Annotated in this window: 94 protein-coding genes and 2 pseudogenes (1 of these 96 only partly in view); 35 read left to right on the forward strand and 61 right to left on the reverse strand. The window is 68.5% G+C overall.

The genetic code is table 11. From position 1 onward, the window contains the following. Window positions 1-32: 32 nt before the first annotated feature. The 9 genes from M2352_RS23055 to M2352_RS23095 form a co-directional block, all read right to left on the reverse strand. Window positions 33-932 (reverse strand): SphA family protein, encoded by a 900-nt coding sequence (locus M2352_RS23055; protein ID WP_264666874.1) that lies wholly within the window; start codon window positions 930-932, stop codon window positions 33-35. 52 nt (window positions 933-984) lie between these two features. Continuing rightward, window positions 985-1,908 (reverse strand): catechol 2,3-dioxygenase, encoded by a 924-nt coding sequence (locus M2352_RS23060; protein ID WP_264666875.1) that lies wholly within the window; start codon window positions 1,906-1,908, stop codon window positions 985-987. A 453-nt stretch (window positions 1,909-2,361) separates the two neighbouring features. Continuing rightward, window positions 2,362-2,736, reverse strand: a complete 375-nt coding sequence (locus M2352_RS23065) for a 2Fe-2S iron-sulfur cluster binding domain-containing protein (protein WP_264666876.1) — start codon at window positions 2,734-2,736, stop codon at window positions 2,362-2,364. A gap of 3 nt (window positions 2,737-2,739) precedes the next feature. Further along, window positions 2,740-3,804: an NADH:ubiquinone reductase (Na(+)-transporting) subunit F gene (locus M2352_RS23070; RefSeq protein WP_264666877.1), complete on the reverse strand. Its 1,065-nt coding sequence runs from the start codon at window positions 3,802-3,804 to the stop codon at window positions 2,740-2,742. 19 nt (window positions 3,805-3,823) lie between these two features. Then, window positions 3,824-4,192 carry a phenol hydroxylase subunit P4 gene (locus M2352_RS23075; protein ID WP_264666878.1) on the reverse strand — a complete coding sequence of 123 codons (369 nt, stop codon included), beginning with the start codon at window positions 4,190-4,192 and terminating at the stop codon, window positions 3,824-3,826. 49 nt (window positions 4,193-4,241) lie between these two features. Beyond that, entirely contained in the window at window positions 4,242-5,783 is a 1,542-nt protein-coding gene (locus tag M2352_RS23080; protein WP_264666879.1) for an aromatic/alkene/methane monooxygenase hydroxylase/oxygenase subunit alpha, read from the reverse strand. 37 nt (window positions 5,784-5,820) lie between these two features. Then, window positions 5,821-6,093: an MmoB/DmpM family protein gene (locus M2352_RS23085; RefSeq protein WP_264666880.1), complete on the reverse strand. Its 273-nt coding sequence runs from the start codon at window positions 6,091-6,093 to the stop codon at window positions 5,821-5,823. A 94-nt stretch (window positions 6,094-6,187) separates the two neighbouring features. After that, window positions 6,188-7,189, reverse strand: a complete 1,002-nt coding sequence (locus M2352_RS23090; RefSeq protein WP_264666881.1) for an aromatic/alkene monooxygenase hydroxylase subunit beta — start codon at window positions 7,187-7,189, stop codon at window positions 6,188-6,190. A gap of 59 nt (window positions 7,190-7,248) precedes the next feature. After that, window positions 7,249-7,485 (reverse strand): phenol hydroxylase subunit, encoded by a 237-nt coding sequence (locus M2352_RS23095; RefSeq protein ID WP_264666882.1) that lies wholly within the window; start codon window positions 7,483-7,485, stop codon window positions 7,249-7,251. Window positions 7,486-7,833: 348 nt separating this feature from the next. On the opposite strand from M2352_RS23095, the gene M2352_RS23100 reads away from it, so the two are divergent. Then, window positions 7,834-9,657, forward strand: coding sequence for a sigma-54-dependent Fis family transcriptional regulator (locus M2352_RS23100; protein ID WP_264666883.1), 1,824 nt, complete (start codon window positions 7,834-7,836; stop codon window positions 9,655-9,657). A 57-nt stretch (window positions 9,658-9,714) separates the two neighbouring features. Here M2352_RS23100 and M2352_RS23105 read toward each other — a convergent pair whose 3' ends face one another. After that, window positions 9,715-10,422, reverse strand: coding sequence for a GntR family transcriptional regulator (locus M2352_RS23105; RefSeq protein WP_264666884.1), 708 nt, complete (start codon window positions 10,420-10,422; stop codon window positions 9,715-9,717). A 438-nt stretch (window positions 10,423-10,860) separates the two neighbouring features. On the opposite strand from M2352_RS23105, the gene M2352_RS23110 reads away from it, so the two are divergent. Beyond that, a complete protein-coding gene (locus M2352_RS23110; protein ID WP_264666885.1) occupies window positions 10,861-12,960 on the forward strand; it encodes a sulfatase-like hydrolase/transferase in 2,100 nt (699 codons plus the stop codon). A 107-nt stretch (window positions 12,961-13,067) separates the two neighbouring features. On the opposite strand, the gene M2352_RS23115 is transcribed toward M2352_RS23110, so the two are convergent. From M2352_RS23115 to M2352_RS23150, 8 genes and pseudogenes are all read right to left on the reverse strand, one after another. Continuing rightward, on the reverse strand, window positions 13,068-15,389 hold the full coding sequence (locus M2352_RS23115; RefSeq protein ID WP_264666886.1) for a TonB-dependent hemoglobin/transferrin/lactoferrin family receptor: 2,322 nt from the start codon (window positions 15,387-15,389) through the stop codon (window positions 13,068-13,070). 65 nt (window positions 15,390-15,454) lie between these two features. Beyond that, entirely contained in the window at window positions 15,455-16,006 is a 552-nt protein-coding gene (hutX, locus tag M2352_RS23120) for a heme utilization cystosolic carrier protein HutX (RefSeq protein ID WP_264666887.1), read from the reverse strand. Window positions 16,007-16,093: 87 nt separating this feature from the next. After that, the gene (locus M2352_RS23125; protein WP_264666888.1) at window positions 16,094-17,548 is read right to left on the reverse strand and encodes a sensor histidine kinase; all 1,455 of its coding nucleotides are present in this window, start codon (window positions 17,546-17,548) and stop codon (window positions 16,094-16,096) included. Further along, window positions 17,535-18,206 carry a response regulator transcription factor gene (locus M2352_RS23130; protein ID WP_264666889.1) on the reverse strand — a complete coding sequence of 224 codons (672 nt, stop codon included), beginning with the start codon at window positions 18,204-18,206 and terminating at the stop codon, window positions 17,535-17,537. The genes M2352_RS23125 and M2352_RS23130 overlap by 14 nt, the downstream gene beginning before the upstream one ends. Before the next feature lie 57 nt (window positions 18,207-18,263). Continuing rightward, a pseudogene (locus M2352_RS23135) lies at window positions 18,264-19,034 on the reverse strand (ATP-binding cassette domain-containing protein); the annotation flags it as partial. A gap of 71 nt (window positions 19,035-19,105) precedes the next feature. Next, a complete protein-coding gene (locus M2352_RS23140; protein ID WP_264666891.1) occupies window positions 19,106-20,200 on the reverse strand; it encodes a FecCD family ABC transporter permease in 1,095 nt (364 codons plus the stop codon). Further along, window positions 20,197-21,096 (reverse strand): heme/hemin ABC transporter substrate-binding protein, encoded by a 900-nt coding sequence (locus M2352_RS23145; protein ID WP_264666892.1) that lies wholly within the window; start codon window positions 21,094-21,096, stop codon window positions 20,197-20,199. Before M2352_RS23145 ends, M2352_RS23140 begins: the two co-directional genes overlap by 4 nt. 11 nt (window positions 21,097-21,107) lie before the next feature. Then, window positions 21,108-22,058: a ChuX/HutX family heme-like substrate-binding protein gene (locus tag M2352_RS23150; RefSeq protein WP_264666893.1), complete on the reverse strand. Its 951-nt coding sequence runs from the start codon at window positions 22,056-22,058 to the stop codon at window positions 21,108-21,110. A gap of 287 nt (window positions 22,059-22,345) precedes the next feature. Between M2352_RS23150 and M2352_RS23155 the strand changes: the two genes are divergently transcribed. Continuing rightward, window positions 22,346-23,518 (forward strand): zinc-dependent alcohol dehydrogenase, encoded by a 1,173-nt coding sequence (locus tag M2352_RS23155; RefSeq protein WP_264666894.1) that lies wholly within the window; start codon window positions 22,346-22,348, stop codon window positions 23,516-23,518. A 15-nt stretch (window positions 23,519-23,533) separates the two neighbouring features. Here the strand turns inward: M2352_RS23155 and tatA are convergent, their stop codons facing one another. The 8 genes from tatA to M2352_RS23195 form a co-directional block, all read right to left on the reverse strand. Further along, on the reverse strand, window positions 23,534-23,698 hold the full coding sequence (tatA, locus tag M2352_RS23160; protein WP_454464573.1) for a twin-arginine translocase TatA/TatE family subunit: 165 nt from the start codon (window positions 23,696-23,698) through the stop codon (window positions 23,534-23,536). 33 nt (window positions 23,699-23,731) lie between these two features. Further along, window positions 23,732-24,742 (reverse strand): FAD:protein FMN transferase, encoded by a 1,011-nt coding sequence (locus M2352_RS23165; RefSeq protein WP_264666895.1) that lies wholly within the window; start codon window positions 24,740-24,742, stop codon window positions 23,732-23,734. Further along, on the reverse strand, window positions 24,739-25,338 hold the full coding sequence (locus M2352_RS23170; RefSeq protein ID WP_264666896.1) for a nitrous oxide reductase accessory protein NosL: 600 nt from the start codon (window positions 25,336-25,338) through the stop codon (window positions 24,739-24,741). The genes M2352_RS23165 and M2352_RS23170 overlap by 4 nt, the downstream gene beginning before the upstream one ends. Next, on the reverse strand, window positions 25,338-26,168 hold the full coding sequence (locus M2352_RS23175; protein WP_264666897.1) for an ABC transporter permease: 831 nt from the start codon (window positions 26,166-26,168) through the stop codon (window positions 25,338-25,340). The genes M2352_RS23170 and M2352_RS23175 overlap by 1 nt, the downstream gene beginning before the upstream one ends. Further along, entirely contained in the window at window positions 26,165-27,109 is a 945-nt protein-coding gene (locus tag M2352_RS23180; protein ID WP_264666898.1) for an ABC transporter ATP-binding protein, read from the reverse strand. Before M2352_RS23180 ends, M2352_RS23175 begins: the two co-directional genes overlap by 4 nt. After that, window positions 27,106-28,485, reverse strand: a complete 1,380-nt coding sequence (locus M2352_RS23185) for a nitrous oxide reductase family maturation protein NosD (protein WP_264666899.1) — start codon at window positions 28,483-28,485, stop codon at window positions 27,106-27,108. Before M2352_RS23185 ends, M2352_RS23180 begins: the two co-directional genes overlap by 4 nt. Before the next feature lie 92 nt (window positions 28,486-28,577). Next, window positions 28,578-30,518 (reverse strand): TAT-dependent nitrous-oxide reductase, encoded by a 1,941-nt coding sequence (gene nosZ / locus M2352_RS23190; protein ID WP_264666900.1) that lies wholly within the window; start codon window positions 30,516-30,518, stop codon window positions 28,578-28,580. 80 nt (window positions 30,519-30,598) lie between these two features. Beyond that, window positions 30,599-32,836 (reverse strand): NosR/NirI family protein, encoded by a 2,238-nt coding sequence (locus M2352_RS23195; protein WP_264666901.1) that lies wholly within the window; start codon window positions 32,834-32,836, stop codon window positions 30,599-30,601. Window positions 32,837-33,014: 178 nt separating this feature from the next. Between M2352_RS23195 and M2352_RS23200 the strand changes: the two genes are divergently transcribed. Then, on the forward strand, window positions 33,015-33,929 hold the full coding sequence (locus M2352_RS23200; protein WP_264666902.1) for a ferritin-like domain-containing protein: 915 nt from the start codon (window positions 33,015-33,017) through the stop codon (window positions 33,927-33,929). A gap of 120 nt (window positions 33,930-34,049) precedes the next feature. Continuing rightward, window positions 34,050-36,872, forward strand: coding sequence for an ATP-binding protein (locus M2352_RS23205; RefSeq protein WP_264666903.1), 2,823 nt, complete (start codon window positions 34,050-34,052; stop codon window positions 36,870-36,872). Here the strand turns inward: M2352_RS23205 and M2352_RS23210 are convergent. Further along, a complete protein-coding gene (locus M2352_RS23210) occupies window positions 36,833-37,219 on the reverse strand; it encodes a response regulator (RefSeq protein ID WP_264666904.1) in 387 nt (128 codons plus the stop codon). The genes M2352_RS23205 and M2352_RS23210 overlap by 40 nt on opposite strands. Before the next feature lie 43 nt (window positions 37,220-37,262). Next, window positions 37,263-37,982: a cyclic nucleotide-binding domain-containing protein gene (locus M2352_RS23215; protein ID WP_264666905.1), complete on the reverse strand. Its 720-nt coding sequence runs from the start codon at window positions 37,980-37,982 to the stop codon at window positions 37,263-37,265. Between the two features lie 318 nt (window positions 37,983-38,300). Here M2352_RS23215 and M2352_RS23220 point away from each other — a divergent pair, with 318 nt between their 5' ends. The 11 genes from M2352_RS23220 to ubiV all read left to right on the forward strand — a co-directional run bounded on the left by M2352_RS23220 (window position 38,301) and on the right by ubiV (window position 52,128). Next, complete coding sequence (locus M2352_RS23220) at window positions 38,301-39,662, forward strand: MFS transporter (protein WP_264666906.1); 1,362 nt, start codon at window positions 38,301-38,303, stop codon at window positions 39,660-39,662. Between the two features lie 39 nt (window positions 39,663-39,701). Continuing rightward, window positions 39,702-41,051: an MFS transporter gene (locus M2352_RS23225; protein WP_264666907.1), complete on the forward strand. Its 1,350-nt coding sequence runs from the start codon at window positions 39,702-39,704 to the stop codon at window positions 41,049-41,051. A 41-nt stretch (window positions 41,052-41,092) separates the two neighbouring features. Beyond that, complete coding sequence (locus tag M2352_RS23230) at window positions 41,093-44,830, forward strand: nitrate reductase subunit alpha (protein WP_264666908.1); 3,738 nt, start codon at window positions 41,093-41,095, stop codon at window positions 44,828-44,830. A 34-nt stretch (window positions 44,831-44,864) separates the two neighbouring features. Continuing rightward, the gene (narH, locus tag M2352_RS23235; protein ID WP_264666909.1) at window positions 44,865-46,382 is read left to right on the forward strand and encodes a nitrate reductase subunit beta; all 1,518 of its coding nucleotides are present in this window, start codon (window positions 44,865-44,867) and stop codon (window positions 46,380-46,382) included. Beyond that, complete coding sequence (narJ, locus tag M2352_RS23240) at window positions 46,379-47,080, forward strand: nitrate reductase molybdenum cofactor assembly chaperone (RefSeq protein ID WP_264666910.1); 702 nt, start codon at window positions 46,379-46,381, stop codon at window positions 47,078-47,080. Before narH ends, narJ begins: the two co-directional genes overlap by 4 nt. 27 nt (window positions 47,081-47,107) lie before the next feature. Continuing rightward, the gene (gene narI / locus M2352_RS23245) at window positions 47,108-47,797 is read left to right on the forward strand and encodes a respiratory nitrate reductase subunit gamma (protein ID WP_264666911.1); all 690 of its coding nucleotides are present in this window, start codon (window positions 47,108-47,110) and stop codon (window positions 47,795-47,797) included. Window positions 47,798-47,834: 37 nt separating this feature from the next. Further along, complete coding sequence (locus M2352_RS23250) at window positions 47,835-48,608, forward strand: peptidylprolyl isomerase (protein WP_264666912.1); 774 nt, start codon at window positions 47,835-47,837, stop codon at window positions 48,606-48,608. Window positions 48,609-48,639: 31 nt separating this feature from the next. After that, window positions 48,640-49,470: a carbonic anhydrase gene (locus tag M2352_RS23255; RefSeq protein ID WP_264666913.1), complete on the forward strand. Its 831-nt coding sequence runs from the start codon at window positions 48,640-48,642 to the stop codon at window positions 49,468-49,470. A 185-nt stretch (window positions 49,471-49,655) separates the two neighbouring features. Next, the gene (gene ubiT / locus M2352_RS23260; RefSeq protein ID WP_264666914.1) at window positions 49,656-50,243 is read left to right on the forward strand and encodes a ubiquinone anaerobic biosynthesis accessory factor UbiT; all 588 of its coding nucleotides are present in this window, start codon (window positions 49,656-49,658) and stop codon (window positions 50,241-50,243) included. Beyond that, entirely contained in the window at window positions 50,240-51,226 is a 987-nt protein-coding gene (gene ubiU, locus M2352_RS23265) for a ubiquinone anaerobic biosynthesis protein UbiU (RefSeq protein ID WP_264666915.1), read from the forward strand. Before ubiT ends, ubiU begins: the two co-directional genes overlap by 4 nt. Next, window positions 51,223-52,128, forward strand: a complete 906-nt coding sequence (ubiV, locus tag M2352_RS23270; RefSeq protein WP_264666916.1) for a ubiquinone anaerobic biosynthesis protein UbiV — start codon at window positions 51,223-51,225, stop codon at window positions 52,126-52,128. Before ubiU ends, ubiV begins: the two co-directional genes overlap by 4 nt. 7 nt (window positions 52,129-52,135) lie before the next feature. Here the strand turns inward: ubiV and M2352_RS23275 are convergent, their stop codons facing one another. From M2352_RS23275 to M2352_RS23285, 3 genes are read right to left on the reverse strand one after another with little or no spacing between them, the layout of a single operon-like run. Further along, window positions 52,136-52,291, reverse strand: a complete 156-nt coding sequence (locus M2352_RS23275; RefSeq protein WP_264666917.1) for a hypothetical protein — start codon at window positions 52,289-52,291, stop codon at window positions 52,136-52,138. Next, window positions 52,288-52,587, reverse strand: a complete 300-nt coding sequence (locus M2352_RS23280) for a cytochrome C oxidase subunit IV family protein (protein ID WP_264666918.1) — start codon at window positions 52,585-52,587, stop codon at window positions 52,288-52,290. Before M2352_RS23280 ends, M2352_RS23275 begins: the two co-directional genes overlap by 4 nt. 14 nt (window positions 52,588-52,601) lie before the next feature. Further along, window positions 52,602-53,183, reverse strand: a complete 582-nt coding sequence (locus M2352_RS23285) for a cytochrome c oxidase subunit 3 (RefSeq protein ID WP_264666919.1) — start codon at window positions 53,181-53,183, stop codon at window positions 52,602-52,604. Between the two features lie 209 nt (window positions 53,184-53,392). On the opposite strand from M2352_RS23285, the gene M2352_RS23290 reads away from it, so the two are divergent. From M2352_RS23290 to M2352_RS23305, 4 genes are read left to right on the forward strand one after another with little or no spacing between them, the layout of a single operon-like run. Beyond that, on the forward strand, window positions 53,393-53,845 hold the full coding sequence (locus M2352_RS23290; protein WP_264666920.1) for a c-type cytochrome: 453 nt from the start codon (window positions 53,393-53,395) through the stop codon (window positions 53,843-53,845). A 14-nt stretch (window positions 53,846-53,859) separates the two neighbouring features. Beyond that, window positions 53,860-55,209: a cbb3-type cytochrome c oxidase subunit I gene (locus tag M2352_RS23295; RefSeq protein WP_264666921.1), complete on the forward strand. Its 1,350-nt coding sequence runs from the start codon at window positions 53,860-53,862 to the stop codon at window positions 55,207-55,209. A gap of 60 nt (window positions 55,210-55,269) precedes the next feature. After that, window positions 55,270-56,067 (forward strand): AAA family ATPase, encoded by a 798-nt coding sequence (locus M2352_RS23300; RefSeq protein ID WP_264666922.1) that lies wholly within the window; start codon window positions 55,270-55,272, stop codon window positions 56,065-56,067. A gap of 7 nt (window positions 56,068-56,074) precedes the next feature. Next, on the forward strand, window positions 56,075-57,991 hold the full coding sequence (locus M2352_RS23305) for a nitric oxide reductase activation protein NorD (protein ID WP_264666923.1): 1,917 nt from the start codon (window positions 56,075-56,077) through the stop codon (window positions 57,989-57,991). A 13-nt stretch (window positions 57,992-58,004) separates the two neighbouring features. Here the strand turns inward: M2352_RS23305 and M2352_RS23310 are convergent, their stop codons facing one another. From M2352_RS23310 to M2352_RS23340, 7 genes are all read right to left on the reverse strand, one after another. Further along, entirely contained in the window at window positions 58,005-58,703 is a 699-nt protein-coding gene (locus M2352_RS23310) for a response regulator (protein WP_264666924.1), read from the reverse strand. After that, entirely contained in the window at window positions 58,700-61,411 is a 2,712-nt protein-coding gene (locus M2352_RS23315) for a sensor histidine kinase (protein WP_264666925.1), read from the reverse strand. The genes M2352_RS23310 and M2352_RS23315 overlap by 4 nt, the downstream gene beginning before the upstream one ends. 36 nt (window positions 61,412-61,447) lie before the next feature. Beyond that, window positions 61,448-62,059 carry a potassium-transporting ATPase subunit KdpC gene (gene kdpC / locus M2352_RS23320; protein WP_264666926.1) on the reverse strand — a complete coding sequence of 204 codons (612 nt, stop codon included), beginning with the start codon at window positions 62,057-62,059 and terminating at the stop codon, window positions 61,448-61,450. Window positions 62,060-62,069: 10 nt separating this feature from the next. Further along, window positions 62,070-64,178 (reverse strand): potassium-transporting ATPase subunit KdpB, encoded by a 2,109-nt coding sequence (gene kdpB, locus M2352_RS23325; RefSeq protein WP_264666927.1) that lies wholly within the window; start codon window positions 64,176-64,178, stop codon window positions 62,070-62,072. Between the two features lie 14 nt (window positions 64,179-64,192). Beyond that, entirely contained in the window at window positions 64,193-65,902 is a 1,710-nt protein-coding gene (kdpA, locus tag M2352_RS23330) for a potassium-transporting ATPase subunit KdpA (RefSeq protein ID WP_264666928.1), read from the reverse strand. A gap of 12 nt (window positions 65,903-65,914) precedes the next feature. Next, on the reverse strand, window positions 65,915-66,004 hold the full coding sequence (locus M2352_RS23335; RefSeq protein WP_264666929.1) for a K(+)-transporting ATPase subunit F: 90 nt from the start codon (window positions 66,002-66,004) through the stop codon (window positions 65,915-65,917). Window positions 66,005-66,389: 385 nt separating this feature from the next. Continuing rightward, window positions 66,390-66,986, reverse strand: a complete 597-nt coding sequence (locus M2352_RS23340; protein WP_264666930.1) for a TetR/AcrR family transcriptional regulator — start codon at window positions 66,984-66,986, stop codon at window positions 66,390-66,392. 126 nt (window positions 66,987-67,112) lie between these two features. On the opposite strand from M2352_RS23340, the gene M2352_RS23345 reads away from it, so the two are divergent. The 7 genes from M2352_RS23345 to M2352_RS23375 all read left to right on the forward strand — a co-directional run bounded on the left by M2352_RS23345 (window position 67,113) and on the right by M2352_RS23375 (window position 76,881). Then, window positions 67,113-67,868 carry an SDR family oxidoreductase gene (locus tag M2352_RS23345; RefSeq protein WP_264666931.1) on the forward strand — a complete coding sequence of 252 codons (756 nt, stop codon included), beginning with the start codon at window positions 67,113-67,115 and terminating at the stop codon, window positions 67,866-67,868. Between the two features lie 26 nt (window positions 67,869-67,894). Continuing rightward, a complete protein-coding gene (locus tag M2352_RS23350; protein ID WP_264667354.1) occupies window positions 67,895-69,085 on the forward strand; it encodes an acetyl-CoA C-acyltransferase in 1,191 nt (396 codons plus the stop codon). A gap of 32 nt (window positions 69,086-69,117) precedes the next feature. Next, the gene (locus M2352_RS23355; RefSeq protein ID WP_264666932.1) at window positions 69,118-70,392 is read left to right on the forward strand and encodes an MFS transporter; all 1,275 of its coding nucleotides are present in this window, start codon (window positions 69,118-69,120) and stop codon (window positions 70,390-70,392) included. 114 nt (window positions 70,393-70,506) lie between these two features. Further along, the gene (locus tag M2352_RS23360; RefSeq protein ID WP_319802064.1) at window positions 70,507-71,499 is read left to right on the forward strand and encodes a LysR family transcriptional regulator; all 993 of its coding nucleotides are present in this window, start codon (window positions 70,507-70,509) and stop codon (window positions 71,497-71,499) included. Between the two features lie 120 nt (window positions 71,500-71,619). Continuing rightward, on the forward strand, window positions 71,620-72,471 hold the full coding sequence (locus M2352_RS23365; protein WP_264666933.1) for an alpha/beta hydrolase: 852 nt from the start codon (window positions 71,620-71,622) through the stop codon (window positions 72,469-72,471). Between the two features lie 23 nt (window positions 72,472-72,494). Next, a complete protein-coding gene (locus M2352_RS23370) occupies window positions 72,495-73,673 on the forward strand; it encodes an efflux RND transporter periplasmic adaptor subunit (protein WP_264666934.1) in 1,179 nt (392 codons plus the stop codon). A 25-nt stretch (window positions 73,674-73,698) separates the two neighbouring features. Next, on the forward strand, window positions 73,699-76,881 hold the full coding sequence (locus M2352_RS23375; protein ID WP_264666935.1) for an efflux RND transporter permease subunit: 3,183 nt from the start codon (window positions 73,699-73,701) through the stop codon (window positions 76,879-76,881). A gap of 123 nt (window positions 76,882-77,004) precedes the next feature. On the opposite strand, the gene M2352_RS23380 is transcribed toward M2352_RS23375, so the two are convergent. The 12 genes from M2352_RS23380 to M2352_RS23435 form a co-directional block, all read right to left on the reverse strand. Next, window positions 77,005-77,802 (reverse strand): MetQ/NlpA family ABC transporter substrate-binding protein, encoded by a 798-nt coding sequence (locus M2352_RS23380; protein ID WP_264666936.1) that lies wholly within the window; start codon window positions 77,800-77,802, stop codon window positions 77,005-77,007. A gap of 46 nt (window positions 77,803-77,848) precedes the next feature. Then, window positions 77,849-78,619, reverse strand: a complete 771-nt coding sequence (locus M2352_RS23385; protein WP_264666937.1) for a class II aldolase/adducin family protein — start codon at window positions 78,617-78,619, stop codon at window positions 77,849-77,851. 42 nt (window positions 78,620-78,661) lie between these two features. Then, window positions 78,662-79,690 (reverse strand): NADP-dependent oxidoreductase, encoded by a 1,029-nt coding sequence (locus tag M2352_RS23390; protein WP_264666938.1) that lies wholly within the window; start codon window positions 79,688-79,690, stop codon window positions 78,662-78,664. Then, window positions 79,687-80,664: a D-erythronate dehydrogenase gene (denD, locus tag M2352_RS23395; protein ID WP_264666939.1), complete on the reverse strand. Its 978-nt coding sequence runs from the start codon at window positions 80,662-80,664 to the stop codon at window positions 79,687-79,689. The genes M2352_RS23390 and denD overlap by 4 nt, the downstream gene beginning before the upstream one ends. A 179-nt stretch (window positions 80,665-80,843) precedes the next feature. Further along, the gene (locus M2352_RS23400) at window positions 80,844-82,091 is read right to left on the reverse strand and encodes an SfnB family sulfur acquisition oxidoreductase (protein WP_264666940.1); all 1,248 of its coding nucleotides are present in this window, start codon (window positions 82,089-82,091) and stop codon (window positions 80,844-80,846) included. A gap of 43 nt (window positions 82,092-82,134) precedes the next feature. Beyond that, window positions 82,135-82,923 carry an ABC transporter ATP-binding protein gene (locus tag M2352_RS23405; protein WP_264666941.1) on the reverse strand — a complete coding sequence of 263 codons (789 nt, stop codon included), beginning with the start codon at window positions 82,921-82,923 and terminating at the stop codon, window positions 82,135-82,137. 34 nt (window positions 82,924-82,957) lie between these two features. Continuing rightward, the gene (locus tag M2352_RS23410; protein ID WP_264666942.1) at window positions 82,958-84,295 is read right to left on the reverse strand and encodes an ABC transporter substrate-binding protein; all 1,338 of its coding nucleotides are present in this window, start codon (window positions 84,293-84,295) and stop codon (window positions 82,958-82,960) included. A gap of 63 nt (window positions 84,296-84,358) precedes the next feature. Continuing rightward, entirely contained in the window at window positions 84,359-85,423 is a 1,065-nt protein-coding gene (locus M2352_RS23415) for a branched-chain amino acid ABC transporter permease (protein ID WP_264666943.1), read from the reverse strand. A gap of 3 nt (window positions 85,424-85,426) precedes the next feature. Beyond that, the gene (locus M2352_RS23420) at window positions 85,427-86,314 is read right to left on the reverse strand and encodes a branched-chain amino acid ABC transporter permease (RefSeq protein WP_264666944.1); all 888 of its coding nucleotides are present in this window, start codon (window positions 86,312-86,314) and stop codon (window positions 85,427-85,429) included. 4 nt (window positions 86,315-86,318) lie between these two features. Continuing rightward, window positions 86,319-87,161 carry an ABC transporter ATP-binding protein gene (locus M2352_RS23425; RefSeq protein WP_264666945.1) on the reverse strand — a complete coding sequence of 281 codons (843 nt, stop codon included), beginning with the start codon at window positions 87,159-87,161 and terminating at the stop codon, window positions 86,319-86,321. 85 nt (window positions 87,162-87,246) lie between these two features. Beyond that, window positions 87,247-88,347, reverse strand: coding sequence for a dimethylsulfone monooxygenase SfnG (gene sfnG, locus M2352_RS23430; protein WP_264666946.1), 1,101 nt, complete (start codon window positions 88,345-88,347; stop codon window positions 87,247-87,249). Window positions 88,348-88,394: 47 nt separating this feature from the next. Further along, complete coding sequence (locus M2352_RS23435; protein WP_264666947.1) at window positions 88,395-88,967, reverse strand: NAD(P)H-dependent oxidoreductase; 573 nt, start codon at window positions 88,965-88,967, stop codon at window positions 88,395-88,397. Between the two features lie 290 nt (window positions 88,968-89,257). On the opposite strand from M2352_RS23435, the gene M2352_RS23440 reads away from it, so the two are divergent. The 5 genes from M2352_RS23440 (at window position 89,258) to M2352_RS23460 (ending at window position 95,966) form a co-directional block, all read left to right on the forward strand. Beyond that, a complete protein-coding gene (locus M2352_RS23440) occupies window positions 89,258-91,315 on the forward strand; it encodes a sigma-54-dependent Fis family transcriptional regulator (protein ID WP_264666948.1) in 2,058 nt (685 codons plus the stop codon). A gap of 153 nt (window positions 91,316-91,468) precedes the next feature. Continuing rightward, window positions 91,469-92,323, forward strand: a complete 855-nt coding sequence (locus M2352_RS23445; RefSeq protein WP_264666949.1) for an amidohydrolase family protein — start codon at window positions 91,469-91,471, stop codon at window positions 92,321-92,323. Between the two features lie 36 nt (window positions 92,324-92,359). Continuing rightward, window positions 92,360-93,490 (forward strand): alkanesulfonate monooxygenase, encoded by a 1,131-nt coding sequence (gene ssuD, locus M2352_RS23450; protein WP_264666950.1) that lies wholly within the window; start codon window positions 92,360-92,362, stop codon window positions 93,488-93,490. Next, window positions 93,487-94,668 carry an acyl-CoA dehydrogenase family protein gene (locus M2352_RS23455; RefSeq protein ID WP_264666951.1) on the forward strand — a complete coding sequence of 394 codons (1,182 nt, stop codon included), beginning with the start codon at window positions 93,487-93,489 and terminating at the stop codon, window positions 94,666-94,668. The genes ssuD and M2352_RS23455 overlap by 4 nt, the downstream gene beginning before the upstream one ends. Window positions 94,669-94,706: 38 nt before the next feature. Then, the gene (locus tag M2352_RS23460) at window positions 94,707-95,966 is read left to right on the forward strand and encodes a bifunctional 3,4-dihydroxy-2-butanone-4-phosphate synthase/GTP cyclohydrolase II (RefSeq protein WP_264666952.1); all 1,260 of its coding nucleotides are present in this window, start codon (window positions 94,707-94,709) and stop codon (window positions 95,964-95,966) included. Window positions 95,967-96,294: 328 nt separating this feature from the next. Here M2352_RS23460 and M2352_RS23465 read toward each other — a convergent pair whose 3' ends face one another. Continuing rightward, window positions 96,295-97,581, reverse strand: a complete 1,287-nt coding sequence (locus M2352_RS23465; protein ID WP_264666953.1) for a benzoate/H(+) symporter BenE family transporter — start codon at window positions 97,579-97,581, stop codon at window positions 96,295-96,297. Between the two features lie 204 nt (window positions 97,582-97,785). Between M2352_RS23465 and pdxR the strand changes: the two genes are divergently transcribed. The 3 genes from pdxR (at window position 97,786) to M2352_RS23480 (ending at window position 101,506) form a co-directional block, all read left to right on the forward strand. Then, the gene (gene pdxR, locus M2352_RS23470) at window positions 97,786-99,222 is read left to right on the forward strand and encodes a MocR-like pyridoxine biosynthesis transcription factor PdxR (RefSeq protein WP_264666954.1); all 1,437 of its coding nucleotides are present in this window, start codon (window positions 97,786-97,788) and stop codon (window positions 99,220-99,222) included. A gap of 173 nt (window positions 99,223-99,395) precedes the next feature. Further along, window positions 99,396-100,700: a serine hydroxymethyltransferase gene (locus M2352_RS23475; RefSeq protein ID WP_264666955.1), complete on the forward strand. Its 1,305-nt coding sequence runs from the start codon at window positions 99,396-99,398 to the stop codon at window positions 100,698-100,700. 26 nt (window positions 100,701-100,726) lie between these two features. Beyond that, window positions 100,727-101,506 carry a YggS family pyridoxal phosphate-dependent enzyme gene (locus M2352_RS23480; RefSeq protein ID WP_264666956.1) on the forward strand — a complete coding sequence of 260 codons (780 nt, stop codon included), beginning with the start codon at window positions 100,727-100,729 and terminating at the stop codon, window positions 101,504-101,506. Between the two features lie 25 nt (window positions 101,507-101,531). Here M2352_RS23480 and M2352_RS23485 read toward each other — a convergent pair whose 3' ends face one another. The 10 genes and pseudogenes from M2352_RS23485 to M2352_RS26645 form a co-directional block, all read right to left on the reverse strand. After that, the gene (locus tag M2352_RS23485; RefSeq protein WP_264666957.1) at window positions 101,532-103,307 is read right to left on the reverse strand and encodes a sigma-54-dependent Fis family transcriptional regulator; all 1,776 of its coding nucleotides are present in this window, start codon (window positions 103,305-103,307) and stop codon (window positions 101,532-101,534) included. 566 nt (window positions 103,308-103,873) lie between these two features. Beyond that, window positions 103,874-105,430 carry a class I adenylate-forming enzyme family protein gene (locus M2352_RS23490; RefSeq protein ID WP_264666958.1) on the reverse strand — a complete coding sequence of 519 codons (1,557 nt, stop codon included), beginning with the start codon at window positions 105,428-105,430 and terminating at the stop codon, window positions 103,874-103,876. A 132-nt stretch (window positions 105,431-105,562) separates the two neighbouring features. Beyond that, window positions 105,563-106,240 (reverse strand): 3-oxoacid CoA-transferase subunit B, encoded by a 678-nt coding sequence (locus tag M2352_RS23495; protein WP_264666959.1) that lies wholly within the window; start codon window positions 106,238-106,240, stop codon window positions 105,563-105,565. Between the two features lie 15 nt (window positions 106,241-106,255). Continuing rightward, complete coding sequence (locus M2352_RS23500) at window positions 106,256-106,957, reverse strand: CoA transferase subunit A (RefSeq protein ID WP_264666960.1); 702 nt, start codon at window positions 106,955-106,957, stop codon at window positions 106,256-106,258. Window positions 106,958-107,014: 57 nt separating this feature from the next. Then, window positions 107,015-108,052 carry a zinc-dependent alcohol dehydrogenase family protein gene (locus tag M2352_RS23505; RefSeq protein ID WP_264666961.1) on the reverse strand — a complete coding sequence of 346 codons (1,038 nt, stop codon included), beginning with the start codon at window positions 108,050-108,052 and terminating at the stop codon, window positions 107,015-107,017. A gap of 109 nt (window positions 108,053-108,161) precedes the next feature. Further along, a complete protein-coding gene (locus tag M2352_RS23510) occupies window positions 108,162-108,665 on the reverse strand; it encodes an acetone carboxylase subunit gamma (protein ID WP_264666962.1) in 504 nt (167 codons plus the stop codon). A gap of 28 nt (window positions 108,666-108,693) precedes the next feature. Next, entirely contained in the window at window positions 108,694-111,030 is a 2,337-nt protein-coding gene (locus M2352_RS23515; protein ID WP_264666963.1) for a hydantoinase B/oxoprolinase family protein, read from the reverse strand. A gap of 11 nt (window positions 111,031-111,041) precedes the next feature. Then, window positions 111,042-113,189, reverse strand: coding sequence for a hydantoinase/oxoprolinase family protein (locus M2352_RS23520; protein ID WP_264666964.1), 2,148 nt, complete (start codon window positions 113,187-113,189; stop codon window positions 111,042-111,044). A 352-nt stretch (window positions 113,190-113,541) separates the two neighbouring features. Next, window positions 113,542-114,258, reverse strand: coding sequence for an O-linked N-acetylglucosamine transferase family protein (locus tag M2352_RS26640; protein ID WP_406567321.1), 717 nt, complete (start codon window positions 114,256-114,258; stop codon window positions 113,542-113,544). Next, window positions 114,242-115,343, reverse strand: a pseudogene (locus M2352_RS26645) (O-linked N-acetylglucosamine transferase, SPINDLY family protein) (its annotated part continues 242 nt past the right edge of the window); the annotation flags it as partial. The pseudogene M2352_RS26645 and the gene M2352_RS26640, both read right to left, overlap by 17 nt.

A 115,343-nucleotide genomic window follows, 5' to 3' on the forward strand; every position in this document is an offset into this window, starting at 1 on the left:
CGCCCTCACCGGACGGCGGCACCGGACCGGCGTCAGAAGGGCATGATGAACTTGACCCACGCCTTGCCGCCCTGGGGGCGGTTTTCGGCGACGAATTCATGCTGGTACTTGGCGATCAGCGACATGCCGTTGAAATCGTACTTCACCGCCGGGCCGGCGGCGAAGGCACGGCCCCGGTTGTCCACCTTCACACCGGCGCGTTCGTCGTCGGTGGTCTGGTTGAACCAATAGCCCGACACGCCCACCGACCAGTCGCCGATGTGCTGGGCCACGGTGTAATCCATGTGGAAGGCCTGGCCCGAGCGGTAGTCGGTGTCGTTGTTCTTGGTGTTGAAGGTATACATCAGCTTGGCCGACACCTCGAACCCGCCGTCGGTGATGTAGGTGCCGGCCACCAGCGGTTCGATGCCCCAGTAATTGGCGCCGATGTTGAGGGGACGGCTCTTGTCGTACTCGCCGGTCGGCAGGATCACGTCGATGCCGGTGGCGATGTGGTGGTTCTTGCCGTGCCACGACAGGATGACGGGGTTGAGGGTGATGTCGCCCAGCCCGAACCGGCGGTGGGAGATGTTGCCCACCTCGTAATCCAGATGGACCAGGGGCACCAGCATGTGCATGCCCCAATAGGCCCCCAGCACCTGATACGGGCTGGTCCACACCAGACGCCCGACCTCGGCGGTGGCGTTCAGGCGGAAATGCACCGGCACCTTGTCGCCGGAATTGTCGTTCAGCCGGTCCGCCGAATAATGGGTCAGGTAGTTGAGGAAATAGAAGCCCGGCGGCGGCACGGCGCCGGCCATGAAGCCTTCGGCGCCGTCGGGATACTGCGATGCCCCTTCGGTGGCGTTGGCCGCCGGGGCGGCCAGCGTCAGCAGCAGAGCGGCGGCGGCGGCGGCGGCAAGCCCGCGGACGCTCTGCACAGTCGATGCCATGGGAATTCTCCCTGATGTCTTTTTTTATGGAGACGCGCGGAGGAGGGCGGTATCAGGTCACCACACCCAGGAAGCGTTCGTTCAGCGCGCGCTCGTAATAGAAGATGCCGCGGCCCACCTGATCGAAGCTCCAGGTGCGCACCGGATCGTCGGGGTAGAAGGTGTAGCCGCCGGCGAACACCTCGTTCCGGTTGCCCGAGGGGTCGAAGAAATAGATGGTCTGGCCGCGGGTGATGCCGTGGCGGGTGGGGCCCAGGTCGATGGCGATGTCCTCGCGCACCATCACGTCGGCGGCGTGGCCGATGGCGTTCCAGTCTTCGATGAAGAAGGCGACGTGGTGCAGCTTGCCCGGCTCGGGGTGGCGGACGAAGGCGATGTCGTGCGCCTTGTTGGAGCAGGTCAGCCAGATGGCGAAGACGTTGCCCTCGGGGTCATCGACCTTTTCCGCCAGCTTGAAATCCAGGCAATTTTCGAAGATGTCCAGATTCTTGTCGATGTCGGGGCCGTACAGCAGGATGTGGTCCATGCGGATGGCGCCCATGCCATGGGGCACGCTCTTCCAGATGTAGGGGTTCTCCACATCGGGGATCTCGTCGGCCCGCGCCACCTCGGCGTAGAGGTCGATGCGGTGGCCCGACGGCAGGGTGAAGGCGATGCGGCGCCCGAACCCCGGCTGTTCCCCGGCGGCAACCGGCGTCACCTCGACCCCATAGGCGGTCAGGCGCTTTTCAAAGGCGCTGAGCGCCTCGTCGCTCTCGACCTTGAAGGCGAAGAGGTCGAAGCCCGCCTGATCGGACGGGCGCAGCACCAGCGAGTGGTGATCGAACTCGTCGCGGCCCTTCAGCATCACGCGGCCGTCGCCGCACGTCCCGACCTTCATCAGCCCGACGTGTTCGACATAGTGCTTCACCGCCGCGTCGATATCCAGAACACGGATCTGCGCCAGACCAGGGCGCAACACACCCGTCATTGCCATTGTCGTTTCCTCCGGTTTGCGTTGGTCGCTTGTTTTGGTGATGGGCCGGGAAGCCCTGGTGTCCGGCGGTTGGCGTGGTGTCACCGCTTCCCGGCGGATGCAGGAGAACCCCTGGGGGCCTCCTCTGTCAACTATAATATCGTTTTTTTTGTTTTTATCGTTTTATGGGGCGCCCCCTCTCCCCGTTGGGGCTGCCGGATGCACACATCTCTAACCCACCGATGCAAAACAGCTTTTTCCATCGTCATTCCCGCGAAGGCGGGAATCCAGGCACAGAGCCGCGATCAGCGGCGACATGAGTCCCCAAGGTTTCTCCCTTGGAAACACCTTCTGGATCCCAGCCTTCGCTGGGATGACGATGAAAAGTTTATGGTCTGTCAGTGCATTGGACGATGTGTGAGTATCACGAGCCTGACGGCTCGGCTTTCGGGCTATCGCTGTGAAAACCGGCCCTCACCCCGGCCCCCTCCCCGGTGGGGAGAGGGTGTAAGGGGGGATTTCGGCACGCACCGGCACCTTCAGCGCCGGGCGCACGGTCAGGTCGCTTTCGGGGGTCAGGCGGCAGGCGAGCGCGTAGCCCTCCCCCTCCTCCTCCACACTGACGTGGTTGCGCCCGGTGGGGCCGGTGCGGTAGCGCCCGGCCAGTACCTGCACCCGGCACACGCCGCAGCCGCCGCGGCGGCAGCCGGTGGGAATGCGCTTGGCGCCGATCATCGCCCGCCCCCCCGGCCCCCACGCACGGTCCAGCGCTTCCAGCACCGTCTCGCCGCCGCGGCAGGGAAAGGGGGTGTCCCGGCCCTCCAGATGGATGGCGAAGGTGTTTTCCATGGCTCACAGCCTCCGAAAGACCGGGCTTTTCACCTTGGCCGCGTCGGCATCGCCGGCGGTCAGGAAACGCTCGGTGTGGATGTCGCGTTCGAACAGCCGGCCCTGCATCAGCGTGCGGATGCAGGCTTCCACCATGGGCGGCGGACCGCACAGGTACGCCTTGCGCCCCGCGAACACGCCGCCGTAGCGGCGGGCCAGCGCCTCGTGGACGAAGCCGGTTTCCCCGTCCCACCCGTCCCCGGCGCCGGGCTCCGACAGCACCGGCACATAGGTCAGGGTGGGATGGCGGGCCGCCAGATCCGTGAAGAGATCCCGGTCGTAGAGGTCGCGGGCGGTGCGCACCCCGTGGATCAGCAGCATCTCGTGGGGGCACCCCTCTTCCAGCAGGTCGAGGATCATGGATTTCGGGCTGGACAGCCCGGTGCCGCCGGCCAGGAAGATCATCGGCGCCTCCGCCGATTTGCGCACCAGGAAGCGGCCATAGGGGCCGGACAGCCGCAGCCGGTCGCCCACCGCGAGATCGTGGTGGATGTAGCCGGTGGCCCGCCCGCCCGGCACCAGCCGCACGTGCAGCTCGACCAGCCCCGGCTGCGACGGCGGGTTGGCCAGCGAGAAGGCCCGCGGCCCGTCCACGCCGGGCACCGTCAGGTTGACGTACTGCCCGGCCTGGAATTCGATGCCGGGGCCGTCCAGTTGGATGAACACCCCCTTCACATCGTGGGTCAGGTCATCCAGCCGCACCACGGTGCCGGCAAAGTCGCGCACCGGGATGCGCCGGGCGTCGGGATCGTCGTCCAGTTCGGCTTCGATGGTGACGTCGGACATCAAGGTGGCGGTGCAGGCCAGCGTCTTGCCCCCGTCCCGCTCGAAATCCATCAGCGCGAAGGGGGAGGCATCGCCGTGGTCCACCTCGCCGTCCGCCACCTCGACCTTGCAGGTGCCGCACAGCCCGTGTCCGCAGGCGTGGGGAAGCCAGATCCCCTGCCGCAGACAGGCATCCAGAATGGTCTGGCCCTCGTCCACCTCCACCGTGTCGCCGGTGGGTTCGATGGTCAGCGTGTGGGTCACGGAACACCTCCCCTTGTTTTTAGCTGCACGAACCGCGGTAGCCGTTCAGGCCGGGTGTCCAGAAACGGATCAGCGACTTGTGACCCACCCCGTGGTCCTTCAGGCTCTTTTCGGGATCGGGGGTGACCGCCGTGCCGTCCACGGTCCACCGCACCGCCGCCCAGTCGATGGCGGCGAAGTCGGGGTGCATGCCGTAATAGGTCGGCAGAATGTCGCCCAGCAGCGCGCCGAACGGCATGTCGGGCAGCAGCGGGAAGGCGGTGGCCGCACAGAAGCTCAAATGCTCTTCCCAGTGCAGATAGACGACGATGTTGCCGTGGAAGTTCTCCACCCGGTCACGGATGTCGATCTTGTCGGCATAATCCTTGTCGAGCGCCACGAGGGCCATGGCGTTTCCTCCTGTTGGTTCGTTCTTTTGGTTCGGCGGGTCTTGCGGCTCAGCCGCCGACCTTGCTGCGGGCGGCCATCCAGGCATCCCACATGACCTGATCGGGCGATCCCGTCTGGTCCATGTTGTCCACGCCGGGATTGAGCCGGTAATACTTCAGCACGTCCTCCATCGACGCGCCGCCGCACTGGCCCTGGAAGATCTGGTGCACCGGCAGCCAGGATTGGGCGTACTTCTCCGGCTCGCCGTCGAAGACGTCTTTGCAGCCGTCGGAACAGAAATGATAGGTGTCGCCGCGGAAATGCGAGGAGCGGAACGAGATGGTCGTCGGGTCGCCCGGCTCGGTGTAGACCATGGGGATCTGGCAGGTGGTGCACAGCTGCGGCAAGGCGTTGTTGTAGAAACGCTTGCCCTCCTTCTCCATCTCCGCCCACATCTCGTAGCGGGGGCGGTAGTATTTATCGAAGGTGTTCGGGTACTTCTCCGACAGCCAGTCCATTTCCTCCGCACTCGGCAGCCAGGTGTGGAAGGCGGCGGCGTGGGTGTACTGGTAGAAGGTGCACCAGTTCTGATGGCTGATGTGCTCGGCCTCCGCCGTGGCGATGTCGGCGTATTTCGGCACCCGCAGGCCATAGCGCGACAGGTCGCCGAACAGGGCGCCGCCGGCCTCGGTGAAATAGATGTCCCACGCCTCCCGCCACGACATGATCTTCTTGGGCAGCATGTAGTCCATCATCATGGCGACGAGGCCCAGCACCCGGTGCCCGCGCCAGAACCACTTGTCCACCCACTTCTGCACGATGGGCAGATTGTCGGGGTCCTGTTCCAGCAGGAACTTGATGACCTCGATGCCCAGCGTCATGTGCCGGCTCTCGTCCGACTGGGCCGAGAAACCGAAGGTGACGGTCGCCAGATCGCCGTTGTACGCCGCCCCCGACATGAAGGGCACGAACAGCAGGTTGGTCAGCACATATTCAAAGGCGAAGCCGATGGCGATGAAGTATTCGAACGGCCCGGCGGTGCGGGCGTCGTCGAAGAACGACTTGGGCACCGACAGATACCACACGCGGTCGTGCATGTGGCTGAACTCGTTGAAGCCGTCGAAGAACTTGTTGTAGTGGCTCAGCGTGTGGATCTGGGTCTGGACGTGGCGCAGCTCGTCCAGCGACTGCATCTGGGCGGCGATGCGCGGGCCGACGCCGGGGGTGTGGCGCCCCACATGGGCGAAGCCGCGGTGCGCCTGATACTCCAGCGGCGACACGCCGGTCAGGAACAGCTTGATGGCGTTGAGGTAGCGCGGGCTGGACAGGCCGAGCTGGCCGTTGTTCTGGGCGAAGCTGTCGAGCACGGCGTAGAGCTTGCGCTCCTTCTCCGCCTGGAACTTCCAATAGGCGTCCATGGTCAGGCGGAACGGGTCTTCCCACTTGGACCAGTCGTGGATCTTGATCCCCTCGAACTCCGCGTAGGGGTAGAGCGCGGATTTCGACTGGTAGCTGGGCTCCCAGTCCAGCCCGCGGGTCAGCAGGGCGTAGCGCTGCTTCAAACCCAGTTTGGCCTTGGTGGTGAACGGCGCGGCCGTGGTGGTGGACATGACGTTTCCTCTCCGAAATGGCGTTTTGTTTTTGGTGTCAGTGGGCCCAGGCCAGGGCGAAGTAATCGTCGTCCTCGTCCACGTTGCCGGCCATGGAGACGATGCACAGGTGGAGTTCCTGCGGATCCCAGGTGCGCCCGATGCGGCTTTCCACCGATTCCCGGCGGATGATGAGGGAACCTTCGCGGTCGATCTTCACGATGCCGGGCATGGCGTTGACCACCAGCCCGGGGTTGTCGGCGGTGATGGCGTCGATGATCGGGCGGGCGGCGTCGGTGTTCTGCAAGGTGATGGAAACGACACGGGACATGGCGCGGAGTTCCTTTGCGGATGCGCGTGTGACATGAAACATGACACGTCCCCTGACATGAAACATGAAAGGCATCGTGTCATGAAAGATGAAATCAGACGGTCAGACCAAGGGCCTTGGCCCGCGCCGTCAGCGCCGCCACGGCGTCGGCCACCGCCGCGGCCCCGGCCTCGTCCCCCAGAACACGGGCGGCCAGCGGGGCGGCGGCTTCGCCCATGCGGGCGGCCCAGTGGCCGAACCAGCCGGACAGCAGCGCCCGGTTGGCGTCGGATTCCGCCGCCGCGGTCTTGATCACCGCATCCACCCAGCGGCTGTGCTCGGTGAACCAGTCGGCCATGAATTCGGTCAGCATCGACAGCCCGGTGGCGCCGCGGCGCTGGCCCGCCACGTCGAAGGTGCCGTAGACCAGCGGGTAGAGAACGCCGTCCATCACCAGATGCTGGGCCACGAACAGCTCGAACCAGTCCTTGGTCACCATGCTGTCTTCCATCACCCGGCGCAGGCCCTGCCATTCCGGCGCGTCCATCCACCGGGTCTTGGCCTGTTCCAGGAGCCGGCCCGAGTTGCCGTCGAGCAGCAGGCCGATGCGCCCGATGATCTGCGCCATGCCCAGATGGTCGCCGGCGGCGAAGATGCAGGGGATGGTCACCGCCGCCCCATAGCCGCGGTCGCACATGTCGGCGCTGTTGTTGTTAGCCCCCCATTCCATGTGCCGCAGCGGCAGCAGGTAGAAGGCCACGGTGTCGCGCCAGTCCGCGTCCACCTGCGCCAGCAGGTTGCGCTTTTCCACGAACTCGAAATTGGATTCGGTGTTCTGGTACTGGGCGGCGCGGGCGATGTTGTAGCTGGCGTAATAATACTGGCGCGGGTCGCGCAGCGCGTACCAGTCCGCCATCACGATGGCCGTGCGGCGGGGGTCGTAGTGCCAGTGGTCGGCACCCCACAGCGGCTTGTAATGGAAATTGCCGGTGGCCTGGATGTCGAAGGTGGCTTCCTCGTACCGCGACGCCGGCTTGTCGGCCCCCAGGCGGCGGGCGATGTGGCCGAAGGTCTGCCGGCGCGGCTCCACCTTCAGGGTCTTGATCTCGATGGTCACGGCGTTTCCTCCTTGGTGTTTTTTGGCTTGGTGTTTTTGGCTTGGTGTTTTTTGGTTCTTCAGGTCTGGCGTTCGGGGGCGCGGTAGAGGCCGGCCAGCCGTTCCGGCATCGGCGCCTCCCCCTCGGGGGGCAGCATCACCGCCCTCTCCCGCCGGCAAAATTCGTCGAACGCGGCGAAGGGCATGATGAGTTCGACGCTGAGATCCCGGTCCCCCACCGAATAGTCGAACTCGACGAAGCGGTTGCGGCGGATGCCGGTGATGCGGACCGTGGGCGGCGACAGCGCGGTGGGCATGGCGTTGCCTTTTCAAAAGGTGAAAACCGGCGGGTGATCCCGCCCCCTTAAGCGCAAGCGCCATGCCAAACCCGCCGCCAATGGTATGCGGATGAGGATTTTCGTTTTCTTTCAAGGATATGGCCCGACAGCCCGGTGCGTACCCGTGCCGGAGGCACCGGGGCGGCGTTGATGAAATCATCACGCTGCACCGCCGTTGCTGCGAATGCGAAATGATGATTTCCGCAAGGCCGCCCGAAACCTTTCGGTTGTTGCGCCGGACGGCCCCGATCCCGTAGGCTACGGACAAAACCGGATGGCCGCCGGACCAACGGCGCCGCGGATCAGGTCGCTGGAGGAAGCGCCCCCTTGAGTTCACCGACCAGCCGGTCCGAGCGCGGCGGACGTGCCGCCGGGTCTGCGCCCGCACCGCCGTCCACACCGCTCATCCCCCCCCACATCGTGGACGAGGCGGGGGCAAGCATGCCCGATCTGGCCGACCTGTCGGCGCGCCTGCGCTTTTGCCCCGGCGACGGGCGCATCTGGCTGGGCGACCACCGGATGCTGATGGTGCATCTGGCCGCACTCGTCGAATTGCGCCGCGAACTGGTGGGTGCGCTGGGGGCGGAGGCGGCGCGCGGCCTGTTCACCCGCATGGGCTATGCCTCGGGCTGCAAGGACGCGGAGGTGGCGCGCCAGATCCGACCCGGCAGCGAGATGAGCGCCTTCTACGTCGGCCCGCAGATGCACGGGCTGGAAGGCATGGTGCATGTGGAGCCGGTGCGGCTGGAGGTGGACATCGCCGCCGGGCGCCACTACGGCGAATTCATCTGGCACAGCTCGGCGGAGGTGGATGCCCACATGGCCGCCTTCGGCGTCAGCGCCGAGCCGGTGTGCTGGATGCAGATCGGCTACGCCTCGGGCTACACCAGCATCTTCATGGGCCAGCCGATCCTGTACCGCGAGGTGGAATGCCGCGGGGCCGGCGGCAAGCACTGCCGCATCATCGGCAAGCCGGTGCATGAGTGGGACGACCCCAACGGCGATCTGGTCTATCTGCAGCGCGATGGTCTCGCCACGCTGATCCGCGGCGTGCCGGCCCCGCGGCTGTCCACCCTGGGCACCGACCCGGCCCGCGGCACCGGCGGCGAACCGCGGCCGCCGGGGCTGGTGGGGGTGTCGTCGGGGTTCCTGGCCGCGTACCACCTGCTGGAAAAGGTGGCGCGCACCAACGCCTCCGTGCTGTTCCTGGGCGAAACCGGGGTGGGCAAGGAGATGTTCGCCCGCTCCCTGCACGGCATGAGCAACCGGGCCGGCGGCCCCTTCATCGCCATCAACTGCGCCGCCATCCCCGACAACCTGATCGAGGCGGAACTGTTCGGGGTGGAACGCGGCGCCTACACCGGCGCCACCCAGACCCGCCCCGGCCGGTTCGAGCGCGCCCACGGCGGCACCATCTTCCTGGACGAGGTGGGCACGCTGAACCTCGCGGCCCAGGGCAAGCTCTTGCGCGTGCTGCAGGAGCGGGAGGTGGAACGGGTCGGCGGCACCGAAACCCGGCGGGTGGACGTGCGCGTCATCGCCGCCACCAACGTCAACCTGCGCGACGACATCAAGCGCGGGGCGTTCCGCGAGGATCTGTTCTTCCGCCTCAACGTGTTCCCCGTGCGCATCCCGCCGTTGCGCGAGCGCAAGGAGGACATCGCGCCGCTGGTGCGGCACTTCCTGCTGAAATACACCGACCGCCACGGGCGCGCGGTGCAGGGGATCACCGACCGCGCCATGCGCCGGCTGGTGGATTACGAATTCCCCGGCAACGTGCGCGAACTGGAGAACATGATCGAGCGCGCGGTGATCCTGGCCCCCGACGACGGCAGCGCCATCGACATCGGCCACCTGTTCGCCTGCGGCGACGAGGTGGAGGCACCGTTCTTCGGCGTGGTCGATCCCAGCGGCGCGCTGGTGGACGGACGCGACCCGCCCGCCCCGGCCACACCGTCCGCGGCGGGCCTGGACGACCCCGGCCATGTGGTGGATGCCATCCTGCTGCGGGAAATTCCGCTGGACGAACTGGAAAACCGCATCATCGAAACCGCGGTCAGCCGCGCCGACGGCAATCTGGCCGAGGCGGCGCGGATGCTGGGCCTGTCACGGGCCCAGCTTGCCTACCGCTACCGCAAGGGGCGGGAGTAAGGAACGAAAAGCCCGACAAGCTCTCTCCCGCCCCGGGGAGAGAGGGAGGGATCGTTCTCATCCCCCCGTCGGCGTTCCGAACCAGCTTCCGTCACGGATGCCGTTGGCAAGCTGATCCACCGTGTTGCCGATGTGCCGGGCCAGCAGCCGGGCCGCGCCATCGGCATCGCGGGACAGGGCCGCCTCGTACAGGCCCAGATGCTCGGCGTGGACGTCGCGCTGCCCCCGCCCGCCCAGCAGGGCCAGACGGCGGTAGCGCTGGTGCTGCTTATAGAGCCGGCGGTTGACGTCCATCAGCCGGCGCAACGGGCAGGCGGACACCAGCGCCGCGTGGAAGCCGGCGTTGCACTGTTCCCATTCGCCCAGGAAATCCCGCGGGTTGTCGAAGGCCAGCGGCTCCACCGCCGCCAGCCGCTCGAACGACTGGTGAATCTGCCGCCGCCATGAATCGCCGCCGCAGGCGATGGACTGGCGCAGCGCCTCGGTTTCCACCACCACGCGGGTGGCGGTCAGATCCTTCAGGTCGGCCAGCGACACCGGGGCCGCCCGCACCACCCCGTTTTCCACCACCACCAGACCGTCGCCGGCCAGCCGCAGCACCGCTTCCCGCACCTCCGACAGGGCCACCGCCCGCTGTTCGGCGATATCGTCGAGAACGATCCGCGCCCCCGGAGCGATGCCGCCCGACAGGATGCGCTCTTCCAGCCATTGGCCGGTACTGCAGGGATCGCCGATCACCGTCATCGTCTGCTTGGTCATGAGCATGAGTGGGCTTGAGCCGCTGGCGGTTGTGCCGGACAGGCGGCGGGGGTCTTCAGCGTAGTACGTCCCGGCCCTATACGGCAATCCCCGAAGGAAAGACGGCTTCCGGGGAATATCTGCCGCCGCCGCACCGGTGCCGCATGGGACATGCGCAGAACACACGGATCGGCAACCATCAAGACATGTTTTCAAATATATTTCGCATATGCGAAACATACCAGCGTCATCAATAGCAAGAAATATTGTTAAGTCAATATTCATAATAATATTCATTGACGAATATTCGATTATCCGGCTATTTTTATTTTAAATAAAAATACGAAAGAATTCAGAAATACCTTTCTGGTGGCTGGGCGATTCCTGCATTCGGCCAAAGAAAATTTGCGCCCGCACCCGGTCAACCGCTTTCCCTTCCCTCCCCTGCCCGAAGGACCATGCGTCATGAGCAAGAGCACGCAAACCGCTCAACCCAACATTCTGATGATCGTCGTGGATCAGTACCGGTATCCACGTTTTTCCTATGGTCCGAAGCAGGGGCTGGCCGAGCCGCTGAAGGAAATCCTTGGGTTCCGGGGGCCGTCGGAGCTGACCCACAATGATTATACCCAGTATTTCCCCGGTCTGACCCGCCTGCGCAAAAACGCGGTGGCGCTGCACAACCATACCATCGGGTCCAGCGCCTGCACCCCCAGCCGGGCGGTGATGTTCACCGGCCAGTACGGCACCCGCACCGGCGTGACCCAGACCGACGGCATGTTCAAGGACGGCAACGCCGTGCAGTTCCCGTGGCTGAAGGCCGACGGTTATCCCACCATGGGCCACTGGATGCGGGCCGTGGGCTATTCCACCCATTATTTCGGCAAGTGGCACATCAGCAACCCGCGCGGCCATTCCCTGGAACGCTTCGGCTTCGCCGACTGGGAACTCTCCTATCCCGAACCCCACGGGGCGGCGATCAACAATCTGGGCGTCTACCGCGACCCCGGTTTCGCCGACAACGCCTGCCTGTTCCTGCGCCGCCGCGGGCTGGCGCTGCCGTACGATTACGGGGTTTCGGAGGATGAGGCGCGGATCGGCGACGGCACCCAGGCGACCGATGCCGCCCTTCGCCCGTGGTTCGCGGTGGTGTCGTTCACCAACCCCCACGACATCGCCACATATCCCACGGTGATTTCCCAGGCCCTGCCCGCCATCCCGGAAGGGGATGCGGCGCCGGAGGAGGGCAAGACCCAGCCGGTGTTCGGCCCGCTCGACGTGCCGCTGGAAGGCCAGATGTCGCCCCCGCCCAAAGAGGGCACCATGACGATGCCGCTCAACCCCGGCGGCTTTCCGCAGGATTGCGCCGGCGGCATCCCCACCTGGGACGAGGATCTGACCTCCAAGCCCTCGTGCCAGCATGACGCGGCGTACAAGATCGGGCTGGCCCTGTCGGCCAAGTCGAGCCACGGTGCCGTCAGCGGTGCCAAGGACGCCGTCACGGCGCTTCTGGACGAGATCATCCCCGGCAAGCACCCGCGGCCGATCAAGGACCGCTGGGGTGCGGCGGTGGATCTGGCCCTGAAATTCACCATCCCGTTCCAGCTTTCCGCGCACCCCGAGGATTACAGCATCCAGTTCCTGCAGTTCTATGGCTGGCTGCACTCCCAGGTCGATCCCCAGATCAACCGCGTGCTCCAGACGCTGGAGGAAACCGGGCAGGCGGACAACACCATCGTGCTGTTCATGGCCGACCACGGCGAGCTGGGGGCCGCCCACAACATGATGCTGGAAAAATGGCACGTCGCCTATGAAGAGGCGGTGCATGTGCCCATGGTGGTGCGGTTCCCGGCCGCGATCCACGATCAAAACGGCGCGCTGAGCCATGTGAACGCCGTCACCAGCCACGCCGATCTCGTGCCCACCGTGCTGGGCCTGACCGGCGTCGATGCGCAAACGCTGAGCGATGCCGCCTCTGCACTGGCCGAACGCCACACCATGGCCCCCCTGCCCGGCGTCGATCTGACCCCGGTGCTGAAGAGCCCCGACACCCCGGTCACCTACCCCGACGGCACGGCGCGCGAAGGCGTGCTGTTCATCACCGACGACGAGGTGACGGAACCGTCCGAGCACGGGCGCCTGACCCAGCCCGATTACTACGATGCGTACGAGGTCTATTGCGAAACGGTCCAGGCGGTGCGCACCGGCACCCATGGCGTCATCACCGCCGTACCGTCCCTGGCCGACGGCCCGGTGTGCCAGCCCAACCACATCCGCTGCGTGCGCACCCGGACCGCCAAGCTGTCCCGCTATTTCGACCCGGCGGACGAGACGAACGTGGAATGGGAGATGTACGATCTGGTCAAGGACCCCAACGAGGTGACCAATCTGCTGCAGGTGAAGGGCGACGCCCCCACGGCGCGCACCGATCTGGACAAACTGCCCGGCTGGTACGATGCGGCCACGGTGCAGGCCGACGCCGACCACCTTCACACCCTGCTGAAAACGCTGGAAGCACGTGACCTGCCCGTCCCGCTGCCGGGCGAACTGGCGGTTCCGGCGTAATACGAACGGCCTCAATCGCCGGCGGGGCCATCCGGCTCCTTGGCTATCGCGCCCATGGGGGGCCGGCCCTGCCAGTCCGGCCCCCCCCGCCCCGATCCCCGGTGCGCTTACCACTTCACCGTGGCGTGCACCAGGAAGGAACGCCCGGCTTCCAGATACCGGCGGCGGTCGGACGCGGTTTCCGACACGCCCACCACGTTCAGGTAATTGTAATAGCCCGCGTTGAACAGGTTGTTGACCGACGCCCCCAGCGACAGATGGTCGGTGGGGTTGACGTACGCCGCCAGATCGACGGTGGTGTACGACGGCGCCTTGAGATAGGTGGCGGTGCTGACGTCGTTGCCGTCCTTGGCCATCACATGGGTGGTCATCACCCTGGCCCCCCACAGGTCGTCGTCGGCGGTGTAGGACAGGCCGGCGTTGAGCGTCAGGGGTGCGACCTCGTCGATGGCGGTGCCGGCGTCGATGTCGAAGCCGCGGGCGAAGGCCGCCGCCCCCGTCAGCGACCAGCCGGGCCGGAAGCGCCATTCGCCCTTGCCCTCGATCCCGAAGATCTCGACGTTGGCGACGTTCTGCGACTGATAACGCAGCAGGCCGGTGCTGCTGGTCCCCACCGCCCGCTGGGCGATGAAGTTCTTGTAGCGGTTATAGTACCCCGACACCTGGAAGCTGGACCCGCCGGAGAACTTGCCGCGCAGGCCCGCCTCCACCCCGTTGCTGGTTTCCGGCTCCAGATTGGCGTTGGGCAGCACCTCGTACCCATAGGTGGGGTTGGAGAAGCCCAGGTTGGCGTCGTCGTACGGCGGGGCGCGGAAACCGTGGGCATACTGCCCGAACAACGCGTATTCCCCGGTCAGGTCATAGGTCAGGCCGAATTTCGGCGACAGCGCCACCTTGTCCAGCTTGGACGGCACCGACGAGGGGTTGGACGCCAGATAGGCCGCATCCACGTCCGGTTCCATGCGGTAGTAATCGACGCGCAGGGCCGGCACCAGCCGCAGCTTGCCCACCGTGATCTCGTCCTGCACATAGGCCCCCAGCATCAGCGTGTCGGCGTTGGGGAAGGTGCGGCTGGGATAGGTGTCGCCGTTGTAGCTCTTGGCGGTGGCGCCGGTGGTGGTGTTGATCAGCGTCACGTCGCGCATGCGCTCGGTGTGGATCACATCGGCGCTGAGGCCGTAGGACAGGGTGTTGGGAACCCCGAACCACCCGGTGCCGGTGCGCAGGTTGAGTGCGGCACCGATGATGCGCTGTTCGGATTCGTTGCTCGTCTCCTCCCGCAAGGTGGAGCGGGCCGGGAACAGGGTGTTGGTGGAGGTGCTGACGGTGGACAGGCGGGTGCGGTTTTCCTCGTGGGTGTAGCCGGTGGCGTAGACCCGCCAATCAATGTGGTCGATGAAGCCGATGGGGGCGTCGTGGGCGTGCTCGATCCCGACGCGCCAGCGCCGCGCCTCGTCATCGCTGGTGGAATCGGCGATGGTGCCGCGGGTCATGCGCATGGGCGCCATGGAAAAGATATAGCTGGCGCTGCCCCGGACATCGTTGCGCAGGGTGGTGTCGGTATCACGGTGGAAATATTCCCCCGTCACCGTCACCTTGTCGGGGCCGTGGTGCCACACCAGCTTGGCCAGGGCGTTGTTGCCCTGGTAATCCTGCGGGTTGCGGAAATTGCCGTCCTTGGATTTGTACTCTTCCCCGTCGCGGCGGGTGTAGAGGCCGAGCAGCGAGAAATCCCCCGACCGCATCGCCACCGTCCCCGTTTCGGAGAAGGACGAATCCACGCTGTCGTACAGGCCCTTGAGCGAAGCGAAGACATCCTTGCCCGGACGCAAGTAGTCCTCGGGGTCTTTGGTGACATAGCCGACCACCCCGCCCAAGGCATCGGACCCGTACAGGGCCGAGGAGGGCCCGCGCACGATCTCAATCTGCTTCAGCGCGTCGAAATCCACCACGTCGCGGCTGTAGCCCGCCGAGGGCGCCGCGGACGACGGGGTTTCCGGCAGGCGGGTGCCGTCGATCTGCATCAGCACCCGGTTGTTGGTGATGCCGCGGATGGCGAAGCCGCCGGCCCCGGCGCGCACGGGCGAATTGCTGACCGCCACCCCCGGCTCATAGCGCGGAAGATCCTGAAGCCGGTGCAGCCCGCGCGTGTCGATCTCCTCCTCCCCGATCACGGAGATGGTGGCGGTCGCCTCGTCCACCCGCCGCTCGCCCCGGTCGCCATAGACCGTCACCGCGTCGAGGAAGGTCGCCGGAGCCGGCTGGGCCGCCACCTGGACCGGCGTCTGGGTCCGGCCCGGCGCCGATTGCGCCAGCGCCCCGGTGACCGCCAGGGTCAGCGCCGGCACCGACAGCCACAGCGCCCGGCGCCACCGCCCGGCCCGCGGCCGCCCTGCCGGAGGATGGGCCACGTTAGGGGATTGGGTCATCTCCGTCTCTCCTTCACCTTACCCTGTTAAGCTATTAATTATTATTCGTAATTGATGGGCGTGCGTCAGCCGACACCGGGACCGCACAGCCGGGCCTGCAGCGCGGCAAAGCGGTCCACCTGATCGGGCAGAAGCTGGCGCCTGTCGTCGCGGCCCACGAAGATCTTGAACATCGCCGCCCCGTCGCCGTTGAAAAACACCACCGCACAGCTTTCACTGTTGCCCATGAAGGGGCGGCGGACGAAACCGACGGCGGTGCAGCGGTCCAGCCGGATGTGCCCGCCGATGGGGCTGCCGCCGGCCAGGTTGAAGTAGCCGCGCCCGAACTGGCCGCGCGGCAGCGGCCCCTTGCATTCCAAAATCAGGTCGGGGCTGTGGACCAGCACGGTGACCGGCCCCCATGCGGCGATGTCACCCATCACCGCTTCGGCCTGATCCCCCGGTGCGAAGGCGCGGAAGGCGGCGGGAAGGCAGGCGGTGACGGTGTGCAGGCTGACCCCCGCCTCTTCCGCCACCGTTTCCAGCACCCCGCCCGGTTCGGCGGCCAGACGGGCGCGCAGGCTGGCAAGGGTATCCTCGGGGGTGGCGGTGCAGGCATCGGTGCGGGCGTCGGGCATGGCGTATCCGTGGCGTGAGGGTGCGTTACAAATTGAGAATAATTCGCATTTGCGTTTTATCTCAACAACGCTTCCCTTAATTCCGCTTCATCTTCCCGGCGGCGGACGGGTGGGTGCTGCAGGGTGCTCGGCGTGGCGGCCCAGGCGGATCACCGCGCGCAGGCCCGGCCCATTGTCCTCCAGCAGCAATGCACCGCCGTGCAGCGTGGCGATGGCCCTCACGATGGCCAGCCCCAGCCCGTGCCCCGGCACGGTGCCGCTGGGGTCCAGGCGGAAGAAGCGCTGGACCGCCAACGCCCGCTGCCCCGGCGCCAGCCCCCGCCCGCGGTCGGCGATGCACACCTCATCCCACCCGTCGCGGACGGCGGCGGTGAGCGTGACGGCCCTGCCGCCGGGGGCATACTTCAGGGCGTTGTCCACCAGATTGGCGGCGGCCTGGAACAGCAGCGTGCGGTCGCCGCGGATGCGCAGGCCAGGGGGGGAGTCCACCGCCAGCACCACCCCGCCATCCTCGGCCAGCGGCAGATAGGACTCGCGGATCTCCGTCAGCAGATCGGCGGCGTCCAGCGGCTCCATCGCCATGGCGCAGCGGCCGGTTTCGATCTCCCCCAGCCGCATGATGGCGCGGAACAGATGCTGGATGCGCCGCGTCTCCTCGATCCCCTCTTCCAGCTCATGGCGCAGGGCGTCGTCGGGGCAGTTCTCGGCGATGGTCACCAGCCGGTTGTGCAGGTGGGTCAAGGGCGTGCGCAATTCATGGGCGATGCTGCCCGACACGCTCGACACCTCCTCCACCAGCCGGTTCACGCGGTCGAGCGTGCTGTTGACCGCCCGTCCCAGGCTGGCGAATTCGTCGTCGCCGGGGCCGGTGGCGATGCGCCGGCTGCGGTCGCCGCCGGCGTAGCCGGCCAGCGCCTCGTTGATCGCCCCCACCCGCCGCAGGGTGGCGGAGCTGAAATAGACCCCGAACGACACGCTGGTCAGCAGGAACACCAGCACCCCGGCCCCCGCGGCCAGCGACACCGTGCGCATCTGGTCCAGCATGGGCTGGATGTCGTAGGCGTTGATCAGGCGCCCGCCGTCGGCCAGCGGCACCGCCAGCCCCTGGACCGTCGCCCCCTCCCCCCGCCCGTCGATGCGTCCGCTGCCGCAGGCGGCGGGGCGGGCGGGATCGCAGCCCAGCACGGCCAGCAGCCGCGGCGTCTCGGCGGTTGCGCCGTACAGCACCCGGCCCTGGGCGTCGATGACCAGCCGCTTGCGGGCGGTTTCCGGTTCCAGATGCTCGCGCCGGCGCAGTTCCGCGGCCAGATCCGCCGCCCCGCCGAACCCGCCGAGCTGGCGCTGGGTTTCGGTATCGCGGGTCAGCAACTGGGCCACATGGTCCTTGACCACCCCCACCAGCAAGGTGCGGCTCCACAGCACCGCCCCCACGGTCACCACCACGAACACCGCACCGATGGTCATGGTCTGGCGGAAGCTGCGGGTGTCGAGCAGGGGGCGGACGTACCGCCGCCAGCCGCTCCCGACCTTATCCCAGGGCATAGCCGATCGCCCGCACGGTGCGCAGCAGCGGCGGGCTGAAATCCCGGTCGATCTTGCTGCGCAGCTTGAACATATGCACCTCCACCAGGTTGGTCTGGGGGTTGAAGCCATAGCCCCACGCCTTTTCCAGCAGCATGCTGCGGGTGACGGTCTGGCCGGCGTTGCTCATCAGGATGTGCAGCAGCTTGAATTCCTTGTCGGTCAGGTCGATGGGCACGCCCTGGCGCGTTACGTGCCGCTCGCCCACGTCCATCACCAGATCCGCCACCGTCAGCCGGTCGCCGGGGGCGGCCATCACCTGCCCGTGGCGGCGGGCCAGATGCTCCAGCCGCACCAGCAGTTCGGCGAAGTCGAAGGGCTTGCCCAGGTAATCGTCGGCCCCGGCCCGCAAGCCCGCCACCCGGTCCGACGTCTCGTCCAGGGCCGAAAGCACCAGCACCGGCGGGTGACGGGTGCCCTCCAGCCGTTTCAGCACCTCCATCCCGTCCAGGATGGGGAGCATGCGGTCGAGCACCACCACGTCGAACGCTTCCCGCCCCAGCAGGTCCAGGGCCGCCGCCCCATCGCGGATGCAACGGCAGGCGTGGCCCGCCCCGTTCAGCTTGGCCCCGATCCAATAGCTGACGGCGGCATCGTCCTCGACGACCAGAACGCGCACGTCCCCTCCTCCCTGCCCGCCCCTGCGGCGGGCCTGCATCAGTGTCCGTGAGCGATATTAAGAATTACTCGCAATTCTGTCGAGGGAGGATGGAGTGGCGGGCGGCTGGCCGGTGGCGGCATAGATCCACCCCGCCCCGTCCGGGGCCGGCAGCCGGACGAAGCCGGTGGCGAACACCCGCTCCAGCACCGGGACCGCCAGAGCGTCCATGGGGCCGCTCCACGCCTCCCGCCCGCCGGCCAGCAGCAGCCCGTGGTCGCAATAGCGGGCGGCGAGGGTGATGTCGTGCAGGATGACGGCGCATCCGCCGCCGGTCCGCGCCACCCACGCGCGGGCGGCGCGCAGCAGGTGGTGCTGGTGCGCCGGGTCCAGGCTGGCCGTCGGTTCGTCCAGCAGCAGATAGGGCGCGCCCTCCACCCCCCGTCCCCCGGCGGCAAGCTGGGCCAGCGCGCGGGCGAAGGCCACCCGCTGGCTTTCCCCGCCCGACAGGTGGGGCAGCAGGCGCCCGGCCAGGGACAGGGCGTCGGCGGCGTGCAGACACTCGGCGATCAGCCGCCGCCGCTCCGCAGCACCCAAGGGACCGGTTTCGGTGGCGATGGTCATCACCTCGTCCACGGAAAAGGCGAAGCCCGCGGACGGGTGCTGCGTCACCAGCGCCCGGCGGCAGGCCAGATGGCGGGGCGGCAGGGTGGCAAGCGCGTGCCCGTCCAGCCGCACCCGGCCCGCCGACGGCGCCCGTTCCCCCGACAGAACCGACAGCAGCGTGGATTTCCCCGCCCCGTTGGGGCCGAGGACCGCCAGCATCCGCCCCGGCTCCACCGCCGCCGACACGCCCGTGAGCAGGCGCGCCCGGCCGGCGGTGACGCAAACCTCGTCGGCAGTCAGCATCGCTGTTCCCTTCATGCCGTCAGACGCCCGCCGCGCGACCGCAGCAGGGTCAGGAACACCGGGGCGCCCACGGCCCCCAGCAACAGCCCCACCGGCACGTCCGCCGGGGCGGCGATGGTGCGCGCCGCGGTGTCGGCCAGGATCAGCAGCGTGGCTGCCGCCAGGGCGGTCGCCGGCAGCAGCCGACGGTGGGCCGGCCCCAGCCACAGCCGCATCATGTGCGGCACGATCAGCCCGACGAAGCCGATCAGCCCCGACACCGCCACCGCGGCCCCCACCCCCAACGCCACCAGCAGCACCGTGCGCACGGCGAAGCGGTGGGGGTCGAGGCCCAGAAGAAAGGCGTCCCGCTCCCCCAGGGCATAGAGGTCGAGCCGCCGGGCGTTCGCCATCAGCCCCGCCGCCGCCAGCGCCATCAGCGCCAGGGCCGGGGCGGCCTGCGCCCACCCCGCCCCGCCGAAGCCGCCCATCATCCAGAACGTCATCTGCCGCAGCGCCAGATCGTCGCCCAGATAGCTGCACAGCCCGATCCCGGTGGCGCCCAGGGCGTTGACGGCGATGCCGGCCAGCAGCATGTCGGCGGCGGAGCACCGCCCCGCCCGCCGGGCCAGCATCAGGATCAGCACGGTGGCCGACAGCGCGCCGAGAAAGGCCATGGCCGGCAGCAGCACCGCCAGCGACACCCCGCGGGCGGCGAGGCCGAAGCCCGACACCCCCAGCACCATGGTCAGCGACCCGGCAAAGGCCGCCCCGCTCGACACCCCCACCAGCCCCGGATCGGCCAGCGGGTTGCGGAAGATGGCCTGCAGCGACGCCCCCGCCACCCCCAGCGTCACCCCCACCGCCGCCGCCAGCACGATGCGCGGCAGCCGCAGCGTGACCAGCACCGCCAGATCGCGGGACGACAGCGGCGTTCCCGGCAGCCCCATGGCCTGGGCCAGATGGGAGACGGTTCCCCCCAGCGGCACCGCCACGCTGCCGCTGGACAGCGCCACCAGCACCGCCCCCAGCAGGGCCGCCAGCAACAGGCCCAGGGCGGGAACCAGCGGCGGACGGCGGGCGCCGGGCGAAACGGCGGGAACGGGGGCGGACAGGTCCAGGCTCATGGCGTCATCCCTTCCACGGTGACTCCCTGGGCGGCCAGCAGGGCCGCCACCGCGTCGGGCGAGCGGGGGCCGAGACCGACGAACAGGCCGCCGTCGATCACCACCACCCGCCGGTCACGGGCCGCCGGGGTCATGGCAAGCTGGGGCAGCGACACCAGCCCGTCGATCCCGCCCGAGCGGTCCACCAGCGACCGCCCGACGAGCAGGATGTCCGGTTCCGCCGCCAGGGCGGCTTCCGCCGACAGCGGCGGGAATTCCCGCTCGCTGTCCATGGCGTTGCGGGCGCCGGCCAGGGTAATCAGCGTGTCGGGCACGGTGCCCCGCCCCGCCGCCATCATCCCCCCCGGCCCGCCGCCCACCAGACACAGCACCCGCGCGCCGATGGTGCCGGTGCGGGCGCGCCGGGCGGCGTCCACCGCCGTGGCCAGGGCGGTGAATTTCCGCTCCACCGCCGCCGCCAGCCGCTCGCCCTCCGCCGGGCGGCCCAGGGTGCGGGCCACGGCGGCGATGCGGGCGGACAGGCCGGGCAGCCCCGGCGCGTCGGGGATCGTTTCCACCGCCACCCCCATGGCGCGGAGCTGGTCGAAGGCGGCGGGCGGCCCCGCCCCCTCCACCGCCAGCACATGGGTGGGGGTCAGGGACATCAGCCCCTCCGCCGACAGGGTGCGCATATAGCCGGCGTCAGGACGGGCCGCGGCCTCGGCGGGGTAGCGGCTGACGGTGTCGCGGGCGATCACCGCCTCCCCGGCCCCGAGCGCGAAGGCCAGTTCGGTGACCGGCGCCCCGATGGTGATGAGCCGCAGGCCGTCCGCCGCCACCGCCGCCGGGGAGAGAAGAGCCCCGGCGGCGGCCAGCGCTGCGGCCACACGGCGCAGGCAGGGTCTGAGCGTTGCCATGATGCCCGCCGTCAGGCGGCGGCAGCGGTCAGGGAGGGCAGGCTTTGGGCCAGCGCCCGCCATTCGGCGCGCTCCGGCTTGTCCTCGTCCCGCTGGCCGCAGAGGATGGCGCAATTGTCGCCGCGGCTGTCGTAGAGTTCCACCGTGGTGATGCCGCCCTTGTCGGTGGGCTTGTAGACCACCCAGGCGGTTGCCAGACCCGCCGTATCGCACGCCAGACGGAAGCCGGGATCGTCGATGCCGAGCGTTCCGCCCGTGGTCCGCACGGTGGTCAGCGTGCCGGTGTGGATCTGGATGCAACCGGCGTTGCCGGCGAAGATCATGATCTCCAGCCCGCAATCGCGCACCGCGTCCAGCAGCGGCGCCAGCGACGTCACCGGCACCGCGCGGGCGAAGTCGGTGCCGGCCAGCCGCATGGCCTGCAGCCGCCCGGCTCCGAACCGTTTCAGCATGGGATGGAATTCGTGGACGTCGGTCATCGAGGCCCAGGCGGCGCGCAGGGCCGGCACGTCGATGGCGGCGTCATCGGACAAGGATGAGGACGGGGATGAGGACGGGGATGGGGCGGCGTCCGGCGTCCCGTCCACGGGCAGCGGCTCCTGCCCGGCGGCGGTGTGTTCGGCGACGAAGGCGTCCCACGCGGCGGCGTCGGTGGCGCCGGTGCGGTGGATGGCGTGGACCGGGCGGCCCAGCCCGTCATGGACGCGGATCACCCCGGCGGCGGGATCATGGACCGTCTGTTGCCAATGGCCGGGAAACACCCGCAGATCCACGTCGCGGTTCAGCACGATCACCGCCGGCCCCATGACCGAGACGTTGCCGAACGTCCCCACCTTTTCATGGACCATGACGGCGTTGGTGGTGACCACGCGCACCGGCCCCAACGCTTCCAGGCGGGACAGGGCCGCCGCCCAATCGACGGAAAGACGGACGGGGCGATGGGCGGACAGGGAGTCGGACATGGGCGGGAATCCTTTTCGGACGGGGCGTGTGGGATGGGGCCGGCAAAGGGCCGTAACCCCGGTGCGATCTCTCCTCAAATGATTATGAAAAGCATTCTCACTGGCAAGCCGGGGTTCATTAACCGGCTTTAATCGCTGCGCTCCGATCCCGGCCCCGGCTCCGGTGTAGACGCCGATGGAAACGCCCGCACGCAGGGACGGGATGGTTCCCCTTCCCGGTTGTTGTTCCTGGCTCAACCGGCCGCCCTCTCCTCCCCCCTCCCGTTCCCCTCATCCCGGAGCACAGCATGAAAGCCCTGGTCTGGCACGGCACCGCCGACATCCGCTGCGAGACGGTTCCCGATCCCGTGATCGAGCACCCCCGCGATGCCATCGTGAAGGTCACCGCCTGCGCCATCTGCGGCTCGGACCTGCATCTGTACGACCATTTCATGCCCGGCATGGAAAAGGGCGACATCATGGGCCACGAGTTCATGGGCGAGGTCGTCGATGCCGGCGCCGACGCCCGGAACGTCCTGAAGACCGGGGAACGGGTGGTGGTTCCCTTCACCATCTGGTGCGGCGAGTGCGACCAGTGCCGGCGCGGCAATTACTCCGTGTGCGAGCGCACCAACCGCAACAAGGCGATGGCCGACAAGATGTTCGGCCACACCACCGCCGGCCTGTTCGGTTACACCCACCTGACCGGCGGCTACCCCGGCGGGCAGGCGGAATACGTGCGCGTCCCCTTCGCCGACCGCACCCATGTGAAGATCCCCGACGGGCTGAGCGACGAACAGGTGCTGTTCCTGGGCGATATCCTTCCCACCGGCTGGCAGGCGGCGGCCCAGTGCGACATCCAGCCGTCCGACACGGTGGCGGTGTGGGGCTGCGGGCCGGTGGGGCAGATGACCATCCGCAGCGCCGTCCTGCTGGGCGCCCGGCAGGTCATCGCCATCGACCGGGTGCCCGAACGGCTGGCCATGGCCAGGGCCGGCGGCGCCATCACCCTCAATTTCGCGGACGAAAACGTCGTCGAGCGGCTGAACGAGCTGACCGGCGGCAAGGGGCCGGAGAAATGCATCGACGCGGTGGGCATGGAGGCGCACGCCACCGCCACGCTGGATTCCCTCTACGACCGGGCCAAGCAGGCGCTGATGCTGCAATCGGACCGGGCGCACGTTCTGCGCGAGATGATGTACGTCTGCCGGCCCGCCGGCACCCTGTCGATCCCCGGCGTCTACGGCGGGCTGATCGACAAGGTGCCCCTGGGCATGGCGATGAACAAGGGGCTGACGTGGCGCATGGGCCAGACCCACGTCAACCGCTGGACCGGCGATCTTCTGCGCCGCATCCAGGAAGGCCAGATCGACCCCTCCTTCGTCATCACCCACACCGCGGGGCTGGACAAGGGGCCGGACATGTACAAGACCTTCCGCGACAAGCTGGACGGCTGCATCAAGGTCGTGCTGAAGCCGTGAACGGCCGGCGGCCCGTCAGGGCAGGGCCTTGGGCGTGCCGTCCCCGTCCTTCAGGCCGGCCTTGAAGGCCCTCACGCCCTTGGCGAGGTCGCCCATCACGGCGGGCAGCTTGCCGGCGCCGAACAGCAGCAGAACCAGCACCAGAACCACCATCCAGTGCATCAGGCTGAAGCTTCCCATCATTCTCTCCATCGCATCGAAAAGCCGTGCCGGTCAGGCGGGCAGCCGCACCACCCCGCCGTCCGGGCGGGTGAAGCGGGCGGCCACGCCGGGAAAACCCGCCACAACCGCCGCCGCCCGCTCGAACGGCAGGACCGACAGGGCGGTGGACAGGGCGTCGGCGGTGGTGGCGTCGGGGGCGGTCACCGTCACCGCCGCCCACTGCCGGGCGCTGTGGCCGGTGGCGGGGTCGAACAGGTGGGTGAAGCGCCCGGCGGCGTCGAAGCCGGTGCCGTACCCGCCCGAGGTGGCCATGGCCCGGTCGGCGATCTCCACCGTTTCCGACAGCCGCGACCCGTCGAAGGGATCCTTCACCCCCACCCGCCAGGGCCGCCCGTCCGGGTGGAGCCCGAGCGCGCGGATCTCCCCCAGATCGACCATCACCCGGTCCATCCCCTGCCCGCGCAGCAGGTCGCTCACCCGGTCGGTGACATAGCCCTGGGCAATGCCGTTCAGGGTCGCCGCCATCCCGCGGCGGGCAAAGGCGATCCGGCCCGTCCCCACCGCCAGGGCGCGGTAATCCACCAGCCCGCGCGCCGCCGCCACCGCGGTTTCCGGCGGCCCCAGGGGATCGGCGCCGGGGCGGGCGAAATGGCCGGCGTAAAGCTGCCACAACGGTTGGACCGTCACGTCGAAGGCCCCGTCCGTCCGCCGCCCGAAGGCCACCGCGTCCGACAGCAGCCGCAGCATCTCGCCGGGCGGGTCGTCCAGAACCCCCCTGCGGTTCAGCCGGTTGAGCGCGGAGTCCGGGCGGTAGAGGCTGAACAGCCGCTCCAGCCGCTCCACCTCGTCCAGGCACAGGCGGATCAGCCGGTCCGCCTCATCCGGGTCGGGGTGGGCCAGCCGGATGCTGGCATCGGCCCCCAACGCCACGCCGCGCCATGTGCGCAGGCCGGCGGCGCTCCCCGCCGCCCGGCCCGGCGACGGCAGCAGGGCCATGCCGGCGAACGCCGCGCCGATGGCGAGGAAGCGGCGGCGGGTGAGCGGGACAAAAGCCGGTTTCACAGCGCCCCCTTGGGGCCGTGCCCGCCGGAATGAGGGTCGGCGGAATGGCCGGCGCCGTGCCCGTCATCCTCGGAGACGGCGGATTCCGGCTGGCCGGGCATCAGGATCTCCTCCACGGTCAGGTCGGTGAAGCGCTTGACGGTGCCGCCATGGGCGGCGGCGAAGCGGCGGGCCGCCCCTTCGTCGGCAAACGGCAGGGTTTCCGCCTCCCCCATGCCGCCGGTCTGGCCGCTGTTCAGCACGAACCACGCCTGCCGCGCCTCGACCCAGGCCGACAGGTCGGGGTTGCGCGGATCGGCGGCACGGGCAAGATCGGTGACATAGACCGCGCGGTAATCCTTCGGCTCCTCCGGCAGGGCGGTGAAGGCCAGGGCGTCGCGCACCGACGACAGCCACACCGGCTTGTCGGTGCCCTTCAGGATCACCTGGCCCTTGGGACCGGGGTGGTCCATCAGGTTCATGCCGCAATAGCGGCCCACCGCGTCGGCGGCGATGGCCTGGGGCGGGGGCGGTGCCTCCGCGGTCTTCTGCTGGCAGGCGGCCAGCGGCAGCAGCACCGCCGCGGCCAGCAGCGTGGCTTTGAGCAAGGTTCGCATCAGATCTGCCTTTTCGAAAAGAGCAGGACGGCCAGCCCCAGCGGGGCGGCCACCCAGGCGGCCAGCGCGCCCAGCAGCACGGCCCCCGAAAACTGCACCTGCGCCGCCAGCCCGGCGGTGCCGGCCAGTAGGCTGACGTTCCCGAAGCCGGTCAGGTTGAACAGGCGGTAGGCGTCCGCCGGGTTGGCCAGCAGCAGCGCGTTCAGCAGGCCGGCGTTGACCGTCTTGCCGCCATCGGCGACCAGCAGCCCCAGCAAGGCTATGTCGTACAGCAGCACCAGCCCCAGCCACAGCGCCACCGCGATGCCCGCCGCCGTGCCGCGGTCGCGCACCAGGGTGGAGGCGAGATAGCCGAGCGCGGTGAACGCCGTCCCCAGCAGCACGCTGGACCCGATCATGGCGGCGAAGGCCCGCCAGCTGTCATGCCCGATGGCCGCCCCGTTCAGCGCCAGCGCCGCCCCCGCCGAGCCGTAGCCGAGCACGGTGGCAAAGGCGATGATGGCCGCATGGCCGAGGAACTTGCCGATCAGCACCTGCCACCGCGCCACCGGGTACGACAGCAGCAGCGTCATGGTGCCCCGGTCGATCTCCCCCACCACCGCGTCGAACGACAGCAGCAGCGCAATCAGCGGCAGCAGGAAGATGGTCAGGCTCGACAGGCTGACGATGGTGACCTCCACCGGCCCCACCCCCACCGTGCCGGTGGGGGCCGCACCCAGGAAGCTCAGCGCCAGGGCCAGCGAAGCCATCAGCAAGGTGGTGGCGACGACCCAGCGGTTGCGCAGGCCGTCGCGGATCTCCTTGCCGGCGATGATCAGCAGCGTGTTCATTCCGCGGCCTCCCTCTGCGCATCGGTCCGGCGCAGGAAATGGGCGTACATCTCGTCCAGGCTGGGCTGGACGATCTCGATGTCGGTGATGGCGGTGTCGTTGGCGACGAGGCGGCGGACGGCGGCCACCTTGTCGCCGTCGGCGCAGGCCAGTTCGACCATGCCGCCGGCCAGCCGGGTCAGGGCCGTCCCCTCGCCCATCCGCCGGGCCAGGGTCTCGGCATCGCCATCGGCCAGGGTCAGGCGGATGCGCACCGGCAGCCGGGCCAGCCCGCGCAAGGTGGACAGCGAGCCGTCGGCCACCTTGCTGCCCCGGCTCATCACCACCACGCGGTCGGCCTGCCCCTCCAGCTCGGTCAGCGCGTGGCTGCACAGCAGGACGGTGGTGCCGGCATCGCGCAAGGTGGCGACGATCTCGTAGAAGCTCTGGCGCAGCGCCGGGTCCAGGCCGGTGGTGGGTTCGTCCAGGAACAGAATTTTCGGATCGCCCAGCAGCGCCTGGGCCAGCGCCAGCCGCTGCCGCATCCCCTTGGAATAGGTGCCCACCCGCCGCGCCACCGCCGGGGCTTCCAGCCCGACGCGCTCGAACAGGGCCGCGTTGCCGCGGCACGGCACGCCCTTCAGCCGGGCGTAGAAATCCAGCGTCTCCCGCCCGGTCATGCTGGGGTGGAAGGCGACGTTTTCGGGCAGGAACCCCACCTGCCGGCGGATATGGGGGGCGGCGGCCCCCGCCGGATCGCCGCCCAGCACGCTCAGGTGTCCGGCGTCCGGCGTGGTCAGGCCCAGCATCAGCTTGATGAGCGAGCTTTTGCCCGCACCGTTGTGCCCGACCATCGCCACGCATTCGCCCGGCATCAGCGCCAGATCCACCGCCCGCACGGCGGTATGGCTGCCATAGCGCTTGGTGACGCCCACGGCCCGGATGGTTGGTTCCTGTGTCATCGCGCGGTCCTTTCGGCCAGTTGCGGCCCGGTGGGGCGCAGCCCGGCGGGGGGTTCCATCAGCGGTGCGGAATCGACCACGCCGCCGGGATGGAGGGCGGGAAACTGTTTCTGCGCCCAGCGGATCACCTGCATGCCGGGGCTGTTCATCAGCAGCTTGGCCGCCGGATAGGCCCACATCACCCGGTCAACCACGTCGTTGGGGCGGTAGGCTTCGTCGGCGATGCCGTCGCCGTTCAGGTCGAAGGCGGCGTTGTCGCTCCAGTAATTGCCGCGCCCCTTGTCCGACCAGTCGAGCGAGCGGGTGCCGACGTACTTCACCTGGGTCCGGTTGCCGATGAAGGCGTTGCCGGTCATGGCGTTGCGCTCCGACCCGGCGGTGAAGTGGACGCCGATCTCGCAGCCTTCGAACCGGTTGGCCGAGAAGCGGTTCTTGTTGGCGTTGTAGATGAAGACGCATTTCCAGGTGCCGCTGCGCAACCGCCCGTCCATCGCCTCGCTGTCGTGGGGAATGTCGTTGTCGGGCAGCGTCTCGCCGGTGTCGGACAGCGCGCCGGCGAAACGGCCCTCGACGCTGTTGCCCTCGATCACCGATCCGTTGGCGGCGTTCAGCAGCATCCCGTGCTCGCGGTCGGCCACCGAGCGGTTGTTCCGGATCGTCAGGTTGTTGGAATACATGATGGCGTAGCCGACGCTGTTGCCCAGCGAGACGTTGCCCGACACCTCGGAGTCGTTGGTGTACATGTAATGGACGGCGAAGCGGACCCGCTCGAAACGGTTCCCGGCGAAGACATTCTTGCGCGAGGTGGTGGTGAAGATGCCGTCGCGCCCGTCGCGCACGCTGTTGTCCAGCACCCGCGTGCCCGGCGCGTTCCAGATCTGGATGCCGTTGCCCCGTTCCGACACCCGGAGGTCGGTGCGCCCGATGATGTCGTTGCCGCGGACCAGGCTGTCGTCGGCGCCCCAGACATAGACGCCGATCAGATTGTCCCGCAGCCGGTTGCCCTCGATCACCGCCCCCTTGGCCGTCTTGCCCAGGAAGATGCCGGCGTTCTGCTCGAACAGGCTGAGGCCGGAGTTGCGGACCTCCACCCCCCGCACGGTGACGCCCGGCGCCGACACGATCAGCACGCTGCCCTGTCCGCCGCCGTCGATCACCGCCCCCGGTTCGCCTTCCAGCGTCACGGGCGTGGCCACCGTCACCGGGCCGGGATGCACGCCCGGCGCCAGCCGCAGCGTGTCCCCCGCGGCGGCGGCGGCCAGGGCATCGGCCAGCCCGCCCGGCGGCACCGCCACCGTGGCGGCCGGCGCCGGGCCGCCGGCAAGAGCGGCGGCAAGGGCGGCGGCGGTGAACAGAAAGACACGGTTCAGCGGCATGGTTCCACCCGATGGTTGACGGAAGGGGACTGCCCCCACCCCCACGAGACAGGGGGAGCGGGGATGGGGGCGCCCGGGCCGTCAGCGCCCGGTCAGGCGCTGCGCGGCTCGACCAGCATCCGGCCGCCCATTTCCATGTGCAGCGCGTGGCAGAACCACTGGCAGTAATACCAATGGACGCCCGGACGGTCGGCGGTGAAGATGACGGAGGCGGTCATCTGCGGCCCGATCTCCATGCACACGCCGTGGTTGGTCATGGTGAAGCCGTGGGTCAGGTCGTCCACATCGTCCATGTTGGTGATGGTGACCGTCACCTCGTCGCCTTCCTTCACCCGGAATTCCTCCAGGCCGAAGGCCGGTGCACGGCTCCACATGTAGACGCGGACCTTGTTGCCGTCGCGGATGACCTTGGCGTCGTTCTCCAGATCCACCCCGTCCTTCTTCGCCTGCTGGCGGGCGTCTTCCCACATGGGGTCGTCGCGGGTGTAGACGCTCTTGGGGTTCACCTTGGAACGGTGGACGATCAGGGTGTCGTGCGGCTCGGCGAAGGTGGGGCCGTCGTGGACCAGACGCATCTCGTCACCCGAGATGTCGATGAGCTGGTCGTTCTCCGGCTTCAGCGGGCCGACGTTGAGGAAGCGGTCCTTGGAGAACTTGTTCAGCACGATCAGCCATTTGCCGTCCGCCTCCTTGGTCTGGCCCATGGAGGAATGCAGGTGGCCCGGCTGGTAGTGCACGTCAAGCTTCTGGACGATGGGATCGACCTTTTCGCCCTTGAAGGCGCGCACGGCCTTGTCGATGTTCCACTTCACCACCTGGCTGTCGAGGAACAGGGTGGTGTAGGCGTTGCCGCGCCCGTCATAGGCGGTGTGCAGCGGGCCGAGGCCCAGCGTGGGTTCGGCGACCACCACGTCGCGCGGCTTGATCTTGTCGTCGAACAGATCGTCCAGCTTGCGCACGTCCAGCACCGACACGGTGGGCGACAGCTTGCCGTTGACCGTGACGTGGATGCCGTCGGGGGCGGTGTTGATGCCGTGCGGGCTGTTGGGGATGGGGATGTAGCGGGTGTAGGGGGTGCCGTGGCGGCCGTCCACCACCGGGACGCCGTGGATCATCTCCACCTTGCCGGCCTTCACCGCCTCTTCGATGCGCTTGATGTTGAAGACGACCACCCAATCCTGCTCGTTGCCGGTCATCTCGGCGGTGGTGACGCCCTCTTCGGAGTTGTAGCAGGTGGAGAAGACGTACTTGCCCTGATAGTCGGCGTCGGTGTTGTCCAGGTTGCCGTCCACCCACACCTGCCACGCGATCTTCATGGCGTCGCCGTCGATGGCGGTGAAGTGCGAGCGGTAGCGCTTCGGCTCGTCCAGGATCTTGCCGTCGTTGGGGGTCGGCACCCGCTGTTCGCCGTTGCAGAAGACATAGCCGGTGCGCGGGTACTTCTGCAGCCGCAGCCCGTGGATGGCCGAGGCGTTGGGAACCTCGATGATGACGTCGGGCTTCATGATGTCGCAGCGGATGCGGGCGACGCGGGTGTTCGCCTTGTCGTTGGCGAAGATGTAGCGCCCGTCATAGGTGCCGTCGGTGAACGACATGTGCGGGTGGTGCAGGTCGCCGTTGAGGTACTCGCCCCCGCGCTTTTCCAGAAACTTCCTGGTTTCCGGCGTCTGGTTGGCCAGCAGGATCTTGCGGCTTTCGTTGGTCAGGCCCCAGCCGGTGGCCGAGCAGCGGTTGAACACCGGAATGCGCATCAGTTCGCGCATGGAGGGCGCGCCCATGATGCGCACCTCGCCCGAATGGCCGCCGGAATGGAACACATAGTATTCGTCGAGATCGCCCGGCTTCACCTCGTACACCTGCTTGCCGGGCGCCCCGGTGGTGGCCGCCTGCGCCGCGGGCGTGCCGAACAGCGAGCCGCCGGCCACGGTGCCGCCGGCCGCACCGGCCAGCCCCGCCAGCGCCACGGCCTTGGCCGTGCCGCCCAGAAGATCGCGGCGGTTCACACCTGCTGCCTTGGACTTTTCGTCAGACATGCTCTTCTCCATTCGTGGCCCCGGCTTCGGGGGCTTGCCCGGCCGGATGCCGGGACCGGGTTGGGTAAGGTCGGTTTGCGTCAGGGCCGCCCGGCCGGGGCGTCGCCGGCCGGAACGGGGGTGCGGGCCGGGGCCGCCTCGCGGCGTTCCCGCTTCAGGCGCTTCTGGATCATCACCGGACATTTCCGGTCATGATGGTAGAGCACCTGGCAATGAAGGCATTGGATGCATTCGTTGGGGTTGATCGACCCGTCCGGGTGAATCGCCTGCACCGGGCATTCGTTGGCACAGCGCCGGCAGGGATGCCCGCATTCGCTGTAGCGCTTCAGCCAGTCGAACATCCGCATCCGTCCGGGGATGGCCAGCGCCGCCCCCAGCGGGCAGAGGTAGCGGCAGAAGAAGCGCTCGATGAACAGGCCGGCGGCGACCAGCGCCACGGCGAACAGCACGAACCACCAGTCGCGGATGAAATGCAGGATGATGGCGGTCTTGAACGGCTCCACCTCGGCCATCCGCTCCGCCGAGGCCAGCGAATAGAAGGACAGGCCGAACAGCCCCAGGAACAGGATGTACTTGATGGGCCACAGCCGCTGGTGCAGGCCGAACGGAACGGTGACCTGACGGATGCCGGCCTTCTTCGCCGCCATGGACGCCAGCTCCTGAAGCGCGCCGAACGGACACAGCCAGCCGCAGAAGGCGCCCCGCCCCCAGAACAGCAGCGACGCCGCCACCGAGCACCACAGGATGAACACCAGCGGGTCCATCAGAAAATAATCCCAGCGGAAATCGGTGCGCAGCGCGTTGAAGAAGGTCAGCACGTTGACGACCGACAATTGCGCGTGCGCAGCCCAGCCCAGCCAGACCAGCGTGAACACCAGGAACCCCAGCCGCACCCGCCCGTACAGCACCGGGCGCTTCACGATCTGGTCCTGGAAGAAGAAGATGCCGGTCAGCAGCAGGAGAGCCACGCCCGTCACCGCGACGTCGGCGAGCCGGTTCTGCCAGACGCGCTGCCACAGCGGCGTTTCGGCGGCGGCGTCCGGCTCCACCGGATCGGGTGCCGCGGCGGCGGCGGGAGCGGCCGGGGCGGGGGCGGGAGCCGCGGTGCGCTCGGTGATCAGATACTTGTCCGGCGGCTGGTAGCCCAGGTCGAAGGTGACGAACGCCTTGTCCAGCGCCGCGGTTGCCCGCTGCACCAGAAGCTGCAGCCGCCAGGGTTCCGCCGGGTCGAATTCGGTGCCTTCGGGCAGCAGGAACAGGCCGATCTCGGGGAAATCGGGGGCACCCGCCGCCGCCACGCTGCCCAGCCGCTTGTGAAGCCGGTCGCGGAAGCGGACCGCCCCCTCGTGCTGGATCAGCTCGAACCGGTCGAAGATGCCGCCGCGGACATAACCCGACCCCTTGAAGGAATAGCGCCCCTGCCCCGCCACCACGATGGCCTGCTGGCCGGGTTTCAGCCGCTGCATCAGCCCATCGTATTCGGCATCGCCCAGCAGCGACCGCCCGATCACCGGAATGGTGGCAAGGCCGGCGTAGAGGTCGATGAAGGTTTCGTCGGCGGCACCGGGTTCGGCCCGCGCGATGGCCTCGGCCTTGCCGGTGCGCTCGAAGGCGGCATTGACCTCGCCCACCGTCAGGGTCAGGCGGCGGACCGAGCCGTCGCCCACCAGGGTGGCCCAGTCCTCGGTGCCGGTTTTCGACAGGTCCACGCGCTTGACCACGGCGGGGGCCGCCGCCGTGGCGCTCTCCTTGCCCAGGGCCTGCATCACCTTGCGGCCCGACCGGACGATGGAATCGCCGATGACCATCACCGTCACCGTCGCCCCCGACACGATGTCCACCGGCGGGGTGGAGGCGTCCTGCCGCGCCAGCTCCAGCACGTTGCGCCCGACGTAGCCGTTGATGAAGGCGTTGATGCGGGCGGGCGGGATGCCGATCAGCACGATGGGTTCGTGGTGATCGACCAGCTTGGCCCCCGTCACCACCCCGTCCGGGGTCAGCCCGACCAGCACATGGATCGGGCGCCCGGAATAGCCGGTGGTATTGACGAAATCAGACGTGAGATAGGCGTGGCCCAGCAGCGCCGCACCTTTGTAGACCGGGAAAACCGGGGTGCCCGCCGCCATCGGGCCGAAACGGTCGGCGCCGGGGATCAGGTCCGCCGGCTGCACCTGAGCGATGAAGCGTTCGACCGCCGCCGGGGTGCCGCGCGCGTCCGCCGCCTGCGCCCCGGCGAACGCGGCGGAGCACAGCAGCAGGCCGGCAACGCAGCCCGCGCGCAGCCTGTTCCAGAAACCATCGATCGAGTCCGTCAGCATGGGAATGCGCCGTTCTGCGTCTGTGTATCGGCGGCCAGGGTCTCGAACCCGTGGCACGCCCGCAGTAAGCCCCCGCCCGGCGCCCCTCTCCTTGACGAAGGTCAAGTCGCCGAAGAGTTTATTCCTCTACTATTTTTTAAACTTTATAGTAGTTTTGCCGATCAAGGAGGTTGTGCCCATGCCGCTGCTCCGTCAGGAACCGCCCGCCCGGATCGACTCCCTCGACGATCTCCTCGGCATCGCCATGGCGCTGGAGACGGAGGCGGTGCGCCGCTACGCCCAGTTGGCCGAGGTGATGGACCGGCGCGGGGATGCCGCCACCGCCGCCACTTTCCGAACCCTGATGGCCGAAGAGGGCGCGCACGTCACCGCCGTGGACCGCTGGGCCGCGGATCTGGGATGCACGCTTCCCGGCGGCACCCCCTTTGACTGGCTGCTGCCGCCGGACATCGCGGAATCGTGGGACGATCTGCTGGACCGCACGCGGCTGACCCCCTATCAGGCGCTGTCGCTGGCGGTGGTGAACGAACAGCGCGCCTTCGCCTTCTACAGCCACATCGCGGCGGCCACCGCCGACCCCGCGGTCCGCCGCCATGCGGAGGCCCTGGCGCAGGAGGAGTTGAACCATGCCGCCCTGCTGCGGCGTGAACGGCGCCGGGCCTATCACCGCGGCGCCACCGGCACGCAAAAGCCGGAACGGATCGCCAGCCCCGCCGCCCTGGACCATCTGGCCCGCACCCTGTTCGCCGCCGCCGCCGCCGGGCACGCGGCCCTGGCCCGCCAGCTTGCCGCGGCGGGTGATGCGGAAGGAGCGGCGGTGCTGGCCGCCATCGCCGCCGCCGAGGCCGCCGAAGCCGGAACCGTCCCGCCGGCCCCCCCCGCGGACGGTAGCCGCACGGACGGCGGCGCCGCAGACCCCTGGATGGCCGCGGCGGCCGCCGTGGAGACCCTGGCCGAACGTTTCGCCGACATCGCGGCGGCGGCCACCGACGAGGCCGTGCTCACCCGCGCTCTTGCGCTTCAGGAAAGCGCGACCCGCCATCTGGTGCGCCTGTCCGGCGCCCATTCCCCACCGCGGCCTTCCACTCCATAATGGAAAATGTGTAAGCTTACAGGAGCGGCAGTACTGCCACGGCCGTGCAGAGAAGTTTGATTTGTGACAATGGCGTCCCCAGATACCCTTTACAGGGGAGGACGGGGAAAGAGGTCGCGCATGGAATCCTTCTTTCGCCGGCTTTTCGAGGCGAGCCCACACCCTTACATGGTTCTCCGCCCCGACAAAGCCTTCACCATCGAGGCGGTGAACGACCGCTATGTGGCCGCGACCGGGACGAAGCGGGAAGAGATCGTCGGCCGCGGGCTGTTCGAGGTCTTCCCCGATGATCCCGGCGACCCGGGGGCCACCAGCGTCAACGATCTGCGGCTGTCGTTGCAGCGGGTGCTGGCCGACGGCGTGCAGGACGTCATGGGCGTGCAGAAGTACGATATCCCCCGGCTCGACGGCAGCGGCTTCGAGGTGCGTTACTGGAGCCCCGTCAACATCCCGGTCACGGACGCGGCGGGCCACATCGGCTACATCCTCCACTATGCCGAAGACGTCACCGAGTTCATCCTGTCCAAAAGCCGCGCCTCGGCGGAAAACACGCAGACCATCGAACGGGTGCAGGCCCACGCCGACCGGATGCAGGCCGACGTCCTGCGCCGGGCCAGCGAGGTCAAGGAGGCGAACCGCGAGCTGATGGCCACCAGGAACGAGCTGGCCCGCCTCAACGACCAGCTCACCGCGCTGGATCATGCCAAGACGGCGTTCTTCTCCAACATCAGCCACGAATTCCGCACCCCCCTGACCCTGATGCTGGGGCCGCTGGGGGATCTTCTCGACGACGCGGCGGGGGGGCTGACCGGGCCCCAGCGCGAACAGCTCGAAACCGCCCACCGCAACGCCCTGCGCCTGCTCAAGCTGGTCAATTCCCTGCTCGGCTTCGCCCGTGCCGAAGCGGGACGCGCCCATCTTTCCTTCGAACCCCTCGACCTTGCGCTGACGACCCGGGAGTTGGCGGGACACTTCCAGTCGGCGTGCGACAAGGCGGGACTGACCCTGGTGGTCGATTGCCCGCCGCTGCCGGAGGCGGTCTTCGCCGACCGCAACGCGTGGGAAACCATCGTCCTCAACCTTCTGTCCAACGCCTTCAAGTTCACCCACGGGGGCGCGATCGCCGTCCGCCTGCGCGCGGGGGACGGTGTGGTGACGCTGACGGTGAGCGACACCGGCAGCGGCATCCCGGAGTCGGAGATGCCGCACCTGTTCGAACGCTTTCACCGGGTGGAGGGAGCGCCGGGGCGCTCCTTCGAGGGCTCCGGCATCGGTTTGGCCCTGGTGCAGGAACTGGCCAGGATGCACGGGGGCAGTGTCCGGGCGGACAGCACGCCCGGCGTGGGCAGCCATTTCCACGTGACGCTTCCGCTGGGCCACGCGCACCTGCCCGCCGCCCGCCTGCGCCCGGCGGCATCCGCGGCACCGGCTTTTTCCCAGGCCGGCGCCTTCGCCGCCGAAGCCGAACGCTGGCTGGCGGACCTGCCCGAGCCGGTGGAGGCCGAAGGCCCGCCGGCCGGTCTGCATGGCCCCGAACAGCCGCTGGTCCTTCTGGCCGACGACAACGCGGACATGCGGGGATACGTCCAGCGCATCCTGGCCGCCGCCGGCTGCCGCGTCACGGTGACCGGCAACGGCGCGGAAGCCCTGGATACCGCCCGGTCCAATCCCCCCGATCTCGTTCTCAGCGACGTGATGATGCCGACGCTGGACGGGTTCGGCCTGTTGCAGGCGCTGCGCGCCGACCCGCAGACCAGCGACATTCCGGTAATCCTGCTGTCGGCCCGTGCGGGCGAGGATGCGCGGGTGGAGGGGCTGTCGGCGGGAGCCGACGATTATCTGGTCAAGCCCTTCGGCGCCCGCGAACTGGTGGCCCGCGTCCGGGGCACGCTGCGGTTGGCCCGGATGCGGCAGGAAACGGCGGCGGCGGAACGGCGCGTGGTCGAAAAGGCCCTCGGCCTCAGCGAGGACCGCCTGCATCTGGCGCTCGACAGCGCCGGGATGGGCATGTGGGATTGGGACATCGCCGCCGACTGCCTCACGTGGTCGGCGACGTGCAAGGCCATCTTCGGCAAGCCCGCCGACGTGGCGATGTCCTATCCGGTCTTTCTGGACAGCCTTCATCCCGACGACCGTGCCGCCGTCGATGATCTGTGCCGCCGCTGTCTCGACCCCGCCATCCGCGCGCCCTACGACGCGCAGTACCGTGTCGTGTGGCCCGACGGCAGCCAGCATTGGGTGCTGGCCCGCGGCAAGGCTTGGTTCGACGGCGCACGCCCCGTCCGCTTCACCGGCACCGCCTTGGACGTGACCGCGCAGAAGGAGGCGGAACGCCATCTGCGGATACTGGTGGATGAGTTGAGCCACCGGGTCAAGAACACCCTGGCGGTCATCCAGTCGCTCACCGAACAGACGTTCCGCACGGGGGACGGGGTGGACGGCATCCGGCAGGCGCTGACCGGGCGTCTGCAGACGCTGGCCGACGCCCATACCCTGCTCACCCTGTCGAAATGGGAAAGCGTCGATCTCGGCACCCTGGCCGAGCGCGTGGCCGGGCATCTGGCCGTTCCCGGCGACGGCCGTTTCCACGTGGCCGGCCCGCCGGCCCGGCTGACCGCCAAGGCCTCGCTCGCGTTCGCCCTGGTGCTGCACGAATTGTGCACCAACGCCGCCAAGCATGGCGCCTGGGCCGCAGCCGGCGGCACCGTGGCGGTGGAATGGCGCATCACCGCGGACGATGTGGTGCTGGAATGGACGGAGACGGCGGCCACGGCGGTGAGCCCGCCCACCCGGTTCGGGTTCGGCACCCGGCTGATCGCGCAGGCGGTGGACTATGATCTGGACGGCACGGTGACGCGGGAATTCCCGCCGGCGGGCCTGCGCTGCACCGTGACCGTTCCGGCTTACCGGGCCCTGGCCGCTCCGGGCCGGTCCAACAACTGAACCAGCGCCTGCCGCAGCCGCTCGGGCGGGTAGGGTTTGTTGAGGACCGGACGGTCGCGGAAGGCGGGGGGAAGTGCCGCGGGGCCGGTGTAGGCGGTGGCGAACAGAAACGGGATGGAGGCCGCCGCCAGCGCCTCGGCCACCGGATCGACGCGCTCGTCACCCAGATTGACGTCGAGCAGGGCGCCCTCGATACCCGTTTCCCCGGCCAGCAGCATGAGGGCCTTGCGCGTGCTGGGCGCCGGCCCGACAACATCGTAGCCGAAGGAGACGAGCAGTTGCTGCAGCGCCATAGCCACCAACCCCTCGTCCTCCACCACCAGGATCTTCGCCGGATTCTCGGTCATGGCCCCCTCCCTTCACGTCAGGGTATCATACACCGCCATCTCTTCATTTCAGAACGCAAAGCTCCTTCTCGTCCCCGTCGATCAGGATGTCGGGATGGCAGAACATCCGCAGCTTTCCGGCATCCTCCACCACGATCTGCCGCCCCCGGACATGGACCCCGTGCTCGCTCAGCGCGGCGAAGGCACGCGACAGGCTTTCCGGCGACATGCCCAAGCGCCCGGCCAGCACCTGTTTGCTGACCCGCAGGTCGAATTCGCCGTTTTCCTGGGTCTCGGGCACCTGATGCAGCAGCCAGGCCCCCAGGCGCTGGGTCGATGTGCGCAGCTTCAGATCCTTGACCTGCCGCACCATGCGGCGGAAATGCCCGGCCAGCGATGCCATCATCGTCAGGGCCAGCTTGGGCTGCTGCATGATCTGCTGGCGCAGCCGGTGAGCCGACAGCATCAGGATCTGGGCCGGTTCCAGCACCTTGGACGACATGAGATAAGGCGTGTCGGTCAGCACCGCCGCCAGAATGAAGCTGTCCACCGGGGTCACCAGCTCGATGACCGTTTCGCGGCCGTCGGCGGAACTGGCGTACAACTCGACCGTCCCGTCGATCAGGATGTGAAGGAAATCGGGCCTGTCCCCCTGTTCGAAAAGCTGCGTTTCCTTGGGAAAGCGCTGCAGCAACGCGCCGCGGGTCAGTTCGGCAAGCTGGTCGTCCTCAAGGCCGTTGAAAAAAGGCAGGCTGCGCACAAGGTTCTGATCCTTCACACGCATCACTCACCTCCGCTTCCAACCGCGCCCGCCGTCAGGAAACCCGCCGCCCCGGCCGGATTCCCATGCACCGTTTTTTTTAACAGAGTCCACCTCCCGATTCTTGATGAATATCAAGGATCCAATTGACTTAAGTAAAAAATTATCATGACTAATGTTATTAAAGAAATACTATGAAATCAACAGTGCGGCATATTGTAACTGCATTCTCAAGCTTGACCTTAATCAAGTGTATGACCTTGAACAGACATTAATGTCCCCACAAAGAATGCGGTGGCTGGCCGGTGGGCACAGTCACACGGCCAGTCTGAGGGGACTGTGATGAACCATCTTGACGACATATCACCGGGACAGCGGACACGGGCGCTGACCATGAGCACGGTGGCGTTCACCGTCTGCTTCGCGGTCTGGACCATCTTCGCCATCATCGGCGTGCAGATCAAAAACGAGCTGGGGCTGACCGACACGCAGTTCGGGCTGCTGGCCGGCACGCCGATCCTGACCGGATCGCTGTCGCGCCTGTTTCTCGGCATCTGGACCGACCAGTACGGCGGGCGCATCGTCTATGTTGCGGTGATGGCGTCGGCGGCGGTTGCCACCTTTCTGCTGACCTACGCCGACAGCTACCCGCTGTTCCTCCTGGCGGCGCTGGCGATGGGGATTGCCGGCGGCGCCTTCGCCGTGGGGGTGGCCTATGTCTCGCGCTGGTATCCCAAGGAACGGCAAGGCACGGCGCTGGGCATCTTCGGCATGGGCAACGTCGGCGCGGCGGTGACCAAGTTCGTGGCCCCGTTCGTGATGGTCGCCTACGGCTGGGAAATGGTGGCGCAGGTGTGGGCCGCCGCAATCCTGGTCATGGCCGCGATCTTCTGGGTCTCGACCGAGGATGATCCGGTCCTGGTCCGGCGGCGGGCCGCCGGGTCGCCCCCGGAATCGACGGCGATGCATCTGTCACCGCTGAAGAACATCCAGGTCTGGCGTTTCGCGCTCTATTACTTCTTCGTCTTCGGCGCCTTCGTCGCACTCGCCCTGTGGCTGCCGCGCTATTACGTCGGCGTCTACGGGCTGGACATCAAGACCGCCGGCATGCTGGGGGCCGCCTACTCCATCCCCGCGTCGGTGTTCCGCGCCTTCGGCGGCGTGCTGTCGGACCGGATCGGCGCGCGGCGGGTGCTGTACTGGACCTTCGGCGTGTCGGCTCTGTGCAGCTTCCTGCTGGCCTACCCGGCGACCGACTATGTGGTGCAGGGGATCAAGGGGCCCATCGCCTTTTCCTTCGCCATCGGGCTGGTGCCCTTCACCATCCTGACCTTCGTTCTGGGCTTCTTCATGAGCCTGGGCAAGGCCGCGGTCTACAAGCACATCCCCGTCTATTACCCCGACAACGTCGGTTCGGTGGGCGGCATCGTCGGGCTGATCGGGGGCCTGGGCGGTTTCATCCTGCCCATCGTGTTCGGTGCCCTCAACGACCTGACCGGCATCTGGACGAGTTGCTTCATGCTGCTGTTCCTGATCGTCGCCACCGCCTTCGTGTGGATGCATCTGGCGGTCGGGCGCATGGAGCGCCGCCACCTGCCCAGCCTGAAGAATCTGCCGGAACTGCCGGAACTGGACGGCGCCGGACAAGCCCCCCCGTCCCCCACGCCCGCCGTTCCGGCCAAGGCCGTGCCCCAGCGCACCTGACGCCGCCGCACGAAAAAATACGAACAGAGGACACACACCATGAGCATCGCGAGCGCCGGCACCGCCGGTTCCGCCGTCGCCGACTGGCGGCCCGAGGACACAACTTTTTGGGAAATAACCGGAAAGAAAATCGCGTGGAAGACGCTGTGGATCACCACGGCCAACCTGACCATGGCGTTCGCCGCCTGGTTCCTGGTGTCGGCGCTGGTGGTGCGGCTGCCCGGCATCGGCTTCGCCTTCACCCCCGAACAGCTTTTCTGGCTGACGGCGATGCCGGGGCTGGCCGGCGGCACCCTGCGGATCATCCACACCTTCCTCGTGCCGCTGTACGGCACCCGCCGGGTGGTGGGCTGGTCCACGCTCAGCCTGCTGATCCCGCTGATCGGCTGGTACTACGCCGTGCAGGATCCGACGACGCCGTTCTGGGTGCTGATGGTGCTGTCGTTCCTGGCGGGCCTGGGGGGCGGCAATTTCTCGTCCTTCATGCCGTCCACCAGCCTGTATTTCCCCAAGCGCCTGCAGGGCACGGCGCTGGCGATCCAGGCGGGCATCGGCAATTTCGGCGTCAGCGTGGTGCAGTTCGTCACGCCGTGGATCATCGGCTTCGCCCTGACCGGGGCCACCTTCCTGGGCGGGCCGCAGACCTTCACCAAGGGCGGCGGCACTTCGATGATCTGGCTGCAGAACGCGACCGCCGTCTACATCCCCTTCGTGCTGGTGTTCGGGCTGTCGGCTCTGGCGTTCCTGAAAAGCGTGCCGGTCAAGGCCAACATCCGTGAACAGCTCGATATCTTCGGCAACAAGCATACCTGGCTGATGACGTCGCTGTACGTCATGACCTTCGGCTCCTTCTCCGGTTTCGCCGCCACCTTCCCGCTGCTCATCAAGCAGGTGTACGGCGGGCTCCCCGGCGCGCCCGATCCGCTGGCCTATGCCTTTCTCGGGCCGCTGGTGGGATCGGCCATGCGCGTGGTCGCCGGCCCGCTGTCGGACAAGTTCGGCGGCGCGCGGGTGACCCACCTCGCCGGCATCGGTCTGGTGGTGTGCGCCATCGCCGTCACCTTCTTCACCGCACCCACGTCGATGGACAGCTTCCCCCTGTTCGTCGGCTGCATGCTGGGGCTGTTCTTCTTCTCCGGCATCGGCAACGCCTCCACCTTCAAGCAGATTCCCATGATCCTGCCGCCGCGCCAGGCGGGGGGCGTCATCGGCTGGACCGCGGCGGTGGCCGCCTATGGCCCCTTCGTGTTCGGCATGGCGTTCGGCGCCGCCTTCGCCGCCACCGGCTCGCCCAACATCTTCTTCCAGGCCGTTGCCGTCTTCTTCGCCATCAACATCGCGATCAACTGGTGGTTCTACGCCCGCAAGGGTGCGGAAGCCCCGTGCTGACCCGTCCCACGCCCCCGGAAGGCTTATAAGGAACGTGCATCATGAGTCATTTCCTCGACCGCCTGATGTTCTTCAAGAAGAATGTCGGCACCTTCTCCAACGGCCACGGCGTGGTGACCCGCGAGGACCGAAGCTGGGAAGAGGCGTACCGCAACCGCTGGCGCCACGACAAGATCGTGCGCTCCACCCACGGGGTGAACTGCACCGGCTCGTGCTCGTGGAAGATCTACGTCAAGGGCGGCATCGTCACCTGGGAAACCCAGCAGACCGACTATCCCCGCACCCGCCCCGACCTGCCCAACCATGAGCCGCGCGGCTGCCAGCGCGGGGCCAGCTATTCCTGGTATCTGTATTCCGCCAACCGGGTGAAATACCCGCTGATCCGCTCGCGGTTGATGAAGCTGTGGCGGGCGGCGCGGCGGACGCAGGATCCGGTGAACGCCTGGGCCTCCATCGTCGAAGATCCGCAGCAGGCCCAATCCTACAAGTCGATCCGCGGCCAGGGCGGCTTCGTCCGCGCCACCTGGGACGAGGTGACGGAGATCATCGCCGCCGCCAACGCCTACACCGCCAAGACCTACGGCCCCGACCGTGTGGCCGGCTTCTCGCCGATCCCGGCCATGTCCATGGTGTCGTACGCCGCCGGAGCGCGCTATCTGTCGCTGATCGGCGGCACCTGTCTGTCGTTCTACGACTGGTATTGCGACCTGCCGCCGGCCAGCCCGCAGACCTGGGGCGAGCAGACCGACGTGCCGGAATCGGCGGACTGGTACAACTCCACCTTCCTGATGGTCTGGGGTTCCAACGTGCCGCAGACCCGCACGCCGGACGCCCATTTCTACACCGAGGTCCGCTACCGCGGCACCAAGAGCGTGGTGGTCACGCCCGACTATTCCGAAGCGTCCAAGTTCGCCGACCTGTGGCTGAACCCCAAGCAGGGCACCGACGCCGCCCTGGCCATGGCCATGGGCCATGTGGTGCTGAAGGAATTCCATCTGTCGGGCAAATCGGCATACTTCCGCGACTATTGCCGCCAGTACACCGACATGCCGTTCCTGGTGAAGCTGAAGCGGCAGGGCAACACTCTGGTGCCCGACCGTTTCGTGCGCACCTCCGACTTCGCCGACAAGCTGGGCCAGGACAACAACCCCGACTGGAAGACGGTCGCCATCGACGAGACGACCGGCAAGGTGGTCGTGCCCGCCGGCTCCGTCGGCTTCCGCTGGGGTGAACAGGGCAAATGGAACCTGGAGGAAAAGGATCACGCCGGCAACGGCACCGATCTGGCCCTGTCGCTGATCGACATCCGCGATGATGTGGCCGGCGTCGCCTTCCCCTATTTCGGCAACCGCAAGCACGACCACTTCACCGGCACCGACCATGACTCGGTGCTGGTGCGCAACGTGCCGGTCAAGCGGCTGGACGCCGCCGAGGGCGAGATGCTGGTGGCCAGCGTCTACGACCTGTTCATGGCCAACTACGGCATCGACCGCGGCCTGGGCGGCGGCAACGTCGCCGCGTCCTATGACGACGACCAGCCCTATACGCCCGCGTGGCAGGAACGGATCACCGGCGTCAAGCGGGATCTGGTCATCACCACCGCCCGCGAGTTCGCCGACAACGCCGACAAGACCCGCGGCAAGTCCATGGTGATTTTGGGGGCCGCCCTCAATCACTGGTACCACATGGATATGAACTACCGCGGCATCATCAATCTGCTGGTGATGTGCGGCTGCATCGGCCAGTCGGGCGGCGGCTGGTCCCATTACGTGGGCCAGGAAAAGCTGCGCCCGCAATCGGGGTGGACGCCGCTGGCCTTCGGGCTGGACTGGGTGCGCCCGTCGCGGCAGATGAACGGCACCTCCTATTTCTACGCCCACACCGACCAGTGGCGGTACGAGAAGCTGTCGGTGGCCGAGATCCTGTCGCCGCTGGCCGACGCCAACGAATACGGCGGCAGCCTGATCGACTACAACGTGCGGGCCGAGCGCATGGGCTGGCTGCCCTCCTCGCCGCAGATGGAGACCAACCCGCTCCAGATCACCCGCGATGCCGCCAAGGCCGGCGCCGAGGTGAAGGACTACATGGTCAAGGGCCTGAAGGACGGCGGCCTGCGCCTGTCGTGCGAAGACCCGGACAACCCCAGGAACTACCCGCGCAACCTGTTCGTCTGGCGTTCCAACCTGCTGGGGTCGTCGGGCAAGGGGCACGAGTATTTCCTCAAGCACCTGCTGGGCACCCACAACGGCGTGATGGGCAAGGATCTGGGCCAGGAGGGCGAGGCCAAACCCACCGAAGTGGTGTGGCGCGACGACGCCCCGGCCGGAAAGCTGGACCTGCTGGTCACCATCGACTTCCGCATGTCCACCACCTGCGTCTATTCCGACATCGTTCTGCCGACGGCCACGTGGTACGAGAAGAACGACCTCAACACCTCCGACATGCACCCCTTCATCCACCCGCTGACCGCCGCCGTCGATCCGGCGTGGGAAGCGCGGTCGGACTGGGAGATCTTCAAGGGCATCGCCAAGACGTTCTCCGACGTCGTGCCCGGCCATCTGGGCGTGGAAAAGGATGTGGTGCTGGTGCCGCTGATGCACGACACGCCGGGCGAACTGGGCCAGGCGCTGGACGTGAAGGACTGGAAGAAGGGCGAGACCGATCCCATCCCCGGCAAGACCATGCCCGGCATGGTGGTGGTCGAACGCGACTATCCCAACACCTACAAGCGGTTCACCTCGCTCGGACCACTGATGTCCACGCTCGGCAACGGCGGCAAGGGCATGGGGTGGAAGACCGATGACGAAATCGAATTCCTGAAGGAGTTGAACGGGGTCGTCACCGAGGAAGGTCCGAGCCAGGGCCTGCCCCGCATCGACACCGACATCCACGCCGCGGAAGTCATCCTGACCCTGGCGCCGGAAACCAACGGCCACGTGGCGGTCAAGGCGTGGGAATCGCTGGGCAAGGCCACCGGCCTCGACCACACCCATCTGGCCATCCCGCGCGAGGACGACAAGATCCGCTTCCGCGACGTGGTGGCCCAGCCGCGCAAGATCATCTCCTCCCCCATCTGGTCGGGGCTGGAAAGCGAGAAGGTCAGCTACAACGCCTGCTACACCAACGTCCATGAACTGATCCCGTGGCGCACCCTGACCGGCCGCCAGCAGCTTTATCAGGATCACCCGTGGATGCGGGCGTTCGGCGAAGGCTTCTGCGTCTACCGCCCGCCGGTCGATCTGAAGACCGTCAAGCCGGTCATCAACGTCAAGGACGACGGCCAGCCGCAACTGGTGCTGAACTGGATCACCCCGCACCAGAAATGGGGCATCCATTCCACCTACACCGACAACCTGCTGATGCTCACCCTGTCGCGCGGCGGCCCCATCGTGTGGATCGCCGAGGTGGATGCCAAGAAGGCCGGCATCGCCGACAACGACTGGATCGAGGTCTACAACGTCAACGGCGCCATCGCCTGCCGCGCCGTGGTGTCCCAGCGCGTGCCGTCGGGCATGTGCATGATGTACCACGCCCAGGAAAAGATCGTGAACACCCCCGGTTCCAAGGTCACCGGGCACCGCGGCGGCATCCACAACTCGGTCACCCGCACGGTGACCAAGCCGACGCACATGATCGGCGGCTATGCCCAGCAATCCTACGGCTTCAACTATTACGGCACCGTCGGGGCCAACCGCGACGAATTCGTGATCGTCCGCAAGATGACCCAGGTGGACTGGATGGACGGATCCCCGGTCCAGCCCATCCAGGCAGCGGAATAACAGCGGCCACCGCGAGACCAAGGAGCACATTCTCATGAAGATCCGCGCGCAAATCGCGATGGTCCTGAACCTGGACAAATGCATCGGCTGCCACACCTGCTCGGTGACCTGCAAGAACGTCTGGACCTCACGCGAGGGCGTCGAATACGCCTGGTTCAACAACGTCGAAACCAAGCCCGGCGTCGGCTATCCCAAGGAATGGGAGAATCAGGACAAATGGAAGGGCGGCTGGGTCCGTAACGCCGACGGTAAGCTGGAGCCGCGCATCGGCGGCAAGTGGCGGGTGCTGGCGAACATCTTCGCCAACCCCGACCTGCCGGAAATCGACGACTATTACGAACCCTTCACCTTCGACTACCAGAACCTCCAGACCGCACCGGAAGGCAAGACCATGCCCACGGCGCGCCCCGTCTCGCTGATCACCGGCGAGAAAATGGACAAGATCAACTGGGGGCCGAACTGGGAAGAAATCCTGGGCGGCGAGTTCGAAAAACGGTCCAAGGACAAGAATTTCGACGGCATCCAGAAGGAAATCTACGGCCAGTTCGAAAACACCTTCATGATGTACCTGCCGCGCCTGTGCGAGCATTGCCTCAATCCGGCGTGCGTGGCCTCCTGCCCCTCCGGCTCCATCTACAAGCGCGAGGAGGACGGCATCGTCCTGGTCGATCAGGACAAGTGCCGCGGCTGGCGCATGTGCGTGTCCGGCTGCCCCTATAAGAAGATCTATTACAACTGGCAGTCGGGCAAGGCGGAGAAGTGCACCTTCTGCTTCCCGCGCATCGAGGTGGGCCAGCCCACCGTGTGCTCGGAAACCTGCGTCGGGCGCATCCGCTATCTGGGGGTGGTGCTGTACGACGCCGACCGCATCGAGACGGCGGCCAGCGTCACCGACGAGCGCAACCTTTACAAATCGCAGCTCGACATCTTCCTGGATCCCAAGGATCCCGGCGTCATCGAGCAGGCCCGCAAGGACGGCGTGCCGGACGCGTGGCTGGAGGCCGCCCGCCAGTCGCCCATCTGGAAGATGGCCATGGAATGGAAGGTGGCGCTGCCGCTCCACCCCGAATACCGCACGCTGCCGATGGTCTGGTACATCCCGCCGCTGTCACCGATCCAGGGTGCCGCCGAACAGGGGCACATCGGCTTCAAGGACGGGCTGCCCGACCTCGACTCCCTGCGCATCCCGGTCAAGTACCTCGCCAACCTGCTGACGGCGGGCGACGAGCAGCCGGTGCGCGACGCGCTGACCCGCATGTTCGCCATGCGCGTCTACCAGCGCGGCCGCCACGTGGACGGCACCTTGAACAAGGACGTGCTGCGCGCCGCCAATCTCACCGCCCATCAGGTGGAGGAAATGTACAGCCTGATGGCCATCGCCAATTACGAGGACCGCTTCGTCATCCCGACGACGCACCGCGAATACGCCGAAAACACCTTCGACCTGCGCGGCACCTGCGGCTTCAGCTTCGGCAACGGCTGCGCCGACGGCGTGACGCCGGCCGGGCTGTTCGGGGCGAAGAAGACCAAGGCACCGGAGGGCGTGAAATGAACGGCACCGGAGAGCGTGACATGAAACGCTGCGACACCGTCAAGGCGTTGGGGATGCTGCTGACCTATCCCAGCGAGGATCTGGTGGCCGCCCGCACCGACATCCAGCAGGTCATCACCGGGGAGGGGCTGCTCAGCCGCCCCGTCCTGGCCCAGGTGGGGGCGCTGGTCCGCGCCCTGGGCGACACCGACCTGTACGACCTGCAGGAACGCTACATCCAGCTTTTCGACCGCAGCCGCACCCTGTCGCTGCATCTCTACGAGCATGTCCACGGCGAATCCCGCGAGCGCGGCCCCGCCATGGTCAATCTCCGCGAGATCTACCGCAGCTACGGCTTCGAGATCGACAGCCGCGAGCTGCCCGACTTCCTGCCCATGCTGTGCGAGTTCCTGTCGCAGGTGCCGGAAGCCACGGCGCGGGAGATCCTGGGCGAGGCGCGGGTGGTGCTGGACGCCCTGTGCGTCCGGCTGGAGGAGCGCGCCAGCCCGTATGCCGGCGTGCTGGCCGCCCTGGCCGAGTTGACCGGCGCCCCCGCCGACGCCACCGCGGTGGCCGCCCACATCAAGGCCGAGGGCGAGGACGACGACGCCGGCGACCTGGACGCCATGGACCGCATCTGGGAGGAAGCGTCGGTCGCCTTCGGCGCCGGCGACGCCATGGCGGGGGCCTGCCCCCTGGTTCAATCCCCGCAGGCCTGACGCCGCGGCACACGGAAGACGTTCCCCATGTCCTATCTTCACACCCTTCTGTTCGGTTACGCCCCCTATGTGGCGCTGACCGTGTTCCTGGCGGGCAGCCTGATCCGTTTCGACCGCGAGCAGTACACATGGCGGTCCGGCTCCAGCCAGATGCTGCGCAAGCAGTCGCTGCAGCTCGGGTCCAACCTGTTCCATGTCGGCATCCTGCTGCTGTTCATGGGCCATTTCTTCGGCCTGCTGACCCCGCCGGAGGTCTATCACGCCTTCGGCCTGTCGGTGGGGGCCAAGCAGTGGCTGGCGATCATCGCCGGCTCGGTGTTCGGCACCGTCTGCTTCATCGGGCTGACGCTGCTGCTGCACCGCCGCCTGACCGACGCGCGCATCCGCAAGACCTCAAGCCCGATGGATCTGGTGATCCTGGGCGTGCTGTGGGTGCAGCTCGTGCTGGGGCTGGCCACCATCCCGGCATCCATCGCCCATTCCGACGGCGGCACCATGCTGGCCCTGGCCGACTGGGCGCAGCGGATCGTCACCTTCCGCGCCGGTGCGGCGGAGGCCGTGGCCGACGTGGGCCTGGTCTACAAGCTGCATCTGGTGCTGGGCATGGTGATGGTCCTGCTCTTCCCCTTCTCGCGGCTGGTGCACATCTGGTCCGCCCCGGTCTGGTATCTGGGCCGGCGCTATCAGGTGGTGCGCACCCGCTTCCGCCACGGCTGAGCCGTACTACCCAACGTCGGTCATTCAGGAGCGTGTCATGACGATCAGCGTGAACGGTGCGGCCATCAGCAGCGGCGCCATCGACCGGGAGGTCCAGTATCACCCGGCCCCCACCCTGGAGGAGGCCCGGTTCGCGGCGGCCCGTGCGCTGGTCGTCCGGCACCTGCTGCTGGCCGAAGCCGGACGGGCGGAGGCGGCAGACAACGCCGCGGATGACGCGGAGGAGGAGGCCGCCATCCAGGCCGTCCTAAGCCGGGCCATCACCCTGCCCGACCCGGACGAGGACACCTGCCGCCGCTATTACGCCAACAACCCGGACCGTTTCCGCAGCCCGGACATCTTCGAGGCGTGCCACATCCTCTTCCCCGCCCGCCCCGGCGACGAGGCCGCCCGGACCGCCGCCCGGCAAAAGGCGCTGGACACCATCCGCATCCTGACCGCCGAGCCGGAACGCTTCGCCGAACTGGCCCTCACCCTGTCCGCCTGCCCGTCCGGGGCGGTGGGCGGCAGCCTGGGGCAGGTCAGCCGGGGGCAGACCACGCCGGAACTGGAGACGTTCTTCTACAACCTGATGCCGGGCACCCTGTGCCCGGTGCCGGTGCCGACCCCCTACGGCTATCACGTGCTGCGGCTCGACCGCCGCGCGTTCGGACGCCCCCTGCCCTTCGAGGTGGTCCACGCCACCATCGCCGCCCACTTGCGGCAGGCGTCGTGGCAGCGGGCGGTCCACCAGTACGTTTCCCTGCTGGTGGGACAGGCCCGGATCGACGGCATCGACCTCGGCGGTGCCACGTCGCCGCTGGTGCAGTGACGGCGCGCCGGGAAAGGAAGGAAACTCGGCCATGGCCACCCGTGACGGCGATCCCCTGCTCCACCTGCTGGAAGGCTTCGAGGAATTCCGGCTGTCCAGCCTGCGGAGCAACCCCGGCCTGTTCCGCCGGCTGGCGCAGGAGGGGCAGTCGCCCAAGGTGCTGGTCATCGGCTGCTCCGATTCCCGCGTCGATCCGGCGATCCTGACCCACTGCCAGCCGGGCGACCTGTTCGTCGTGCGCAACGTGGCGGCCATCGTGCCGCCCTATGAGCGGGACGGGCGTCACCACGGCACCAGTTCGGCGCTGGAATTCGGCGTCCGCTCGTTGCGGGTCGAGCACGTCATCGTGCTGGGCCACGCCGCGTGCGGCGGCGTGCGGGCGCTGGCGGAAGGAACCGGCGCCGGCCCCGGCGCGGGTTTCGAATTCCTCGCCGATTGGGTGGGCATCGCCGCCGAGGCGCGGGCGGCGGTGGAAACCGCCCTGCACGCCGCCCCGGACGGGCGGCGGCGGCGGGTTCTGGAACAGGCCACCGTGCTGCTGTCCCTGCGCAACCTGCTGGGCTATCCCTGGGTGCGGGAACGGGTGGAGTCGGGGCTGCTGACGCTGCACGGCTGGTATTTCGACATCCACGACGGCGAACTGATGGCCTTCGACGCCGAAGCCCTGCGGTTCCTGGCGGTGCGGGGGCGGCTGGAAGGCATGCCCCTGGGCCTGCGCCCCTGCGTCCGGGGGTGCGGGTGCGGCACCGGGGTGGATCTGCACGCCTTCACCAGCGCCGAAGCGCTGCGCGAGGTGCCGTGGGCGAAGCCTTCCACCACAGCAAAAAAGAATCCATCCGCGGGAAAAATTGCTGAAGCTTGACCACAATCAAGTGACCGCAGGAAATAAGACCATATAATCATGGACGAAAGACGCCCTCTCTCACGTCTTTCTCTCCACGAGGATAGCAGACTTACGTCACGAAAACTCCCTTCCGGCGCCACGCCGGAAGGGCTTTCTTTCTGACTGCCACCTTGTGGCGATTTTCATTCCGAAAGGCCCCGCTCATGACCTCCACCTTCGTCCCTCCTCCGCGGGCGGCGGAAACGCTGATGGCGCGCGCGGCCCTGACGCTGGGACGCGGCATCATCAGCCGCCCGTTCGGCGGCCCGCCGGTCCAGGCCGTGCTCGACCTGGGCATGGCGCTGCTCCGCCGCCGCCACCCCGGCCTGTGCGGGCGGCTGGCGGATCTGGACGGTGCCGAGGTGCTGATCGACCCCACCGACATGCCGGCGTGCCTGACGCTGCGGCTGGGACCGGCCCCACGGCTGCGGCTGGTGCGGCGCGACGGCGCCCCGCCGTGCACCGCCGCCGTCCGCGGCCGCTTCGCCGTGCTGCTGGACCTGCTGGAGGGCCGCATCGACGGCGACGCCCTGTTCTTTTCCCGTGACCTGACCGTGGAGGGCGACACCGAAACCGTGGTGGCCCTGCGCAACGCCGTCGATGGCGAGGACATGAACCTGTCCGCCGCCCTGGCCGCGCTGCCGGGACCGCTCGGGCGGCTGGCGCCGCCGGCCCACGCCGTGCTGACGCGGGTGCTGACCGTGGCCGGTTCCCGCTTTTCCCACCGGACCGAAAGACCCTCCCAGCCATGAGCCGTTTCGAGCTGATCTGCCCCGCCGGCACCCCGGCGGCGCTGCGCGCGGCGGTGGATGCCGGGGCGGACGCCGTCTATTGCGGTTTCCGCGACGACACCAACGCCCGCAACTTCCCCGGCCTCAACTTCTCCCGGCCCGAGTTGAAGGAGGGCATCGCCTATGCCCACGCCCGTGGCCGGCAGGTGTTCGTCGCTATCAACACCTATCCCGCCGCCGGCAACCCCCATCCCTGGCACGCGGCCGTGGATGACGCCGCCCGGCTGGGCGCCGACGCGGTGATCCTGGCCGACCTGGGGCTGCTGGATTACGCCGCCCGCCGCCACCCGGCCCTGCGGCTGCACCTGTCGGTGCAGGCGTCCGCCGCCAACGCCGACGCCATCCGCATGGTTCAGGCGGAATTCGGCGTGCGGCGGGTGGTGCTGCCGCGGGTGCTGACCGTCGCCGACATCGCCCGGCTGAACCGGGACATCGCCATCGAGACCGAGGTGTTCGTGTTCGGCGGCATGTGCCCGATGGCCGAGGGGCGGTGCTCGCTGTCGTCCTATGCCACCGGGCGCTCGCCCAACCGCAACGGCGTGTGCTCCCCCGCCAGCCATGTGCGCTACGAGGAGCGGCGCGAGGGGCTGGTCTCGCGGTTGGGGGATTTCACCATCAACGTCTTCCCCCACGGTGAGCCCGCCGGCTATCCCACCTTGTGCAAGGGCCGGTTCTCCGCGGGCGGCGCGCCGTCGTACCTGTTCGAGGAACCGACCAGCCTCAACGCCATCGGCCTGCTGCCCGAGCTGCAGGCCGCCGGGGTCACGGCGCTGAAGATCGAGGGCCGCCAGCGCGGCAAGGCCTACATCGCCCAGGTGGTCGCCACCTACCGCCAGGCGCTCGATGCGTTCGCCGCCGGCCAGCCCCTGCCCGCCGCAGCGCTCGCCGGTCTGACCGAGGGCGGGCGGGACACCACCGGGGCCTATGGGAGAGCATGGCGATGACGAAAGCCGAACTGTCGCTGGGTCCGGTGCTGTTCAACTGGGCGCCGGAGGTCTGGCGCGACTTCTACGTCCGCATCGCCGACGAAGCCCCCGTCGAAACGGTGTTCCTGGGCGAGGTGGTGTGCGCCAAGCGGGCGCCGTTCATCGCCGCCCACCTGCCCGCGGTGCTGGAGCGGCTGGCCGCCGCCGGCAAGCGGGTGGTGCTGTCCACGCCCATCCTCGTCACCACCGAACGGGAACGGCAGGCGGTGCGCGATCTGGCCGCCACCGACGCAGCCCTGGTCGAGGCCAACGACCTGGGAAGCCTGCCGCTGCTGGCCGGGCGGCCGCACGCCGTCGGCCCCTTCGTCAACGTCTACAACGAAGGCACCCTGGCGTGGCTGGCCCGGCGCGGCGCCGTCATGGTCAGCCTGCCGGGCGAACTGACCCGCCCGGCGGTCGCGGCCCTGGCCAAGGCCGCCGCCCCGCTGGGGGTGGAACTGGAGGTTCAGGTGTCCGGGCGGCTGCCGCTGGCGATCTCCGCCCGCTGCTACCACGCCCGCGCCCACGGGCTGCACAAGGACGGCTGCCAGTTCGTCTGCGCCAACGATCCCGACGGGCTGGACGTCACCACCCTGGACGGCACGCCCTTCCTGGCGGTCAACGGCACGCAGACCCTGTCTCACACCCACACGGCGCTGGTGGCGGAACTGGACGATCTGCAGACCCTGGGCATCCGCCGCTTCCGGCTGTCGCCGCAGTCGGGCGACATGGTGGCGGTGGCCCGGCTGTTCCGCGGCCTGCTGGACGGCCACATCGCCACCGCGGAGGCGCTGGCGCGGCTCAAGAGCCTGCTGGGCGCGGAGGCCGCCCTGTCCAACGGCTTCTACCACGACCGCGCGGGCGTGGCGTTCGCGGGATAGAACGGGCCTATTGCGACAGGAACAGCACCGCCGTTGCCGCCAGCACAGCGGCGATGACGGTCCCCAGCCCGGCGCGCCCCAGGGCGCGCCGGCGGTGGAGGGCCACGGCCAGACCGATCACCGCGGCGGCGGTCAGCAGCAACCCGAACTTGGCGTCGGTCATCGTCCCCCTCCCACCCACCCCAGCGCGCCGGCGGCGGTGATCAGCAGGATGGCGCCGCACAGAACGGCGAGATAGCCCGACAGGAGCCTCCGCCACCCCGCCCCGGCGCGGTCCAGTTCCAGATAGCGCAGCAGGATTTCCCGCCCCTTCGCCACCGCCAGCCCCAGCAGGACGGCGGCCCCGGCGACACCCTCGGCGGCTCCCGGACCATTCCCGCCGTGGCTGGCCAGCAGCAGCGTCGCCGCCGACAGGCCCAGCAGGATCAGCCACGATACCGTCAGCCGGTCTGGTTTCATCGCTCCGTCCCCTTTCATCGAATGAGATAGATCAGCGGATAGAGGATCACCCAGATCAGATCGACCATGTGCCAGAAGGCCGCCCCGGTCTCCAGGTTCTCCACGCTGGGCCAGCGGGCGACGATGCCCAGCACCACGATGCCCATGACCACGTGCAGCGCGTGGAACCCGGTCAGCAGGAAATAGAGGGCGAAGAAACCGTCGCTGTCGATGGACAGCCCGGCCCCCAGCGTGGCCGCGTACTCCACCCCCTTGACCGCCAGGAACACCGCCCCGCCCGCGGCGGCGGCCAGCATTCCCGCCCGCGCGCGCGCCGTCCGGCCCCGCCGCCCCGCCTCCACGCCGCGGGCGGCGAAGAAGCCGCTGGTCACCAGAACCATGGTGTTGACGGCCCCCAGCGTGCCGTCCAGATGCGCCTGCCCCGCCGCGAAGGTGACGGGATCGAGCGTGCGCGCCACGGCGAAGCCGAGAAAGGCCGCACCGAACACCGCCAGTTCCCCCAGAATCAGGATCCACATCATCAGATTGCCGGGAAGGCTGGCGAAACCGCCGTCCCGGCGGTCCGAAACCGTGCCGTCCACCATGCTGCCGTCCATGCCGCCGCATCCTCCGGGACCGTTGGAATATCTGATCGGCACAGTAGGACGATGCCCGTGCGGGCGGCTTGACCGCGGTCAAGGAATGACCGCCTAAAACGCTAAACTATTGCGGCACCCGCGGCGGACGGCACCACGGCACAGATTTTCCGGCGCCGTGCATCGCACCACCCGCACCGACCTTCGCTGACTTTCAGAAAGCCCGAGCGATGACCGAACGCTTCACCAAAGCGGCCGCGCGCAACATCTTTTACGGCGGATCGCTGTTTTTCTTCGCTGCCTTCGTGGGGCTGACCGGCCTCAGCCACTCCTACATCGTCAACACCAGCACGGACAAGGCCGGCCTGACCGACGCCGTGGCCCGCGGCAAGCACGTCTGGGAAAAGAACGCCTGCATCAACTGCCACACCCTGCTGGGCGAAGGCGCCTATTTCGCACCGGAGCTGGGCAATGTCTGGCTACGCTACGGCGGCGACAAGGACCATGACGGGGCGGTGGCCGCCCTGAAGGCGTGGATGGCCGCCCAGCCGTCCGGCATCGAAGGGCGCCGCCAGATGCCGCAATTCAACCTGACCGAAAAAGAGGTGGAGGATCTGGCCGCGTTCCTGGAATGGACCAGCCGGATCAACACCCAGAGCTGGCCGCCCAAGCTGTCCGGCTGAGGAGACTTCTTCCCATGAAATACGAATCGCAAAAGGTCGCCCTCTGGTACTTCGCGGCGGCGATGGCGTTGTTCGGGGTGCAGATCCTGGTCGGCCTGCTGGCCGGCGCGGTCTATGTGCTGCCGAACCTGTTGTCGGAACTGCTTCCCTTCAACATCGTCCGCATGATCCACACCAACGCGCTGATCGTCTGGCTGCTGATCGGCTTCTTCGGTGCCGCCTATTACCTGATCCCGGAAGAGGCGGAAACCGAACTGCACAGTCCGAAGCTGGCGCTGGTCCAGCTCGGCCTGTTCGTGTTCGGCGCGCTGGCCGCCGTGGTGGGCTATCTCTTCCGCATCCACGAGGGGCGGGAGTTCCTGGAACAGCCGACCTGGATCAAGGCGGCGATCGTCGTCGTCGCGCTGATGTTCCTCTACAACGTGACGATGACCGTCCTCAAGGGGCGCCGCACCGTCATCACCAACATCCTGCTGGTGGGCATGTGGGGCATCGCGGTCTTCTTCCTGTTCTCGTTCTACAACCCGTCCAACCTGTCGCTGGACAAGATGTACTGGTGGTACATCGTCCATCTGTGGGTGGAGGGCGTGTGGGAACTGGTGCTGGCCTCCATCCTCGCCTTCCTGATGATCAAGATGACCGGCGTTGACCGCGAGATCGTCGAGAAGTGGCTGTACGCCATCGTCGGGCTGGCGCTGTTCAGCGGCATCCTGGGCACCGGCCACCATTACTACTGGATCGGCACGCCGGGGTACTGGCAGTGGATCGGCTCGATCTTCTCCGCGCTGGAAGTGGCCCCGTTCTTCACCATGGTCGTCTTCGCCTTCATGATGGTGTGGAAGAGCGGACGGCGGCATCCCAACAAGGCGGCGATGCTGTGGTCGCTGGGCTGCTCGGTCTTCGCCTTCTTCGGCGCCGGGGTCTGGGGCTTCCTGCACACGCTGGCCCCGATCAACTACTACACCCACGGCACCCAGGTGACGGCGGCGCACGGGCATCTGGCCTTCTTCGGCGCCTACGCCATGATCAATTTCGCCATCATCACCTACGCCATGCCCTACCTGCGCGGCCACCGGCCGTACAACCAGGTGCTCAACATGTGGAGTTTCTGGCTGATGTGCGGCGGCATGGCCTTCATGACCTTCGTGCTGACCGTGGCCGGTGTGGTGCAGACCCATCTGCAGCGCGTGCTGGGCATGGACTACATGGAGGTGCAGTCGCAGATCGCCCTGTTCTACTGGATGCGTCTGGGGGCGGGCGCCATCGTGGCGCTGGGCACCGTGCTGTTCCTCTACTCCATCTTCGGCCCGGCGCGGGAGGAGCGGCCCGCCTCCATCCCCGCCGACTACCAGCCCGCCGAGTGACGTTCCCCGGCCCCCGTTCCCCATGGGAGCGGGGGCCGTCCCTTTCCCGGAGTTTCCCCGATGCCTCTCGACGCCGCCTCCCCCGGCCTTCCCTTCTACCAGCCCACCGGCGACGAGGTGGCGCTGTTCGAGCACGCCTATAACCACCGCCTGCCGCTGCTGCTCAAGGGGCCGACCGGCTGCGGCAAGACGCGGTTCGTCGCCCATATGGCCGCCCGGCTGGGGCGCCCGCTCTACACCGTGTCGTGCCACGACGACCTGACCGCCGCCGACCTGACCGGGCGCTACCTGCTGAAGGGCGGCGACACCGTGTGGGTTGACGGCCCCCTGACCCGCGCCGTGCGCGAGGGCGCCATCTGCTACCTGGACGAGGTGGTGGAGGCGCGCAAGGACGTGACCGTGGTGCTGCACCCGCTGACCGACGACCGCCGCATCCTGCCGCTGGACCGCACCGGCGAAACGCTGGAGGCGCCGCCCGGCTTCATGCTGGTGGTGTCCTACAACCCCGGCTACCAGAACATCCTGAAGACGCTGAAGCCCAGCACCCGCCAGCGCTTCCTGGCCGTCGAGTTCGATTTTCCCAGGCCAGAGCACGAAATTCCCATCGTCGCCGCCGAAAGCGGCCTGCCGGAATCCCGCGTCGCCCCGCTGGTCCGCCTTGCCAACGCGCTGCGCGCGCTGAAGGGCCAGGATCTGGAAGAAGGGGTTTCCACCCGCCTGCTGGTCTATTGCGCCACCCTGATCCGGTCGGGGATGAAGCCGGAGCGCGCCATCCGCGCCGCCCTGATCGAGCCGCTGACCGACGACGCCGACGTGCGCGCCGGCCTGCTGCGCGTCGCCGACGTCACGCTGGGGTGATCCTGCCATGCTGGGGCTGTTCGAACCGGAAGAGACCGTGGGCCGCCTGTGGCACCGCCTGATCGGCGGGCGGTCCAGCTATGCCCATCACCCGGACGCCGCGGTGACGCTGGAATCGGTGCGCCCGCGGCTGTCGGTGTTCTTCCGCGCGCTGGGGGGCGACCGCGGCGTGCGGCTGACCGCGGGGACCGCCACCGCCTCCGGCCACCGGCTGCCGCTGCTGGACCGCATCGGTCTGGGGACGGAACGGGTGGAGCGGGCGGCCCTGGACGGCGATACGCTGCGCCTGCCGGCGGTGATCGCGCTGTTCCCCGACGCCCGGCTGAACGAAGGGCTGTACGAGTGGCTGGCCGCCTTCTTCGCCCACATCGACCCGGCCCCGGCCCCGGCCGACCCGCTGCAGGCCGATATCCTGCTGCTGCGCACCGCCGCCCTGACCACGACGCGCACATTGGCCCGCTGGCCGGGGCTGGCCCCGCTGCACGGGACGCTGGCCGCCGCCACCGCCGCCCGGCGGCCGGCCCGCCGCCTGCCGCCCATGGAGGCGGCGGTGGAACGGGCCGCCCGGATCCTGCTCGGTGACGGTGCGGCAACCGGGGAGGTCTCGCGGATGCTCGATACCACGCTGCCGCTGGGGGCGTTCGCCGCCCCGTTCGATTACCGCCGGCTGCTGCCCGTCCCCCTGTGGGGCATGGCCGATGCCCCGGCGGGCGCCGCCTCCGCCATGGCCGAGGACTCCGCCGCCGAAACAGGCGGCGCCCAGGACGGCGACGGGCGCCGCCGCGCGGCCACCCGGCGCGCGTCCGACCAGACCCGGCGCGACGATCCGCTGATCCTCAACCGCTTCGAAAAGATCCTCGGCCTGGCCGAAATGCTGAACATCCCCCGCGCCGTCGATGACGACGACGCCGAGAACGCCCGCAAGGCCGCCGACGACCTGGACGAAATCGCCGTCGGCGCTCACGAGCGCAAAGCGGCGACCACGCTGAAGCTCGACCTGGATCTGGCCCCGCCGGCCCTCGACGCCGCCCCGCTGGCCGCCCCGCTGACCTACCCCGAATGGGATTACCGCCGCCACGCCCACCACCCGGCCCATTGCCGGGTGGTCACCGAAACCGCCCCGGCGGACGGCGATGTATGGGAACCCGATGCCGCCGCCCAGCGCCGCATCCGGCAGGTCCGCCGCCAGTTCGAGGCGCTGCGCCCCCGCCGCACGCTGTTCACCGGCCAGAGCGACGGCGACGAGCTGGACCTTGCCGCGTTGGTGCGCAGCCGCGCCGACCTGCGGGCCGGCGGGGCCGGCAGCGACCGCGTGCACCAGCAGGCGCGCACCGCCGCCCGCGATCTGGCGGTGGCGGTTCTGGTGGACGGCTCCCTGTCCACCGACGGCTGGATCGGCGGGCGCCGGGTGCTGGACGTGGAAAAGGAAGCGCTGCTGGCGCTGACCCACGGGCTGACCGCCTGCGGCGACGATCACGCGCTGTACGGCTTCACCTCCAAACGGCGGGACTGGGTGCGGGTGCAGACGCTGAAGGGCTTCGACGAGCCGCTGGGCGCCACCGTCACCCGGCGCATCGGCGCGCTGAAGCCCGGCTTCTACACCCGCATGGGGGCCGCCATCCGCCACACCGCCGCCCAGCTCGCCCAGCGCCCCAACCGCCACCGCCTGCTGATTTTGCTGACGGACGGCAAGCCCAACGACGTGGACCATTATGAGGGCCGCTACGGCATCGAGGACACCCGGCAGGCGGTCCGCGAGGCGCGCAAGGCCGGGCTGGCCCTGTTCGCCATCACCGTGGACGCCCAGGCCCGCGACTACATCCCCCACCTGTTCGGGCGCGGGGCCTATGCGATCTTCCCCCAGGTGTCGCACCTGACCAAGGCGCTGCCCGCCCTGTACCGGCAGGTCGCCATCACCGGATGATGACCGGATGAGATCAGTCCGGCGCGCGCAGGCGGTAGCCGACGCCGGTTTCGGTCCGGATGTAATGGGGGCGCTCCGGGTCGGGCTCGATCTTCTGGCGAAGCTGGCGGATGTAGATGCGCAGGTACTGCACATCGGTGTCGCCGCCCCACACCTCCTTCAGGATGAAGCGGTGCGTCAGCACCTTGCCGGCGTGGGACACCAGCAGGCGCAGCAGGTCGTATTCCCGCGGCGACAGCTTCACCTCCTCCCCCTCCACCGTCACCGTCCGGCGCACCAGATCGACGCCGAGCCCCCCGCAACGGAACACCGGCGCCTCGCCCTGGCGCTGCAGGCGGTGGCGCAGAGCGGCCCGGATGCGGGCCAGCAACTCTTCCATGCCAAAGGGCTTGGTGACGTAATCGTCGGCGCCGAGGTCCAGCGCTTCGACCTTCCCCGCTTCGTCCATGCGGCTGGACAGCACGATGATCGGCAGCGTCTCCCCCGCCCCGCGCAGGCGGCGGATGATCTCGGCCCCGTCCATATCGGGCAGGCCGAGGTCCAGCACCAGCAGGTCGGGCTTGTGCCGGCGCATCCATTCCTCCGCCGCGGCCCCGTCCGCCGCCTCGTCCACCGCATAGCCCTGGGCGCTCAGACTGGTGCGCAGGAAGCGCCGGATCGGGGGTTCGTCCTCGACCAGCAGCACCGACAGCGGCATGGCTTCGGATTTCATGATGCGGCGGTCTCCAGGGTGGGGGGCAAGGGGGCTTCGGGCAGGGTCAGGGTAAAGACCGCACCGGAACGGTCCGTGCGGTTGCCGGCGGTGATGGTCCCCCCCATCGCTTCCATGAAACCGCGGCAGATGGCAAGCCCCAGACCGGTGCCCGCGCGCTGGCGGTCCCCCGCCTGGACACGATAGAACTTGTCGAAGATCCGTTCCAGATCCTGCGGCGGCAGACCGTCCCCCTCGTCCATTATCTCCAGCCGCACGCACCCGTCCGCCGCCCACGCCCGCACCGTGACCGTCGAGCCGGGGTGGGCGTATTTCGCGGCGTTGTCCAGCAGGTTGAACAGCACCTGTTCGAACAGAACCGGGTCGAGACGGGCCATGGGCAGGCCGGGCGCCAATTCGATGCCCACCGTATGGCCGGCCAGGATGCGGCGGGTCCGTTCCAGCGCGCTGCCCACCACCTCGCCCAGATCCACCGGATCGCGCCGCGGCTGGAGCGCCCCGGATTCCAGCCGGGTCATGTCCAGCAGGTTGGCGATGAAACGGTTCAGCCGTTCGGCCTCCTCCTGAATGGTGGCGGCGAGATCGCGGCGCCCCTCCTCGCCCAGCAGCGGACCATAGCTGGTCAGGCTGGTGGCCGACCCCAGGATGGAGGCCAGCGGCGTGCGCAGGTCGTGGGAGATGGAGGTCAGCAGGGCCGAGCGCAGCCGTTCGGTTTCCGCCGCCAGCCGGGCGCGGTCCACATCCTCGGCCAGGGTGACGCGCTCGATGGCGAGTGCGGCCTGATCGGTCAGCGCGTCCAGCAGGCGCCGCTGGTCGGGCGTCAGCAGCGTCCCCGGCCGGCCCGTGTCGATCCCCACCAGCCCCACCGGCCCGCGTCCGGTGCGCATGGGCAGGAACAGCCATTTCGCCCCCGGCAGCGTCTCGGCCCCGCGGCCCGCCGGGCGGTTGTTCTGCCACGCCCACACCGCGGCGGCGAGATCGGCGGCGTCGATCTCGTCCTCGGGTGGATAGCCGGCGCGCACGGCCACGCTGCCCCCATCGGGCATCAGCAGCACCACCCGCACCTTCAGCATCGCCGCGATCTGATAGGCGGTCGCCCACAGCAGATCGTCCATGGTGATCACGCCGGCCAGCTTGCGGCTGAACTGATAGAGATCCTCCGCCGTCTTGGTCCGCTGCCGCGCGGTGACGGCCTGGGCCCGCACGCGGGCGGTGAGGTTGCTGGCGATCAGCGCCACGACGGCGAAGAAGAACAGGGCGACGATGTTCTCGGGATCGGAAATGGTGAAGGTGTAGAGCGGCGGCAGGAAGAAGAAGTTGAAGGCCAGCACGCTGATGATGCTGGCATAGAGCGACGGCCCCAGCCCGCCGGTGACGGCGCTGACCAGAACCGCGGTCAAGAACACCAGGGCTATGTTGTTGAGGTCCAGCCACAGCCGCAGCCCGTGCCCCAGCACCGCCGCCACGGCGACGCAGGCGGTCGCGGCGGCATAGGGCCACCCGGAAAGGCGCCGGGCGTGGGCCGGGGCGGTGCGCACGGTCTTGGCCGGCACCGGGTCGCTGGGATCGGCGGCGATCACATGGACGCTGATGCCCCCGGCCCGGCGGATGAGGTTGTGCGACACCGATCCGTGGAGCAGTTCCGACCAATAGGTCCGCCGCGACTTGGCGATGACGATGTGGGTGACGTTGTTGGCGCGGGCATAATCCACCACGCCGTCGGCCACGTCACGGCCGGGGATGGTCACCGCCTCCCCGCCCAGCCGTTCCACCAGACGCAGGGTGTCGGCGATGCGGTCCCGCTCCGCCTCGCTCAGGCGCAGGCTGCGGCTGGTCTCCACATGCACGGCGCTCCAGCGGGCCCGCAGCCGCTCCGCCTGCCGCCGGGCATAGCGGACCAGGGCGCCGCCGCTGGGGTCTTCGTTGATGCAGACCAGCAGCCGCTCCCCCGCCGCCCAGGGGCCGGCGATGGCATGGGCCTGCATGTGGGTCAGAAGCTGGTCGTCCACCCGCTCGGCGGTGCGCCGCAGGGCCAGTTCGCGCAAGGCCGTCAGGTTTCCGGGGGAAAAGTAATGGCGGATGGCCCGTTCCGCCGTGCGGGGCAGATAGATCTTGCCGTCCTTCAGCCGCTGGATCAGGTCTTCCGGCGTCAGGTCGATCAGTTCGATGTCGTCGGCCCGGTCGATGATGGAATCGGGCACGGTTTCGCGCACCCGCACGCGGGTGATCTTCGCCACCACGTCGTTCAGGCTTTCCACATGCTGGATGTTCAGCGTGGTGTAGACGTCGATGCCGGCGGCCAGCAGTTCCTCCACGTCCAGCCAGCGCTTGGCATGCCGGCTGCCGGGGGCGTTGGTGTGGGCCAGCTCGTCCACCAGGACGATGCGGGGCCGGCGGGCGAGGATGGCGTCCAGGTCCATCTCGTCCAGCCCGCGGTTGGTGTAATCCGTCCGGCGCCGGGGGATCACCTCCAGCCCGTCCATCAGCGCTTCGGTTTCGCGGCGTCCGTGGGTTTCCACCACCCCGGCCACGATATCGGTGCCCTCGCGCCGCTTGGCCTGGGCGGTCTGGAGCATTTCGAAGGTCTTGCCCACACCGGGGGCGGCGCCGAGAAAGATCTTGAGCCGCCCCCGCTCCTCCCGCCCGGCCTGACGCAGCAGGGCATCGGGAGAAGGGCGGGTGGTGTGGTCCATGCGTTCGCCGCTCATCGTTCGCCGTTCATAAGGCCGCCCCCGTCTGCCCGCCTATTGTTGCCTGACGGCGGCATCCAGCGCCAGATTGAGGGTGAGGACGTTGACCCCCGGTTCACCCAGAAAGCCCAGCCCGCGCGGTTCGGTGTGGGCGGCCACCAGCCGGCGCACCTCCGGCTCGGGCAGCCCGCGGGCCTTCGCCACCCGCGCCACCTGGAAACCGGCGGCTGCCGGGGACAGATGCGGGTCCAGCCCGCTGCCCGAGGCGGTGACGAGATCCACCGGCACCGGGGTGCCGGGAGCCGTCTCCGCCGCCAGCCGCCCGGCCTCCTCCGTCACCCGCTCCACCAGCGCCTTGGACGACGGCCCGGCGTTGGACCCCGAAGAGGCGGCGGCGTTGTAGGGCTGCGGCACCGTTCTGGCCGGGTCGGACGGATCCGGCCCGGTGGTGGCCGAGGGGCGGGGATGGAAATAACCGGGCCCGGCGAACGCCTGCCCGATGAGGGCGGAGCCGACGACGGTGCCGTTGCGCTCGATCAGGCTGCCGTTGGCCTGGACCGGGAACACCGCCTGGGCGATGCCGGTCACCGCCAGCGGATAGGCCAGCCCGGTCACCACCGTCAAAGCGGTCACCATGACCAGGGCGGGACGCAGTTCCTTGAGCATGAGTTCCTCCTTAGACAAGACCGGCGGCGGTGATCAGCAGGTCGATGGCCTTGATCCCGGCAAAGGGGATGACGATGCCGCCCAGGCCATAGACCAGCAGATTCCGGCGCAGCAGTGCCGCCGCCCCCACCGCCCGGTAGCGCACGCCGCGCAGGGCCAGCGGGATCAGCGCCACGATGATCAGCGCGTTGAAGATGATGGCCGACAGGATGGCGCTCTGTGGGCTGGCGAGATTCATCACGTTCAGCGCCTGAAGCTGGGGGTAGAAGGCCAGGAACATGGCCGGGATGATGGCGAAGTACTTCGCCACGTCGTTGGCGATGGAAAAGGTGGTCAGCGCCCCGCGGGTCATCAGCAACTGCTTGCCGATCTCCACGATCTCGATCAGCTTGGTGGGATCGCTGTCCAGATCCACCATGTTGCCGGCCTCGCGTGCCGCCATGGTGCCGGTGTTCATCGCCACCCCCACATCGGCCTGGGCCAGGGCCGGGGCATCGTTGGTGCCGTCGCCGCACATGGCGACCAGCTTGCCCTTGGCCTGTTCGGTGCGGATGAGCTGGAGCTTGGCCTCCGGCGTCGCCTGGGCCAGGAAGTCATCGACGCCGGCCTCCGCCGCGATGGCGGCGGCGGTCATGGGGTTGTCGCCGGTGATCATCACCGTCCTGATGCCCATCTGGCGCAAGGCGGCGAAGCGTTCGCGGATGCCGCCCTTCACGATGTCCTTCAGGTGGATCACCCCCAGCAGCCGCCCGTCCCGGCACACCGCCAGCGGGGTGCCGCCGGATTTGGCGATCCGCTCGGCGATCGCCTGGATCTCCTGCTGCGCCATGCCGGCCCGCGCCGCGGTGACCGTTCCCGTGCCGTCGGCCAGGGACCGGGCATGGGCGGCGGCGTGGGCCAGGATGGCGTCCACCGCCCCCTTGCGGATCACCGACCCGCCGGTATCCACGCCGCTGATGCGGGTCTGGGCGGAGAAGGGGACGAAATGGGCGTGGATATCGGCCATCTCCCGCCCGCGCAGGCCGTATGTCTCCTTGGCGAGCACGGTGATGGAGCGCCCTTCCGGCGTCTCGTCGGCCAGGGAGGCGAGTTGGGCGGCATCGGCCAGCTCGCGCTCGCTGATGCCGGTGACGGGAAGAAACTCCGCCGCCTGGCGGTTGCCCAGCGTGATGGTGCCGGTCTTGTCCAGCAGCAGCGTGTCCACGTCGCCCGCCGCCTCCACCGCGCGGCCCGACATGGCCAGCACGTTGAAGCGGACCAGACGGTCCATGCCGGCGATACCGATGGCCGACAGCAGCGCCCCGATGGTGGTGGGGATCAGCGTGACGAACAGCGCCACCAGCACCGGCACGCCGATCGAACCGCCGGCATAGGCCGCGAAACTGGGGATGGTCGCCACCGCGATGACGAAGATGATCGTCATCCCGGCCAGCAGGATGTTGAGGGCGATCTCGTTGGGCGTCTTTTGCCGCTGCGCCCCCTCCACCAGCGCGATCATCCGGTCGAGGAAGGTGGAACCGGGGCTGGCCGTGATGCGCACGACGATGCGGTCGGAGATGACCTGCGTGCCCCCCGTGACCGCCGAGCGGTCGCCGCCGGATTCGCGGATGACGGGGGCGGATTCGCCTGTGATCGCCGCCTCGTTCACCGAGGCCACCCCCTCCACCACCTCGCCGTCGGAGGGGATGATCTCCCCGGCCTCCACCAGCACGTGGTCGCCGGGCTTGAGCGCCGTGGCGGGAACGGTGGCGGCGGCGCCGTCCGCCCCCAGCAGACGGGCGCTGGTTTCCGTCTTGGTCTTGCGGAGCGTGGCGGCCTGGGCCTTGCCGCGCCCTTCGGCCACCGCCTCGGCGAAATTGGCGAACAGCACGGTGAACCACAGCCACACGATGATCTGCAGCGCGAAACCGGCATGCTCCGCCGTGCCCGCCACCAGATCGCGCAGGAACAGCACGGTGGTCAGGGCGGCCACCACCTCCACGCAGAACATCACCGGGTTGCGGACCATCGTCCGCGGGTCGAGCTTGCGGAAGGACTGGCCCACCGCCGGCCCCAGAACAGCCGGATCCAGCAGCGTGGCGGCGGCGGACCGGCCCGTCTTTTTGGTTTTGGTGTCCATGGAATGGCGTCCGATCAGAAGAGGGTGCCGGCGTTCATCGCCAGATGCTCGGCGATGGGGCCGAGGGCGAGTGCCGGGAAGAAGGTCAGCCCGCCGACGATCAGGATCACCCCGACCAGCAGGCCGACGAACAGCCCGTCGTGGGTGGGGAAGCTGCCGGCGGAGGCCGGAACCCGCCGCTTGGCCGCCAGCGAACCGGCCATGGCCAGCATGGGCACGATCACGAAGAAGCGCCCCATCAGCATGGCGGCGGCGATGGTCAGGTTGTACCAGAGCGTGTTGCCGCCAAGCCCGCCGAAGGCGCTGCCGTTGTTGGCCGCCCCGGAGACATAGGCGTACAGCACCTCCGAAAAGCCGTGCGGGCCGGCGTTGGCGATGGAGGCCACGCCCGTTTCCGTCACCAGGGCCGCGGCGGTCAGCCCCAGCATCGCCAGCGGCAGGCACAAGATGGCCAGCACGGTCATCTTGACCTCTTTCGCCTCCAGCTTCTTGCCGAGGTATTCGGGCGTGCGGCCCACCATCAGCCCGGCCACGAACAGGGCGATGACCGCGAACAGCAGCATGCCGTACAGCCCGGCGCCCACGCCGCCGACGATGATTTCACCCAGCATCATGTTGACCAGCGGCACCATGCCGCCCAGCGGCATGAAGCTGTCGTGCATGCCGTTCACCGCCCCGCACGACGCGGCGGTGGTGACGGTGGCGAACAGGGCCGACGCGGCGATGCCGAAGCGGGTTTCCTTGCCTTCCATGTTCCCCGCCGCGGTGTCGATGCCGAAGGCGGTGAAGGCCGGGTTGCCCTGAGCTTCCGCCCAATAGGCCATGGTGACGCCGGCGACGAACAGCACGCCCATGGCGGCCAGGATCGCCCAGCCCTGGCGCTCGTCGCCGGCCATGCGCCCGAACAGGTTGGTCAGCCCCGCGCCGATGGCGAAGATCGCCAGCATTTCCAACAGATTGGTGAGTGCGGTCGGGTTTTCGAACGGGTGGGCGGAGTTGGCGTTGAAGAAGCCGCCGCCGTTGGTCCCCAGCATCTTGATCGCCTCCTGCGAGGCGACGGGGCCGAGGGCGATGGTCTGCCGCGCCCCTTCGAGCGTGGTGGCGTCCACCGCCCCGGCGAGCGTCTGGGGCACGCCCTGCCACACCAGCACCAGCGCCATCGCGAACGACAGCGGCAGCAGCACATAGAGCGTGGCGCGGGTCAGGTCGGTCCAGAAATTGCCCAGCGTGCGTGCCGATTCCCGCACAAAGCCGCGGACCAGCGCCACGGCCAGCGCAATGCCGGTGGCCGCCGACACGAAATTCTGCACCGTCAGCCCGGCCATCTGCACCAGATGGCCCATGGTGCCCTCGCCGCCGTAATTCTGCCAGTTGGTGTTGGTGGTAAAGCTGGCCGCGGTGTTGAAGGCCAGATCGGCGGGCACCGCCGCCATCCCCTGGGGGTTGAGCGGCAGAACGCCCTGAAGCCGCTGCAGCCCATAGAGCAGCAGCATGCCGAACAGATTGAACAGCAGCATGGACACCGCATAGGTCACCCAATGCTGTTCCGCCTTGGCGTCCACCCCGGCCAGACGGTAGAGGCCCCGCTCCACCGGGGCCAGAACGGGGGACAGCGGGGTGCGTTCCCCGGCGAACACGCGCACCATGAAACCGCCGAGCGGCCGCGCCACCGCGGCCACCAGGGCGATGAAAACCAAAATCTGAATCCAGCCGTTCACGGTCATGGGATTGTCTCCTCAAAACCGTTCGGGGCGGATCAGGGCATACACCAGATACGCCAGGAGCCCGGCGGTCACGGTGCCGGCCAGGAGAAGGTCGAGCGTCATCGCCACCTCCTACAGCCGGTCGCAGGCGTGGACATACGCCACGGCCACGGCAAAGAAGCCTGCGGTGACCGCAAGCATGAGAAGATCGAGCATTCTTCGTCTCCGCAAGCGCAACGCCCCGCCGCGTCCGGCGGCCCGGCCCGGTACGGATGGCCGGCGACCGCGCGGAACGCGGGCGGAGGTACGGGGGATCAGGGCGGCCCGGCCGGGCTTTCCGTCTTGGTGGGAAAGCCGTCGTCCGAACCATCGCCCCGATCATGCGGCCGGGCGGCGTATAAATTCGATGGGGGGCCGCCGGGGCGTTTCATATACGCGGCGTATATGAACGCGGTCATGCAATGAACGGAACGGCATAACCGAACCGTAGGGCGGAGAGGGTGCTCCGTCAGCCCTGCCCATCCCCCCATGCGCCGAGCTGGGTGCGGAGCGCGTCCAGGATCTCCAGCGACAGTTCCGGCCCAGTCCGGGCGGTGGCGCGGGCCAGCGCCATGCCGCCCACCAGCGCCGATACGATGGCGATGGCGCGGGCACGGCGGCCGGCATCGCCCGCCCCCCCGTCCGCCGGCAGGCGCGCCGCCACCGCCGCGAAGAAACGTTCGACACCGGCACCGAAACGGTCCTGCACCGCCGGGTCCAGCCGCGCCATCTCGCCGGCAAAGGCCGCCATGGGGCAGCCGGCCTCGGGGTGATCGCGGTGCCGTTCGCTCAAATACCGGGTCAGAAAGGCCGCCAGCGCCCCCTCCGCCGACGCCTCGTCCGCCGGCAGGCGGTCCAGGCTTTCGGCGAAGGCCGCCTCGCACGCCTCCGCCGCCAGCGCGTCCTTGGACGCGAAATGGCCGTAGAAGCCGCCGTGGGTCAGGCCGGCGGCCTTGGTGATCTCGGCCACCCCCACCTTGTCGAACCCGCGCTCGCGGAACAGCCGCCCCGCCGCCGTGACGATGGCGGCGCGGTTCTCCGCCGCCTTCTCCTTGGAAACCTTCATGACCGCACCCTGCGCATGGCAGCCACGCCCCAACCGCGGGGACGCTTGCCGTTATTCATGATGGACGTCATCAATAACTCCATTCATGATGATCATCATCATAAACCACCGGGTACGGAGAGGACAATGACGGACATGAGCGGCGGCGTGGCCCTGGTCACCGGCGGCACCTCGGGCATCGGGCGGGCGACGGCGCTGGCCTTCGCCCGCGCGGGCGCCACGGTGATCGTCACCGGACGGCGGGAGGCCGAGGGACGGGAAACCGTGGAACAGGCGGCACGGGCCGGCGGGCGCGCCGTCTTCGCGGCCGCCGACGTCGCCGACGCGGCCCAGGTCGCCGCCCTGTTCGCCCGCATCGAACGGGACCATGGCCGGCTCGACTACGCCTTCAACAACGCCGGCATCCATTTCAACCGCTCCGTCGCCGAAACGGCGGAAGCGGATTTCGACCGCATGGTGGCCGTCAACCTCAAGGGCGTCTGGCTGTGCCTGACGCACGAAATCCCCCTGATGGTCCGGCAGGGCAAGGGGGCCATCGTGTCCACCGGCTCGGTGCTGGGCCGGATCGGGCTGGCCGGCAACACCGTCTATTCCGCCACCAAGGCGGCGGTGGAGGGCATGACCCGCAGTGCGGCCATCGAGGTGGCCAAGACCGGCGTGCGCGTCAACGCCGTCTGCCCCGCCATCATCCAGACGCCCATGAGCGCCGGGTCGTTCGGCGGGGAGGAGGCGGTGAACGCGGCCCTCGGCCCCCTGCACCCCGTGGGCCGTGTCGGCCAGCCGCGCGAGGTCGCCGACACCGTGGTCTGGCTGTGCTCCGACGCCGCCTCCTTCATCACCGGCCAGTCGATCGTCATCGACGGCGGGCTGACGGTGCAGTGATGTCCACCCCCAGGGAGACCGCGGTCATGGACGCCACCGATCCCGTCGTCATCGTTTCCGCCGCGCGCACGCCGCTCGGCCGCTTCCAGGGCGACCTGTCCGCCCTGCCCGCCCACGCGCTGGGCGCCCACGCCGTCGGCGCCGCCGTGACCCGCGCCGGCCTGGCGCCGGAACGCATCGGCGAGGTGCTGCTCGGCTGCGTGCTGCCCGCCGGCCAGGGGCAGGCGCCCGCCCGGCAGGCGGCGCGCGCCGCCGGGTTGCCCGACGCCACCGGCGCCACCACCGTCAACAAGGTCTGCGGCTCGGGCATGAAGGCCACGATGCTCGCCCACGACCTGATCCGTGCCGGCTCCGCCGATATCGTGGTGGCCGGCGGCATGGAATCCATGTCCAACGCCCCCTATCTGCTGGCCAAGGCCCGCGGCGGCTACCGCGCCGGCCATGACCGCCTCTTCGACCACATGATGCTCGACGGGCTGGAGGACGCCTATGAGGGCGGGCGGCCCATGGGCGATTTCGGCGAGGCGGCGGCCGACCTCTACGGCTTCTCCCGCGCCGAGCAGGACGCCTACGCCATCGAAACGCTGACGCGCGCCCGCGCCGCCGTCGAAGGCGGGGCCTTCACCGCCGAAATCGTCCCCATCGCCGTTGCCGGCAAGGGCGGCGAGCGTCTCATCACCCAGGACGAGAACCCGCTGAAGCTGGCGCCGGACAAGATCCCGGCGCTGAAGCCGGCCTTCCGGCCCGGCGGCACCATTACGGCGGCCAGTTCCTCGGCCAACGCCGACGGGGCGGCGGCGCTGGTGCTCACCCGCCGCTCGCTGGCGGAACGCGAGGGGCTGCCCGTCCTCGCCACCATCCGCGGCCACGCCACCCACAGCCAGGATCCGGCGTGGTTCACCACAGCGCCGATCCCGGCGATCCGCGCCCTGCTGGACCGCACCGGCTGGAGCGCCGGCGACGTGGACCTGTTCGAGATCAACGAGGCTTTCGCCGTGGTCGCCATGGCCGCGGCGCGGGATCTGGGCATTCCCCGCGGCGCGCTGAACGTCAACGGCGGGGCCTGCGCGCTCGGCCATCCCATCGGCGCCACCGGGGCGCGGCTGATCGTGACGCTGCTGCACGCGCTGGCCGCGCGGGGGCTGCGGCGCGGCGTCGCCGCCCTGTGCATCGGCGGCGGCGAGGCCACCGCCATCGCGGTCGAACGGCCCGCCTGATCCCTGCCTCCGCCAGACCGGAACCCGCATCCATGCTGTCATCCCCTGTCGCCGCCGCGCTCGCGCGGCGGAACGTCCACTACGGCTGGGCCGTGGTCGGCGTCACCTTTCTGACCATGCTGGTGTCGGCGGGGGCCGTCGGCGCCCCCGGCGTGCTTTTGCTGCCGCTCCAGCGCGAATTCGGCTGGTCCACCGCCGAGATCTCGGTGGCCTTGGCCATCCGCCTGCTGCTGTTCGGCCTGATGGGGCCGTTCGCCGCAGCACTCATCAACCGCTACGGCGTCAAGCGCATGGTGCTGGCATCGCTGACGGTGGTCAGCAGCGGGCTGCTGCTGTCGCTTGCCATGCGCGAGGTCTGGCACCTGATCCTGCTGTGGGGGTTCGTCGTCGGCTTCGGCACCGGGCTGACCGCCATGGTGCTGGGCGCCACCATCGCCACCCGCTGGTTCACCCGGCGGCGCGGCTTGGCCGTCGGGCTGCTGACCGCCAGCTCGGCCACCGGGCAGCTCGTCTTCATGCCGCTCCTGTCGATGCTGACGCAACAGATGGGCTGGCGTGCCGCCTTGGCGCTGCTGTGCGTGCTGCTGGGGGTGGCGGCCCTGGCCGTGCTCGCCCTGATGCGCGACCGCCCCGCCGATCTGGGGCTGGCGGCCTATGGCGAGGACGACGCCCCCGCCGCCCCGCCGCCGCCCGCCGGATCGGTGGCCGCCGCCGCCCTGGGCGCCCTGCGCGATGCGGCGCGCACGCGGGTTTTCTGGATGCTGTTCGCCACCTTCTTCATCTGCGGGGCCAGCACCAACGGGCTGATCCAGACCCATCTGATCCCGCTGTGCGTCGATTTCGGCGTGCCGGAGGTGCGGGCCGCCGGGCTGCTGGCGCTGATGGGAATCTTCGATTTCGTCGGCACCGTCGCGTCGGGCTGGCTGTCCGACCGTTACGACAACCGCTGGCTGCTGTTCTGGTATTACGGCCTGCGCGGGCTGTCGCTGCTGTTCCTGCCCTATTCCGACTTCACGTTTTACGGCCTGTCGCTGTTCGCGGTGTTCTACGGGCTGGACTGGATCGCCACCGTGCCGCCGACGGTCCGGCTGACCGCCGAGCGTTTCGGGCGCGAGCGCGCCAACCTCGTGTTCGGCTGGGTGTTCGCCGGCCACCAGATCGGGGCGGCCTGCGCCGCCTTCGGGGCCGGCTACGCCCGCAGCACGCTCGACACCTATCTGCCGGCCTTCTTCATCGCCGGGCTGCTGTGCCTGGGTGCCGCAGCACTGGTGCCGGCGCTGGGCCGCCGGCCCACCCCGGCCGGTTGAGGTTCCTCACCAAAGTCCCATCGACTTCCCTACGGGGCGTGCTTAGATAAGCGCATCCGGCCCGCCCCCCCCAAGTACGGGGGTGGGCCGCCCCACGGCACCGATGGACAGGCCATGGACAAACTTCATGCGATGCGCGTCTTCGTCCGCGTGGTCGAGGTCAACAGCTTCTCCAAGGCCGCCGACACGCTGGGCCTGCCCCGCGCCTCGGTGACGGCGGCGGTCCAGAATCTGGAAGCCGCACTGGGCGTGCGCCTGCTCCAGCGGACCACGCGCAAGCTGAGCCTGACGCTGGACGGGGCCGCGTATCTGGAGGGGGCGACCCGCATCCTGGCGGATCTGGAGGAGGTCGAGACCTCGTTCACCAGCGCCCGCAAGACGCCGCGCGGGCGGCTGCGGGTGGACATGCCGGGGTCCGTCGGGCGGCTGATCATCATCCCCACCATCCACCAGTTCCACGCCCGCTATCCCGACATCGAGGTCATGATCGGCATGAGCGACCGCCCCATCGACCTGATCCAGGAGGGGGTGGATTGCGTGCTCCGGGTCGGTGACCTGATGGATTCCAGCCTGATCGCCCGCCGGGTCGGGGCCTTCCGCCCGGTGACCGTGGCCAGCCCGGCCTATCTCGCCCGCCACGGCACCCCCACGACCATCGAGGCGCTGGAGGGGCACACCGCCGTCAACTACTTCGCCCGCACCGGCAAGATGCACCCCATGAGCTTCGAACGGGACGGTATCGCCCACGAGGTGACGCTGGACGGCCCCGTCTCGGTCAACGACGCCGACGCCTATGTCACCTGCGCGGTGGAAGGGCTGGGCATCGGGCAGGTGGCGCGGTTCATGGCCCTGCCCCATCTGCGCAGCGGGGCGCTGGTGGAGATTCTGCACGACTGGCGCCCGGCCCTGGTGCCCATCTCCGCCCTCTACCCCCACAACCGCCACCTGTCGCCCAAGGTCCGCGCCTTCGTCGATTGGGTGGCCGAACTGTTCGAGGGCTGCCCGCTGATGCAGGGGGAGGAGATCGACGCCTGCCACGAACAGCCGGCGGCGATACCCGCCGCCGCGGGGGTGGAGGCGGACGCTCCCTCCCTGTGCGTCGTGTAACCCGGATTGTTCATCCGATCCGAATTGTGTTGCCGTTGACCGCGTCTTTATTCCGTTTCCCCAGTCGCCCACACTCACTCCTGTTGCAATGCGGGAGGGGTGCCGAGGCACCAGGGAACCATGAGCCGCTTATCGGGACAGTCGAGAACACGGAAAACCACCGGGGCCCCCTGCCCGCTGGCGGTCGATGACCGGACCATCGCCGGCCACGCCCAGGACATCCGGCTGCGGCTGTACCGCCCGCTGATCGGGCTGACGGTGCCGGCGCTGCTGTATCTGCACGGCGGCGGATTCACCTCCGGCTCGCTGGAGGAGGCGGAGACCGCCGCCGCCACCATCGCCGGGGCCGTGCCGGCGCTGGTGGTGTCGGTGGGCTATTCGCTGGCCCCGGCCCACTGCTTCCCCACCGCCGCCCACGACGCCCACCATGCTGCCCTGTGGACCGCCGCGTCGGCCCGCGACCTGAACATCGCCGGTGGCGGGCTGGGCGTGGCCGGACACGACGCCGGGGGGCATGTGGCCGCCTCCCTCACCTTCCTGGCCCGTGATCTGGGCGACGTGGACATCCGCGCCCAGGCCCTGCTCGGCCCCATGCTCGACCCCAGCCTGACCCGCGCCGACGGCGCACGGGCGGTGCAGTCGGACGTGCCGGCCACCGCCTATGCCCGCTGCTACCGCGCCTATCTGCCGGACTCGGCGCAGCGGCTGCACCCCTATGCCGCCCCGCTGGATTCCCGCCGGCTGGCCGGGCTGCCGCCCGCGCTGATCGTCACCGCCCAGAACGACGTGCTGCGCATCGAGGCGGAACAGTACGCCGCCGGCCTGATCGCCGCCGGGGTGCCGACCGAGGTCACCCGCTTCCCCGCCATCTCCCACGCCGCCCTGCCCGGCCACCGCCCGGCGCTGCTGGCCACCGCCGATTTCTTCCGCCGCCGCCTGTCCCCCGCGGACGTGGCCGGCGCCCCCGTCTGACTCCCCGCCCGGAGACCGAACCCATGACGCTGACCCGTTCGAAACTCGCCCTTCTCCTCGCCGCCGGCACCACCGCCGCCGCCGTCGCCGGTTTTGCCGCCACCCAGGGCCACGCCGACGCCCCCCAGGCTGCCACCGCCGCCCCGCCGCCGCCCGAGGTGGACGTGGCACCCGTCGTCGCCCGCACCATCACCGACTGGCAGTCCTATTCCGGCCGGCTGGAAGCGGTGGAGCGGGTGGAGGTGCGCCCGCAGGTGTCGGGCGCCATCACCGCCGTTCATTTCCGCAACGGCGCCCTGGTGAAGCAGGGCGACGTCCTCTTCACCATCGACCCGCGCCCCCACGCCGCCGCCGTCGCACGGGCCGAGGCCGAGGTGACCGCCGCCCAGTCGGCGGTGCGCTTCACCGCCGCCGACCTGGACCGCGCCCAGCGGCTGGTGCAGAGCAGCGCCGTGTCGCGCCAGACCCTGGACGAGAAGGAAAGCGCCGCCCGTCAGGCCGCCGCCAACCTGAAGGCGGCGCAGGCCGCCCTCGACCTCGCCCGCATCGATCTGGAGCACACCCAGGTGACCGCGCCGATTGCCGGCCGCGTGTCGCGGGCCGAGGTGACGGTGGGCAACGTGGTGGCCGCCGGTGCTGCGGCGGCCCCGCTGACCACGCTGGTGTCGGTGTCACCGATCTACGCCGCGTTCGACGTGGACGAACAGACCTATCTGCGCCACATCGCCAGCGTGAAGGACGCCGCCGACGTGCCGGTCCAGCTCGGCCTTGCCAACGAGAGCGGCTATTCGCGCACCGGGACGGTGGAGCATGTGGACAACCGGCTCGACGCCGTGTCGGGCACCATCCGCGTGCGCGCCAAATTCGACAACCCCGACGGGATGCTGGTGCCCGGCCTCTACGCCCGCATCAAGGTGGGCGGCAGCACGCCCCACGGCGCGCTGATGGTGGATGAGCGCGCCATCAACACCGATCAGGACAAGAAATTCGTTCTGGTGGTGGGCGGCGACGACACCGTGCAGTACCGCGCCATCGTCCCCGGCCCGGCGCAGAGCGGCCTGCGCGTGGTGACCAGCGGGCTTGAGGCCGGCGAGCGCATCGTGGTCAACGGGATCCAGCACGCCCGCCCCGGCGCGCGCATCAGCCCGAAGACCGTGGCGATGGGCGCCCCCGAACCGATCCAGACCGCTGCGAAACCGTAAACCGGGTTCCGCCGGGAGAGCCATCATGAACATCTCCAAATTCTTCATCGACCGCCCGATCTTCGCGGGCGTGCTGTCGGTGGCGCTGTTCCTGGCGGGTGCGATCTCGCTGTTTCAGTTGCCGATTTCCGAATACCCCGAGGTGGTGCCGCCCTCGGTGGTCGTGCGCGCCCAGTTTCCCGGCGCCAACCCCAAGGTCATCGCCGAAACCGTCGCCTCCCCCCTGGAGGAGCAGATCAACGGCGTGGAAAACATGCTGTACATGCAGTCGCAGGCCAACAGCGACGGCAACATGGCGCTGACCGTCACCTTCAAGCTGGGCACCGACCCGGACAAGGCGCAGCAGCTCGTGCAGAACCGGGTGTCGCAGGCGTTGCCGCGCCTGCCGTCCGACGTGCAGCGGCTGGGGGTGACCACGGTCAAAAGCTCGCCCACCCTGACCATGGTCGTGCATCTGCTGTCGCCCAACGGGCGGTACGACATGACCTATCTGCGCAACTACGCCATCCTGAACGTCAAGGACCGGCTGAGCCGGATCAGCGGCGTCGGCGAGGTGCAGGTGTGGGGGGCCGGCGACTATTCCATGCGCGTCTGGCTCGACCCCAACAAGGTGGCCCAGCGCGGGCTGACCGCGGCGGACGTGGTGGCGGCGATCCGCGAACAGAACGTGCAGGTGGCCGCCGGGGTCATCGGCGCCTCGCCGTCGCTGCCCGACACGCCGCTGCAATTGTCCATCAACGCGCAAGGAAGGCTGAAGACGCCGGACGAATTCGGCGCCATCATCCTGAAAACGGGGGAACAGGGCGGCGTCACCCTGCTGCGCGACGTCGCCCGGGTGGAGCTGGCGGCGGCGCAGTACGGGCTGCGGTCGCTGCTGGACAACAAGCCGGCGGTGGCGCTGGGCATCAACCAGTCGCCGGGCGCCAACGCGCTCGCCATCTCCGACGCCATCCGCGCGGCCATGGCCGACCTCAAGGCCGACATGCCGGACGGCGTGGATTACAGCATCGTCTATGACCCGACCCAGTTCGTCCGTTCCAGCATCGACGCGGTAATCCACACGCTGCTGGAGGCCATCGCGCTGGTGGTGCTGGTGGTCATCGTGTTCTTGCAGACGTGGCGGGCGTCGATCATCCCGCTGCTGGCGGTGCCGGTGTCCATCGTCGGCACCTTCTCGCTGATGCTGGGGCTGGGCTATTCCATCAACGCGCTGTCGCTGTTCGGCATGGTGCTGGCCATCGGCATCGTGGTGGACGACGCCATCGTCGTGGTGGAAAACGTCGAACGCAACATCGAGAACGGCCTGTCGGCCAAGGAAGCCACGTACCGCGCCATGCAGGAGGTGAGCGGCCCGATCATCGCCATCGCCCTGACCCTGGTCGCCGTCTTCGTGCCGCTGGCGGCCATGAGCGGCCTGACCGGCGAGTTCTACAAGCAGTTCGCAATGACGATTGCGATCTCCACCGTCATCTCCGCCTTCAACTCGCTCACCCTGTCGCCGGCGCTGGCCGCGGTGCTGCTGCGCGGCCACGACCAGCCGCAGGACTGGCTGACCCGCGCCATGAACCGGGTGTTCGGCGGCTTCTTCCGGCTGTTCAACCGGGTGTTCCACCGGGCGTCCGCCGGCTATGGCCGCGGCGTCGGCGGGGTGGTGCGGCACAAGGGGCTGATGATGCTGGTCTATGTCGGCCTGCTGGCGGTGACGGTGCTGCTGGGCCGCACCGTGCCCATGGGCTTCGTCCCGGCCCAGGACAAGGAATACCTGATCAGCTTCGCCCAGCTTCCCAACGGCGCCTCGCTCGACCGGACGGAGGAGGTGATCCGCCGCATGACCGACATCGCCCTGGCCCGCCCCGGCGTGCAGAGTGCGGTCGCCTTCCCCGGCCTGTCGGTGAACGGCTTCACCAACAGCTCCAGCGCCGGCATCGTCTTCGTCACGCTGAAGCCCTTTGCCGAGCGCAAGGACCCGTCGCTGTCCGCCGCCGCCATCGCCGGTGACCTGCAAAAGCGCTACGCCGGGCTGAAGGAAGCCTTCGTCGCCATCTTCCCCCCGCCGCCGGTGATGGGGCTGGGCACACTGGGCGGCTTCAAGATGCAACTGGAAGACCGCGGCGCGCTGGGGTACGAGGCGCTGAACGCGGCGGTCGGCGCCTTCGTGAAAAAGGCGATACAGACGCCGGAACTGGGGCCGAGCTTCTCCAGCTACCAGATCAACGTGCCGCAGTTGGACGTGAATCTGGACCGGGTGAAGGCCAAGCAGCAAGGCGTGTCCATCGGCGACGTGTTCGACACCATGCAGATCTATCTCGGCTCGCTCTACGTCAACGACTTCAACAGCTTCGGGCGCGTCTATCAGGTGCGTGTCCAGGCCGACGCGCCCTTCCGCGCCGAATCCGCCGACATCGGCCTGTTGAAGACCCGCAACGCCCAGGGCGACATGGTGCCGCTGTCGTCGCTGGTCACGGTGACCCAGAGCTACGGGCCGGAAATGGTGGTGCGCTACAACGGCTACACCGCCGCCGACATCAACGGCGGGCCGGCGCCGGGTTACTCCTCGGGCCAGGCGCAGGCGGCGGCCGAGCGCATCGCGCACGAGACCCTGCCCCGCGGCGTGCGCTTCGAATGGACCGACCTGACCTATCAGGAGATCCTGGCCGGCAACGCGGCGCTGTGGATCTTCCCCATCAGCATCCTGCTGGTCTTCCTGGTGCTGGCGGCGCAGTACGAAAGCCTGACGCTGCCGCTGGCGATCCTGCTGATCGTGCCCATGAGCCTGATGTCGGCGCTGGCCGGGGTGTGGCTGACGGGGGGCGACAACAACATCTTCACCCAGATCGGCTTCATGGTGCTGGTGGGTCTGTCGGCCAAGAACGCCATCCTGATCGTCGAATTCGCCCGCGAACTGGAGCATCAGGGGCGCAGCGTGGTCCAGGCGGCGGTGGAGGCCAGCCGGCTGCGGCTGCGGCCCATCCTGATGACCTCCATCGCCTTCATCATGGGGGTGGTGCCGCTGGTGACCTCCACCGGGGCGGGGGCGGAGATGCGCCACGCCATGGGGGTGGCGGTGTTCGCCGGCATGATCGGCGTCACCCTGTTCGGTCTGGTGCTGACGCCGGTCTTCTATGTCCTGCTGCGCACGCTGGTGGGGGCGGGAAAGCCGGCGGCGCTGCCCGCTGGGGCCATCGCCCACGGTCACGGGGATGATTGAGGGGGCTTCGTGCCCCCTCCACAGCCGCATTGCCCGGACGGCGGGAGATCGCCATCCGCTCCCCTTGGGCCGGGCGGTGCCGCAGCAACCGCCCGGCCGGTCACGCCACCGGGGACGGTTCCGTCACCACGTGGCGACGTAGGCGCCCTTGAACCGCTGCTGCACGAACTGCTTCACCGGTTCGGAGTGGTAGGCGTCGATCAGTTGCTTGACCCACGGCTTGTCCTTGTCCTCCTCCCGCACGGCGAGGATGTTGACGTAAGGGGTGTCCAGGGTTTCGCTCAGGATTGCGTCGCGCACCGGGTCCAGGCCGGCCTGGACCGCATAGTTGTTGTTCACCGCCGCCGCATCCACGTCGGGCAGGGACCGCGCCAACTGGGCGGCGTCCAGTTCCACGAACGTGTAACCCTTGGGGTTTCCGGCGATGTCGGCGATGCTGGCGCTCAGGCTCTTGGGGTCTTTCAGCGTCACCACCCCGCCGGCGGCCAGCAGGCGCAGGGACCGCGCGCCGTTGCTGGGGTCGTTCTGGATGGCGACGGTGGCGCCCTTGGGCAGTTGGTCGAAGCTCTTGTACTTCTGCGAATAGAAACCCATGGGGGACGCGATGGTCAGGGCCACCGGCGCCAGCTTCCACCCGGTCTTGGCGATCTGGTTGCGCAGATAGGGTTCGTGCTGGAACGAATTGGCCTCCAGCTCCCTGGCGGCCAGGGCCTGGTTGGGGATGACGTAGTCGGTGAATTCCACCGGCCTGATGTCCACGCCGCGCTCGGCACCGACCTTGCGGACGACGTCGAGGATTTCGGCGTGGGGACCGGCGGTCACCCCCACCCGGATGGTGTCGGCGGAAGCCGCGACGGACGCCGCGCCCAGGGCAGTGACGGCGGCGGCGAGCAGAAAGGTGCGGCGAAGCGTGGCCGGCATGGGATCGAACCTCGTTCTGGTGTGGGATCGGGTCTGAAGGGGACGATCAGTGGGCGTAGCCGCGGTCCTGGCGGTTCAGCTTGCGCACCATCCCCTCGAAGAACTTGTCGGCGACGGTTCCGTCCTCGCCGAAGTTGTTGGCGTCGAGCACGTTGGTGCGGGCGATGGCGTCGGGGACCGTCACGTCCTCCCCCGCCATGGCGTCGGTCAGCACCTGAATCTCGCACGCCCGCTGCAGCCGCCACATGTTGAAAAAGGCGATGGCCAGCGTGCGCCCGGTGGTCAGCAGACCATGGTTGCGCAGGATCAGGCACGGCTTGTCGCCGACGTCGGCCAAGAGCCGCGGCTGTTCGCCCAGCCGGATGCTCAAGCCTTCGTAGTCGTGATAGGCCACCTGCCCGTAAAGCTGCACGGCGTAGAAATTGTCGTGGCGCAGCCCGTGGCGCTTGGTGGCGACGGCCACCCCGGCGGTGGTGTGGGTGTGGATGACGGCGTGGGCGTCCTCGCGCGCCTGATGGATGGCGCTGTGGATGACGAAGCCGGCGGGGTTCACCGGGTACTCGCTCGGCTCCACCTTGTTGCCGTCCACGTCGATCTTGACGAGGTTGCCGGCGGTCACCTCGTCATAGGTCAGGCCATAGGGGTTGATGAGGAAATGGCGGTCCGGCCCCGGCACCCGCACGGTGATGTGGTTGATGACCAGCTCGCTCCACCCCAGCAGATCGACCACGCGGTACAGCGCGGCCAGCTTCACCCGCAGCGCCCATTCGTCGGGGGCGATGTGCGGCGGGCGGTGGTCCAGGGGAAAGGTCGTCATGACGGCTCCGTTGTCTGTCGCATCGGATGGGGAGGATTCAAATCAGGGTGCGACGCGCACCACCTGCTTGCCGGTGTTCTCCCCGGCCAGCAGGCGCACCAGGGCAGCGGGGGCGGCGGCCAGCCCCTCGGCCACGTCCTCGCGGTGGCGGATCAGCCCGTCCCGGACCCAGGCCGACAGCTCGGCCAGCGCCTCGGGGAAGCGGTGGAAGTGATCAAGCACCAGAAAGCCTTCCAGCCGGGCGCGCTTGACCAGAATGGTGCGGTTGATCCGCGGGGCCGGGGGTGCGCCGGGGCCAAGGGCGATGGTGCCGTTCTGCACGATGCGGGCGCCCACATTGATCCGCTCCAGCACCGCGTCGGCCACCGGCCCGGCCACATTGTCGAAATAGACGTCCACCCCGCGCGGGCACGCGGCGTCCAGGGCCGCCCCCAGGTCACCGCCCGCGCGGTAGTTGACGGCGGCGTCGAAGCCGAATTCCTCCAGGCACTGCCGCACCTTTTCGTCGGACCCGGCGATGCCCACGGTGCGGCAGCCCTTCAGCCGGGCGATCTGGCCGACGATGCTGCCCACCGCCCCGGCGGCGGTGGACACCACCACCGTTTCCCCCGCCCGCGGCTGCCCCACGTCGAGCAGACCCAGATAGGCGGTCAACCCGGTGTGCCCCAGCACCCCCAGGGCCAGCGACGGCGGCCCCCAGGCGGGGTCCACTTTGTGATGGATGTCGCTGCCGTCGGACAGCGCCCATTCCTGCCACCCCTGGCTGCCGTACACCACATCGCCCACCCCATAGCCGGGGTGGCGCGAGACCACCACCCGCCCGACGGTGAAGCCGGTCATCACCGCCCCCAGCGGCACCGGCGTGCGGTAATTGGTGGCGTCGGCGATCCAGCCGCGCATGGCCGGGTCCAGGGACAGGAACAGCACGCGGATCAGCACCTGTCCGTCGCCGGGGGCCTCCACCGGCCCCGGCCCCACCTGGAAAAGACCGGCGGTGACGCGCCCCTGGCTGGGCCGTCCGATCAGGCGCACCTGGGTTTGAGTGACGGGAAGGGTCGGGGCGTCCGTCATGGCGCCGCCCCCTGCTGTTCGGCGATGAAGGCGCGGATGATCGGTTCGAACGCGTCGTCGCGGCGGAAGCCCAGGGCCAGCGCCCGCGGGGTGTCGATGGCCCCCGGCCAGCCGGCGGCGATGCGGGCGACGAAGGGATCGGTCTCCCACCGCACCCGCGCGGCGGCATCCGGGTCCACGCGGGCCAGCGCCTCCACCATGGCGCCAACGGTCTGGGGCAGGCCGGGCAGCGTGACGATGCGGTTGCCGTCGGCAAAGGCGTCCGCCGGCAATTCATGGGCGTGGATCAGATTGTCCACCACCGTGGCGGGGGACGAGACGAACACCCGCGTGTCCGGCGGCACCGGGCAGGTGTAGACCTCCCCCGCCAGCGGTTCGCGGATGACGGCGCTGCCAAACGCGCTGGCCGCGCGGTTGGCCGGGCCGGGGCGGACCACCACCATGCCGATGCGCACCGACCGGCCATCGACGAAGCTCTTGCGGCTGTAGTCGTTGACCAGCAGTTCGCCAATGGCCTTTTGCGTGCCGTAGGATGTCTGGGGCGTGGGCGCCCACTCCTCCGGCACCACGGGCGGCAGGGTGGCGCCGAACACCGCGGCGGAACTGGCGAAGACGAAACGCGGCGTCCGGGCCGCCCGCCGCGCCGCTTCCAGCAGCAGGCGGGTGCCCTCAACGTTCACCCGTGTGCCGAGGTCGAAATCCTGCTCGGCCTGGGCGCTGACGACGGCGGCCAGATGAAAGACGGAATCCGCCCCGTCCAGCGCCCCGGCCACGGCATCGGGGTCGGTGACGCCGCCGCCCAGAGCCTCCACCCGCGGATCGTCGAAACCCGTCACCGGCTCGCGGGCCAGGATGGTCAGGCGGGTGATGGCCCGCTCCTGCCCCGCCCCGCCGGCCAGATGCCCGCGGGCCAGCAGCGCCCGCACCAGACGCCGGCCCAGGAAGCCGCCGCCCCCGGTCACCACCACCTTCATCGCCTGTCCCTTTCCACAGCCACGCCGTTCCGGGGGCACCGGAATTTCACGTGCCGTACGTGTGTGTGCCGATATTTCACATGTTCAGCACATTATTCCTATTTATTTAATAGGTTTTTGCGGTGTGGAAAGGGCAGTCACTTTGGCGGGCCGGGGCCGAGGCCCCGGCCACGCGCAGATCAGCTCCAGGCGTGCAGCGGCGGGTTGACGCCGTTCAGGGCGTAATTGCCGACGATGGCGTATTTCCACCGCACCGGATCGTGGAGCGTGTGGACGCGGGCGTTGCGCCAGTGGCGGTCGAAATTGTTCTCGGCCAGGGTGGAGCGGGTGCCGGCCAGCTCGAACAGGGTGTTGGTCGCCTCGATGGCGATTTCGGTGCTGAGGATCTTGGCCTCGGCCACCGCGATCTGCGCCTTGGCCACCGACTCCGCCGTGGGCGCGGCAACGGCAGCGTCCACCGCCAGCCCGGCCTTTTCCTGCAGCGCTTCCGCCGCGTGCAGGCGCAGGTTCAGCCGGCCGACCGCCTGGATGGTGTAGGGATCGTCGGACGCGCGGTCGAGATTGCTGTCCACCCACGGGCGGGTGCGGGTGCGCACGAACTCCACCGTGTCGCGGATGGCCGCTTCGGCGATGCCGATGTCAACGGACACCTGGATGATCTGGAAAATAGCGCCATCGGCGGTGGGCTTGTCATAGCCCTTGTAGCCGGGGACCAGGTGGGTCTTGGGCACCTTCACATTATCCAGGATCACGGTGCCGCTGGCGGTGGTCCGCTGGCCGAACCCGGACCAGTCGTCGATCACCGTCAGGCCGGGGGCGTTGCGGTCGGCAATCGCGTACCACGCACGGCCTTCGTCATCCACGGCGACGATGGGCACCAGATGGGCCAGCAGCGCGCCGGTGGAATAGAACTTGCGCCCGGTGACGATCACGTGGTCGCCGGCGTCGGTGAAGCGGGTGGCGAAATCCACCGCCCGCTTGGTGCCGAATTCGGAAAAGGCGTTGCCGAAGCGGATGCCCTTCAGCGCCTCCCCGAACAGCAGCCGCTGCTGCGCTTCGTCCGACACGGTGCGGATGGCGGCCAGCACGCCCAGATGGTTCTGGGAGATCTGCGCCAGCGCCGGATCGGCGGCGGACAGGATCTGCACCACGCGGGTCAGGGTGGCGTAGGACACCTCCGGCCCGCCGAACGCCTTGGGCACGTTGATGGACCACAGCCCGCTTTGGGAAAAGGCGTTCAGTTGCTCGATGGGCAGGATCCGGTCGCGGTCGCGCGCCGACGCGCCGGGGGCCACGTCGCGGGCCAATGCCTCGGCGACGGCGATGGCTTCGGCATCGTCCTTGATGATGTGGGCCGGCGTGGTGGGACGCGGCAGGCCGGGCGCGCCCTTGGGCGGGGCGTCGGCGTCGAGTACGGCAGCGATCATCTCTCAAATCCTTATGATTGGGAATGGGTGTTTCGGGTATGGATCAATGAACGGAGGCGGCCGGCTCCCCGGCGTCCCCCTCGACACCCAGGCCGAGGTAGAAGGCCTTCACGTCGTCGCGTTCCCGCAGGTCCGGGGCGGAGCCTTCCAGCACGGTGCGGCCGTTTTCCAACACCGCCGCCCGATCGGCATGGCGCAGGGCCACGGTGGAGTTCTGTTCCGCCACCAGAATCGACAGCCCCTCCTCCCGGTTCAGGATCTTCAGGGCGTTGAAGATCCCCTCCACCACCAGGGGTGCCAGCCCCATGGATGGTTCGTCGAGCACCAGCAGCCGGGGCCGGGCCATCAGCGCCCGCCCGATGGCGGTCATCTGCTGCTCGCCGCCGGACGTCAGCCCGGCCAGCGTGCGCCGCCTGTCGCGCAGGCGGGGGAACAGGGTGTAGACGCGGGCCAGGTCGTGGCGCACCTCCGCCCGCCCCGCCCCCCGGCCAAGCGCACCTGAGAGCAGGTTTTCCTCCACCGTCAGGGAGCGGAAGCAGTGCCGCCCCTCCAGCACCTGCACCAGACCGCGGCGGACGAGATCCGCCGGGGAGCGGCGGGCGGCGTCCACGCCGTCATAGGTGATGGTGCCGGCGGTGATCTGCCCGCGCTCGGCGGACAACAGGCCCGACAGCGCCTTGAGCGCGGTGGTCTTGCCCGCCCCGTTGGCCCCCAGCAGCGCCACGATCTCCCCCGTCCGCACCGTCAGGCGCACGCCGGACAGGGCACGGATGGCGTGGTTGTAGGTGGCCTCGACCCCATCGAGCGACAGCAGCACCTCGTGGATGGACATGGGTCGTTCCTCCTGTCCGGCGTGGCGGTTGGCGTCAGTTGGTGGCGTCTTCCTTGGCCGGGTCGCGCACGGCGATGCCGTGTTCGGCGGCGTAGGCCAGAGAGGATTTCTCGATGATCGGGCGCAGCAGCGCCCAGTCGGGGGCGATCCAGCCGGAGACGACCGTCCATTTGGCGCCGTCCCACTGCTGGAAGGTCACGCGGCCCTCGCCCTCGTGGTTGGCGACCGAGACGTTGATGGAATGGAACAGACCCTTGGCCCCCAACGCCTCAACCCGCGCCGGGTCGAGCCGCAGATGCTCGAAGCCCCACCGCACCTCGTCGCCGGTCAGGGTGCGCTTGCCGAACTTCTCCTGGGCGATGCGCACGGCTTCCACGTTCAGGATGCCGTTGACGATGCCCAGATTGTGATAGACGCTGCCGATGCGCTTCTTGTCGTCCAGGTTGCCCTTGCCCGCACCGTAGACGCTCTTCACGATCTCCTGCAGCACCGGGTATTCCGCACCCGACGCCTGGGTGGTGATGGCGGTGTAGCCCTTGGCGGCGTCACCGGCGGGGATCACGTCCTCCTCGGAATTGGACCAGACGTTGCCGATGATGCGCTCGGCGGGGAAGCCCACCTTCTGCGCCGTCTTCAGCGCCACCGGGTTCATCACGCCCCAGCCGCGCAGCACCACGTAATCGGGCTTGGCCCGGCGGATGGACAGCCATTGCGACTGCTGCTCGTTGCCGGGGTGCGGCACCTCGATCTGTTCGACGCTGAAGCCGTACTTCTCGGCCAGGAGCTGGTAGACCGGGATGGTTTCCTTGCCGTAGGGGGAGCCGTGGTAGAGCACCACGACCTTCTTGCCCTTCAGCTTTTCAAGCCCGCCCTCCTTGCCGGCGATGTAGTTCACGATGCCGGAGGTTTCGCTGTACGGGTTCAGCAGCAGCGGGAAGACGTACTTGAACACCCGCCCGTCGGTGGAATCGGTGCGCCCGTGGTTGACGGTGATCAGCGGAACCTTGTCGCGCCCGATGTCGTCGATCATGGCATAGGCGATGCCCACCGACAGCGGGTTCCAGGCGGCCACACCGGCCTTGCTCTTCTGCCGCTTGTAGCATTCGACGCCGCGTTCCACCTCGTACTGGGTCTCGCACTCGTCCCAGGTCAGGGTGACGCCGTTGACGCCGCCGTCGCGGGTATTGATGAGGTTCAGATAGTCGATGAAACCGCCGAAGAACCCGGTTCCCCCCGCGGCGTAGGGGCCGACGCGGTAGCTTTGCAGCGGGAAATACTGCTCGTCGGCCACGGCGGACGAGGCCGGCAGCAGGGCCGCAGCCCCCAGAAGGGCGGCGAAAAAGGACGCTTTGAGGGCGTTCGGACGCGACATCGGGTGTGTCTCCGTTTCAGGAAATCAGCGATGAGGGGAACGGGGCCGGGGCGGCCCCAAGGATCAGGGTTCCTGGGTGGGACGGCGGCGCAGCCGGTTCCACCCGCGGTCCAGCAGGGCCGAAAGCCCCGCCGGCTCGGCGATCAGAAAGGTGATGATCAGCAGGCCCAGCACGATGCGCTGGCTCATTTCCAGGACGCCGCTGTCGAACAGCCCGCCCAGCAGCGCCCCGCCCACGCGGGCCAGGACCAGGGGGAAGACCACGATCAGCGCCGCCCCCAGAAAGGCCCCGCGCAGGCTGGCCAGCCCGCCGATGATGACGATGAACAGGATCTGGAACGAGCGGTCGAGGTTGAAGCCCGCCGGCTCCACCGTGCGCAGATAGGCAAACGCCCACAGCACCCCGGCGACGCCGATGATGAAGGACGACACGGCGAACGCCAGCAGCTTGACCCGCAGCACCGGCACGCCGATCACGCGCGCCGCCGTCTCATGGTCGCGCACGGCGGCCAGGGCACGGCCCGTGGGGCTGTCGATCAGCCGCCACACCACCAGCGTCACCACGCTCACCACCGTCAGCGCGAAAAGGTAACGGCCCACCGGCCCGTCCAGCGGGAATCCTGCCACCGACAGCGGCGGCACGGTGACGATGCCCGACGGGCTGTTGTTGGAAAACCACCCCACCTTGTTGAACACCCACTGCACGAAGAACTGGGCGGCCAGGGTGGAGACGGCGAGATAGAACCCGCGCAGCCGCAGGCTGGGCAGGCCGAACACCAGCCCCACCGCCGCCGCCACGCCCCCGGCCAGCAGGATATCCACCACGAACGGCAGCCCCGGCAGGCGCAGGTTCAGGTTATAGGCAGCGTACGCCCCCACAGCCATGAAGGCGGCGGACCCCAGCGATACCTGCCCGGTGTAGCCGGTCAGGATGTTCAGCCCCAGCCCGGCCAGCGCCAGCGCCAGGAACGGTGTCAGGATGGCGTCGAACAGGTATTCTCCGCCCACCAGCGGCAGCACGCCATAGGCCACCGCCAGCACAAGCCCCACCCCCAACGCCGTGGGTGACAGGCGCACGGCGGGCTTGCCCGTGGATTTTGGGGGGGATTTCAGAACGGCGTCGGTCATGGCTCAGACCCTTTCCACCAGCCGGGCGCCGAACAGGCCGGCGGGGCGGATCAGCAGGAAACCCAGGGCGGCGGCATAGGCGATCCAGCCCTCGATCCCGCCGCCGATGACGGGGCCGAGATAGACCTCGGCCAGCTTTTCCACCGCCCCGACGATCAGCCCGCCGACGATGGCCCCGGCGATGGAATCGAACCCGCCCAGCACCAGCACCGGCAGCGCCTTCAGCACCACCAGCGACAGCGAGAACTGCACCCCCAGCCGCGCCCCCCACAACAGCCCGGCCACCAGCGCCACCACCCCGGCGGCGGTCCACACCGCGGTCCAGATGCGGTCCAGGCTCAGCCCCACCGCCAGGGCCGCCAACTGGTCGTCGGCCACGGCGCGGAAGCCCAGCCCGATGCGGGTGTAGCGGAAGAACAGCGTCAATGCGGCCACCATCGCCCCGGCCACCGCCGCGGCGAACAGGTCGAAGGTGCTGATCAGCACGCCGGAAATCTCCAGCGGCACGTCGTCGATGCCGAGATCCAGCCCATGGACCTGGGTGCCCCACAAAAGCTGTGCCGCCCCTTCGATGACGTAGGACACGCCCAGTGTGGCCATGAACAGGGTGATGGGCGGCTGGTTGACCAGCGGGCGCAGCACCGTGCGCTCGATCAGCGCGCCGATGGCGGTCATAGCCGCCAGCGTCACCACGATCCCGGCCCAGAACGGCAGCCCCCGCTCCGTCAGGCTGACGAAGGTCAGGGCCGCGAACAGCAGCAGCGCCCCTTGGGCGAAGTTCAAAACGCCGGAGGTTTTGTAGATCAGCACGAAGCCGATGGCGACCAGGGAGTACATCACCCCCGACAGCAGCCCGCCGGCCAGAACCTCGGTGAAGAATTGCCAGTCCATGGGTTCAGATCCCCTCCCCGCCGTCCAGATCGTGGGCCACGCCCAGATAGGCGTCGATCACCACCGGGCTGTTGCGGATCGCGTCGGGCGTGCCGTCGCCGATCAGCCGGCCGTAATCCAGCACGGCGATGCGGTCGGACAGCCCCATCACCACGCCGATGTCGTGTTCGATCAGCACGATGGTGGTGCCGAGATCGTCGCGCGCCGCACGGATGTAGCCGGACAGTTCACGCTTTTCGGTCAGCGTCATCCCCGCCATCGGCTCGTCCAGCAGCAGCAGGCGCGGGCGGGCCACCAGGGCGCGGGCCAGTTCCACCCGCTTCTGGATACCGTAGGGCAAGGTGCCGGCGGGCCGTCCGCCCACCCCTTCCAGATGCAGGAAGGCCAGCATCCGTTCGGCCTGTTCGTACGCCGCTGCCCGTTCGCGGCGGGCGGCGGGCAGCCCGGCCACCTGGGCGAACACCCCGGCGCGCAGGCCGTGGGTCAGCCCGGCGGTCACGTTGTCCAGCACCGACAGCCCCTTGAACAGCGCCAGATTCTGGAAGGTCCGTGCCACGCCCAGCCGGGCCAGCCGGGTGGTGGGCACGTGGGCGAAGCTGTGCCCGCCCAGCCAGATGCGCCCGTGGTCGGGGCGGTACAGGCCGCTGACCACGTTCAGCAGCGAGCTTTTGCCCGCCCCGTTGGGGCCGATGACGGCGCGGATTTCCCCCGGTGCCACGGAGAATTCCACCCCGCTCAGCGCCGTCACCCCGCCGAACGACAGCGACAGCGATTCGATGGCGAGCGCCGCCGGGGCGAGCGCTGCCGGCGGGTCCGCGGGCAGCACGGCGGATGAGGCGGCCGTCATCGGCGCATCTCCCAAGGTGGTAGGATTCCGGTTGGAAAGCCCTCTCCCCGGAGGGAGAGGGGGATTAAGCGCGCGCCGGATCAGGTCAGGCCGGGACTGCTTCCCGTGCCTTGGCCGCTTCCAATTCGCGGACCAGCGGGATCACGTGCTTGCCGAAATACTCCACCTCTTCCTGAAAGTGCAGGAAGCCCAGCAGGACCAGATCGGCGCCGGCGGCCTTCAGCTCCACGATGCGCTCGGCCACCTGACGCGGGGTACCGATCAGGTTGGTGCGGAAGCCGTCGTTGTACTGCACCAGATCCTCCAGCGTGGACTTGGCCCAGTTGCCCTCGCGCTCGGGCGAGGCGTTGCCGGCGTTCTGCACCTCGTGATGGAAGCCCTGCACCGCTTCGGGATCGGCCTTTTCCAGGATCTCGGCCAGCACGGCGCGGGCCTCCTCCTCGGTGTCGCGGACGATGGCGAAGGCGTTGAGGCCGATCTTCACCTTGTGATCGGTCCCGGCCTCCTTGGCGCGGATGTCGTCCACCTGGGTCTTCAGCCCGGCGGGCGTGTTGCCGTTGGTGAAGTACCAGTCGGACACGCGGGCCGCCATGTCGCGGGCGGCGCGTGAACTGCCGCCCTGGAAGATCTGCGGCAGCGGGGCCAGCGGCTTGGGCTTCAGGGTGTAGTTCTCGAAGCGGTAATGGGAGCCGTTGAAGGAGAAATTGTCCTGGGTCCAGATGCCGCGGATGACGCGGATGAACTCCTCCGACCGGCGGTAGCGCTCGTCATGGTCCAGCCACGGTTCACCGATGGCCTGGAATTCGCCGCGGAACCAGCCGCTGACGATGTTGACGTTGATGCGGCCCTTGGTCAGGTGGCTGATGGTGGCGACCTGCTTGGCCAGCAGCGCCGGATGCCAGGGGCCGGGCAGGATGGCGGCGATGACGTTCAGCTTTTCCGTGGATGCCAGCAGCGCGTGGGTGAACGCCACCGATTCATGCTGGTTGTCGGCCCCATAGCCGGCGGTGAAGCGGATCTGGCTCAGCGCGTATTCGAAACCGGCCTGCTCGGCGATCTGGGCGAGCTTGCGGTTGTAGTCGATGTCCCAGCTGGTGCGCTGGGGGATCTTGCTGATCACAAGGCCGCCGGAGACGTTCGGAACCCAATAGGCGAACTTGACGGGGGCGGTCTGGACGTCGGTCATAGGGGGAATCTCCGCAAAAAGGGGGGTCGGATAAGGGAAGGGGGGGATCACTCGGCGGCGGCAGCGGCGGCGCGCGGGGCCAGCCGGTTCAGCGTGGCGATCTGCACCGCCTCGTCCGCGGCCTTGGCCGCGCGGGCGGCGATCTCGGGGTTGGTCAGGCGGTAATCGGTGAAGTCGGCGTCCAGCGCGAAGACGCCGGTCGGCACCGTGTGCGCCTGGAAGAAGCCGAACAGCGGGCGCAACTGGTGTTCGACCACCAGCGCGTGACGGGCCGTGCCGCCGGTGGCGGTCAGCACCACCGGCAGCCCGATCAGGGCGTCGGGCGGCACGAAGTCGATCAGGTGCTTGAACAGGCCGGTGTACGACCCCTTGTAGACCGGCGTGCCCACCACCAGCAGGTCGGCCCCGGTGATGGCGGCGATGGCGCCGGCCACCCGCGGCGGGATGGCCGCGGGATCGGTCAACGCCCCCAGATCCGCCCCCAGTTCACCCACCACGATGTCGGTGCGGTCGATGACGATGTGGGCGGCGATGCCGTCCACCACCGCATCCACCAGCGACCGGGTGCGGGAACGGGAACCAAGATTTCCCGAAACGGTGGTGACCTTGATCTTGCTCATGTGGGTGCTGCTCCAGTTCAGGGCGATCCTGGAGCCTGATTTCGCAAGTGCCGTGCCAGTCGGTGATTTCGTTTGTTTTCAAGGCAATAATCGGATTGCGCGGGGATGCGCCCCGCTTCAAACGCAACAGCGGGCCGGGTGCCCGTGCTGCACATGCAGCAACACCGCCGGTATTACCATGCTGTAAATCGGCCAATTTGAACAATTACATTTTGTAATATAATGATTTATTTCATACAAATATACTGGACAATGACGGAGCGCAGTCTTTCACCGACGGAGGTGCCGCCATGACCCGGAGCCACACACGCGACCCCTGGCACGACGCCGCCGACACCACCTGTGGCCCCGGCATCCAGGCGACCGGCCACGACCAGCGGCGCATCGTCGCCTTCGATCCCGAAAGCCGCAGCCGCAAATCGCCCATCCGCGCCACCGCCATGGTGTTCCACGACCCGGTGTCGCAACGGCTGCGGGTGGATCTCGACCGCATCGCACCGTCGGACGCCACGGTGCTGATCATCGGCGAAACCGGCACCGGAAAGGAACTGGTCTCGCGCTACATCCACGCCAGCAGCCGGCGGGCGTCCGGCCCCTTCGTGGCGGTCAACTGCGGCGCCTTCACCGATTCCCTGGCCGAAGCGGAACTGTTCGGCTTTGAAAAGGGGGCCTTCACCGGCGCGCTCAAGACCCAGCCCGGCTGGTTCGAGGCGGCGGACGGCGGCACCCTGCTGCTGGACGAAATCGGCGACCTGCCGCCCGCGCTGCAGGTCAAGCTGCTGCGCGTGCTCCAGGAACGCGAGGTGGTGCGGGTGGGATCGCGCAAGCCCATCCCCGTCAACGTCCGCGTCATCGCCGCCACCAACGTGGATCTGGAAGCGGCGGTGGCGGCACGCCGCTTCCGCGAGGATCTCTATTTCCGCCTGAACGTGGCGTCGGTCCGGCTGGCGCCGCTGCGCGAACGCCCCGGCGACATCGCGCCGCTGGCCGAGCATTTCCTCGACATCCACAAGGAGCGGCTGGGCCGCCCCGATCTGATCCTGGGGCCGGAGGCACAGCGGCGGCTCGGCCATTGCCCGTGGCCGGGCAACATCCGGCAGTTGGAAAACGTGCTGCACAACGCGGTGCTGCTGGCCCCCGGCCCGGTGATCGGGCCGGACGACGTGCGGCTGCGCTGCGAGGGGCACAGCCGCAGCGCCCCCGACAGCCCCCTGCCCTGCGATGTGGAGGGGGCGGTCAAGGCGCTGGTGGCCCGCGCGGTGGACGACGGCGAGCCGGACCTGTACGACAGGGTGCTCCGCACGGTGATCCGCACCGCCTTCGATCTGGCCGACGGCAACCAGATGCGGGCGGCGGAAACCCTGGGCATGACCCGCAACGCCTTCCGCACGCAGTTGGCCCATCTGGGCGCCATCCCGCCGCGGCGGCGCTCGCCCTCGGCCCCGCCGCCGGTCCCCGCCCCGGCGGCCCCGGCGGTGGGGCGGCTGATCGACCTGCCCATCGGCTACCAGAAATACGGCACATCCAGCATCCTGAAGATGCGCGGGGCGGTGGAACGGCGGCTGGCCGCCCACGGCTACCGCGTCACCTGGACCGAGTTCCTGTCGGGGCCGCAGCTGATGGACGCGCTGGGGTCGATGCAGGTGGAGTTCGTCGCCACCGGCGAAGCGCCGCCGGTGTTCGCCCAGGCCGCCGGCGTGCCGCTGGTCTATGTCGGCTACGACCCACCCGCCCCCAGCGCCGAGGCGCTGGTCGTCCGCCGGCACAGCCCGTTCTACAGCACCGCCGACCTGACGGGCCGCACCATCGCGCTGCACACCGGATCGAACGTGCATTACTTCCTGCTGCGGGCCTTGCAGGCCCACGGGCTGTCGTTCGACGACGTGTGCGTCCGCCATATGCGCCCCGCCGACGCGCTGGACGCGCTGCTCGACGGCACGGTGGACGCCTGGGCCATCTGGGATCCGCTGCTGTCGTCGGCGCAGGTGCGCGGCGATACCCGCGTGCTGACCGACGGCAGCGGGCTGGTGCCCAATCACCAGTTCTATCTGGCCAACCAGGGCTTCGCCGACCGCAACGCCGAAGCGGTGGCGATCCTGCTGGACGAGTTGGGCAAGGCCGGGGAATACGCCGCCCGCCACGCGGCGGAGGCCGCACGCTCCATGGCCCGCGGCCTGGGCATCGAGGCATCGGCCCTGGAACTGGCGTTCAGCCGCCTGACCTACGGTGCCAAGCCGCTGGACGACCGGGCGGTCAACCAGCAGCAGGCGGTGGCCGACAGCTTCCACGCCCTGGGCCTGCTGCGCTCCAGCATCTCGGTGCGCGAGGCGGTGTGGGCGGGGGCGTGACGTTGCCAATGCAGCAACGGGGCTGGGAACGGTGTTGCCATTGCAGCGCCGCACCCGGCCCCGCTGCCCCGTAACACGCTGATTTCGAAGAAATTTTTGATGGCACTGATGTTGCAGTCCCGAGAGTCAGCACCGCAACCGGAGACCGCCACCGTGCCTCGCACCATCATCGACCTGCGCAGCCGTCCCGCCTTTCTGCACGATTTCTACGGCGCCACCCCCGGCAGCCCCGGATTCGAAGCCGCCAAGTGGCTGAACCGGCGGGTGGGCGCGCGGGACGACAGCCATTTCACCCGCTCCACCACGCTCGACGGCTTTCTGGCTGAAATCCACGACGCCGGCATCACCGCCGCCGCCTTGATCGGGCGCGACACCCCCGGCGTCAGCACCTCCAACGACCGGGTGCATGAGCTGGTGACCGGACGGCCCCAGTTGATCGGCGTCGGCTCCGTCGATCCCCAGCGCCAGGGCACCGCCGCCGCGGTGGCGGAGGCGGAGCGCGCCATCGTCACCCTGGGGCTGAAGGGTATCAATGTGGAGCCGGGCTTCCTCGATCCCGCCATCCCCTTCGACGACCCGCTGCTGCTGCCGGTCTATGAGGCGTGCCAGCACCTCAAGGTGCCGGTGTTCCTGATGACCGGCCCGACCACGCCGGACCCGCGGTTCAACGACCCCGCACCAGTGGGGCGCATCGCCCGCCAGTTCCCCAACCTGGACATCGTCATCCACCACGGCTTCTGGCCCCATGTGGCGGACATCATCGGCATCGCGTTCCGCTACCCCAACGTCCATCTGGTGCCGGACATGTACCTGTTCCTGCCCGGAACCCGGCTGTACGTGGAGGCGGCGAACAGCTTCCTGCGCGACCAGTTCCTGTTCGGCTCCTCCTTCCCCTTCCGCCCGATGAAACAGACGGTGGACGATTTCCTGGCCCTGGGCTTCGACGGCGCGGTCCTCGACAAGCTGCTGTTCGAAAACGCCCGCCGGCTGCTGGCGCTCGATCTGTAACGCGCCCCTCCCCCCTTCTCCCAAGGAACACCCGCCATGGATATTTTCTGGTTCCTGCCGGTGTACGGCGACGGCCCCTATCTCGGCAGCCAGGTGGACAGCCGCCCGGCCACCCTTTCGTACTTGAAGCAGATCGCCCAGACCGCCGACCGCCGTGGCTATCACGGGGTGCTCGTGCCCTGCGGCAAGGCGTGCGAGGAACCCTACATCGTGTCCGCCGCCCTGATCGAGGCGACGGAACGGCTGCGGTTTCTGGTCGCCACCCGCCCGTCGGCGCTGACCCCCACCTTCGCCGCGCGGCTGGCCACCGGGCTGGACCGGCTGTCGGGCGGGCGGTTCTATCTCAACGTGGTGGCCGGCGGCGATGCCGACGAGTTGGCCGGCGACGGGGTGTTTCTGGACCACGACGCCCGCTACGCCCACGCCGCGGAATTCTTCACCGTGTGGAAACGGGTGCTGGCCGGGGAAACCGTGGATTTCGACGGGCAGCACATCAGCGTGCGCGGGGCCGCCGTGCCGCTGACCCCGGTGCAGCAGCCGCACCCCAAGCTGTTCTTCGGCGGCTCGTCCCCCGCCGGGCACGCCGCGGTGGCCGAGCATTTCGACACCTATCTGACCTGGGCCGAGCCGCCGGACGCGGTGGCGGCCAAGATCGCCGACGTGCGTGCCCGCGCATCCGCCCATGGCCGCACCCTGTCCTATGGCCTGCGCGTCAACATCATCGTGCGCGAGACGGAGGCGGAAGCCTGGGCCGCCGCCGAGACGCTGGTCAGCAAGATCGACCGCGCGGCGGTGGACGCCGCCCACACCGCCTTCCGCCGCTTTGAATCCGAGGGGCAGCGGCGCATGACCGAACTGGCCGCCCGTGACGATCTGGTGGTGTCGCCCAACCTGTGGGCCGGGGTGGGGCTGGTGCGCGGCGGCGCCGGCACCGCCCTGGTGGGCAGCGCGCGCCAGGTGGCCGACCGGCTGCTGGAATACCGGGATCTGGGCATCGACGCCTTCGTGCTGTCGGGCTATCCCCATCTGGAAGAGGCGGAGCGGGTCGCCGATCTGCTGTTCCCGCTTCTCCCCGTCACCGCCCCGCCGCCCGCCGCGCAAACGGCACCGGAGGTGGCCTTCGTCAGCCCCTTCACCGGGCTGCAGCCGGTGCGGAGCGCGTCGTGAGCGCCGCCCCCCTCTCCACCCCCGCCCTGCGGGACGCGCTGGCCGGCGTGAAGGCGCTGCTGGCGGAAACCGCCGTGGCCCGCGACCGGGCCGGCGGCACCGCCAAGGCCGAACGGGACGCCATCCGCCGCTCCGGCCTGCTGACGCTGGCCGTTCCCCGCGCCCATGGCGGCCATGGGGAGGGCTGGCCGGCAATCCTGGGCGCCGTGCGGGAACTGGCGCAGGTGGATTCGGCACTCGCCCACCTGTTCGCCTTCCAGCACCTGATGGTCGCCTCGGTCCTGCTGTACGGCAACCCGGAGCAGCAGGCGGCGCTGCTGGCGGCGACGGTGGCGGGGCCGGCGTTCTGGGGCAACGCGCTCAACCCGCTGGACCGCCGCACCACCCTGACCCCGCGGGCGGACGGCGGGTGGATTCTCGACGGCACCAAGAGTTTCTGCTCCGGGGCCAGCGATTCCGACCTGCTGCTGGTGTCCGCCGACGGCCCCGACGGGGTGCTGCGCATCCTGGCGATCCCGACGAAACGGGCGGGCATCGCCGTGCTGGACGACTGGGACGCCATCGGCCAGCGCCAGACCGACAGCGGCACCGTCACCTTCACCGGCGTGGCCGTGGAAGCGGCGGAGATCCTGGGGCCGCCGGGGCCGTTCGGCGGCACCCCGTCCACCCTGCGCCCCTGCATCGCCCAGTCGATCCTGGCCTCCATCTATCTCGGCATCGCCGAGGGGGCGCTGGCTGCGGCCCGTGATTTCACCCTGACCGAGGGGCGCCCGTGGCGGGCCTCGGGTGTCACCAACGCCGCCGACGATCCCTATCTGCTGCACCATTATGGCGAGTTGCAGCTAGCCGTCGCCGGGGCCGACGCGCTGGCCGGGCACGCGCTGGACCGGCTGCAGGCGGCGTGGGAGCGGGGCCGGGAACTGACCCCCACCGAGCGGGGGGAAACCGCGCTGGCCGTCGCCACCTTCAAGCTGGCCGCCGCCCGCGCCGGGCTGGACGGCGCCACCCGGCTGTTCGACGTGACCGGCGCGCGGGGCACCGCCGCCCGCTACGGCTTCGACCGCTTCTGGCGCAACATCCGCACCCATTCCCTGCACGACCCGCTGGATTACAAGCTGAAGGAACTCGGCGTGTGGGCCTTGACCGGGGCGCTGCCCGAACCCGGTTTCTATTCGTAACCCCCCTCCCCTCGGACGGAAGAAAAGGAACATCGGTCATGGCGCTCGCGCCCATCGAACAGGCCCTGGCGGCCATCGCCCGCGGCGGCTTCGCCGTCGTGGTGGACGACGAAAACCGCGAGAACGAAGGCGACCTCATCATGGCCGCCGACCGCGTGACGCCGGAGGCCATCGCCTTCCTGGTGCGCCACACCAGCGGCGTCCTCTGCGCCTCCCTCACGGGCGAACGGCTGGACGCGCTGGATCTGCCGCAGATGGTGGAGCGGAACGGCGAATCCATGCGCACCGCCTTCACCGTGTCGGTGGACGCCCGCACCGGGGTTTCCACCGGCATTTCCGCCGCCGACCGGGCGCTGACCATCCGGCGGCTGGCCGATCCGGCGGCGGTGGCGGGGGATTTCGTGCGCCCCGGCCACATCTTCCCCCTGCGCGCCCGCCCCGGCGGGGTGCTGGCCCGCCCCGGCCACACGGAAGCGGCGGTGGATCTGGCCCGGCTGGCCGGCTGTGCCCCCGCCGGCATCCTGTGCGAGATCGTCAACGACGACGGCACCATGGCCCGGCTGCCGGACCTGACCGTCTTTGCCGAACGGCACGGGCTGCCGCTGGTGTCCATCGCCGGCCTCATCGCCCACCGGCGGCGGACGGAGATCCTGGTCCGCCGGGTGTCCACCGCCCGCCTGCCCACCCGCCACGGCGACTTCACCGCCCATGTGTACGAATCCCTGCTGGACGGGGTGGAGCACATGGCCCTGACCCTGGGCCGCCCGGAACAGGACGCGGCCCCGCTGGTGCGGCTGCATTCCGAATGCCTGACCGGCGATGTGTTCGGCTCGGCCCGCTGCGACTGCGGCGACCAGCTCGACAAGGCGCTGGCCGCCATCGCGCGGGAGGGGTCGGGGGCGGTGGTCTACCTGCGCGGTCACGAGGGGCGCGGCATCGGGCTGGGGCGCAAGCTGGCCGCCTATGCCCTGCAGGACCAGGGCCGCGACACGGTGCAGGCCAACCAGGATCTGGGCCTGCCGGTGGACGGGCGCGATTATCTGGCCGGTGCCCACATCCTGCGGGATCTGGGGATCGGGCGGGTGCGGCTGATGACCAACAACCCGGCCAAGCCCGCCGCCCTGACCGGCTTGGGGCTGGCGGTGGAGCGGGTGGCCCTGCCCGCGGCGGTCACGCCGTTCAACCGCCGCTATCTGACCGCCAAGCGCGACGTGCTGGGTCATGCCATCGAGGTGAAGGAGCCGGCGGAGGCCAAGCCCGCCGTCTACCGCGCCGCGGGCCGGATCGCCGCCGCCTGAGGCGGGCCGCACCCAAGACCGAACAATGACGGATATCCGCCCGCGGCAGCCACGCGCACAGCGTCGGCAGCCGCCGGAATGGCGGCGTGTGGCGGCTGAGCGGGCGCAAGCGCTTCGCCACGGGGTGCGAGGGGCTGGCGTGGTCCACCGTGTCGGCGGTGACCGACGAGCCGGAACCCCGCGTCGGCCTGTTCATCGTGTCCCACGGCACGCCGGGCATCACCATCGTCCGCCATGTGGTGTTCGAAAACGCGGTGACGGCGGTGGAACAGGTGCTGGCCATCGTCGGCAATGCCGGGGTCTCGCGGGATCACCCGTTCGAACGTCATCACCGCAACGTGGTGTGCGCCCGCACCCACGCTCCGGCGGCGCCGCTGATCCGCGCGGCGGCGGCGCGGGCGGCGCTGGCCGGCAGGCCGGGATCCCGCGTCGAAAACCGGCCGTGCATCACGGCATAAGCGACAAGGCCGATCACCAGCCCCCAGAACGCCCCGCCGATGCCGAACATCGTGATGTTTGCCGCCGAGGCCAGGAAGGTGATGAGCGATGCGTCGCGGGACGCCGGGTCGGCCATGGCCCCGGCCAGGCTCCCGCCGATGGTGCCGAGCAGCGCAAGCCCCGCCAGGGTGGTGATGAAGGAGGCGGGGAACGCCATGAAGACCGCGGCGAGCGTCACCCCGAACACACCCACGAGAACATAGAACACGCCGGCGGCGATCCCGCCGATCCAGCGCTTGGAGGGGACTTCATGCGCCTCCCGCCCCGTGACGATGGCGGCGGTGATGGCGGCGATGTTGAAGGCGTGCGACCCGAACGGCGCCATGAGAAGCGAACCGAGCCCGGTAACGGTCACGATGGGGTTGGCGCTGGTCCTGAAACCATCATTGCGCAGAACCAGCATGCCCGGCATGTATTGGCCCGTCAGCGTGATGAGGAACAGAGGCAGCGCAACGCTCAGAAGGGCGTTCAGCGAAAATGCCGGCATGGTGAAAACCGGTGCGGCAAGCGTCAGCTCCAGCCCCGACAGATCGACACGGTCCTGCAGGAGCAGAAAGGCAAGACCGATCACCAGAATGCCGACCACGGCGTAACGGGCGGTAAAGCGCTTCAGCAGGACATAGGCGACGATCAGCAGCCCGACCAGCATGGGGTCGGCCGTGGCCCCACCGAAAGCCCCGATGCCGAACTGCAAAAGGATACCCGCGAGCAGGCCCGAAGCGATGCCGGATGGGATCAGCCGGATGACCGTCTCGAAACAGCCCGACAGGCCGAGCACGGCGAAGGCGGCCGCCGACACCATATAGGCACCGATGGCCTCGTCGTAGGGCGTGGTGGCCAGCGCGGTCACCAGAAAGGCGGCGGCGGGCGTGGACCAGGCGGTGATGATGGGCTCCCGGTAGCGCCAGCTCAGGAAAAGGCCCGTCAGACCGACACCGATCGAGACCGACCAGACCCAGGATGCCGTCAGTTCGGGGCTGAGGCCGGCAATCCGGGCGGCCTGGAACACCAGGATGAAGGTGCCGCCGTAATTGACGATGACGGAGATCAGACCTGCGGTGACGGGGTGGACGATATCATCGAAGCGAAGGGGGGATGGTGACGGGCTGGATGGCATGATGCGGACGACCCTCCTGGAAAGCGGACACGGAACCACGAGAACACGCCGTCACCTCTAGCCTGCCAATGGCTGGATATTCCCCGCCATTTTCCTTAATATGGCCAGACCAATTTCCTTTTCCGTTCCGGCAAGCCTCCCTTGTTCAAGCATTCCCAACTGGAATCCGTAAAGGCATGGCTCGCCCATCCCGCTCATGCGGCCATGCCGCGTCATGCCCGGATCCAGCGCGCGATCCGGCAATTGATCCTCGACGGTGCCCTTGGTCCGGGAAAACCGCTGCCGGCATCGCGGGCGCTGGCCGTTTCGCTGGGCGTCTCCCGCGATACGGTCGAATCCGCCTACGCCCAGCTTCACGCGGAGGGGTTTATCGAACGGCGTGTCGGCAGCGGGAGTTTCGTGGCCGAGATGACGGATTTCACCCCTGGCCGGCGGCGCCCAAGGCGCGGCCCCCCCGCGCTCAACCCGGCACCGGACCTGAGTGCGCGCGGGGCCGCCATCTTTCACGGCGAAGGCGTGCGCGGAACGGCCGTGCCCCGGCCCTTCACCCAGGGGGTGCCGGAAACACGCACCTTCCCGCTCCAGCTCTGGGAGCGTCTGCAACGGCAGGTGTTGAAGGAAGCCGGCACGCAGGCCCTTCTTCAAAGCGATCCGCAGGGTGCGGAACCGCTGCGGCGGGCGATCGCGGACTATGTGAATCTCGAACGCGGGGCCCGCGCCACGCCCGGCCGCGTGCTGGTGCTCACCAGTTCCCAACAGGCGATGGCGCTGTGCGCAACCATGCTGTTCGATCCCGGCGACCGGATCTTCATCGAGGATCCCGTCTATGCCGGCGCCCGGAAAGCGTTCGATGCCGCCGGTCTCGCGTGCGTGCCCGTTCCCGTGGACCGGCAGGGCATCGCGGTTGAACGGATCATCGGCGATCCGCACCCGGCAAAGGCCGTCTCCCTGACGCCATCCCACCAGTTTCCGACCGGGGCGACGCTGGCCCTTGACCGCCGCCTTGCCCTGATCGACTGGGCGGCCCAGCACCACGCATGGATCATCGAGGACGATTACGACAGCGAATTCCACTACGCGGGCAAGCCCACGGCGTGCGTGCAGGGGCTCGACCCCCACGACCGGACCATCTACATCGGAACCTTCACCAAATCACTCTTCCCCGGCCTGCGGATCGGTTACGCCGTGCTGCCGCCGCAACTGGTCACGCCCATGACCGTCGCCCGCACGCTGCTGGACGGGCACACCGCCTCGATCACCCAACTGACGCTGGCCCGTTTCATGGAAGGCGGGCATTTCGGGGCGCACGTCCGTGCCATGCGGGGCGTTTATGCCGAACGGCTCGGCGTGCTGGCCCGCCTTGCCGGCACCCATCTTTCCGCTTTCGTGGAACCCCGCGTCCCGACCGGCGGGCTGCAAATGCCCTGTGTGCTGACCGGCGGCCTGTCCGAGCGGGCGGCCCTCGACGCGGCCCATCGTGCCGGCATCGATCTCATGGGCCTGTCCACGCTCCATGCCGCCGGGACCGGTCAGGCGGGCTTCCTGATGGGCTTTGCCGCCTACACCCCGGCCGAGATCGAGGCTGCGGTCAGGACGCTCGCACGCGCACTCCAGTCCATCGCGTTCGAAAAACACCGCTGACCGGCGGCGCGGGGAATCCGGGGGAGGAAACGCGCCGCCCGCACATTGGTCTGCTCTCATATCAATAAGTGGAGGGGTTTGGCAGACCATCGTCCTGTAAGGTTTCGGCAGGCATCCGCTTCACCGCCGTGCGGCGTGGCGGATGCCTGCCGAAACCTTACAGGACGTCTGATATGGCATCGTTCATCGATCAAGCCCCGCACCGGCACACGGACAATACGGCGCAAGGATTCGCGTCTCCGGCCACCTATGACGATCCTGTCTTTTCCGCGCTTGAAAAGGAACGGGAGCGCCAGCGCGATTCCATCGAGTTGATCGCTTCGGAAAATTTTGTCAGCCTTCCGGTTTTGGCGGCGCAAGGGTCGATCTTCACCAACAAATACGCCGAAGGCTACCCGCACCGCCGTTATTATGGCGGCTGTGCGAACGTCGATACGGTCGAGGATCTTGCCATCGGCCGCGTGAAGCAGCTTTTCGGCAGCGCCCATGCGAACGTTCAGCCCCATTCGGGCAGTCAGGCCAATCAGGCCGTCTTCCTGGCCCTGCTCAATCCCGGCGATACGATCCTCGGGCTCGACCTGAAGGCGGGCGGCCACCTCACCCACGGCACGTCCGTGAACATGTCGGGCCGGTGGTTCAATGCCGTGAGCTACGGCGTCCAGCCGGACAGCCATCGGATCGACATGGATGAGGTCGCCGCCCTTGCCCGCGCCCACCGCCCGAAGCTCCTGATCGCCGGCGGCTCGGCCTATCCCCGCATCGTGGACTTTGCCCGCTTCCGCCGGATCGCCGATGAGGTGGGGGCCGTCCTGATGGTCGATATGGCGCATTTCGCCGGCCTCGTCGCCGGCGGAGCCTTCCCCTCGCCCATTCCCTTCGCCGATGTGGTGACCTCGACGACCCACAAGACGCTGCGGGGGCCGCGCGGCGGGTTTGTGCTGACCAACGATGCCGGGATCGCGGGCAAGATCAATTCGGCCCTGTTCCCCGGCCTTCAGGGCGGACCGCTCATGCACGTCATCGCGGCCAAGGCGGTGGCCTTCGGCGAGGCGCTGCAGCCGGCCTTCCGGGTCTATGCGAAGGCTGTCGTCGAAAACTGCCGCACCCTGGCCCGGACGCTTTCCGAAGGGGGGCTGGCCATCACCTCCGGCGGCACGGATTGCCATCTGGCGGTCGTTGACCTCCGTCCCCTCGGCGTCACCGGGAACGCCGCGGAGAAGGCGCTCGAATCCGTCGGCATCACCCTCAACAAGAACGCGGTCCCGAACGATCCCGAAAAGCCGATGGTCACGTCCGGGATCCGGGTCGGCAGTGCGGCGGGAACCACCCGCGGTTTCGGTCCCGATGACTACCGCCAGATCGGCGGTCTCATCCTGGATACGCTCCACGCCGTCCGCGACGGGACTCTCGATGCCCGGCGGGAGCACATCAACGGACAGGTCCGCGGTCTCGCGGCGCGTTTCCCCCTGCCCTATTGATCACCACCGGAAAGGGCCGTGCCAACATGAGCGAACCGGCAAGAACCGATCTGTCGCCGTCCGACATCGCGCGTTTCGGGGCCGATCCCGCCGCCACCTTCGCTGCGAACCTGAAAGCGGTGCAGGACCGCATCGCCGCGGCCTGCCACCGCAGCGGCCGGTCCCCCGGCGGCGTCCGCCTTCTGCCCGTCACCAAGACGGTTCCCGCCCACATCCTGCGCTTTGCCGCCGCGGCGGGGATATCCGACTTTGCCGAGAACAAGCTGCAGGAGGCGTGGGGCAAACACACCGAACTGTCCGGCCTGGATATCCGCTGGAGCATCATCGGCCATCTTCAGACCAACAAGGTGAAGCATCTGGTCCGCTTCGCCGCGGAGTTCCATGCGCTCGACAGCGTTCGGGTGGCCAGCGCGCTGAACGGCCGTCTGGCCGCCGAAGGCCGCCATCTCGATGTCTTCATCCAGGTGAACACCTCGGGCGAAGCCAGCAAGTATGGGTTGCACCCGGACGAGCTGTTCGGCTTCATCGAGCGCCTGCCGGACTTTCCCTGGCTGAAACCCCAAGGGCTGATGACGCTGGCGCTCTTCAGCGCCGACACCGGGCGTGTGCGGGCCTGTTTCCACCGGCTCCGCGCCTTGCGGGACCGTGCCGCCGCGGTTCACCCCGGCCTGACCCGGCTGTCGATGGGTATGTCGGGCGACTTCGAGGATGCGATCGCCGAAGGCGCGGATGTCGTTCGTGTCGGCCAGGCCATCTTCGGCCCCCGCCCGGTGGCCGACTCGTTCTATTGGCCGGGTCTGCCGTGATGGTTCCCGCACGCCCCCCGCTTTATCACGGCCCGGCATCGGGATTCCGGTCGAGATTATAGCGTTTCATCTTTTGGTAGAGCGTGCTCTTGGCAATGCCCAGCGATTCCGCGGTGCGGGTCAGGTTCCCGCCGTGCCGGCTGATTGCCGTGATGATGCTCTGGCGTTCGTTTTCCTCCAGCGTCGGAACCGTCCCGGCCCGTGGAGCCGGGACGGCCGGCGCGAAGGCGGCGGGTGCCCCGCCGATTTCGGCCGGCAGATCGTCGGGGGCGATGACCTCCCCCTCGCTCAACAGCAGCATGCCTTCGACGACGTTCCGCAGTTCACGGACGTTGCCCGGCCATGCGTGCCCGCACAGGGTCGCGATGACGGATGGTTCGACCCTCTTCGCCGGAACGCCGTAGCGCTCGGCGGCCTTTTCGATGAAATGCTGCACGAGCAGCGGAATATCCTCCGCCCGTTCGCGCAGCGACGGCAGGTTGAGCACCGTGACCGACAGGCGGTAGAACAGGTCCATCCGAAAGCGCCCCTTCGCCACCTCGTCCCGCAGGTCGCGGTTGGTGGCGGCGACGAGCCGGACCTTGATCTTCCGGGGCTTGTTCTCGCCGAGCCGGTAAACCTCGCTGTCCTCCAGGACGCGCAGGAAATGGGCCTGCAGGTCGATCGGCATTTCACCGATTTCGTCGAGGAACAGGGTGCCGCCGTCCGCCGCTTCGAATTTGCCCAGCATGCCGCCGCGGCGTGCGCCGGTGAAGGCACCGTCCACGTACCCGAACAGCTCGCTTGCCAGCAGTTCGCGCGTCATGCCGCCGCAGTTGAGAGGGACGAAGGGGCGGCCCTGGCCGGCGCCGGATTCGTGGAGCGCGCGGGCGAACACCTCCTTGCCCGCGCCCGTGGGGCCGAGCAGGAGGACGGGAACATGGACCCGTGCCAGTTGGCGGGCCTTGGCCTTGGCCTTCAGGATGGCCGGGCCGGACCCGATGATCCGGCCGAAGACGTCGCCGTCATCCGCCTCGGCCCGCCGGCGCTCGGCCCTTTGCGGCACGGGCCGGGCCGGCAGGACCAGCACGGTGCCGAGAAGCTCGTCGTTGTCCAGAATCGGTTCGGCACGCCCGTCGCCGGTGTCGAACAGGTTCGCCGCCGTGTCGAAGGCAATGCCCTTGGCATTCAGGGCTTCGCACGCGGCTTCGTTGGCGCGCACGAGGCGGCGGCGGCGGTCGAAGATCATGATGCCGTCGTTCAGCCAGCGGCTGGCCCGGTCGAGCGTCAGGTCGAGCAGACGCGACCGCTTCTCGATCTCGATCTTGGCAAGCCGGCCTTCGATCCGGGCGGCCCCGGCACAGACCAGCGCCAGGCAATGGCTGTTGTGGGCTCCGCTCAGGCCCGAGATGTCGAGCACCCCCAGAATCCGTTCGTCGTAAGGGTCGCGCACGACCATGGCGGAACACGTCCAGTGCTTGATGCCTTCGCAGAAATGCTCCGCCGACAGGATTTGCACCGGCTGCCCCGTGGCCAGGGCCGTGCCGATGGCGTTGGTGCCGCTGACCCGCTCGTCCCAATGCGCGCCGAGCATCAGATGGATGTCCTGTCCGTTATCGAGCGTCGCCGGGTCGCCTTCCATGCCGATGATGACCCCCGCCGGGTCGGTCAGCACCATGGCGGTACCGGACTGGCTGAGAAATTCCGTGGCCTGCTTCATCACCGGACGGGCGGCGTTGACCAGCTCCTGGTGAAGCTGCTGGATTTCCGCGACCCCGTCGGCGGAAACCGACAGCGGTGCATGCCGGGTTGCCGGGTCCACACCCTGGACCAGGCAACGCCGCCACGAATCTTCGACCAGCCGCCTTATGCTGTCCGTCGGAACTTCGCCAAAGGAAAGAAAACGCTCCCATGCCGCCAGAAGAGAGGTTTCCTTCCTCCCGGCCCCGGACTCCGGGGCTTTGTCGTAAATTACCACCACCCCCTCCCATGCCGATGCTTTTTTGCGCAGCAAGGCACTTATTTATTATAGTTATTATTGCATGCCACAAATCCCCGGGCAAGCATGAAGGTTTTGGCGGTAAGTTTTTATTGGCGCTCTCTTGCCGATACTGAAAACACCACGGCACGGCGAAAGCGCCGCCACCCCTTCACGCAGGTGACGGCCGGGACGGGAGTGGCAGCAAATTCCGCGCCATCGCCGGACAACGGATGATGAGAGCGGAAATCGGCCCGTTTCCCCCTGCCATGGCGGGCGGCGGGCGGAAGCCGGCGTTCGATTTTCGAACGCACCGTACGGATTTCAAACGGACGCGGGGCCGGAATACCGGTCCCTGCCCTTGTTCATGCCCATGCCCTTGTTCATGCCCATGTCCATGCCCAAGGGCTTCATCCATCCCGCCGAAGACCGCCGCCGCCGGCGATGCGCTGCCGCAGGTCGGTCTTCAGCACCTTGCCGGTGCTGTTCTTGGGCAGGCCGTCGAGGAAAAGATAGACACGGGGCCGCTTGAACCGCGCGATGTGGTCCAGGCACACCGCATCGAGATCCGCCGGGCCGATGGCATTCCCCTCCCGCGGGACGACGCAGGCCACGACCTCCTCCCCCCAATCCGGGTGCGGCTGGCCGATCACCGACACCTCCCGCACCGCGGGATGGCGCAGGAGCACCTCCTCCACCTCGCGCGGGTAGACGTTCGAACCGCCGCTGATGATGACGTCCTTGCTGCGATCGAGCAGCGTGAGGAAACCATCCCCATCGAACGCGCCGATATCGCCGGTGTGCAGCCAGCCGTCCCGAAGCGTCCTGGCCGTGGCGCCGGGGTCTTGCCAGTACCCCATCATCACCACGTCGCCGCGCACCACCACCTCGCCGGTGTGTCCGGGGCCGAGGACCGCGCCGGCCTCGTCCACGACACGGACCTCGACGCCGGAGCGCGCGCAGCCGACGCTGCCCAGCCGTTCTTCGTAGCGGGGATGCCCGGTATCGGCGTGGCAGGCCGTGGAAAGCCCGGTGATGGTCATCGGTGCCTCCCCCTGGCCGTAGATCTGGGCGAGGTGCGGCCCCACGAGAGCCAGCGCCCGCTCCAGATCGGCGCGGTACATGGGGGCGCCGCCATAAATGATGGTCTTCAGGTTGCCCAGCGGCGCAGCGGCGAAGGCCGGGGATGCGGTCAGACGGTTGAGCATGGTGGGGGCGGCGAACAGGCTGAGGCCGCTGTGATGACCGAGCAGGCCGGCGATTTCGGCGGGATCGAAGCCGCCGCTTTCCGGCACGACGGTGTTGGCGGCCATCGCCACATGCACCAGCCCGTAGAGGCCCGAGCCATGGGATTGCGGGGCGGCGTGCAGCATCGCATCGCCCGGCGCCACCCGGCCGATGTCGGCCAGATAGGCATCGATCATTGCGCGCAGGTTGCGGTGGCTGAGCGTGGCGCCCTTGGGGCGTCCGGTGGTCCCGCTGGTGTAGAACAGCCAGGCCGGATCGGTGGCGGCCACCGGAGCGGGCGGCTCTCCGGGAACGTCGGCATCGCGGATCCGCCGGTACTCGGGGCTATCCACATCGATGATGCCGCCGGCTGCCGCCACATCCGCGGCACCGGCGGCCACGCTGTCGGCCAGATCGGCGGTGACGAAGCAAAGCCGGGCGCCGGAGTGGCCGAGAATGAACGCGATCTCCCGCCCATGCAGCTTGGGGTTGATGGGAACCGCGGTCATGCCGGCGTGCCACACGGCGAACAACACCTCCCAGAACGCCGGGCAATTGGTCATGGCAAGGCCGACGCGGGCCCCCGGCGGCAGACGGCGGCCGGCACGCAGGTGGTGGGACAGGGCGCGGACGCGGGCCGCAAGCGTGGCGTGGGTGGCATGGAGCCGTGTGCCGAGCGTCAGCGCGGGGCGTCCGGGATAGACGCGGGCGTTGTGCTCGACAAGATGGGCCAGAGTCATGGCGCCCTCCTTCCGTGCAGGAACGGGGACAAAACCGCCGGGCGCGGGGGGCACCCGGCGGCAAGTTCGGAAAGGCATCCGGCGAGGGGGCGGGGTGCCTTTCCGCGGACAGGGTTCACGCGCGTGCCGGTATCAGAGGGGCGGGGTGAACGACCCCCGGCGTCCGCCGGCCAGCGCGATGTCGAACGGCGCCCCGGTTTTCGCCGCGATCTCGTCGATGGCGACGCCGGGGGCGCATTCGGTCAGGCGCAGCCCGCCGCCCCGCTTGTCCACCGCGAACACCGCCAGATCGGTGATGATCAGATCGACGGCGGCGACCCCGGTCAGCGGCAGGGAACACCATTCGACGATCTTGTGCTCGCCGTCGCGGGCGGTGTGCTCCATCACCACCACGACCTTGCGCACGCCGGCCACCAGATCCATGGCGCCGCCCATGCCCTTGACCATCTTGCCCGGCACCATCCAGTTCGCCAGATCGCCCTTGGCACTCACTTGCAGGGCGCCCAGGATGGACAGGTCGATGTGGCCGCCGCGGATCATGGCGAAACTGTCCGCCGACGAGAAATAGCTGGTCTTGGCCAGTTCGGTGATGGTCTGCTTGCCGGCGTTGATGAGGTCGGCATCCTCTTCGCCGGCAAACGGGAACGGCCCCATGCCGAGCATGCCGTTCTCGCTTTGCAGCGTCACCTCCATGCCGGCGGGGATGTAATTCGCCACCAGCGTCGGAATGCCGATGCCGAGGTTGACGTAGAAGCCGTCGTGCAGCTCGCGGGCGGCACGTTCGGCCATCTGTTCACGGGTCCAGGCCATGTGTGCTCCTCCTGCTTACGCCCGCGCCCGGACGGTGCGCTGCTCGATGCGTTTCTCGTAGACGGGCCCTTGAAGGATGCGCTGCACATAGATGCCGGGCGTGTGGATCTGATCCGGGTCGATGGTGCCGCTGGGGACGAGGTGCTCGACTTCCGCCACCGTCACCCGCCCGGCGGTGGCCATGACGGGGTTGAAGTTGCGGCTGGTCTTGCGGAAGACCAGATTGCCCTCGGCATCGCCCTTCCAGGCCTTGACGATCGCCAGATCGGCGACGAGACCCCGTTCCATGATGTAGGTGTCGCCGCCGAAGTCCCGCTGCTCCTTGCCCTCGGCCACCGGCGTGCCGACGCCGGTGCGGGTGAAGAAGGCGGGAATGCCGGCCCCCCCGGCCCGGATGCGTTCGGCCAGCGTGCCCTGGGGGTTGAATTCCAGCTCCAGGGCACCGCTCAGGAACTGTTGAGCGAACAGCTTGTTCTCGCCGACATAGGACGAGACCATCTTGCGGATCTGCCGGGTTTCCAGCAGCGTCCCCAGACCGAAGCCGTCGATGCCGGCGTTGTTGGAGATGACGGTGAGGTCGCGCACGCCGCTGTCCTTGAGGGCTGCGATCAGGTTCTCGGGAATGCCGCACAGGCCGAAGCCGCCGGCCATGATGGTCATTCCGTCGAACAGCAGTCCGTCAAGGGCGCCGCGGGCATCGCCGTAGATCTTGCCCATGACTGTTCCTTGTCTTCTTTGAAAATTGGGTCGTTCGTGGCACCGGGCAGCCGCCCTTCATGCCTCGATCACGACCTTGAGCGCCCTGTGATCGGCCGCCCGGGCAAAGGTGTCGTAGGCGTCCAGAATGGATGCCAGGGTGAAGCGGTGGGTGATCAGGTGCTGCGGCGCCAGCTTCCCCGCCCGGATCGTCCGCAGCAGCATCGGCGTGGACACGGTATCGACCAGCCGGGTGGTGATGGTGATGTTGTGGGCCCACAGCCGCTCCAGGTGCAGGTCCACCTTGGCACCATGCACGCCGACGTTGGCGATGGTGCCGCCGGCGGCCACGATGTCCTCGCACAGGGCGAATGTGGCGGGTATCCCCACCGCCTCGATCACCACATCGGCGCCGCGCCCGCCGGTGAGCGACAGGACCGCCTCCACCGCCGAGCCCGCGCCGCTGTTCACCGTGCCGGTGGCGCCGAACCGGCGGGCCACATCCAGACGGTTGTCGTCGAGATCGATCATGATGACCGCGGACGGGGAATAGAACTGGGCGGTCAGCAGCGCGGCCAACCCCACCGGGCCGGCGCCGACGATGGCGACCGTCTTGCCCGGCTCCACCTTGCCGTTGAGGACGCCGCATTCGAAGCCGGTGGGCAGGATGTCGCTCAGCATCACCAGCGCCTCCTCGTCCATCCCGGCGGGGATGGGGTGGAGGCTGGTGTCGGCGTGGGGAATGCGCACATACTCCGCCTGCGTGCCGTCGATCCGGTGGCCGAGGATCCAGCCGCCGTCCACACAGTGCGAATACATGCCCATGCGGCAGAACTCGCACTTGCCGCAGGCGGTGATGCAGGAGATCAGCACGTGATCGCCCGGCTTGAAGGCGGTGACGCCGCTTCCGGCCTCCTCCACCACGCCGACCCCTTCGTGCCCGAGGATGGTGCCGGGCTGGCAGTCCGGAACGTCGCCCTTCAGAATGTGCAGGTCGGTGCCGCAAATGGTGGTCCTGGTGACGCGGACGATGGCGTCGGTCGGGCCGGCGAGCCGGGGACGGGGACGGTCCTCCACCACCTTGCGCCCCGGCCCTTGATAGACGAGTGCTTTCATTGGGAATCTCCGGTTTTTTTCCGTCGCCGCGCACGCGCGTTCCCCGGCCCGCCCCCCCGTGGGTGGGGGGGGGCCGGGGCGCGCCGGGATCGGGGGGCCGATCCGCGGGTTACGCGGCGCGTTCGGGAACCGGAAGATTCATCCAGTCACGGTAGAACGCCTCGATGTCGGGCTCGAAGTCGTGGACCACCGGGTACCACGGGGTCGGTGCCTCCACGTCGTGCATGGTGCCGCAGGTCGGGCAGTAGTATTCACGGTACACCTGCCACTGGGTGTCCGGGGCCATCAGCTTGGGATAGACCTCGGTCATCGCCTCTTCGGTGTCACGGACATAGAGGGCGGCGTGCAGTTTCCAGTTTTCCCGGTAATCGCAGAATTCGTGGCCGCAGTCGCACTTGGTGACCCACTGCTTGGTGTCGGCCTTCTGCACGATGTGCAGGTGCGGGCCGAGGGGCAGCACGATGGCTTCCGTGAAACCCACCTTGGCCTGCAGCGCCGCGATGTACTGCTGAAAGCGGCTGTTGTCCTTGGGCATGGACAGCATGCGGAACGTGGTTTCCCAATCCAGCTTGCCGTCGATCAGGTGGGAGATCTGTTCGTTGGTGTAAGACATGGTTCTCTCCTTGGGGCAGGCGGCTGGATCACTCTTCGACCTGGACGACGGTCCTGACGTCGGGCAGCAGCGACAGGTCCATGCGGTGCTTGGCGCCGTAGGTGGGGACGTCCAGCTCCTCCTCCCGCAGTTCCCAGCCCGCCGGGAGATTCCAGAATTCCTTGAATTCCTTGGTGAATTTCTCGGAAAGGGCGAAGCTGGTGGCGAACATGTGGCGCACCTGCACCGAGGCGTGCTTGTCGATGATGCGCTGGCGTTCCTCCTTCATCCATTCGCGGGTCGGCAGGGCGCGGGCCAGACGCTCCTTGCGGATCTCCGCCCGGCGGGCACGGGTCGCGGCCTCGTCCACCGTGAACACGCCGTGGGTGTCCTGGGTGAAGACGGCGCCATAGACCTTGCGGGCATAGTCCGGCAGCAGGAACTTCTGGTTCAGATCCGCCTCGATGGCCTTGGGCTCGCGGTCGATGGGGTCGCCGAAGCCGGGGCCGCCGCGCAGATAGTTCAGATACAGATCGTGGTTGTCGTAGCAGTCCTCGGTGGTGATGCACTGCTTGTCGCGCTTCACCACGGCGGTGGCGTCGATGTGCTTTTCGTAGTCGGGGTGGGTGGGGTCGAGATCACCGCCGGTGGGCAGCGTGTCGCCGCTGGCGATGCGGTCGGCCAACCCGGTCTTGTGGGCTTCGAAACGGTAGCCGGTGGCCGACGGGTACCCGCCCATCATGCCCCAGTCGCTGTTCATGAAGCCGTTGCCCATGAAGAACATGGTCCAGTCCTGGGCGTTCCACACCATGCGCAGCGTCTCGAAACCGCAGCCGCCGCGGTACTTGCCGTAGCCGCCGGAGTTGGCCTTGACGTTGCGCCCCAGGTACAGCAGAGGCTCGGCCATCTCCCAGATTTCGATGTCGCCCATGTCGCCTTCGGGGTTCCAGATGGCGGCGGCGTGGTTCAGCCCGTCCTTGATGGCGCTGGCCCCCGTCCCGCACGAGGACGCCTCGAAGCTGTTGACCGCGTGGATCTCGCCGTCCTGGTTGATGCCGCCCCCCTGCAGCCAGTTGGAGGTGTTGGCGTTGCCGGCGTTCACCTCTTCCAGATAGCCGCGGCTGAAATAGGCTTGCCCCAGCCCGCGCCACAGGGCGGCCCAGCCGGACACCAGGAAGTGCCAGGCATAGGCGTGGCCGGTGCGCCGGTCGTCGGGGTTGCACCATGTGCCCTTGGGCAGGCGGAAGTCGGTGGCGAAATAGGCGCCGTCGTTGATGCGCTGGGTCGGCACCAGGGTCTGGCACATCATCACCCAGATGCCCGAGGTGAAGGCCACCTGATGGGCGTTGAAGGTGTGCCAGCCCCAGCGGCTCGCCCCCTCGAAGTCCAGCTTCCAGCTTCCGTCCTTGCGGATGGTCATCTCGCAGGGGGAATGCATGATGGAGTCGAGCTTGGCGAAGGCCGACGACACCTGAACGTCGGGATGCTTGTAGGGGACATCGACGAACGACACCTTGCGGTACTTGCCCGGCAGGGTCATGGCCTTGATGCGGCTCATCAGACCGCGGCGGCCCTCCTCGATGACCTCGAAGGCGAATTTCTCGTACGCCTCGATGCCGTCGGCGCGGATGACCTCCTCCACCAGATCGCGGATCATGTGGCAGCCGGCGATGCGGGTGCGCTCGTCGAGGATCCAGTACTTGGGCGTGCGCACCGAGCGCTGGGATTCATGCAGCCAGTCGCGCAGCGGCGTGTCGTTCACCCCGGTCTTGCGGCAGGTGATCATGTAGCCGTCGCCGAAGCGCTGCACCTGCCCGGTGGACATGGACCCCGGCGTCACGGCGCCGGTGTCGATGACGTGGGTCACGCCGCCGACCCACCCGATCAGCCGGCCTTCCCAGAAGATGGGCACGATGGTGGCGATGTCGCACGGGTGGACGTTGCCGATGGCGCAGTCGTTGGTGGTGAACATGTCGCCGGGGTTGATGCCGGGATTGGTCTCCCAATCGTTCTCGATCATGTATTTGATCGCGGCCCCCATGGTGCCCACGTGGATGATGATCCCGGTGGACGTCAGAACGCAGTCGCCCGCCGCGTTGTAGAGGGTGAAGCACAGCTCGCCCTCCTGCTCGACGATGGGGCTGGCGGCGATCTTCTTGGCGGTTTCGCGGGCGTGGACCAGACCGCCGCGCAGCTTTGAGAACAACTTTTCATAGCCGATTGGGTCGCTGTCGCGCAGCTCCAGCGTGTCCAGGCCGTTGTAATGGCCGGTGTCCTGGGTGCGCTTGATGATGCCGTCGCGGAACTGCTTCAGCGTCTGGCCGTTGCCCAGCAGGTCGGGAGAGCCGGAGCCGCCCAGGGTGCCCTTGGTGTTGACATAGTTCATGGCCGGTCTCCTCACTTCACTTCCTTGAGATGGAACAGGCGGTGCTTGTCGATGAAGGTCTCGAAGCCGTCGGGAACGACGAACGTGGTGGCGTCGGATTCGATGATGGCGGGGCCGACGATGTGGTTGCCGGCCTTCAGGGCCTCCATCTTCCACACCACCGCGTCCACCCACCGCTTGTGGCGGTAGAACGGGCGGCTGCCGATGCGCGCCTCGGCGGGGGGCACCGGGCCGGCGTCGGGGTCTTCCGGCAGCACCGGCTTTTGCGTGGCGACGGTGCCGCGCAGGATGGCGCCGGTGATGGAGAAGCCCAGTTCGGGGGAGCGGGCCGAACTGGCGTAGACGCGGCCGTAGGTGGTTTCGAAGGCGTCAACGATGCTGTTCCAATCCGCCGCCGTGGCGGCGGTGGACACCGGGGACACGATTTCCAGATCGTTGAGCTGGCCCATGTACTGCATCTTGAAGCCGGGGATCAGCAGCACGTCTTCGGGCTTGAAGCCGTTGATGACGAACTCGTCGATCACCTTGACCGCCAGTTCGGACCAGGCGTCCTGCAGCGTCTTGCAGGCCGCGGCCTTCTGGTCGTCGCTGGCGAACTGCGGCAGGCCCAGATCCACCGACTTGTCGTAGCGGTATTCGAAATCGGCGCAGGCGCAGCCGAAGGCCGAGAAGCCGGCGGCCCAGGCGGGGACCACCACGTCCTTGAAGCCCACCCCCTCGGTGTAGCCATAGGTGTGGACCGGGCCGGCACCGCCATAGGAGAAGCAGGTGAAGTCGGCGGGGTTGTAGCCCTTGGCGCTGATGTTGGCGCGCAGATATTCCGACAGGGTGAGGTCCAGCAGCTCGATCACCCCCGCCGCGGCGTCCTCCACCGACAGGCCGAGCGGATCGGCGAGCTGTTCCTTGATGTGCCGGCGGGCCCGCTCCACGTCGAGCTTGATGGCGCCGCCCAGGAAATTGTCGGGGTTGAGGTAGCCCAGCACCACGTGGCAGTCGGACACCGACACCGTGTCGAGACCGCTGTCCGCCCAGCAGGTGCCGACCCGGTAACCGGCGCTGTCCGGCCCCAGCTTGATGGATTTGCTGTAGGGATCGAGCCGGACGAAGCTGCCGGCCCCCGCCCCCACCGAATCCATGGCGACCAGCGGCAGCGACAGCACCAGACGGGCCATGTCCGGGTCGGATTTGATGGCGAAATTGCCCTTGGTGATCAGCGCCACGTCGAAGCTGGTGCCGCCGATGTCGGAACAGGCGATGTTCTCGTCGCCCAGCGCCTCGCCCAGCAGCTTCGAGCCGATCACCCCGCCGATGGGGCCGGACACGATGGTGCGGGCCAGTTCCTTGGCCTTCCAGCTGATGGTGCCGCCATGGGTGGCCATCACGCGCAGATCGAACTTGCCGCCGTGCTTGCGGAAGCGGTCGCTGACCTTCTTCAGCGTCTCGCGCGACGGCTCGGCGCCGTACGCCTCCAGGATGGTGGTGTTCATCCGGTGGCTTTCCTTGCGCGACGGATAATAATCCACCGAGGCAAAGACCGGGATGTCGGCCCCCAGCGTCTTCAGCTCATCCCGCACCACGTCGCGGGCGCGCTGCTCGCTGGTTTCGTTCTTGTGGGACTGCAACAGACAGATGACGATGGCCTGCGATCCGGCCTCCACCAGTTCCCGCACCGCCTGCCGCACCTCGCCTTCGCGCAGCGGAATGACGATGCGGCCCTGCACGTCGGTGCGTTCGGTCACGCCGCGGGTGCGCGACACCGGCACCAGCGGTTCGTCGTAACGGTGGGTGTTGAGGTGGATGCGGTCTTCCAGCGCATAGCCCAGATAGCTTTGCAGGGCACGGCCCATGGAATGGATCTGCTCGAACCCGCGGTTGCAGATCAGCCCGACCTTCAGGCCCTTGCGCATCAGGACACGGTTGAGCATGGCCGTGCCGGAATAGACGCAGGTCACCAGCTCGGGATAAACATCGTCCACCGTGCGCTGCCAATGGGCCAGCGCATCGACCGACGAATTGTAGATGGCCAGGGATTCGTCGCCCGGATTGCTCTGCGCCTTGCCGACCACGAAGCGGCCATCGGCACGGACGAAGAAGGTATCGGTCATCGTGCCGCCGGCATCGATGCCCAACACCTCGACGGGGATAGTCTGATGTCCCACTGTTTCCTCCGGTGAAATTGCTTTTCTGGAGGCTGCGGCCAAAATCGGCGAACACCGCTCCGGCCGAGCCTGCTTCTCTAGAGCAAGGCCCGTGCCATTCTTTTCTTTGCAATTAACCGATTGGAAAATATGAATTTCAGGAAATCTACCCCACAGTATTGCGGAGGCTTTTCGCGTATGCGGGAATGCTCTTCGCGTCCGCAAATCGGCCGTTCGACGTGACCGGGCGTGGGAGGGGGGCAGAGGCAGCCCCACAGCCCCTTCGAACAGCGAGGGGCTTGTGGAGGCGTAGCCGCGTGGGAGAACGCACCAGGGCCGCACCGCCCCTGCCGGGCGTTGCGTTCAAGCGGTCTCAGCCAGGGGGCAAGAACGCGCCTTCCGGCGGATGAGCGTTGGAAAGCGTGAAGCACCGATCCTCGAACCGGCGGGCGAAGGTCCGCCCGTCGCACAGAAAGGACGCTTGCAGACGCGCGCGCAGGCCGGCACGGATAGCGGCGAGCCCCTGCGGATCGGCGGCGAGGGCGGCGGCCTTGGCGGCAAAGCCATCGGCATCGTCGGCGATCCATTCCGGCAGCCCGGCAGCGGTCAGCAGGCTGGCGCCCACCCGTGCGGCATGGGCCTCGCCGGGCAGAGTCAGCACCGGCACCCCCATCCACAGCGCCTCGCACGTCGTCGTGGTCCCGTTGTAGGGGATCGGGTCCAGGGCGATGTCGATGGCGCCATAGGCATCCAGATGGCCGAAATGGTTGGGGATGTGTGGCAGCAGGGCGATGCGCGCGCCGTCGATGCCATGGCCGGCGAACAGCGTCAGCACCCGCGCCTTCACCGCCGGGTCGGCCAGCACCGCCGCCTTCAGCACCAGCCGGCTGCCGGGGACCGCGTGCAGCACCCGCGACCACAACGCCGCGGTGGCACCGTTCAGCTTGCTCAGTGCGTTGAACGACCCGAAGCTGACGGTTCCCCGCTCCAGCACCGGGGGGGGGCAGCGGATCGGGCGTCGGCCCCAGCGGGCGGTAGCACAGGAAATGCTCCAGCCGCTCCAGCCGCTCCACATGCCGCCGATCGGCATCCCCCGGCGGGTCGGCGGCGGCGTCGGTGAAACGCACGTCCACCGTTGCCAGCCCGGTGGTGGCGGGATAGCCCAGCCATGTGGCCTGCACCGGCGCCGGCCGGCGGGCGAACACGTCCAGCCGGTTGCGCGCCGTGTGCCCGGCCAGATCGACCAGCAGGTCGATGCCGTCGCCACGGATCATGTTCGCCGCCGCATCGGCGTCCATCCCGGCGACAACGCGCCAATGATCCACCTGCCGCCGGACGATGCCGGTGACCACATCGGCCCTTTCGACGTTGGAATAGGCGAACAGTTCCACCCGGTTGCGGTCGTGGTGCTCCAGCAGCGGCAGCAGGAACATCGCCACCGAATGCAGACGGAAATCGGGGGAGACATAGCCGATGCGCAGCCGCTGGCCCGTCAGCGGCACCGCCGGGACCGGCGCCGGCGGCACCCCGCCCCGCTCCCGCAGGTACGCATCCCCCCACCGCCGGTGGCGGCCATACACCTCGCCGGCGGTCAGGGTGTCGGAATAGTTCAGTGCCATCAGCAGGTTGCTGTCGATGGCCCCGGCGTCGGGCAAAAGGGCGCGCGTCTTCTCATAGGTGTCCAGCGCCAGCGCCGCCTGTCCGGCGGCCTGATGGGCCGAGGCAAGGCCGAACAGCGCCTCGGCATAATCCGGGCGGATCTCCACCGCCTTGGCAAAGGCGGCAACCGCCTCCCCCACCCGTCCCATCCGCACCAGCGCCAGGGCCAGATTGTTCCAAACGCCTGCGTCCCGCGGCTGGCGCAGCAAGGCCTGGCGCAGGTAGGTCTCCGCCTCCGGCAGGGAATCGGCGTTGAGCGCCGCCGTGCCGGTCAGGAAGATCAGGTGCTGGTTGCCGGGATCGGTGGCCAGCCAATCGCGGTAAAGGGCGAAGGCCGCATCCGCCTGCCCGGCACCCAGCAGCACCGAGGCCAGATTGTGCCGGGCCTCGGCATAGCCGGGCCGCTCGGTGATGGCCCGCTGAAAGGCGGCGGCGGCATCGTCGGCACGGCCACAGCCGGCCAGCGTCACGCCCAGACTGTTGTAGGCGTCGGCAAAGCCGGGAGCACGCAGGATG

Source organism: Azospirillum fermentarium (assembly GCF_025961205.1).
Taxonomy (GTDB): Bacteria; Pseudomonadota; Alphaproteobacteria; order Azospirillales; family Azospirillaceae; genus Azospirillum; species Azospirillum fermentarium.

Excerpts from the sequence above, each read along its gene's own strand:
- M2352_RS23495 (WP_264666959.1), bottom strand. The coding sequence starts at position 106,240 with ATGGCCTGGACCCGTGAACAGATGGCCGAACGTGCCGCCCGCGAGCTG.
- M2352_RS23360 (WP_319802064.1), top strand. The coding sequence starts at position 70,507 with ATGGACAAACTTCATGCGATGCGCGTCTTCGTCCGCGTGGTCGAGGTC.
- M2352_RS23290 (WP_264666920.1), top strand. The coding sequence starts at position 53,393 with ATGACCGAACGCTTCACCAAAGCGGCCGCGCGCAACATCTTTTACGGC.
- M2352_RS23150 (WP_264666893.1), bottom strand. The coding sequence starts at position 22,058 with ATGTCCGACTCCCTGTCCGCCCATCGCCCCGTCCGTCTTTCCGTCGAT.
- M2352_RS23435 (WP_264666947.1), bottom strand. The coding sequence starts at position 88,967 with ATGAGCAAGATCAAGGTCACCACCGTTTCGGGAAATCTTGGTTCCCGT.
- M2352_RS23475 (WP_264666955.1), top strand. The coding sequence starts at position 99,396 with ATGGCATCGTTCATCGATCAAGCCCCGCACCGGCACACGGACAATACG.
- M2352_RS23315 (WP_264666925.1), bottom strand. The coding sequence starts at position 61,411 with ATGAGCGGCGAACGCATGGACCACACCACCCGCCCTTCTCCCGATGCC.
- M2352_RS23225 (WP_264666907.1), top strand. The coding sequence starts at position 39,702 with ATGAGCATCGCGAGCGCCGGCACCGCCGGTTCCGCCGTCGCCGACTGG.
- M2352_RS23125 (WP_264666888.1), bottom strand. The coding sequence starts at position 17,548 with ATGCCCTGGGATAAGGTCGGGAGCGGCTGGCGGCGGTACGTCCGCCCC.
- narI (WP_264666911.1), top strand. The coding sequence starts at position 47,108 with ATGTCCTATCTTCACACCCTTCTGTTCGGTTACGCCCCCTATGTGGCG.
- ssuD (WP_264666950.1), top strand. The coding sequence starts at position 92,360 with ATGGATATTTTCTGGTTCCTGCCGGTGTACGGCGACGGCCCCTATCTC.
- M2352_RS23300 (WP_264666922.1), top strand. The coding sequence starts at position 55,270 with ATGCCTCTCGACGCCGCCTCCCCCGGCCTTCCCTTCTACCAGCCCACC.
- M2352_RS23335 (WP_264666929.1), bottom strand. The coding sequence starts at position 66,004 with ATGACGCTCGACCTTCTCCTGGCCGGCACCGTGACCGCCGGGCTCCTG.
- M2352_RS23205 (WP_264666903.1), top strand. The coding sequence starts at position 34,050 with ATGGAATCCTTCTTTCGCCGGCTTTTCGAGGCGAGCCCACACCCTTAC.
- M2352_RS23280 (WP_264666918.1), bottom strand. The coding sequence starts at position 52,587 with ATGAAACCAGACCGGCTGACGGTATCGTGGCTGATCCTGCTGGGCCTG.
- M2352_RS23390 (WP_264666938.1), bottom strand. The coding sequence starts at position 79,690 with ATGACGGACGCCCCGACCCTTCCCGTCACTCAAACCCAGGTGCGCCTG.
- ubiV (WP_264666916.1), top strand. The coding sequence starts at position 51,223 with ATGACGAAAGCCGAACTGTCGCTGGGTCCGGTGCTGTTCAACTGGGCG.
- narH (WP_264666909.1), top strand. The coding sequence starts at position 44,865 with ATGAAGATCCGCGCGCAAATCGCGATGGTCCTGAACCTGGACAAATGC.
- nosZ (WP_264666900.1), bottom strand. The coding sequence starts at position 30,518 with ATGTCTGACGAAAAGTCCAAGGCAGCAGGTGTGAACCGCCGCGATCTT.
- M2352_RS23110 (WP_264666885.1), top strand. The coding sequence starts at position 10,861 with ATGAGCAAGAGCACGCAAACCGCTCAACCCAACATTCTGATGATCGTC.
- pdxR (WP_264666954.1), top strand. The coding sequence starts at position 97,786 with ATGCCGCGTCATGCCCGGATCCAGCGCGCGATCCGGCAATTGATCCTC.
- M2352_RS23140 (WP_264666891.1), bottom strand. The coding sequence starts at position 20,200 with ATGAGCCTGGACCTGTCCGCCCCCGTTCCCGCCGTTTCGCCCGGCGCC.
- M2352_RS23085 (WP_264666880.1), bottom strand. The coding sequence starts at position 6,093 with ATGTCCCGTGTCGTTTCCATCACCTTGCAGAACACCGACGCCGCCCGC.
- M2352_RS23065 (WP_264666876.1), bottom strand. The coding sequence starts at position 2,736 with ATGGAAAACACCTTCGCCATCCATCTGGAGGGCCGGGACACCCCCTTT.
- M2352_RS23210 (WP_264666904.1), bottom strand. The coding sequence starts at position 37,219 with ATGACCGAGAATCCGGCGAAGATCCTGGTGGTGGAGGACGAGGGGTTG.
- M2352_RS23055 (WP_264666874.1), bottom strand. The coding sequence starts at position 932 with ATGGCATCGACTGTGCAGAGCGTCCGCGGGCTTGCCGCCGCCGCCGCC.
- kdpC (WP_264666926.1), bottom strand. The coding sequence starts at position 62,059 with ATGCTCAAGGAACTGCGTCCCGCCCTGGTCATGGTGACCGCTTTGACG.
- M2352_RS23155 (WP_264666894.1), top strand. The coding sequence starts at position 22,346 with ATGAAAGCCCTGGTCTGGCACGGCACCGCCGACATCCGCTGCGAGACG.
- M2352_RS23195 (WP_264666901.1), bottom strand. The coding sequence starts at position 32,836 with ATGCTGACGGACTCGATCGATGGTTTCTGGAACAGGCTGCGCGCGGGC.
- hutX (WP_264666887.1), bottom strand. The coding sequence starts at position 16,006 with ATGCCCGACGCCCGCACCGATGCCTGCACCGCCACCCCCGAGGATACC.
- kdpB (WP_264666927.1), bottom strand. The coding sequence starts at position 64,178 with ATGGACACCAAAACCAAAAAGACGGGCCGGTCCGCCGCCGCCACGCTG.
- M2352_RS23115 (WP_264666886.1), bottom strand. The coding sequence starts at position 15,389 with ATGACCCAATCCCCTAACGTGGCCCATCCTCCGGCAGGGCGGCCGCGG.
- M2352_RS23365 (WP_264666933.1), top strand. The coding sequence starts at position 71,620 with ATGAGCCGCTTATCGGGACAGTCGAGAACACGGAAAACCACCGGGGCC.
- M2352_RS23215 (WP_264666905.1), bottom strand. The coding sequence starts at position 37,982 with ATGCGTGTGAAGGATCAGAACCTTGTGCGCAGCCTGCCTTTTTTCAAC.
- M2352_RS23255 (WP_264666913.1), top strand. The coding sequence starts at position 48,640 with ATGGCCACCCGTGACGGCGATCCCCTGCTCCACCTGCTGGAAGGCTTC.
- sfnG (WP_264666946.1), bottom strand. The coding sequence starts at position 88,347 with ATGACCGACGTCCAGACCGCCCCCGTCAAGTTCGCCTATTGGGTTCCG.
- M2352_RS23295 (WP_264666921.1), top strand. The coding sequence starts at position 53,860 with ATGAAATACGAATCGCAAAAGGTCGCCCTCTGGTACTTCGCGGCGGCG.
- kdpA (WP_264666928.1), bottom strand. The coding sequence starts at position 65,902 with ATGACCGTGAACGGCTGGATTCAGATTTTGGTTTTCATCGCCCTGGTG.
- M2352_RS23220 (WP_264666906.1), top strand. The coding sequence starts at position 38,301 with ATGAACCATCTTGACGACATATCACCGGGACAGCGGACACGGGCGCTG.
- M2352_RS23075 (WP_264666878.1), bottom strand. The coding sequence starts at position 4,192 with ATGGCCCTCGTGGCGCTCGACAAGGATTATGCCGACAAGATCGACATC.
- narJ (WP_264666910.1), top strand. The coding sequence starts at position 46,379 with ATGAACGGCACCGGAGAGCGTGACATGAAACGCTGCGACACCGTCAAG.
- M2352_RS23060 (WP_264666875.1), bottom strand. The coding sequence starts at position 1,908 with ATGGCAATGACGGGTGTGTTGCGCCCTGGTCTGGCGCAGATCCGTGTT.
- M2352_RS23095 (WP_264666882.1), bottom strand. The coding sequence starts at position 7,485 with ATGCCCACCGCGCTGTCGCCGCCCACGGTCCGCATCACCGGCATCCGC.
- M2352_RS23230 (WP_264666908.1), top strand. The coding sequence starts at position 41,093 with ATGAGTCATTTCCTCGACCGCCTGATGTTCTTCAAGAAGAATGTCGGC.
- M2352_RS23385 (WP_264666937.1), bottom strand. The coding sequence starts at position 78,619 with ATGACGACCTTTCCCCTGGACCACCGCCCGCCGCACATCGCCCCCGAC.
- M2352_RS23345 (WP_264666931.1), top strand. The coding sequence starts at position 67,113 with ATGACGGACATGAGCGGCGGCGTGGCCCTGGTCACCGGCGGCACCTCG.
- M2352_RS23180 (WP_264666898.1), bottom strand. The coding sequence starts at position 27,109 with ATGACACAGGAACCAACCATCCGGGCCGTGGGCGTCACCAAGCGCTAT.
- M2352_RS23275 (WP_264666917.1), bottom strand. The coding sequence starts at position 52,291 with ATGACCGACGCCAAGTTCGGGTTGCTGCTGACCGCCGCCGCGGTGATC.
- M2352_RS23250 (WP_264666912.1), top strand. The coding sequence starts at position 47,835 with ATGACGATCAGCGTGAACGGTGCGGCCATCAGCAGCGGCGCCATCGAC.
- M2352_RS23080 (WP_264666879.1), bottom strand. The coding sequence starts at position 5,783 with ATGTCCACCACCACGGCCGCGCCGTTCACCACCAAGGCCAAACTGGGT.
- M2352_RS23175 (WP_264666897.1), bottom strand. The coding sequence starts at position 26,168 with ATGAACACGCTGCTGATCATCGCCGGCAAGGAGATCCGCGACGGCCTG.
- M2352_RS23440 (WP_264666948.1), top strand. The coding sequence starts at position 89,258 with ATGACCCGGAGCCACACACGCGACCCCTGGCACGACGCCGCCGACACC.
- M2352_RS23200 (WP_264666902.1), top strand. The coding sequence starts at position 33,015 with ATGCCGCTGCTCCGTCAGGAACCGCCCGCCCGGATCGACTCCCTCGAC.
- M2352_RS23305 (WP_264666923.1), top strand. The coding sequence starts at position 56,075 with ATGCTGGGGCTGTTCGAACCGGAAGAGACCGTGGGCCGCCTGTGGCAC.
- ubiT (WP_264666914.1), top strand. The coding sequence starts at position 49,656 with ATGACCTCCACCTTCGTCCCTCCTCCGCGGGCGGCGGAAACGCTGATG.
- M2352_RS23425 (WP_264666945.1), bottom strand. The coding sequence starts at position 87,161 with ATGACGGCCGCCTCATCCGCCGTGCTGCCCGCGGACCCGCCGGCAGCG.
- M2352_RS23505 (WP_264666961.1), bottom strand. The coding sequence starts at position 108,052 with ATGAAAGCACTCGTCTATCAAGGGCCGGGGCGCAAGGTGGTGGAGGAC.
- M2352_RS23375 (WP_264666935.1), top strand. The coding sequence starts at position 73,699 with ATGAACATCTCCAAATTCTTCATCGACCGCCCGATCTTCGCGGGCGTG.
- M2352_RS23480 (WP_264666956.1), top strand. The coding sequence starts at position 100,727 with ATGAGCGAACCGGCAAGAACCGATCTGTCGCCGTCCGACATCGCGCGT.
- M2352_RS23145 (WP_264666892.1), bottom strand. The coding sequence starts at position 21,096 with ATGGCAACGCTCAGACCCTGCCTGCGCCGTGTGGCCGCAGCGCTGGCC.
- M2352_RS23410 (WP_264666942.1), bottom strand. The coding sequence starts at position 84,295 with ATGTCGCGTCCGAACGCCCTCAAAGCGTCCTTTTTCGCCGCCCTTCTG.
- denD (WP_264666939.1), bottom strand. The coding sequence starts at position 80,664 with ATGAAGGTGGTGGTGACCGGGGGCGGCGGCTTCCTGGGCCGGCGTCTG.
- M2352_RS23415 (WP_264666943.1), bottom strand. The coding sequence starts at position 85,423 with ATGACCGACGCCGTTCTGAAATCCCCCCCAAAATCCACGGGCAAGCCC.
- M2352_RS23515 (WP_264666963.1), bottom strand. The coding sequence starts at position 111,030 with ATGAACTATGTCAACACCAAGGGCACCCTGGGCGGCTCCGGCTCTCCC.
- M2352_RS23310 (WP_264666924.1), bottom strand. The coding sequence starts at position 58,703 with ATGAAATCCGAAGCCATGCCGCTGTCGGTGCTGCTGGTCGAGGACGAA.
- M2352_RS23355 (WP_264666932.1), top strand. The coding sequence starts at position 69,118 with ATGCTGTCATCCCCTGTCGCCGCCGCGCTCGCGCGGCGGAACGTCCAC.
- M2352_RS23465 (WP_264666953.1), bottom strand. The coding sequence starts at position 97,581 with ATGCCATCCAGCCCGTCACCATCCCCCCTTCGCTTCGATGATATCGTC.
- M2352_RS23405 (WP_264666941.1), bottom strand. The coding sequence starts at position 82,923 with ATGTCCATCCACGAGGTGCTGCTGTCGCTCGATGGGGTCGAGGCCACC.
- M2352_RS26640 (WP_406567321.1), bottom strand. The coding sequence starts at position 114,258 with ATGCCGATCGGCGGCATGTGGAGCGGCTGGAGCGGCTGGAGCATTTCC.
- M2352_RS23370 (WP_264666934.1), top strand. The coding sequence starts at position 72,495 with ATGACGCTGACCCGTTCGAAACTCGCCCTTCTCCTCGCCGCCGGCACC.
- M2352_RS23105 (WP_264666884.1), bottom strand. The coding sequence starts at position 10,422 with ATGCTCATGACCAAGCAGACGATGACGGTGATCGGCGATCCCTGCAGT.
- M2352_RS23510 (WP_264666962.1), bottom strand. The coding sequence starts at position 108,665 with ATGTCTTACACCAACGAACAGATCTCCCACCTGATCGACGGCAAGCTG.
- M2352_RS23380 (WP_264666936.1), bottom strand. The coding sequence starts at position 77,802 with ATGCCGGCCACGCTTCGCCGCACCTTTCTGCTCGCCGCCGCCGTCACT.
- M2352_RS23500 (WP_264666960.1), bottom strand. The coding sequence starts at position 106,957 with ATGGGCAAGATCTACGGCGATGCCCGCGGCGCCCTTGACGGACTGCTG.
- M2352_RS23490 (WP_264666958.1), bottom strand. The coding sequence starts at position 105,430 with ATGACTCTGGCCCATCTTGTCGAGCACAACGCCCGCGTCTATCCCGGA.
- M2352_RS23185 (WP_264666899.1), bottom strand. The coding sequence starts at position 28,485 with ATGCCGCTGAACCGTGTCTTTCTGTTCACCGCCGCCGCCCTTGCCGCC.
- ubiU (WP_264666915.1), top strand. The coding sequence starts at position 50,240 with ATGAGCCGTTTCGAGCTGATCTGCCCCGCCGGCACCCCGGCGGCGCTG.
- M2352_RS23350 (WP_264667354.1), top strand. The coding sequence starts at position 67,895 with ATGGACGCCACCGATCCCGTCGTCATCGTTTCCGCCGCGCGCACGCCG.
- M2352_RS23400 (WP_264666940.1), bottom strand. The coding sequence starts at position 82,091 with ATGATCGCTGCCGTACTCGACGCCGACGCCCCGCCCAAGGGCGCGCCC.
- tatA (WP_454464573.1), bottom strand. The coding sequence starts at position 23,698 with ATGGGAAGCTTCAGCCTGATGCACTGGATGGTGGTTCTGGTGCTGGTT.
- M2352_RS23170 (WP_264666896.1), bottom strand. The coding sequence starts at position 25,338 with ATGCGAACCTTGCTCAAAGCCACGCTGCTGGCCGCGGCGGTGCTGCTG.
- M2352_RS23420 (WP_264666944.1), bottom strand. The coding sequence starts at position 86,314 with ATGGACTGGCAATTCTTCACCGAGGTTCTGGCCGGCGGGCTGCTGTCG.
- M2352_RS23285 (WP_264666919.1), bottom strand. The coding sequence starts at position 53,183 with ATGGACGGCAGCATGGTGGACGGCACGGTTTCGGACCGCCGGGACGGC.
- M2352_RS23460 (WP_264666952.1), top strand. The coding sequence starts at position 94,707 with ATGGCGCTCGCGCCCATCGAACAGGCCCTGGCGGCCATCGCCCGCGGC.
- M2352_RS23340 (WP_264666930.1), bottom strand. The coding sequence starts at position 66,986 with ATGAAGGTTTCCAAGGAGAAGGCGGCGGAGAACCGCGCCGCCATCGTC.